100 protein-coding genes and 2 pseudogenes are annotated in these 93,249 nt (G+C 69.3%); 44 read left to right on the forward strand and 58 right to left on the reverse strand.

The window, feature by feature from the left end:
* Positions 1 to 400: pseudogene (locus ACOFKS_RS13070) on the reverse strand (multidrug ABC transporter permease); the annotation flags it as partial.
* Between the two features lie 54 nt (positions 401 to 454).
* Here ACOFKS_RS13070 and ACOFKS_RS13075 point away from each other — a divergent pair.
* A complete protein-coding gene (locus tag ACOFKS_RS13075) occupies positions 455 to 1,117 on the forward strand; it encodes a GcrA family cell cycle regulator (protein ID WP_419809694.1) in 663 nt (220 codons plus the stop codon).
* Positions 1,118 to 1,301: 184 nt separating this feature from the next.
* On the opposite strand, the gene ACOFKS_RS13080 is transcribed toward ACOFKS_RS13075, so the two are convergent.
* A complete protein-coding gene (locus tag ACOFKS_RS13080; RefSeq protein ID WP_419809695.1) occupies positions 1,302 to 1,886 on the reverse strand; it encodes a TetR/AcrR family transcriptional regulator in 585 nt (194 codons plus the stop codon).
* Positions 1,887 to 1,959: 73 nt separating this feature from the next.
* On the opposite strand from ACOFKS_RS13080, the gene ACOFKS_RS13085 reads away from it, so the two are divergent.
* Positions 1,960 to 3,963, forward strand: a complete 2,004-nt coding sequence (locus ACOFKS_RS13085) for a serine hydrolase (protein WP_419809696.1) — start codon at positions 1,960 to 1,962, stop codon at positions 3,961 to 3,963.
* Positions 3,964 to 4,109: 146 nt separating this feature from the next.
* Here ACOFKS_RS13085 and ACOFKS_RS13090 read toward each other — a convergent pair whose 3' ends face one another.
* Entirely contained in the window at positions 4,110 to 4,973 is an 864-nt protein-coding gene (locus tag ACOFKS_RS13090; protein WP_419809697.1) for an outer membrane protein, read from the reverse strand.
* Positions 4,974 to 5,075: 102 nt separating this feature from the next.
* Positions 5,076 to 5,213, reverse strand: a complete 138-nt coding sequence (locus ACOFKS_RS13095) for a hypothetical protein (RefSeq protein ID WP_419809698.1) — start codon at positions 5,211 to 5,213, stop codon at positions 5,076 to 5,078.
* Between the two features lie 79 nt (positions 5,214 to 5,292).
* Here ACOFKS_RS13095 and parE point away from each other — a divergent pair, with 79 nt between their 5' ends.
* The 10 genes from parE (at position 5,293) to queE (ending at position 15,776) form a co-directional block, all read left to right on the forward strand.
* Positions 5,293 to 7,284: a DNA topoisomerase IV subunit B gene (parE, locus tag ACOFKS_RS13100; RefSeq protein WP_419809699.1), complete on the forward strand. Its 1,992-nt coding sequence runs from the start codon at positions 5,293 to 5,295 to the stop codon at positions 7,282 to 7,284.
* A gap of 91 nt (positions 7,285 to 7,375) precedes the next feature.
* Complete coding sequence (locus ACOFKS_RS13105) at positions 7,376 to 8,044, forward strand: hypothetical protein (protein WP_419809700.1); 669 nt, start codon at positions 7,376 to 7,378, stop codon at positions 8,042 to 8,044.
* 73 nt (positions 8,045 to 8,117) lie between these two features.
* On the forward strand, positions 8,118 to 8,984 hold the full coding sequence (locus ACOFKS_RS13110; RefSeq protein ID WP_419809701.1) for a hypothetical protein: 867 nt from the start codon (positions 8,118 to 8,120) through the stop codon (positions 8,982 to 8,984).
* Positions 8,985 to 9,094: 110 nt separating this feature from the next.
* A complete protein-coding gene (locus tag ACOFKS_RS13115) occupies positions 9,095 to 9,283 on the forward strand; it encodes a hypothetical protein (RefSeq protein ID WP_419809702.1) in 189 nt (62 codons plus the stop codon).
* Between the two features lie 88 nt (positions 9,284 to 9,371).
* Positions 9,372 to 10,700: a serine hydrolase gene (locus tag ACOFKS_RS13120; protein WP_419809703.1), complete on the forward strand. Its 1,329-nt coding sequence runs from the start codon at positions 9,372 to 9,374 to the stop codon at positions 10,698 to 10,700.
* A 112-nt stretch (positions 10,701 to 10,812) separates the two neighbouring features.
* Complete coding sequence (locus ACOFKS_RS13125; RefSeq protein WP_419809704.1) at positions 10,813 to 12,003, forward strand: aspartate aminotransferase family protein; 1,191 nt, start codon at positions 10,813 to 10,815, stop codon at positions 12,001 to 12,003.
* Positions 12,004 to 12,145: 142 nt separating this feature from the next.
* Positions 12,146 to 13,081 carry an ornithine carbamoyltransferase gene (gene argF / locus ACOFKS_RS13130; protein ID WP_419809705.1) on the forward strand — a complete coding sequence of 312 codons (936 nt, stop codon included), beginning with the start codon at positions 12,146 to 12,148 and terminating at the stop codon, positions 13,079 to 13,081.
* Positions 13,082 to 13,261: 180 nt separating this feature from the next.
* The gene (locus ACOFKS_RS13135; RefSeq protein ID WP_419809706.1) at positions 13,262 to 14,170 is read left to right on the forward strand and encodes an Hsp33 family molecular chaperone HslO; all 909 of its coding nucleotides are present in this window, start codon (positions 13,262 to 13,264) and stop codon (positions 14,168 to 14,170) included.
* A gap of 284 nt (positions 14,171 to 14,454) precedes the next feature.
* The gene (gene queC / locus ACOFKS_RS13140) at positions 14,455 to 15,147 is read left to right on the forward strand and encodes a 7-cyano-7-deazaguanine synthase QueC (protein ID WP_419809707.1); all 693 of its coding nucleotides are present in this window, start codon (positions 14,455 to 14,457) and stop codon (positions 15,145 to 15,147) included.
* Positions 15,144 to 15,776 carry a 7-carboxy-7-deazaguanine synthase gene (gene queE / locus ACOFKS_RS13145; protein WP_419809708.1) on the forward strand — a complete coding sequence of 211 codons (633 nt, stop codon included), beginning with the start codon at positions 15,144 to 15,146 and terminating at the stop codon, positions 15,774 to 15,776. Before queC ends, queE begins: the two co-directional genes overlap by 4 nt.
* A gap of 190 nt (positions 15,777 to 15,966) precedes the next feature.
* On the opposite strand, the gene ACOFKS_RS13150 is transcribed toward queE, so the two are convergent.
* From ACOFKS_RS13150 to lipB, 3 genes are all read right to left on the reverse strand, one after another.
* Entirely contained in the window at positions 15,967 to 16,659 is a 693-nt protein-coding gene (locus ACOFKS_RS13150) for a hypothetical protein (protein ID WP_419809709.1), read from the reverse strand.
* A 193-nt stretch (positions 16,660 to 16,852) separates the two neighbouring features.
* Positions 16,853 to 17,140, reverse strand: coding sequence for a hypothetical protein (locus ACOFKS_RS13155; RefSeq protein WP_419809710.1), 288 nt, complete (start codon positions 17,138 to 17,140; stop codon positions 16,853 to 16,855).
* 90 nt (positions 17,141 to 17,230) lie between these two features.
* Entirely contained in the window at positions 17,231 to 17,890 is a 660-nt protein-coding gene (gene lipB, locus ACOFKS_RS13160; protein ID WP_419809711.1) for a lipoyl(octanoyl) transferase LipB, read from the reverse strand.
* Between the two features lie 107 nt (positions 17,891 to 17,997).
* Between lipB and ACOFKS_RS13165 the strand changes: the two genes are divergently transcribed.
* Positions 17,998 to 18,837, forward strand: a complete 840-nt coding sequence (locus ACOFKS_RS13165; protein ID WP_419809712.1) for a hypothetical protein — start codon at positions 17,998 to 18,000, stop codon at positions 18,835 to 18,837.
* Positions 18,828 to 19,604 (forward strand): hypothetical protein, encoded by a 777-nt coding sequence (locus tag ACOFKS_RS13170; protein WP_419809713.1) that lies wholly within the window; start codon positions 18,828 to 18,830, stop codon positions 19,602 to 19,604. Before ACOFKS_RS13165 ends, ACOFKS_RS13170 begins: the two co-directional genes overlap by 10 nt.
* 108 nt (positions 19,605 to 19,712) lie before the next feature.
* Here ACOFKS_RS13170 and ACOFKS_RS13175 read toward each other — a convergent pair whose 3' ends face one another.
* From ACOFKS_RS13175 to ACOFKS_RS13190, 4 genes are all read right to left on the reverse strand, one after another.
* Positions 19,713 to 20,315 (reverse strand): GNAT family N-acetyltransferase, encoded by a 603-nt coding sequence (locus tag ACOFKS_RS13175; protein ID WP_419809714.1) that lies wholly within the window; start codon positions 20,313 to 20,315, stop codon positions 19,713 to 19,715.
* On the reverse strand, positions 20,306 to 21,148 hold the full coding sequence (hemF, locus tag ACOFKS_RS13180; protein ID WP_419809715.1) for an oxygen-dependent coproporphyrinogen oxidase: 843 nt from the start codon (positions 21,146 to 21,148) through the stop codon (positions 20,306 to 20,308). The genes ACOFKS_RS13175 and hemF overlap by 10 nt, the downstream gene beginning before the upstream one ends.
* 339 nt (positions 21,149 to 21,487) lie before the next feature.
* Entirely contained in the window at positions 21,488 to 21,757 is a 270-nt protein-coding gene (locus ACOFKS_RS13185; protein ID WP_419809716.1) for a hypothetical protein, read from the reverse strand.
* A gap of 459 nt (positions 21,758 to 22,216) precedes the next feature.
* Positions 22,217 to 22,666, reverse strand: coding sequence for a tRNA (cytidine(34)-2'-O)-methyltransferase (locus ACOFKS_RS13190; RefSeq protein WP_419809717.1), 450 nt, complete (start codon positions 22,664 to 22,666; stop codon positions 22,217 to 22,219).
* A 216-nt stretch (positions 22,667 to 22,882) separates the two neighbouring features.
* Between ACOFKS_RS13190 and petA the strand changes: the two genes are divergently transcribed.
* The 4 genes from petA to ACOFKS_RS13210 all read left to right on the forward strand — a co-directional run bounded on the left by petA (position 22,883) and on the right by ACOFKS_RS13210 (position 26,310).
* Positions 22,883 to 23,407, forward strand: a complete 525-nt coding sequence (gene petA / locus ACOFKS_RS13195; RefSeq protein WP_419809791.1) for a ubiquinol-cytochrome c reductase iron-sulfur subunit — start codon at positions 22,883 to 22,885, stop codon at positions 23,405 to 23,407.
* Positions 23,408 to 23,417: 10 nt separating this feature from the next.
* The gene (locus ACOFKS_RS13200; protein ID WP_419809718.1) at positions 23,418 to 24,701 is read left to right on the forward strand and encodes a cytochrome b; all 1,284 of its coding nucleotides are present in this window, start codon (positions 23,418 to 23,420) and stop codon (positions 24,699 to 24,701) included.
* Between the two features lie 43 nt (positions 24,702 to 24,744).
* Entirely contained in the window at positions 24,745 to 25,590 is an 846-nt protein-coding gene (locus ACOFKS_RS13205; protein ID WP_419809719.1) for a cytochrome c1, read from the forward strand.
* Between the two features lie 141 nt (positions 25,591 to 25,731).
* Complete coding sequence (locus ACOFKS_RS13210) at positions 25,732 to 26,310, forward strand: hypothetical protein (RefSeq protein ID WP_419809720.1); 579 nt, start codon at positions 25,732 to 25,734, stop codon at positions 26,308 to 26,310.
* A 165-nt stretch (positions 26,311 to 26,475) separates the two neighbouring features.
* On the opposite strand, the gene ACOFKS_RS13215 is transcribed toward ACOFKS_RS13210, so the two are convergent.
* From ACOFKS_RS13215 to ychF, 5 genes are all read right to left on the reverse strand, one after another.
* A complete protein-coding gene (locus tag ACOFKS_RS13215) occupies positions 26,476 to 26,937 on the reverse strand; it encodes a MaoC family dehydratase (protein ID WP_419809721.1) in 462 nt (153 codons plus the stop codon).
* A 1-nt stretch (position 26,938) separates the two neighbouring features.
* Positions 26,939 to 28,237: an ectonucleotide pyrophosphatase/phosphodiesterase gene (locus ACOFKS_RS13220; RefSeq protein ID WP_419809792.1), complete on the reverse strand. Its 1,299-nt coding sequence runs from the start codon at positions 28,235 to 28,237 to the stop codon at positions 26,939 to 26,941.
* Positions 28,238 to 28,268: 31 nt separating this feature from the next.
* A complete protein-coding gene (locus ACOFKS_RS13225) occupies positions 28,269 to 29,006 on the reverse strand; it encodes a hypothetical protein (protein WP_419809722.1) in 738 nt (245 codons plus the stop codon).
* A 102-nt stretch (positions 29,007 to 29,108) separates the two neighbouring features.
* Entirely contained in the window at positions 29,109 to 29,570 is a 462-nt protein-coding gene (locus ACOFKS_RS13230) for a hypothetical protein (RefSeq protein ID WP_419809723.1), read from the reverse strand.
* A gap of 21 nt (positions 29,571 to 29,591) precedes the next feature.
* On the reverse strand, positions 29,592 to 30,692 hold the full coding sequence (gene ychF / locus ACOFKS_RS13235) for a redox-regulated ATPase YchF (protein ID WP_419809724.1): 1,101 nt from the start codon (positions 30,690 to 30,692) through the stop codon (positions 29,592 to 29,594).
* Positions 30,693 to 30,894: 202 nt separating this feature from the next.
* Here ychF and ACOFKS_RS13240 point away from each other — a divergent pair, with 202 nt between their 5' ends.
* On the forward strand, positions 30,895 to 31,482 hold the full coding sequence (locus tag ACOFKS_RS13240; protein ID WP_419809725.1) for a hypothetical protein: 588 nt from the start codon (positions 30,895 to 30,897) through the stop codon (positions 31,480 to 31,482).
* 79 nt (positions 31,483 to 31,561) lie between these two features.
* Here ACOFKS_RS13240 and ACOFKS_RS13245 read toward each other — a convergent pair whose 3' ends face one another.
* Genes ACOFKS_RS13245 through lnt form a run of 4 tightly spaced genes read right to left on the reverse strand, consistent with a single transcriptional unit; the run spans position 31,562 to position 35,790 of the window.
* Positions 31,562 to 32,161 carry a TIGR02466 family protein gene (locus ACOFKS_RS13245; protein WP_419809726.1) on the reverse strand — a complete coding sequence of 200 codons (600 nt, stop codon included), beginning with the start codon at positions 32,159 to 32,161 and terminating at the stop codon, positions 31,562 to 31,564.
* Entirely contained in the window at positions 32,158 to 32,979 is an 822-nt protein-coding gene (locus tag ACOFKS_RS13250) for a hypothetical protein (RefSeq protein WP_419809727.1), read from the reverse strand. The genes ACOFKS_RS13245 and ACOFKS_RS13250 overlap by 4 nt, the downstream gene beginning before the upstream one ends.
* The gene (metK, locus tag ACOFKS_RS13255) at positions 32,976 to 34,211 is read right to left on the reverse strand and encodes a methionine adenosyltransferase (protein WP_419809728.1); all 1,236 of its coding nucleotides are present in this window, start codon (positions 34,209 to 34,211) and stop codon (positions 32,976 to 32,978) included. The genes ACOFKS_RS13250 and metK overlap by 4 nt, the downstream gene beginning before the upstream one ends.
* 40 nt (positions 34,212 to 34,251) lie before the next feature.
* Positions 34,252 to 35,790 (reverse strand): apolipoprotein N-acyltransferase, encoded by a 1,539-nt coding sequence (gene lnt, locus ACOFKS_RS13260; protein ID WP_419809729.1) that lies wholly within the window; start codon positions 35,788 to 35,790, stop codon positions 34,252 to 34,254.
* 169 nt (positions 35,791 to 35,959) lie between these two features.
* Between lnt and ACOFKS_RS13265 the strand changes: the two genes are divergently transcribed.
* Genes ACOFKS_RS13265 through ACOFKS_RS13275 form a run of 3 tightly spaced genes read left to right on the forward strand, consistent with a single transcriptional unit; the run spans position 35,960 to position 37,158 of the window.
* Positions 35,960 to 36,370 (forward strand): VOC family protein, encoded by a 411-nt coding sequence (locus tag ACOFKS_RS13265; protein WP_419809730.1) that lies wholly within the window; start codon positions 35,960 to 35,962, stop codon positions 36,368 to 36,370.
* A 6-nt stretch (positions 36,371 to 36,376) separates the two neighbouring features.
* A complete protein-coding gene (locus tag ACOFKS_RS13270; RefSeq protein WP_419809731.1) occupies positions 36,377 to 36,679 on the forward strand; it encodes a polyhydroxyalkanoic acid system family protein in 303 nt (100 codons plus the stop codon).
* Positions 36,676 to 37,158, forward strand: a complete 483-nt coding sequence (locus ACOFKS_RS13275; protein ID WP_419809732.1) for a vgr related protein — start codon at positions 36,676 to 36,678, stop codon at positions 37,156 to 37,158. The genes ACOFKS_RS13270 and ACOFKS_RS13275 overlap by 4 nt, the downstream gene beginning before the upstream one ends.
* On the opposite strand, the gene ACOFKS_RS13280 is transcribed toward ACOFKS_RS13275, so the two are convergent.
* The gene (locus ACOFKS_RS13280) at positions 37,155 to 38,498 is read right to left on the reverse strand and encodes a PQQ-dependent sugar dehydrogenase (protein WP_419809733.1); all 1,344 of its coding nucleotides are present in this window, start codon (positions 38,496 to 38,498) and stop codon (positions 37,155 to 37,157) included. The genes ACOFKS_RS13275 and ACOFKS_RS13280 overlap by 4 nt on opposite strands.
* A gap of 86 nt (positions 38,499 to 38,584) precedes the next feature.
* Positions 38,585 to 40,819, reverse strand: coding sequence for a catalase/peroxidase HPI (gene katG, locus ACOFKS_RS13285; protein WP_419809734.1), 2,235 nt, complete (start codon positions 40,817 to 40,819; stop codon positions 38,585 to 38,587).
* An 84-nt stretch (positions 40,820 to 40,903) separates the two neighbouring features.
* Here katG and ACOFKS_RS13290 point away from each other — a divergent pair, with 84 nt between their 5' ends.
* The gene (locus ACOFKS_RS13290; RefSeq protein ID WP_419809735.1) at positions 40,904 to 41,800 is read left to right on the forward strand and encodes a hydrogen peroxide-inducible genes activator; all 897 of its coding nucleotides are present in this window, start codon (positions 40,904 to 40,906) and stop codon (positions 41,798 to 41,800) included.
* Between the two features lie 253 nt (positions 41,801 to 42,053).
* Here the strand turns inward: ACOFKS_RS13290 and ACOFKS_RS13295 are convergent, their stop codons facing one another.
* From ACOFKS_RS13295 to ACOFKS_RS13380, 18 genes are all read right to left on the reverse strand, one after another.
* Positions 42,054 to 42,962, reverse strand: coding sequence for a hemolysin family protein (locus ACOFKS_RS13295; RefSeq protein WP_419809736.1), 909 nt, complete (start codon positions 42,960 to 42,962; stop codon positions 42,054 to 42,056).
* Positions 42,963 to 42,965: 3 nt separating this feature from the next.
* Positions 42,966 to 43,478: an rRNA maturation RNase YbeY gene (gene ybeY, locus ACOFKS_RS13300; protein ID WP_419809737.1), complete on the reverse strand. Its 513-nt coding sequence runs from the start codon at positions 43,476 to 43,478 to the stop codon at positions 42,966 to 42,968.
* Positions 43,475 to 43,867, reverse strand: coding sequence for a type II toxin-antitoxin system VapC family toxin (locus tag ACOFKS_RS13305; protein WP_419809738.1), 393 nt, complete (start codon positions 43,865 to 43,867; stop codon positions 43,475 to 43,477). The genes ybeY and ACOFKS_RS13305 overlap by 4 nt, the downstream gene beginning before the upstream one ends.
* 2 nt (positions 43,868 to 43,869) lie before the next feature.
* Positions 43,870 to 44,136 carry a hypothetical protein gene (locus tag ACOFKS_RS13310; protein WP_419809739.1) on the reverse strand — a complete coding sequence of 89 codons (267 nt, stop codon included), beginning with the start codon at positions 44,134 to 44,136 and terminating at the stop codon, positions 43,870 to 43,872.
* A 48-nt stretch (positions 44,137 to 44,184) separates the two neighbouring features.
* On the reverse strand, positions 44,185 to 45,180 hold the full coding sequence (locus ACOFKS_RS13315) for a PhoH family protein (protein WP_419809740.1): 996 nt from the start codon (positions 45,178 to 45,180) through the stop codon (positions 44,185 to 44,187).
* Between the two features lie 149 nt (positions 45,181 to 45,329).
* Positions 45,330 to 46,013: an alpha/beta fold hydrolase gene (locus tag ACOFKS_RS13320; RefSeq protein ID WP_419809741.1), complete on the reverse strand. Its 684-nt coding sequence runs from the start codon at positions 46,011 to 46,013 to the stop codon at positions 45,330 to 45,332.
* A complete protein-coding gene (locus ACOFKS_RS13325; protein ID WP_419809742.1) occupies positions 46,010 to 46,429 on the reverse strand; it encodes a type II TA system antitoxin MqsA family protein in 420 nt (139 codons plus the stop codon). Before ACOFKS_RS13325 ends, ACOFKS_RS13320 begins: the two co-directional genes overlap by 4 nt.
* Positions 46,429 to 46,740, reverse strand: a complete 312-nt coding sequence (locus ACOFKS_RS13330) for a type II toxin-antitoxin system MqsR family toxin (RefSeq protein WP_419809743.1) — start codon at positions 46,738 to 46,740, stop codon at positions 46,429 to 46,431. The genes ACOFKS_RS13325 and ACOFKS_RS13330 overlap by 1 nt, the downstream gene beginning before the upstream one ends.
* Positions 46,741 to 46,782: 42 nt before the next feature.
* Positions 46,783 to 48,096, reverse strand: a complete 1,314-nt coding sequence (miaB, locus tag ACOFKS_RS13335) for a tRNA (N6-isopentenyl adenosine(37)-C2)-methylthiotransferase MiaB (RefSeq protein ID WP_419809744.1) — start codon at positions 48,094 to 48,096, stop codon at positions 46,783 to 46,785.
* Between the two features lie 112 nt (positions 48,097 to 48,208).
* A complete protein-coding gene (locus ACOFKS_RS13340; protein WP_419809745.1) occupies positions 48,209 to 49,021 on the reverse strand; it encodes a lysophospholipid acyltransferase family protein in 813 nt (270 codons plus the stop codon).
* A 54-nt stretch (positions 49,022 to 49,075) separates the two neighbouring features.
* Entirely contained in the window at positions 49,076 to 49,498 is a 423-nt protein-coding gene (locus ACOFKS_RS13345; RefSeq protein ID WP_419809746.1) for a Fur family transcriptional regulator, read from the reverse strand.
* A 62-nt stretch (positions 49,499 to 49,560) separates the two neighbouring features.
* On the reverse strand, positions 49,561 to 50,028 hold the full coding sequence (locus ACOFKS_RS13350; protein WP_419809747.1) for a GNAT family N-acetyltransferase: 468 nt from the start codon (positions 50,026 to 50,028) through the stop codon (positions 49,561 to 49,563).
* A complete protein-coding gene (gene tsaB, locus ACOFKS_RS13355) occupies positions 50,028 to 50,720 on the reverse strand; it encodes a tRNA (adenosine(37)-N6)-threonylcarbamoyltransferase complex dimerization subunit type 1 TsaB (protein ID WP_419809748.1) in 693 nt (230 codons plus the stop codon). Before tsaB ends, ACOFKS_RS13350 begins: the two co-directional genes overlap by 1 nt.
* A 58-nt stretch (positions 50,721 to 50,778) precedes the next feature.
* A complete protein-coding gene (locus ACOFKS_RS13360) occupies positions 50,779 to 51,390 on the reverse strand; it encodes a malonic semialdehyde reductase (RefSeq protein WP_419809749.1) in 612 nt (203 codons plus the stop codon).
* Positions 51,387 to 51,956, reverse strand: coding sequence for a NifU family protein (locus ACOFKS_RS13365; protein ID WP_419809750.1), 570 nt, complete (start codon positions 51,954 to 51,956; stop codon positions 51,387 to 51,389). The genes ACOFKS_RS13360 and ACOFKS_RS13365 overlap by 4 nt, the downstream gene beginning before the upstream one ends.
* A gap of 61 nt (positions 51,957 to 52,017) precedes the next feature.
* Positions 52,018 to 52,476: a hypothetical protein gene (locus ACOFKS_RS13370; RefSeq protein ID WP_419809751.1), complete on the reverse strand. Its 459-nt coding sequence runs from the start codon at positions 52,474 to 52,476 to the stop codon at positions 52,018 to 52,020.
* The gene (locus ACOFKS_RS13375) at positions 52,449 to 53,297 is read right to left on the reverse strand and encodes a hypothetical protein (RefSeq protein WP_419809752.1); all 849 of its coding nucleotides are present in this window, start codon (positions 53,295 to 53,297) and stop codon (positions 52,449 to 52,451) included. The genes ACOFKS_RS13370 and ACOFKS_RS13375 overlap by 28 nt, the downstream gene beginning before the upstream one ends.
* Before the next feature lie 66 nt (positions 53,298 to 53,363).
* Positions 53,364 to 54,227 carry an aspartyl/asparaginyl beta-hydroxylase domain-containing protein gene (locus ACOFKS_RS13380; protein ID WP_419809753.1) on the reverse strand — a complete coding sequence of 288 codons (864 nt, stop codon included), beginning with the start codon at positions 54,225 to 54,227 and terminating at the stop codon, positions 53,364 to 53,366.
* A 178-nt stretch (positions 54,228 to 54,405) separates the two neighbouring features.
* On the opposite strand from ACOFKS_RS13380, the gene ACOFKS_RS13385 reads away from it, so the two are divergent.
* Complete coding sequence (locus ACOFKS_RS13385) at positions 54,406 to 57,381, forward strand: M16 family metallopeptidase (RefSeq protein ID WP_419809754.1); 2,976 nt, start codon at positions 54,406 to 54,408, stop codon at positions 57,379 to 57,381.
* A gap of 90 nt (positions 57,382 to 57,471) precedes the next feature.
* Here ACOFKS_RS13385 and ACOFKS_RS13390 read toward each other — a convergent pair whose 3' ends face one another.
* The 4 genes from ACOFKS_RS13390 to ACOFKS_RS13405 all read right to left on the reverse strand — a co-directional run bounded on the left by ACOFKS_RS13390 (position 57,472) and on the right by ACOFKS_RS13405 (position 62,602).
* Entirely contained in the window at positions 57,472 to 57,882 is a 411-nt protein-coding gene (locus tag ACOFKS_RS13390; protein WP_419809755.1) for an endonuclease domain-containing protein, read from the reverse strand.
* 66 nt (positions 57,883 to 57,948) lie between these two features.
* Positions 57,949 to 59,754 (reverse strand): AMP-dependent synthetase/ligase, encoded by a 1,806-nt coding sequence (locus ACOFKS_RS13395; RefSeq protein ID WP_419809756.1) that lies wholly within the window; start codon positions 59,752 to 59,754, stop codon positions 57,949 to 57,951.
* 41 nt (positions 59,755 to 59,795) lie between these two features.
* The gene (gene ggt, locus ACOFKS_RS13400; RefSeq protein WP_419809757.1) at positions 59,796 to 61,538 is read right to left on the reverse strand and encodes a gamma-glutamyltransferase; all 1,743 of its coding nucleotides are present in this window, start codon (positions 61,536 to 61,538) and stop codon (positions 59,796 to 59,798) included.
* A gap of 32 nt (positions 61,539 to 61,570) precedes the next feature.
* On the reverse strand, positions 61,571 to 62,602 hold the full coding sequence (locus ACOFKS_RS13405) for a quinone-dependent dihydroorotate dehydrogenase (protein WP_419809758.1): 1,032 nt from the start codon (positions 62,600 to 62,602) through the stop codon (positions 61,571 to 61,573).
* Between the two features lie 216 nt (positions 62,603 to 62,818).
* On the opposite strand from ACOFKS_RS13405, the gene ACOFKS_RS13410 reads away from it, so the two are divergent.
* The 9 genes from ACOFKS_RS13410 to ACOFKS_RS13450 all read left to right on the forward strand — a co-directional run bounded on the left by ACOFKS_RS13410 (position 62,819) and on the right by ACOFKS_RS13450 (position 70,051).
* Positions 62,819 to 63,658 carry a helix-turn-helix domain-containing protein gene (locus tag ACOFKS_RS13410; RefSeq protein ID WP_419809759.1) on the forward strand — a complete coding sequence of 280 codons (840 nt, stop codon included), beginning with the start codon at positions 62,819 to 62,821 and terminating at the stop codon, positions 63,656 to 63,658.
* A gap of 83 nt (positions 63,659 to 63,741) precedes the next feature.
* A complete protein-coding gene (locus ACOFKS_RS13415) occupies positions 63,742 to 64,236 on the forward strand; it encodes an SUF system Fe-S cluster assembly regulator (protein WP_419809760.1) in 495 nt (164 codons plus the stop codon).
* Complete coding sequence (gene sufB / locus ACOFKS_RS13420; protein ID WP_419809761.1) at positions 64,236 to 65,720, forward strand: Fe-S cluster assembly protein SufB; 1,485 nt, start codon at positions 64,236 to 64,238, stop codon at positions 65,718 to 65,720. Before ACOFKS_RS13415 ends, sufB begins: the two co-directional genes overlap by 1 nt.
* On the forward strand, positions 65,717 to 65,917 hold the full coding sequence (locus ACOFKS_RS13425; RefSeq protein WP_419809762.1) for a hypothetical protein: 201 nt from the start codon (positions 65,717 to 65,719) through the stop codon (positions 65,915 to 65,917). The genes sufB and ACOFKS_RS13425 overlap by 4 nt, the downstream gene beginning before the upstream one ends.
* Positions 65,917 to 66,717 carry a Fe-S cluster assembly ATPase SufC gene (gene sufC, locus ACOFKS_RS13430; protein ID WP_419809763.1) on the forward strand — a complete coding sequence of 267 codons (801 nt, stop codon included), beginning with the start codon at positions 65,917 to 65,919 and terminating at the stop codon, positions 66,715 to 66,717. Before ACOFKS_RS13425 ends, sufC begins: the two co-directional genes overlap by 1 nt.
* Positions 66,718 to 66,850: 133 nt before the next feature.
* The gene (locus tag ACOFKS_RS13435; RefSeq protein ID WP_419809793.1) at positions 66,851 to 67,918 is read left to right on the forward strand and encodes a SufD family Fe-S cluster assembly protein; all 1,068 of its coding nucleotides are present in this window, start codon (positions 66,851 to 66,853) and stop codon (positions 67,916 to 67,918) included.
* Positions 67,915 to 69,249 (forward strand): aminotransferase class V-fold PLP-dependent enzyme, encoded by a 1,335-nt coding sequence (locus tag ACOFKS_RS13440; protein WP_419809764.1) that lies wholly within the window; start codon positions 67,915 to 67,917, stop codon positions 69,247 to 69,249. The genes ACOFKS_RS13435 and ACOFKS_RS13440 overlap by 4 nt, the downstream gene beginning before the upstream one ends.
* Entirely contained in the window at positions 69,246 to 69,698 is a 453-nt protein-coding gene (locus ACOFKS_RS13445; protein ID WP_419809765.1) for an SUF system Fe-S cluster assembly protein, read from the forward strand. Before ACOFKS_RS13440 ends, ACOFKS_RS13445 begins: the two co-directional genes overlap by 4 nt.
* The gene (locus ACOFKS_RS13450; RefSeq protein WP_419809766.1) at positions 69,698 to 70,051 is read left to right on the forward strand and encodes a HesB/IscA family protein; all 354 of its coding nucleotides are present in this window, start codon (positions 69,698 to 69,700) and stop codon (positions 70,049 to 70,051) included. Before ACOFKS_RS13445 ends, ACOFKS_RS13450 begins: the two co-directional genes overlap by 1 nt.
* Positions 70,052 to 70,171: 120 nt before the next feature.
* Here ACOFKS_RS13450 and ACOFKS_RS13455 read toward each other — a convergent pair whose 3' ends face one another.
* The 3 genes from ACOFKS_RS13455 to ACOFKS_RS13465 form a co-directional block, all read right to left on the reverse strand.
* On the reverse strand, positions 70,172 to 70,552 hold the full coding sequence (locus tag ACOFKS_RS13455) for a DUF2147 domain-containing protein (protein WP_419809767.1): 381 nt from the start codon (positions 70,550 to 70,552) through the stop codon (positions 70,172 to 70,174).
* Positions 70,549 to 73,221 carry an aconitate hydratase AcnA gene (gene acnA / locus ACOFKS_RS13460; RefSeq protein WP_419809768.1) on the reverse strand — a complete coding sequence of 891 codons (2,673 nt, stop codon included), beginning with the start codon at positions 73,219 to 73,221 and terminating at the stop codon, positions 70,549 to 70,551. Before acnA ends, ACOFKS_RS13455 begins: the two co-directional genes overlap by 4 nt.
* 254 nt (positions 73,222 to 73,475) lie before the next feature.
* On the reverse strand, positions 73,476 to 74,138 hold the full coding sequence (locus ACOFKS_RS13465) for a PEPxxWA-CTERM sorting domain-containing protein (protein WP_419809769.1): 663 nt from the start codon (positions 74,136 to 74,138) through the stop codon (positions 73,476 to 73,478).
* Positions 74,139 to 74,327: 189 nt separating this feature from the next.
* Here ACOFKS_RS13465 and ACOFKS_RS13470 point away from each other — a divergent pair, with 189 nt between their 5' ends.
* The 8 genes from ACOFKS_RS13470 (at position 74,328) to ACOFKS_RS13505 (ending at position 80,805) form a co-directional block, all read left to right on the forward strand.
* Positions 74,328 to 75,071 (forward strand): hypothetical protein, encoded by a 744-nt coding sequence (locus ACOFKS_RS13470; protein ID WP_419809770.1) that lies wholly within the window; start codon positions 74,328 to 74,330, stop codon positions 75,069 to 75,071.
* Between the two features lie 300 nt (positions 75,072 to 75,371).
* A complete protein-coding gene (locus ACOFKS_RS13475; RefSeq protein ID WP_419809771.1) occupies positions 75,372 to 76,055 on the forward strand; it encodes a M23 family metallopeptidase in 684 nt (227 codons plus the stop codon).
* Positions 76,056 to 76,367: 312 nt separating this feature from the next.
* On the forward strand, positions 76,368 to 76,694 hold the full coding sequence (locus ACOFKS_RS13480; RefSeq protein WP_419809772.1) for a HesB/IscA family protein: 327 nt from the start codon (positions 76,368 to 76,370) through the stop codon (positions 76,692 to 76,694).
* A gap of 32 nt (positions 76,695 to 76,726) precedes the next feature.
* A complete protein-coding gene (gene xth, locus ACOFKS_RS13485) occupies positions 76,727 to 77,497 on the forward strand; it encodes an exodeoxyribonuclease III (protein WP_419809773.1) in 771 nt (256 codons plus the stop codon).
* A complete protein-coding gene (locus ACOFKS_RS13490) occupies positions 77,494 to 78,285 on the forward strand; it encodes a transporter (protein ID WP_419809774.1) in 792 nt (263 codons plus the stop codon). The genes xth and ACOFKS_RS13490 overlap by 4 nt, the downstream gene beginning before the upstream one ends.
* A gap of 117 nt (positions 78,286 to 78,402) precedes the next feature.
* Positions 78,403 to 79,392 carry an AHH domain-containing protein gene (locus ACOFKS_RS13495; RefSeq protein ID WP_419809775.1) on the forward strand — a complete coding sequence of 330 codons (990 nt, stop codon included), beginning with the start codon at positions 78,403 to 78,405 and terminating at the stop codon, positions 79,390 to 79,392.
* Complete coding sequence (locus ACOFKS_RS13500) at positions 79,389 to 80,045, forward strand: imm11 family protein (RefSeq protein ID WP_419809776.1); 657 nt, start codon at positions 79,389 to 79,391, stop codon at positions 80,043 to 80,045. Before ACOFKS_RS13495 ends, ACOFKS_RS13500 begins: the two co-directional genes overlap by 4 nt.
* A 364-nt stretch (positions 80,046 to 80,409) precedes the next feature.
* The gene (locus ACOFKS_RS13505) at positions 80,410 to 80,805 is read left to right on the forward strand and encodes a hypothetical protein (protein ID WP_419809777.1); all 396 of its coding nucleotides are present in this window, start codon (positions 80,410 to 80,412) and stop codon (positions 80,803 to 80,805) included.
* A 58-nt stretch (positions 80,806 to 80,863) separates the two neighbouring features.
* Here the strand turns inward: ACOFKS_RS13505 and ACOFKS_RS13510 are convergent, their stop codons facing one another.
* Positions 80,864 to 81,079 (reverse strand): hypothetical protein, encoded by a 216-nt coding sequence (locus ACOFKS_RS13510; protein ID WP_419809778.1) that lies wholly within the window; start codon positions 81,077 to 81,079, stop codon positions 80,864 to 80,866.
* 73 nt (positions 81,080 to 81,152) lie between these two features.
* Here ACOFKS_RS13510 and ACOFKS_RS13515 point away from each other — a divergent pair, with 73 nt between their 5' ends.
* Entirely contained in the window at positions 81,153 to 81,395 is a 243-nt protein-coding gene (locus ACOFKS_RS13515; RefSeq protein ID WP_419809779.1) for a hypothetical protein, read from the forward strand.
* Positions 81,396 to 81,428: 33 nt separating this feature from the next.
* Here ACOFKS_RS13515 and ACOFKS_RS13520 read toward each other — a convergent pair whose 3' ends face one another.
* Positions 81,429 to 82,583, reverse strand: a complete 1,155-nt coding sequence (locus ACOFKS_RS13520; RefSeq protein WP_419809780.1) for an N-acetyltransferase — start codon at positions 82,581 to 82,583, stop codon at positions 81,429 to 81,431.
* A 207-nt stretch (positions 82,584 to 82,790) separates the two neighbouring features.
* On the opposite strand from ACOFKS_RS13520, the gene ACOFKS_RS13525 reads away from it, so the two are divergent.
* Together ACOFKS_RS13525 and ACOFKS_RS13530 are read left to right on the forward strand one after the other, a co-directional pair.
* Positions 82,791 to 83,882, forward strand: a complete 1,092-nt coding sequence (locus ACOFKS_RS13525; protein ID WP_419809781.1) for a fatty acid desaturase family protein — start codon at positions 82,791 to 82,793, stop codon at positions 83,880 to 83,882.
* A 4-nt stretch (positions 83,883 to 83,886) separates the two neighbouring features.
* Positions 83,887 to 84,237, forward strand: a complete 351-nt coding sequence (locus ACOFKS_RS13530) for a DUF3147 family protein (protein WP_419809782.1) — start codon at positions 83,887 to 83,889, stop codon at positions 84,235 to 84,237.
* Positions 84,238 to 84,245: 8 nt separating this feature from the next.
* Here ACOFKS_RS13530 and ACOFKS_RS13535 read toward each other — a convergent pair whose 3' ends face one another.
* The 9 genes and pseudogenes from ACOFKS_RS13535 to obgE all read right to left on the reverse strand — a co-directional run.
* Complete coding sequence (locus ACOFKS_RS13535; RefSeq protein WP_419809783.1) at positions 84,246 to 84,641, reverse strand: cupin domain-containing protein; 396 nt, start codon at positions 84,639 to 84,641, stop codon at positions 84,246 to 84,248.
* A gap of 50 nt (positions 84,642 to 84,691) precedes the next feature.
* Positions 84,692 to 85,789 (reverse strand): LPS export ABC transporter permease LptG, encoded by a 1,098-nt coding sequence (lptG, locus tag ACOFKS_RS13540; RefSeq protein ID WP_419809784.1) that lies wholly within the window; start codon positions 85,787 to 85,789, stop codon positions 84,692 to 84,694.
* The gene (gene lptF / locus ACOFKS_RS13545; RefSeq protein WP_419809785.1) at positions 85,786 to 86,958 is read right to left on the reverse strand and encodes an LPS export ABC transporter permease LptF; all 1,173 of its coding nucleotides are present in this window, start codon (positions 86,956 to 86,958) and stop codon (positions 85,786 to 85,788) included. Before lptF ends, lptG begins: the two co-directional genes overlap by 4 nt.
* A 109-nt stretch (positions 86,959 to 87,067) precedes the next feature.
* Positions 87,068 to 88,999 carry an ATP-binding protein gene (locus ACOFKS_RS13550; RefSeq protein WP_419809786.1) on the reverse strand — a complete coding sequence of 644 codons (1,932 nt, stop codon included), beginning with the start codon at positions 88,997 to 88,999 and terminating at the stop codon, positions 87,068 to 87,070.
* A 39-nt stretch (positions 89,000 to 89,038) separates the two neighbouring features.
* Positions 89,039 to 90,316 (reverse strand): serine palmitoyltransferase, encoded by a 1,278-nt coding sequence (spt, locus tag ACOFKS_RS13555; protein WP_419809787.1) that lies wholly within the window; start codon positions 90,314 to 90,316, stop codon positions 89,039 to 89,041.
* Positions 90,313 to 90,555 (reverse strand): acyl carrier protein, encoded by a 243-nt coding sequence (locus ACOFKS_RS13560; RefSeq protein ID WP_419809788.1) that lies wholly within the window; start codon positions 90,553 to 90,555, stop codon positions 90,313 to 90,315. Before ACOFKS_RS13560 ends, spt begins: the two co-directional genes overlap by 4 nt.
* A gap of 64 nt (positions 90,556 to 90,619) precedes the next feature.
* The gene (locus ACOFKS_RS13565; RefSeq protein WP_419809789.1) at positions 90,620 to 91,546 is read right to left on the reverse strand and encodes an NAD-dependent epimerase/dehydratase family protein; all 927 of its coding nucleotides are present in this window, start codon (positions 91,544 to 91,546) and stop codon (positions 90,620 to 90,622) included.
* Between the two features lie 118 nt (positions 91,547 to 91,664).
* Positions 91,665 to 92,792 (reverse strand): glutamate 5-kinase, encoded by a 1,128-nt coding sequence (gene proB / locus ACOFKS_RS13570; RefSeq protein ID WP_419809790.1) that lies wholly within the window; start codon positions 92,790 to 92,792, stop codon positions 91,665 to 91,667.
* A gap of 153 nt (positions 92,793 to 92,945) precedes the next feature.
* Positions 92,946 to 93,249: pseudogene (gene obgE, locus ACOFKS_RS13575) on the reverse strand (GTPase ObgE); the annotation flags it as partial.

The raw sequence follows: 93,249 nt of genomic DNA on the forward strand, positions 1-93,249 counted from the left end.
CGCTCGACAGCGGCGGCTGGAGGTAATCGACGATCGTACCCTGGATCTTGCCGACCAGCAGCGAGAAGCTGGCATTGGCGAAGGCGGGGGCCATCATGCCCTGCGCGATGATGAGGCCCGGCGCGATGAAGTCGGCGAACGGCACGTCGATGCCGCCGACATGGACCGGCCGCTTCGCCCCGGTCGAGATGGTGAAGACGATCAGGAACAGCAGCGTCGTGATCGCCGGCGCCCACACCGTCTGGAGCTGCACCTTGAAGAACCGGCGCACCTCCTTCACATAGAGGGTCTTCAGGCCGCCCCAATTGACGTTCCGGATCACCGGGACGCCGAAACCGTTGAGGGGGGGCGCGGTCCTGATCGCCGATTGCAATTGACCGATCGGGGGCTGGCTGCTCATCGCCATGCGGGTAGCCCGCGCCGCCCCCGGCCGCAACGCTTTGAAGGGTAGTGCATGTCCTGGACCGACGACCGGATCGAACAGCTACGGACGATGTGGGAGGCGGGGCAGACCGCCAGCCAGATCGCCGAAGCGCTGGGCGGGGTCAGCCGCAACGCCGTGATCGGCAAGGCGCACCGGCTGGGGCTACAGGCGCGACCGTCGCCGGTCCGGCCCAACGAGCCGGAGGTCAAGGCGCCCGAGCCGACACCGCCACCCCCGCCGCCCGAGCCGGTGCGCGCCGCGCCGCCGCCCGCGCCGCGTCCGGTCGTCGCCGCAGCCGCCGCGCCCGCCGCGCCGGAGCCTGCCGGCGAGCCGGTGGCCGACCGGCCGACGCCGCAGCCGATCATGCGCTCGGTCGGTCCGGGCGGGTTCGTGCGTCAGTCGCCGGGCGAACAGCACCCGCCGACGACGCCCGCGCCGCCGCGCCGGCTGGTGCCCGCGAAGCCGTCGGCCGACGTCGCGGGCAAGACGACGCTGCTCGATCTCAACGACCGCATCTGCAAATGGCCGCTCGGTCACCCCGGCGAGCCCGATTTCCACTTCTGCGGCGACAAGGTGAACCCCGGCTTCCCGTACTGCGTCGCGCATTGCGGCCATGCCTATCAGGCACAGCTGCCGCGCCGCGATCGCCGCGCGCCGCCGCCGCTCCCGTTCGGCGGACCGCGCGTACGCTGACCGAAGCTCGGCGGCGCCGACGGCCGGCCGCATAGCCAATGCGGTCGTGTTCGATGGCGCTGCCGAGGCGCGCGGGTCTGGAGCAGGATGACGTCATTTTGCCCCGTTCGTGCTGAGCGAAGTCGAAGCACAGGTGAGCCTCACGCTCTTCCAAGTGGCTCAGGGCGAATGGTGAGATCATGGTCTAGCCGTCCGGCAACTCGACCAAGCAGGCCAGCCCCGCGGCGATATCGGCGGCGATCTCGTCGTGCGGCCGGCCGCTCGCCAATCCGATCCAGGTGATGCCGTCGGCCAGCGCCGACATGCACAGCGCGGTGCGCGCGGGCGACATCCGCAGGCGCAGCTGGCCGTCGTCGCTCATCGCCGCCAACCGCCGCGCCAGCAGCGCCAGCTGGCGGTGGAGCAACGGCGCCAGCATGTCGCGCAGCGGCCCCTGCCGCATGCTGCTCGCCAGCAGTTGCAGGTTGGTGCGCGCGATCGTCGTGACGTCGAAGCCCTCCTCGTCGACCACCTCCGCGATGCTGTCGCGCAGGTCCGGCCACCGCTCGGGGATCGTCGCCTCCGCCATCGCGGCGAAGCGCAGCGCCTCCGCGACGATCTCGTCCTTGCCGGCGAAATGCTTGTAGACCGCGCCGACGCTCAGCCCCGCCGCCTTGCAGATCGCGGCGACCGAGGTGCGCTCCAGTCCCAGATCGCCGATGCAGCCGATCGCCGCGCGCAGGATGCGTTCGCGCTGCGCGTTCATATGGTCGGCGTCGCGTTTGGGCATGCCCCATCCTAGCGTCTTGACGTCCTCGCGCAAAAAAGAATAACTGTTCGCCTTAACGATGGGGAGCGGGCTGATGGACGCATTGCGCTGGTCGAGGCACCATTGGGCTGCCCCGCTCCTGTTCGTGGCCGCGCTGGCCGGTGCCGGTATCGCCGCCCGCGCCGGTTCGCAGCAGCCGGCGGCGCTGGTGCCCGCCGCCGCGCCCGCCCGGCCCGATCCGGCCATGCCTGCGCCGATGGCGACGCGGCCGCTCGACGCCGCCGATCTGGGCGCCTGGCTGGACGGCATGTTCCCCGCCGCGCTCGATCAGGGCGAGATCGCGGGCGTCGTCATCTCGGTCGTGAAGGACGGCCGCGTGCTGCTGACGCGCGGCTATGGCCATGCCGATGTCGCGCGCGGCACGCCGATGGACCCGGCCACGACGCTGATCCGTCCCGGCTCGACGTCGAAGCTGTTCACCTGGACGGCGGTGATGCAGCTGGTCGAACAGGGCAAGCTGGACCTCAACGCGGACGTGAACCGCTATCTCGACTTCCGCATCGAGGTGCCGACCGGCGCGCGGCCGATCACGCTCACCGACCTGATGACGCATCGCGCGGGGTTCGAGGAGGGATTGAAGGACGTGCTGGCGGTCGACGCGGGTAAGTTCCAGTCGCTGCCGGTCTATCTCAAGAGCCATGTGCCGCCGGTGATGTTCCCGCCGGGCGAAGTGCCCGCCTATTCGAACTACGGCACCGCGCTCGCGGGCTATATCGTCCAGCGCGCGTCGGGCGAGCGTTCTGAGGACTACGTCCAGCACCACATCTTCGCGCCGCTGGCGATGACCCGGTCCAGCTTTCGCCAGCCGCTGCCGCCCGCGCTCGCGGCGCTGTCGGCGAAAGGTTATCGCACCGCCGACGGTCCGCCGCAGCCGTTCGAGCTGGTGACGCCGGGTCCGGCCGGCGGGCTGTCGACGACCGCGAACGACATGGCCAATTTCATGCTCGCGCATCTGGACGACGGCCGGTTCGGCGGCGGCCAGATCCTGCGGCCGGAGACGGCGCAGCTGATGCATCGCGCGTCGTTGCCGCACCTGCCCGGCTTCGACGCGATGGCGCATGGCTTCTTCCTCAACCAGCGCAACGGTCGCGCGGTGCTGGAGCATGGCGGCGACACGATCGTGTTCCACAGCGACCTGGCGATCGTCCCGGCCGAGCGGACGGGGATCTTCTTCAGCTTCAACAGCCGTGGGGCGGGCGACGCGGTCTACGGTGTCCGCGAGCGGCTGCTCGACGGGTTCATGGACCGCTACTTTCCCGCACCCCCCGCCGCCGATCCGCCGCCGCTGGCGACCGCGCGCGCGCATGGCGAGGCGATCGCGGGGCGGTACGAATCGTCGCGCCGGGTCGAGCACGGCTTCATCGGACTGTTCTACGTGTTGCAGGGGCAGGACGTGGTGAGCGTGAACCCCGACGCGACGCTCGCCTTCGACTCCGCGCCGGGCAAGCGGTTCCGCGAGATCGCGCCGTGGCAGTGGCGCGAGGTCGGCGGCGCGCGGGAGATCGCGATGCGGACGGTCGGGGGCGTGCGGACGCTGATCGACAGCCGCAACCCGGCCGGCGTGCTCCAGCCGGTGCCGATCGGCCGCGATGCCGGCCTCAACCTCAAGGTCTTCGGTGTCGCGGTGCTGATCCTGCTGCTGACGGCCGTGCTCTGGCCGGTCACGGCGCTGGCGCGGCGGCGCTACGGGCAGGCGGCGCCGACCGGTCCGGTGGCCAGGGCGCGCCGCTGGGCACGGATCGCGGCGGTGGCGGACCTCGCCTATCTGTTCGCGTGGTTCCTGGTGCTCAAGCCGATCCTGGACAGCAACGTCGCGTTCTACTCGACGTCGATCGACTGGCTGATCCGCACGCTGCAGATCGCGGGCTTGGTGCCGCTGGCCGGGGCGGTCGCGGGCGTGGTGTACGCCTGGCGCTCGCTGCGGTCGGATCAGGGCCGGATCGTCAAGCTCGGCGCGGTGCTGGGCGCGGCGGCGCTGCTGGGGGTGGTATGGATCGCCTGGGTCGGCGGACTGATCGGCTTCGGGTTGAACTATTGAAATGGGCCGCCGCCTTGGGGGAGCGGCGGCCTTTCTTTCAGGCGGTCACGGGCAAAGCCGGTGACGTCGAAGCTCGGCTAGTCGCCGAGCCCGGCCGGCCTTGGGCGAGTCTTGCGCCAGTTTGACTGGCGCAAGCCGCCCTGCGGCTAGAACCTGAACGCCGCCGTGGCGCGCAGCGAATGCCAGCGGAACTTCGTGTCCGTCCGACGGAAGTCGGTGCCCGCCGTCGTGCCCAGCACGAACGGGTTGGTCGCCGGGGCGGTGCCCTGCGTCGCGCGGACGCGATAGTCGTTGTCGTCATACTGATGGTACATATATTCCATGCCCACCGAGAAGTTGCGCCCGAGCTTCTGCTCGATCCCGCCGCCGCCGGTGATCCCGAACTGGGTCCGGCGACCGCGCTCGCTGAAAGCGTTGGCGGTGTTGGTGGTGGTGAACCGGCGGTCGATCTTCGCATAGCCCGGCCCACCGGCGGCGTAGAACAGCGTCGTGCCGGCGGCATAGCCGACCCGGCCACGGATCGACGCTTCCCAATCGATGTCGCGATACATGGTGTAGCTGGCCGGCGTGGTCGAGAACGCGGTGGTGCTGTCGTTGATCTCCGACCGCCCGAACTCGCCGACGAAGCCGAGGACCATGTTGCCGAACTGCGAATCGGCACCGGCGCGGACGTAATAGGCGACGCCGTCCTTGTCGTTGCGACAACGCGCGGGCGCGGTCGGGCTGGTCGGGCTGGTGCCCGCGGTGGCGCTGCCGTTGCAGAAGCCGCCGACCGGGGTGCCGAAGGCGTTGGCGCCCGCCGCGGTGGTGACGGTGTCGCCGAACCGGCCGTCGATGCCGCGATCGAACAGCACGCGCGAGCCGACGTCGTTGGGCTGCACGTCATAGCCGAACGAGCCGCCGACATAGACGCCGTTGAACGGCGCATCCTCGGGCACGTCCTGCGCCATGGCCGGCGTGGCGGCGATGAAGGCGGCACCGGCAAGCGCGGCGGCGATGGTGAAACGCATGTATTACTCCCTTGTTGAACGGGGGAGGTACGCTTCATGTCGCGCTTCGACGCGGCGGCAACGAAACCTTACAAAGGCGGGGTGAGGGCGGAACGCAGGTGGTCAGGTCTGGAATACCCAGGACCCGATCTCGTGACCCGCATCGCTCATCCCGGCCCCGATCGCGTGGATATAGCGGCCGTGGCAGGCGACCTGGTCGACGCCCAGCAGTACGATCAGCGCGAAGATCACCGCTTTCATGCCCGATACGGTGGCACGACGGGCGTTAAGGAACCGTAACCGCCTTTCCACCCCGCTTATGTTCCGCCATACCCGCGCCATGGCCGACGACCTGTTCGCATCACCCCCCACCAGCATCGAGAACTACGACGCCTCGTCGATCGAGGTGCTGGAGGGGCTGGAGCCGGTGCGGCGGCGGCCGGGCATGTATGTCGGCGGCACCGACGAGCGCGCGCTCCACCACCTCGCCGCCGAGGTGCTGGACAACGCGATGGACGAGGCGGTCGCGGGCCACGCGACGCGGATCGAGGTGACGCTGGAACCCGGCAACCGCCTGACCGTGGCCGATAACGGCCGCGGCATGCCGATCGACCCGCACCCGAAGTTTCCAGACAAGTCGGCGCTGGAAGTGATCCTGTCGATGCTGCACTCGGGCGGCAAGTTTTCGGGCAAGGCCTATGCGACCTCGGGCGGGCTGCACGGCGTCGGCGTGTCGGTGGTCAACGCGCTGTCCAGCGACACGGTGGTGGAGGTGGCGCGCGACCGGCAGCTGTACCGCCAGCGCTTCGCGAGGGGGCAGACCCTCGGACCGCTGGAGCATGTCGGCGCCACCCCCAACCGGCGCGGGACCAGCGTCGCGTTCACGCCAGATACGGAGATCTTCGGCCCGGAACTCGCGTTCAAGCCGCAGCGGCTCTACCGGCTCGCGCGGTCCAAGGCGTATCTGTTCGCGGGCGTCGAGATCAGGTGGCATTGCGACCCGTCGCTCGTCACCGACGACACCCCGGCGGCGGCGGTGTTCCAGTTTCCCGGCGGCCTCGCCGATCACCTGCGCGAACAGATCGGCGGACGCGAATGCGCGACGGCGGACTTCTTCGCCGGGTCGCAGGCGTTCCCGAAGACGGACGGCGCCGAGCAGGGCCGCGTCGAATGGGCGGTGTCCTGGCCGTTGTGGAGCGACGGCAGCTTCTCCTGGTATTGCAACACCATCCCGACGCCCGACGGCGGCACGCACGAACAGGGGCTGCGCCAGGCGCTGGTGCGCGGGCTGCGCCAGTTCGGCGAGCTGGTGAAGGACAAGCGCGCCAAGGACCTGACCGCCGACGACGTGATGGTCGGCGCCGAGCTGATGCTGTCGGTATTCATCCGCGAGCCGCAGTTTCAGTCGCAGACCAAGGACCGGCTGACCTCGCCCGAGGCCGCCGGGCTGGTCGAAAAGGCGATGCGCGATCATTTCGACCATTGGCTGTCCGCGCACATGGATCGCGGCAAGGCGCTGCTCGGCTATGTCCTCGAACGGATGGACGACCGCCTGCGGCGCAAGCAGGAGCGCGAGGTCAAGCGCAAGACCGCGACCTCGGGCCGTCGGCTGCGGCTGCCGGGCAAGCTCACCGACTGTTCGTCGGACGCGCCCGCCGGGACCGAGCTGTTCATCGTCGAGGGCGACTCGGCCGGCGGCTCGGCGAAGCAGGCGCGCGACCGCAAGACGCAGGCGATCCTGCCGATCCGCGGAAAAATCCTTAACGTCGCCAGCGCCACGGCCGCCAAGATCGGCGCGAACCAGGAGATCGCCGACCTGACGCTCGCGCTCGGCTGCGGCACGCGCAAGGACTTCGTCGAGGAGGCGCTGCGCTACGACCGGATCGTCATCATGACCGACGCCGACGTCGACGGCGCCCACATCGCGACGTTGCTGATGACGTTCTTCTTCCAGGAGATGCCCGACCTGGTCCGGCGCGGGCACCTCTATCTGGCGCAACCGCCGCTGTATCGGCTGACCAGCGGCGCGGTGTCGCTCTACGCCCGCGACGACGCCCACCGCGCCGAGATCGAGCGGACGAAGTTCAAGGGCAAGAAGGTCGAGGTCGCGCGCTTCAAGGGGCTGGGCGAGATGAACCCGATGCAGCTGCGCGAAACGACGATGGACCCCAAGACGCGGGGAATGATCCGCATCACGCTGCCGCAGGAATATGAGGAGCGGGCAGGGGTGAAGGATCTGGTCGATCGCCTGATGGGCAACAACCCGGCGCATCGGTTCGCGTTCATTCAGGAGAATGCGGGGCGGCTGGAGGAAGAGGCCATCGACGCGTGAGGGCGCGCCGCAGATCGCGATGTCGCTTGACGCCGTTCGTCGGTCCGGGCGACGATCGGGCCGGGTCCTGCGGCGAGAGTGAGAGAGGCGCGTGAACTTCGTCCTGTGGCTCAACTCACTCGACGAGCTGCTGTACGAATTGATGAGCTGGCTCGTGTTCTTTCCGATCACGCTGTGGCGGATCGTTCGGCACCCCCTCGCGACGATGCGCTATGCCGAAGAGCAGCTGCTGCTCGAACGAAAGCGGCAGTATCGCGAAACCGTCAGTCCTCCGATCATGCTGATCCTGACCGTCGTCGCGGTCGACGGACTGGGGATCGCGATCGACGGGGCCAATCCGATCGTTACGAGCAAGCGCGGCCTGGCCGGCCTGGTCGACGACAACACCACGCTGCTGCTGCTCCGCCTCGTGTTGTTCGGTCTGTTCGCGCTCGTCCTCGCGTCGCGCAAGGTCAATCGCAGCGCCGAACCGCTGAACCGGGATACCCTGAAGCCGCCGTTCTACGCGCAATGCTACGCGATCTCGCCGTTCGCGATCCTGGTCAGCGGCGGCACCTCGATGGTCAGTCATCATCAACTGCCGCTGCAGGTCGCGGGCGTCGGCGCGATCGCTGCCGCGCTGCTGTTCTATGGTGTGGTCGAGATTCGCTGGTTGAGCCGGGAGCTGAGCCAGTCGCTGCCGCGCTCCTTTCTGGATGCGTCGATCGGGATGGTGACCAGCATCGTGCTGACGATCGGGCTCGGACTGCTTTTCCACTGATGGACGTGATCTCCCTCGCGGCGTAAATCTGCGTTGCTCGGCGGCGGCGCCCGAGTCGAGCGGGAGAGACAGAATGTTGTTCGCACGATGTTCGATCGCGACCGCCGCCCCGCTGCTGCTCGTGACGCTGCCCGGCGTCGCAACCGCGCAATCGACTGGCCTGGACGACCTGCGGGGGGCACGCGCCGGCCAGGCCGAGGGTGAGATCGTGCGCCGCGGCTTTCGCAACACCGGCGGGACGCAAGGTGACGATCGGAGCTACGCGAACTGGTGGAACGCCGCGCGCCGCCAGTGCGTGGTGGTCGCCACGATGGATGGGCGATATGTGTCGTTCCAGCCGACACCAGCGCCCGATTGCGGCCAGCCGGTCGGCACCCGGCCGCGCCCGGATGGCGGCGATCAACCGCCGCTTTATCGGGAGGACGATCGCGCGATGCCGGGGGGCGGGCGTCCCGCGTACCGCCCCCAGGGCGATCGACCGACCGCGCTGCCGGGCGGTGGCGGGCCGGTGGTCGACGGTCGGCCGGTCGACCTTGGCCTGGTCTGCTTCGGCGATGGCGCCAGAGCCGGGATCGCCAGCGGTACGACCTGGACATGGAATCCGGACCGCGAGCGGTACGAGTACGGCCGCTACAACGAGACGCGGACCGAGGTCTTCGACGCCTCTCTCATGGTGCAGGTGTGGGATGGCGGCGGTCGCATCCGCCTGCCCCGCTCGCTGATCCCGCCGATCAACTCGCGTGGCGACAACGGGTGGTGGGCCCTGACCGACGTCTCGGTCGGCGCCGACATGATCCGCGCCAGCTATCGTCTGAACGGGTTGAACAAGCCCCGTGTCGTCATCGATCGACGCAGCGGCCGCATCACGGTCCAGGGTACGGCCAGCTACGGCTTTCGCGGCACCTGCGATCTGATCGGCGACCGACCCCGCCGTTTCTGACGTCCGACGAGCGCAATCGTTCGCCCGGCGTCCGGCGTTCCCCGGTGCTGACCGCCGGGTGAACGGGCAGCCGCCTGCATCCACCCGGCTCGCGTCGGGGGCGTAAGAACATGCCGTTCGTGGCCGAAGATCATCAAGTGAACCTCGCTCGCGCGCGTGACCGCCGCCAGCTTGCGCTGGCACGCGACGAGCAACGCGCCCGCGCGGTCGCCACTCTGTCGAACGTCGCGCTTGATGGCGGCGTCGATGGCGGCGTCGATATGGCCGGGAACGCTGCCGTTGTGCGCGTGGCCTTATAGGATCGCGCGGCGCTGTGCTGCTGTAACAATACACTTGCCGACGCGGCGTCGCCTCGGCAAGGGGGCGCGCGACAAGGGGGAGCAGACCATGCGACGGATGTTGACCGGATTGACGCTGAGCCTCGCGAGCGCAAGCGCGATGGCGCAGACGCCGCCGCCTGCCGCGCCGGTCGCGCCCGCGCCGTCGCCGGCGCTGACGCAGCGCGCCGCCGAGCTGTTGCCGATCCTCAACGGCGGCGGCGTGCTCGCCGACACGCTCGACCCTGCGATCCTCACCGCCATCCCGGAGCCGCAGTTCCGCGCGGTGTCGACGCAGCTCGCCGATGCGTTCGGCAAGGCGCTGGCGGTGGCGGGCATCCAGCCGGGGTCGGCGACGGAGGGCGTCGTCACGATCCGCTACGAGCGCGGCACCGCGCGCTTCGCGATGACGGTGACGCCGACCCCGCCCGGCAAGATCGTCGGCTTGCGCGTGGTCGGGGCCGGGCCGACCGCGGCGGCGGAGACGACGATGGATGCCGTGGTCGCCGCAATCCGCGCCCTGCCGGGGCAGACCGGCTTCGCGCTCGCCGACCTCGGCACGGGCGAACCGCGCCTGATCCAGTCGCTCGCGCCCGACCGGCCGCTGGCGCTCGGTTCCGCGTTCAAGCTGGTGGTGCTGGCGACGCTGGTCGCCGACGTCGAGGCGGGACGGCGGCACTGGGACGATGTCGTGACGCTCGACGCCGCCGAGCGCCCGGCCGGAGGGTACAACCACAAGCCGGCGGGGACGAAGGTGCCGTTGCGCGAACTGGCGCGGCAGATGATCTCCGTCAGCGACAACAGCGCCACCGACATCCTGACCGACACGCTCGGCCGCGAGCGGATCGAGGCGATGCAGGCGACGGTCGGGATCAAGGACCCGGCGCGCAACCGGCCGTGGCTCCGCACGATGGACCTGTTCAAGCTGAAGGGCGTCGGCGGCGGCGCGCTCGGCACCCACTACCTCGCCGCCGACGAGCGCGGCCGGCGCGCGCTGCTCGCGGGCGAGATCGCGCGGACGCCGGGCAGCGCGATCGGCCCGCTGTTCGCCGACGGCAAGCCGGTTCGCATCGGCACGCTCGAATGGTTCGCCTCGCCGGCCGATCTGGTGCGGGTGCTGGACTGGCTGCGGCGGCATTCGGAGCGCGGCCCCGGCGCGGACGCGCGCGCGATCCTGTCGATCAATCCCGGCATCGCGCCGACGATCGCCGGACGCTTCGCCTATGTCGGCTACAAGGGCGGGTCGGAGCCGGGCGTGCTCAACCTGACGCTGCTGCTCCAGACCAAGGCGGGTCGGTGGCGGGTGTTGACGGCGGGGTGGAACGATCCGGCGGCGGCGGTGGACGAGATGCGCCTGCTGACGCTGGTCAGCCGCGCGGCGGAGCTGGCGAGCGACTAGACCTCCCGCTCTCCTTCGCGGGCAAGGTGGGTTGTGACCCGTGCCCCGTGGCTTTATGACTGCGACCGGGCGGTCCACCACGGGCCGCCCTTTCAGTTTGGGAGCAACCCCCGTGACCATCCCCGCGCTCATGCCCGTCTATCCGCGCTGCGGGTTCCGGCCGGTGCGAGGCGAGGGCTGCTACCTGTTCGCCGAGGACGGGACGAAGGCGCTCGACATGGCCGGCGGGATCGCGGTCAACGCGCTCGGCCATGGCCACCCCGCGCTGGTCGAGGCGATCGCGACGCAGGCGGCGACGCTGATGCACGTCTCCAACCTGTACGGCAGCCCGCATCAGGAGCGGCTGGCGCAGCGGCTGGTCGACGCGACCTTCGCCGACACGGTGTTTTTCACCAACTCGGGCGTCGAAGCGGTGGAGTGCGCGATCAAGACCGCGCGGCGCTTTCATTATGCGGAGGGCAATCCGCAGCGCAACACGCTGATCTGCTTCAACTCCGCCTTCCACGGCCGCACGCTGGGCGCGATCTCCGCGACCAACCAGGCGAAAATGCGCGACGGGTTCGAGCCGCTGTTGCCGGGGTTCAAATACGCCCCGTTCAACGACCTCGACGCGGCGCTGGCGCTGATCGACGAGACGACCGCGGGCTTCATGGTCGAGCCGATCCAGGGCGAGGGCGGCGTGTCGGTCGGCACCGACGCCTTCCTGAAGGGCCTGCGCGCGGCGTGCGACGAGCACGGCCTGATGCTGATCTTCGACGAGGTCCAGTGCGGTTACGGGCGCACCGGCACCTTCTTCTACCACGAGCAGGTCGGCATCGCGCCCGATATCATGAGCGTGGCGAAGGGCATCGGCGGCGGCTTTCCACTCGGCGCCTGCCTCGCCACCGAGCGTGCGGCGAAGGGCATGGTCGCGGGCACGCACGGGTCGACCTATGGCGGCAACCCGCTGGCGATGGCGGCGGCCGAGGCGGTGCTCGACGTGATCGAGGGACCGGGCTTTCTCGACGAGGTCACGCGCATAGGCGAGCGGCTGCGCGGCGCGCTGGAACAGATGATCCCCAACCACGACCACCTGTTCCACGAGGTGCGCGGCAAGGGGCTGATGCTCGGGCTGAAGCTCAAGAGCGACGCGCGGGCGTTCGTCGGCTTCCTCCGCGACGAGCACCAGCTGTTGACGGTGTCCGCCGGCGACAACGTCGTCCGCCTGCTGCCGCCGCTGACGATCGGCGAGGCCGAGATCGCCGAGTGCATCGAGAAGCTGAGCGAGGCGGCACGGGTGTACGTGCCGGCGAGCGATGATTGAAATCCTCCCCGGGACGGGGAGGGGTACCGCCGCGCGGAGCGCGGTGGTGGAGGGGGCGCGCCACGGGCGATGCTCCTCGCTGCGGTTCCCTGCCGTCACGTACTATGCGCGCGCCACCTCTCCGTGCCGAGGAGGATATTAGATGCGCCACTTCCTCTCGCTCACCGACGCCGGTCCCGACGGGATCGCCGCGATCCTGGCCGACGCGCTCGATCGCAAGGTCGCGCGCGCGGGCTGGCGCAAGGGCCGCCCCGACGCCGACGCGCCGCTGGCCGGCCACGTCCTCGCCTGCGTGTTCGAGAAGAGCTCCACCCGTACCCGCGTGTCGTTCGACATGGCGATGCGCCAGCTCGGCGGGTCCGCGCTGATCCTCGACAGCGGCACCTCGCAGCTCGGGCGCGGCGAGACCGTCGCCGACACCGCGCGCGTGCTGTCGGGCTATTGCGACGCGATCATGCTCCGCACCGACGATCACGCCAAGCTGGAGGAGATGGCGCACTATGCGACCGTCCCCGTCATCAACGGCCTGACCGACGCCTCGCATCCCTGCCAGATCATGGCCGACCTGCTGACGATCATCGACAGCGGCAAGGCGCTGCCCGGCCTGAAGGTCGCATGGCTGGGCGACGGCAACAACGTGCTCGCGTCGTTCGCGGAGGCCGCGGGCCTGATGCAGTTCGACGTCGTCGCCGCGTGCCCGCAGGGCTTTCAGCCCGACGACACGGTGATCGCCAGCGGCCGCGGCCGCGCGCGCGTCGTCGCGTCGCCCACGGAGGCGGTCGCGGGCGCCGACATCGTCGTCACCGACACCTGGATCTCGATGGGCCAGGCGCATGCCGACATCAAGCTCGCCGCGCTCGCGCCCTATCAGGTCGACGAAGCGCTGATGGCGCGCGCCAAGCCCGACGCGAAGTTCCTCCACTGCCTGCCCGCGCATCGTGGCGAGGAGGTCACGGACGCGGTGATGGACGGCCCGCAATCGCTGATCTGGCCGGAGGCGGAAAACCGCCTGCACGCGCAGAAGAGCGTGCTGCGGTGGTGCTTCGGGCAGATCGCAGCGCGCACGCCGACAGCGTAGCTGCCGGTGAGACGCGCAAGATCGGCCGGCGGGGCGGCGCGGCCTTGATGCTCTCGCGGTTGATCGAGACCACACCCGTCCCATATCATCGTCACTCCCGCGACGGCGGGAGTCCATCTCTCCAGCAGCGCTTGAGGCGCGATGGATCCCCGCCGGCGCGGGGATGACGAAGGACTTCGCGTGACCGACCTCTCCGACACCAACATCGACCGCGCGCTCGGCTTCGCGATCCCCGAGCGTCACGCGCGCGGTCGTCTCGTCCGGCTCGGGCCGACGCTCGACCGCGTGCTGGCCGCGCACGCCTATCCGCCCGCGATCGAGCGGCTGCTCGCGGAGGCGCTGACGCTGGTCGCGCTGATCGGATCGACGCTCAAGGACCCGCAGGCCCAGCTGACGATGCAGACCAAGAGCGAGACCGGCGTTGTGCGGCTGCTGGTCTGCGACTATCGCGGCGGCGAGGTGCGGGGCTATGTCGACTACGACGCCGACCGGCTCGCCGACGCGCCCGCCGAGCCCTCGCTGTTCGCACTCTTCGGCCAGACCTATCTCGCGATCACCTTCGATCTCGCCGCGACCGGCGAGCGCTATCAGGGCATCGTCCCGCTCGACGGCGACACGATGGCGGCGGCGGCGGAGAGCTATTTCGTCCAGTCGGAACAGATCCCCAGCCTCGTTCGCGTCGGCATCGACAAGCGCGCGGACGGCAGCACGGTCGCGGGCGGGCTGTTCCTCCAGCATCTGCCAGAGGGCGAGGACGGTCGCGAGCGGCTGCACACCCGGCTCGATCACCCCGAATGGGAGCATGTCGCGACGCTCGGCGGCACCGTCGAGGCGACGGAACTGGCCGATCCGGCGCTGGCGCTGGAGGCGCTGTTGTGGCGGCTGTTCAACGAAGACGAGGTGCGGCTGCTCGGCGACACGCCGATCGTGCGTGGTTGCCGCTGCGACGGCGATTATATCCGGTCGGTGCTGGCGAAGTTTCCCGAGGAGGAGCGCCGCGCGATGGCCGACGACGATGGCTTCATCAAGGTCGACTGCCATTTCTGCGCGCAGGTGTTCAAGCTGCCGGTAGCGGCGGACGCGACCTGATCCTCCCCGGCACGGGGAGGTGGCGCGCGAAGCGCGTGACGGAGGGGGCGGCCGGCAGGCGATCCGCTGGTGGAGCGTCCCCTCCGCCAGCCCTGCGGACTGCCACCTCCCCCGCAGGCGGGGAGGATTGCCAACCCCGTTAACCGGACCTTCACCTTCGCCCTCTACACCGATCCTCGTGCTTTGATCGGCACGCTTTCTCCCTTTGATTGAAACCTCGGGCCGCCTCACCGCGGCCCGTTTTTTCGTTGCGGCGGGAGGACGGCGGGCCTAGCGCGCCGCTGATGACTTCCCCAATCGCCGTCGTCCTCGTCTCGGGCGGGCTCGACTCCTTCGTCGCCGCCGCCAGCGCGCAGGCGGCGGGTTATCGCCTGCTCGCGCTGTCGATCGACTATAACCAGCGTCACCGCGTCGAGCTCGCCGCCGCGCGCCGCGTCGCCGCGACCCTTGGAGTGGAGCGCCACGTCGTGCTGCCGCTCGACCTGTCGGCGTTCGGCGGATCGGCGCTGACCGCCGACATCGACGTGCCCAAGGACGGCGTCGGAGAGGGCATCCCCGTCACCTATGTGCCCGCGCGCAATACGATCTTCCTGTCGCTGGCGCTCGGCTGGGCGGAGGCGGCGGGCGCGCGCGACCTGTTCATCGGCGTCAACGCGCTCGACTATTCCGGCTACCCCGATTGCCGGCCGGAGTTCATCGCCGGCTTCGCGACCCTCGCGGAACTCGCCACCAAGGCCGGTGTCGAGGGCAGCCCGTTCCGCATCCACGCGCCGCTGCAGGACATGACCAAGGCCGATATCGTCCGCGAGGGCGCGCGGCTGGGGCTCGACATGGGGCTGAGCTGGTCCTGCTACGATCCGACGTCTGACGGCGAGCATTGCGGGCTTTGCGACAGCTGCCGGCTGCGTCACAAGGGCTTCGAGGAGGCGGGCGTGCCCGACCCGACCGTCTACGCCCGGCCACCCGCCGCCCCATGACCTATGCGGTCAAGGAGCTGTTCCTGACGTTGCAGGGGGAGGGGGTGAACGCCGGGCGCCGCGCCGTCTTCGTCCGCTTCGCCGGGTGCAACCTGTGGTCAGGGCGCGAGCAGGACCGCGCGACGGCGGTGTGCCGCTTCTGCGACACCGATTTCGTCGGCACCGATGGCGACGGCGGCGGCAAGTTCGCCGATGCCGACGCACTGGCGGCGGCGGCGGCCGCGGCCTGGGGAGAGGGGACCGTCGACCGCTTCGCCGTGCTCACCGGCGGTGAGCCGATGCTCCAGATCGACGACGCGCTGGTCGACGCGCTGCACCGGGCGGGCTTCCGCATCGCGATGGAGAGCAACGGCACGCTGCCCGCGCATCCGGGGATCGACTGGGTCTGCATCAGTCCCAAGGGGGGGAGCGACGTGATCCAGCGGCACGGCGACGAGCTGAAGCTGGTCTGGCCGCAGCGGGGGATCGATCTGGATGCGGTCGAAGGCTGGAGCTTCGGGCACCGGCTGCTCCAGCCGCTGGACGACGCGGCCGGCGAGGCGAACACGCGCGCCTGCATCGACCTGGTGATGGCGCGGCCGTGGTGGCGTCTGAGCCTCCAGACGCACAAGTTGCTGGGGCTGCGGTAACGGGGGGCCGACCCCACCGTTATCCCGAAGATCCACCGTCATCCCCGCGAAAGCGGGGACCCATCTCCCGCCCGGTCCCGCTTCACCATCGCCACGAGCGGACGGCGTCCACGCGATGGGTCCCCGCTTTCGCGGAGATGACGGGAAGAACGCGGATCACCGGCAGAGCGGGAATGACGCCCGTGAGCGACTACGCCGCCGGCGAAAAGGCGAACGCCCCGCAGCGGTTCGCGCGCCACCGGCCCTTCTTGTCCCAGCATTGCGCGTCCAGGCGCGGCAGCGGCAGGCTAGGTCCGACCGACAGCGGCACCACGCCGGTTTCGTAGAAGGCGCTGGTCAGGCTGGCGCGCAGCTCCGCCATCCGGTTCGCCGACAGTGCCCCGAACTGGCCGCGTGGCGTGAACACCGCGTCGCGGCCGATCGACGCCGCGGTCTGGCAAAAGGCGAACTGGCCGGCGACGGTCACGAAGCTGGAATAGGTGCGCGTGCCGAACTGATCGAGCATCGACTGGCCCTTGGGCTTGGTCTTGCCGACCCGGACGAAATACTTCGTCAGCGTGTCGAATGCCCCTTTCAGCTCGGCGGTGTGATCCTTCAGGACCGCGTTGTAGTTGGTGACGGTCAGCAACGTCGGCTCGAATCCGCATTGCAGCGCGGCGACGTTGAGCGCGGCGCGCATGTTCCAGACCAGCGACGCGCGCAGCTCGGCCGGTGTCGCGCCGGGCATCGGCTGGCCGATCCCGGTCTCGTCGCCCTGCACGGGCTGACCCGGATAGCTCTGGTTCTTGAGGTAGAACTGCGCGGCGGCTGGCGTGCCCGCCAGCCCCGTCGCCGCGATCACCGCCGCCATCGCCCCCGATCTGAACGCCTTACGCACTACCATCTCGCTCGCCTCTCACCGGTCGTTAACCACGTCCCTAAGGCGGTCGGGGCCGGAACCCAAGCGGTTCCGCGCGGTGGGCGACTCGGTTCGCCGCGCAAGCGGTGTCGGCTCAACGAGAGAGGGCCGCCCGGTCGCCCGGACGGCCCTCCTTATCTGGCGTTCACCTGTTCCCGGACGCGCCGGGAACGCGCGATCACATCGCGTTGGTGGTGGTCGTCGTGGTCGTGCTGTTCGACATCATCATGTCGTTGCCGCCCATCGAGTTGCCCATCGACATGTCGTTCGACATCATGCCGGTGTTCGCGGTCGAATCCGTGGTCGTCATGGTGTCGTTCATCGTGCCCATGTCGCCGGTCGTGTTCATGTCGGTGACCATGGTGTTGTCGGTGGTGGTCGTCTCGGTCTTCGGGCCGCAGGCCGCGACGGCCAGCGCCGCGCCGGCGATGAGCGAACCGGTCAGGATCTTGGAAATTGCACGCATGGAAAAGCTCCCTTGGATTGAGGATTTGGACGGCTGGATCGCCCTTAATACCCAAATCACCGTGGACATTACGCAAAACGGCCGTTCCCCTCAAGCCTCCATTTCGCGGGTGCAAGAAAAGCTTTCGAGAAAGGTATTCATGTTACGCGCCAGCGCGGCGTCCAGTTCCGCCATCGGCACCGCGCGACCGAGGGCGGCGAGGCTGGTCACCGGATGGTGCGGCAGCCCGCACGGCACGATGCCGGCGAAGTGCGACAGGTCGGGCGTGTTGTTGATCGAGAAGCCGTGCAGCGTCACCCAGCGCCGCACCCGCACCCCGATCGCGCCGATCTTCGCCTCCCTGCCGTCGGCGAGCGTCCAGATTCCGACCCGCCCCTGCGCCCGGAACGCCTCCACTCCCAGCTCGCCCAGCGTGGCGATCACCCAGCCCTCGACCGCGTGGACGAAGCAGCGCACGTCGCGGCCGCGCGCGTTGAGATCGAGCACCAGATAGCCGACCCGCTGCCCCGGCCCGTGATAGGTATATTGCCCCCCGCGCCCCGCCGCCACGACCGGAAAGCGCGGGTCGAGCAGGTCGGCGGCGCGCGCGCTGGTGCCCGCGGTGTAGACCGGCGGATGTTCCAGCAGCCAGATCAGCTCCCCGGCCTCTGCCGCCGCCACCGCCGCCGCGCGCGCCTCCATCGCCGCCAGCGCCTCGTCGTACGGCGTCGGGCCGGGGCTGATGCGCCATTCGGGGAGGGGCAGGGTCACGCGCCTCCATGTGCGGCGGCGACGGCGCGCGCGCAACCGTTGCCCGGCCTGCCGCCTCTCCCTACACGCGATCCAGGACGCGAGCGGAGGGCGACGAAGTGGTCAGGATGGGTGACGTGTGGGACGCCACGACGGACGTGCTCGCGGGGCGCGGGCGGGTGCTCGCGCCGATCGCGCTGATCGCCTTTTTACTCCCCTTCGCGGTGCAGGGCGCGATCCGGGCCTATGGCGGCCCCTCGGCGGGCGCGGCGGCGCTGGGGGCGGTGGTCGCGATCCTCGTGGTGCCGCTGATCGTCTGGGGTCTGTTCACCGTCGTCACGGTCGCGAGCGACCCGGCGATGACGCGGGGCGAGGCCGGGCGGCTGGCGGCGCGGCGCGTGCCCGCCGGGCTGCTGGTGGCGCTGGTCGCGTTCGCGGTCGTGATGATCGCGACGCTGCCGATCGTCGGCGTGCTGCTGGCGAGCGGTTTCGACTTCCAGGCGGCGTCGGCGCAGGCGGGCAGCGCCTCGCCCGCCAAGGTTGCACCCGGCGCGGCGTTGTTCTGCGTCCTCTATGCGCTGGTGCTCGCGCTGGTCGGGCTGTGGATCGGCGCGCGGCTGTTCCTGGTCAACGCGGTCGTCGCGCTGGAACGGCGCGGCATCGGCGCGTTCGCGCGCTCGTTCGCGCTGACCCGCGGGCTGGGGTGGAAGCTGATCGGGGTCAACCTGCTGTTCACGCTGGTCTGGGGCGTCGCCGCCTTCGCCGCGCGCTCCGTCACGTTCATCGTCTTCCGCCTGCTGCTCGGCGGCAACGGCTTCGCCACGGCGACGTGGTTCGGCAGCCTCGCGGATGCCGCGGTGACGGCGGCGTTCATCGTCGTCGTGGGCGTGTTCGCGGCGCGTCTCCACGCCGCCGTCGCGACGCCCGCGACCGTCGAGCCGAGGACGGCGAGCGGTCCATGGGGCTGACCCCCGCCGCGCTGCTGGCGGATGCCTGGGCGATGCTCCGGCGCGATCGGGCGGTCCTGCTCGGCATCGCCGGCGCCTTGTGGTTCCTGCCGACGTTCGCGCTGATCCTGCTCGTGCCCGGCCCGCCGCTGCCCGTCGCCGGGATGGAGCCGGCCAGTCCCGAGGCGCAGCGTTACGTCGAACAGCTGACCCAGTGGTTCGGCACCAGCGGCGCCTGGTATCTGGCGCGCGCCGTGATCGACGCCTGGGCGACCGCGAGCGTCTACGCGCTGTATCTCGACCGCAGCACGCCGGACGTGCGGGGCGCGCTGGAACTCGGGGTCGGCCTGTTGCCGCGGTTCATGCTGCTGAGCATGGTGGTCGGGCTGGTCTCGCTCGGCGGGCTGGCGCTGTACGTCCTGCCCGGCATCTGGGTGCTCGCGCGGCTGATCGCGGCGGGGCCGACGCTGGTGGCGGAGCGGCCGCTCGGCGCGCTGGCGGCGTTGGGGCGCGGCTGGCGGCTCAGCCGGGGTGCGGCGCTGGCGCTGATCGGCCCGGTCGGAATCGCGCTGGCGATGGGCTGGCTGGTGCCGCAGCCGTTCCTGCTGCTCGACCGCTGGCTGCGCGCGCGGCCCGGTGGCGTCAACGTCGCGGCGTTGGCGACGGCGGACGCGCTCGCCGCCGCCGGCGAGACCGCCGCCGCGATCGCATCCGCGCTGATCGCGATCGCCGCCTATCGCCGGCTGGTCAGCAGGGGCCAGCCGCCGTCAGGCGGTCCCTCGCGGTGACGCGAGCAGGGGCCAGCCGCCGTCAGGCGGTCCCTCGCGGTGACGCGAGCAGGGGCCAGCCGCCGTCAGGCGGTCCCTCGCGGTGACGCGAGCAGGGGCCAGCCGCCGTCAGGCGGTCCCTCGCGGTGACGCGAGCAGGGGGATGTGAGGAGCGGCGTCCTCGGGCAGCAGCCCCAGCGCGCGCGGATCGGGAAAGGTCTCGATCGTCCGCTTCACCGCGACGAAGCCCGCGTGCCGATAGAAGCCCAGCGCGCGTGGATGGTCCAGCGTGCAGGTATTGACGCTCACGCAGCGGACCTCCGCCCGCCACGCGAGTTGCAGCGCCAGCGTCATCAGCCAGCCGCCATGCCCCTGCCCGGTCAGTTCGGGGACCAGCCCGACATAGTCGAGCGTGCATCGATCGGGCGCCGGGTGCGTCAGCTCCAGCAACCCGACCTCGATCCCGCGCCGGTCGACGGCCGCATGGACCTGCGTCTCGGCACGGTGCGTGACCGCCACCAGCGCGTCGTCGTCGAGCGTCAGGCGCGAATACCATAGCCACGGACCACCCACGCGCCGGAACAGCGCGCGGTAGGCGTCCGGCGCCGGCGCGGCCCAGCGCACCAGCCGCAACGCAGAGGTGGGCAGGGGCCGTGCGCGCGGCCGCTCGCGCATCTCCAGCGTGGTGACCACCGTCGCCAACTGGTCGCCCGGCACCGGCGTCAGTCCCATTCGGCGACCGGCGGCAGGCTCATCAGGATCGCATCGATGTTGCCGCCCGTCTTCAGCCCGAACAGCGTCCCCCGGTCGTACACCAGGTTGAACTCGGCATAGCGCCCGCGCCAGCGCCGCTGCGCCGCCAGATCGGCGGGCGTGAACGGCGCCGCCATCCGCCGCCGTACGATCGCCGGATAGATGTCGAGGAACGCCTCGCCGACATCGCGGACGAAGGCGAAATCGGCCTCGAACCCGCTCTCCAGATGGTCGAAGAAGATGCCGCCGACGCCGCGATGCACCTGGCGGTGGGGAATGTAGAAATACTCGTCCGCCCACGCCCTGAAGCGGGGGTAATAGGCCGGATCGTGCGCGTCGCACGCCGCCCGCAGCCGCGCGTGGAAGTCGGCGGTGTCGGCCTCGACCGGCAGCGGCGGGTTGAGGTCCGCGCCGCCGCCGAACCACTGCTTCGTCGTCCGCAGGAATCGGCAGTTCATGTGGACGGCGGGCACATGCGGGTTCGCCATGTGCGCCACCAGGCTGATGCCGGTGGCGAAGAAGCGCGGGTCCTCGCCCGCGCCATGGATGGTCCGCCCGAACTCGCCCTCCAGCGTCCCGCCGACGGTCGAGACGTTGACCCCCACCTTCTCGAACACCCGCCCCTTCATCACGCCCCGCACCCCGCCGCCGCCCGGTTCGCCCGAGGGATCGGCCCTGTCCCAGGCGATATACTCGAACGCGGCATCGGACCCCGCCGCCCGCTCGATCGCCTCGAACGCCGCACAGATGCGGTCGCGCAAAGCTTCGAACCAGGTACGGGCGGCGGCTTGCTGGGGGTCGAGGAGGGGCATGGCTACGCCTTAGCGAGCGGGCGGGCGCTGCGTCGAGACCGGGTAGACGGGTCGGTGCGTCGGAACGTCCGCTTGTGGTGGAAAGCGGACGTTGTGTCAGGCTATCGAACGCTCATGGTTGAAGCCGCGCTCCTTTCCCGGCAGCCTTACAGGCGGCGGACATGGATGCGACAGCGGCTGCCGTTCTGGGCGCTTAGCTGGGCTCCGAAGGGAACCGACTGCGAGGCTGCGGGCGGACAGCACGAGTGGTACAACGAAGACGGGCAGCGCTCAGCTTGTTACCATTGCGTGGTTACCGATGGCGGCCGGCGCTGGTGAGCGAAAGTCCGTTGTTGGTGGTTAGCTGCCGTTCGATTTCGTTCGAAAGTCATGGCTGCATCTGGAACAAATTACGTCGGGGATGGGCTTACCAGCGAAGCCAAACGGACCCCAATTCGGGCCGATGGTGTAGGGCGACTTGCCACACTTCGGACAAGCGATCGTGAGTCCGAGAAAAACCTGTAAAGCAAATCCAGCAGCGAAGACGAACCAGCCGATCATCACGCGGTCTCCATCAGCGACGAAGAACCAGACCATGCCCACCAGCACCAGCACGAGCGGGAGGGACATGACGAACGAATATGCTCGTAGGCGAACCATGCGCTCGCTTACATGAGGTAGCTTATGTCCGCTACTGGGCGATAGCGGACGTTCAGCGCTCGCAGGCGCTCCGCTCCAATTTGAGGGCTATTCCTTGTTCCCGCGCGCTCACTGTATCGCCAACCCGGCAGCGCAACCGCGCCCGAAGTACCGAAACGCTGCCCATCGCCCCATCTTCGCTTTTGGCGGTGACGACTAACTCATCCGCATCGAACTTGGGCTGAGTGTGCTCCGCCACGCTCACCACGACGGCAGCGACGTGCTTCTCCAGCTGAGGCGAACAACCGACTACTATGTAGGCCGCAAGCACAACCGCTGAACGACTATTGAGCATGCCGCAATCTGCCGATCTCTCCGAATGTCCGCAAGTGGGCGAAAGCGGACATACGGCGAACCGACGTTCGGAATGTCCGCCGCTGCGCGATAGCGTCACCCAACCCACCCGTCCGTCTGCCGCAGCGCCTCCCCCAGCACCATCGCCGCCGCGACCGCGACGTTGAGCGAGCGGAACCCCGCGCGCATCGGCACGCGGACGCGCAGGTCGGCGCGGGCATGGATGTTCGGCGGCACGCCCGCGCCTTCCGAGCCGAGCAGCAGCACGTCGTCCGCCCGGAACGCCGCCTCGAACAGCGGCACCGCGCCCGTCGTGGTCAACAGCACCAGCCGCCCGGTCGCGCCCGCCTCGAACGCCGCCCAGTCGGCATGGCGCGCCACCTCGGCCCCGGCGGCATAGTCCATCCCCGCGCGCCGCAACGCGCGCGCGTCCCAGGCGAAGCCCATCGGCTCGATCAGATCGACGCCCACCCCCATGCACGCCGCCAGCCGCAGGATGGTGCCGACGTTGCCGGCGATGTCGGGTTGATAGAGGGCGAGCCGCATGCGCGTTCGTTAACCGCCCGCACTCGCGACGTAAAAGGGGGTGGGGAAGGGGTTGGCAAAGCGCGGCCCCGCCGTCTAATGGACCGCGAGCTTTCACCGCCGTTCAGGCGGGCCGCCGGGCGTTGGTCCCGGCCGGACACAGCATAGGGCAAGTGAATGGCGACCGTTTCCGATCAGCTTCCTCCCGGTGAGGACCCGGCGCTGCTCGACGAGGAGATGGGCGATCCGCGTCGCCGCGATTTCCTCAACATCGCCGCCGTGTCGTTCGCGGGCGCGGGCGTGGTCGCGATCGTGCTGCCGCTGGTCAATCAGATGAGCCCGTCCGCCGACGTGCTGGCGCAGTCCTCGACCGAGATCGACCTGTCGAAGATCCTGCCCGGCCAGGCGATCAAGACGCAGTTCCGCAAGCAGCCGCTGTTCGTCCGCAACCTGACGACCAAGGAGATGGCGGAGGCCGACGCGGTGCCGCTGTCCGCGCTGCGCGATCCACAGACGCTGGAGGCGCGGACCAAGGCCGGGCACAAGAACTGGCTCATCACTATGGGCGTCTGCACCCATCTCGGCTGCATCCCGCTGGGTGCCGCCGAGGGTGAGAACCGGGGCGAGTTCGGCGGCTATTTCTGCCCGTGCCATGGGTCGCAATACGATACCGCCGCGCGCATCCGCAAAGGCCCGGCGCCGAAGAACCTCGAAGTGCCGCAATATACGTTCAACTCCCCCACGACCGTCACGGTCGGCTGAGGACCCGCGCATGAGCTTCCCCTGGGCCAAGCACTATGAGCCGAAGCAGCCGCTGATGCGGTGGCTCGACGAGAAGCTGCCGCTGCCGCGCCTCGTCTACAACGCGGTCGGCGCGGGTTATCCGGTGCCGCGCAACCTCAACTATTTCTGGAACTTCGGCGTCCTCGCCGGCGCCGCGCTGGCGATCCAGATCGTCACCGGCATCGTGCTGGCGATGCACTACGCGGCCAATGGCGGCGTCGCCTTCGACTCGGTCGAGGGCATCATGCGCGACGTCAACGCCGGCTGGTTCCTGCGCTATGCCCACGCCAACGGCGCGTCGATGTTCTTCATCGTCGTCTACACCCACATCTTTCGCGGCCTCTATTACGGCTCCTACAAGGCGCCGCGCGAGATGGTGTGGCTGTTGGGCGTCGTCATCTTCCTGCTGATGATGGCGACCGCGTTCATGGGTTACGTGCTGCCCTGGGGTCAGATGAGCTTCTGGGGGGCGCAGGTCATCACCGGCTTCTTCTCCGCGATCCCGCTGGTCGGCGAGAGCATCCGCGTGTGGCTGCTCGGCGGCTACGCGCCGGACAACGCCGCGCTCAACCGCTTCTTCTCGCTCCACTATCTGCTGCCGTTCGTGACGGCGGGCGTCATCATCCTGCACATCTGGGCGCTGCACATTCCGGGGTCGAACAACCCGACCGGGCTGGACGTCAAGGGCGAGCAGGACACGGTGCCGTTCCACCCCTATTATACCGCCAAGGACGGCGTCGGCGTCGGCGTGTTCATGCTGATCTTCGCGTTCCTGCTGTTCTTCTATCCGAATTATCTGGGCCATCCGGACAATTACATCGAGGCGAACCCGCTCTCGACGCCTGCGCACATCGTGCCCGAATGGTATTTCTGGCCCTTCTACGCGATCCTGCGCGCCTTCACCGCGGACTTCATCTTGCCGGCGAAGCTGTGGGGCGTGCTCGCGATGTTCGGGTCGATCCTGCTGCTGTTCTTCCTGCCCTGGCTCGACACCTCGCCGGTCCGCTCGAACAATTATCGGCCGAAGGCGCGGATCGCGTTCTGGGTGCTGGTCGTCGACATCGCGGTGCTGGGCTATTGCGGCGGCTCGCCCGCCGAGCCGATCTACGTGATCCTGAGCCAGATCGGCGCCGCCTATTACTTCGCGCATTTCCTGATCATCCTGCCGATCATCGCCCGGTCGGAGCGCCCGCGCCCGCTGCCCAACTCGATCACCGAGGCGGTGCTGGCCAAGCATGGCGGCACCAGCCCCGCCCAGACGGCGCTCGCGTGAGCCCGTCGATCGCGCATAGGACCCCTGGGGGACACACACGATAATGGTCCGTTTTCTCGCATCCCTGGTCGGCGCGGCGTTCGTGCTGGTGCTCGGCATCGCGCTGTGGGGCAGCATCTCCGGCGTCATCACCGACCCGTCGCCCGCGACGGCGGAGCAGCGCTACTACCACCACCCGATCGAAGACGTGCATTTCGCGTCGGACGGCGTGTTCGGCCATTACGACAAGCAGCAGCTTCAGCGTGGCTATCAGGTCTATAAGGAGGTCTGCGCGGCGTGCCATTCGCTCCGGCAGGTGGCGTTCCGCGACCTGGCGGCGCTGGGCTATGAAGACGCGCAGGTAAAGGCGCTGGCGGCGCAGTGGGACACGATCTCGTCGATCAACCCGGACACCGGCGAGACCGCGACGCGCAAGGGCGTGCCGTCGGATCACTTCCCGCACGTCTATCCCAACGACATCGCCGCGCGGGCGGCGAACGGCGGTGCGGTGCCCCCCGACCTGTCGCTGATGGCGAAGGCGCGCCATGACGGTACGCACTACATTTATTCGCTGGTCGGGCACGGCTATGTCGCCCAGCCGGCGGCGTTGATCCGGGACTTCCCCGATGCGGTCACGCCCAAGGGCCGCTATTTCAACCAGTATTTCGCCAACCTCAACATCGCGATGCCGCCGCCGCTCAAGACCGAGGGGCAGGTGGAGTATGCGGATGGCACGCGGCCGACGGTGGACCAGATGGCGAAGGACGTTGCCGCCTTCCTGACCTGGGCCGCCGAGCCCAAGCTGGAGACGCGGCACGCTGCCGGGCTGGGCGCGCTCGCCTTCATCCTGATCTTCTGCTTCCTCGCCTGGGGCGCCTACCAGAACGTCTGGCGCGACCTGAAGCATTGAGGCTCGGCCTCAGCTCGAAGGAGCGGAGGCCAGCCGGTCCCCGACGTCTTGCGCGATTGCGCAGGAACCGAGCGTGCCGCTCGCCGTTGTCAACGGCAGGCGGCGCGTATCGGCCGTGTCTCGCGTTCGGGAGAACCCATCATGCTCAAGTCCCTGGCGATCGCCGCCCTGACCCTTGGCGTCGGCTTCGGCACCGCGGCCTGCACCGACGGCTATGGCTATAGCGGCGTGTCGGTCGGCTACGCGCAGGGCTATGGCGGCTGGTACGGCTATGACGACGGCTATGGCTATGGCGGCGGATACGGCAACTATCCCGCCTCCTATGGCTGGTACGGCGACTATTATTATCCCGGCAATGGCATCTACGTGTACGACCGGTATCGTCGCCCGTTCCGCTGGAACGGCAACCAGCAGCGCTATTGGCAGGGCCGTCAGCAGTATCGCGGTCAGCAATATCAGGCCCGGGGCGGGCGTGCCGAGTATCGCGAGGACCGCCGCGAACTACGGGAGAACTGGCAGTCGTTCCGCCAGGATCGTCGCGGCGACGACCGCGCCTTCGCCCAGGGTCGCCGCACCGATCGACAGGCGCTGGGCAACGGTCAATTGACCCCAGACCAATATCGCGCCGCACGAGGCGAGGCGCGGCAGGACTATCGCCGCGAGTACCGTCAGGATCGGGGCGCGGTGCGGCGCGAGAACCGGCGTGACCGGCGCAACTGACGGACCAGCCTTGCCGTAGAACGCTGCGGGTCGGCGATGATCTCCCGTCCGGGAGCGCACGCGGCCCGCAGTCGAAACCACAGTCCTTCGGCGCCAAGGTCGACACCTGCGCTGACCCGCCCGGCCGTTGCGCTAGGCGGACGCCATGATCCGGTATCGACCCTTCTAGTCGACCGAGCCTTCATCGGGCCGGGTCCGGATCAGCCCGTTTGACCGATAGCTCATCACCGCGACATCATCCTGGTTGAACACCGTCAGCCGCGTCTTGAAGATCCCCATCTCCGGACGGCTCGCGGACACCCGCTTCTCCAGCAGCTCGCTCTCGCAGCGCAGCACGTCGCCCGGATAGACGGGCTTCAGCCATTTCAGCTCGTCGATCCCCGGCGAACCAAGCCCCGCCTGCCGGTGCGCCTTCAAATTCTCGACCAGCATCGCCATCGTCATCGCGCAGGTGTGCCACCCGCTCGCCGACAGCCGCCCGAAATGCGTCGTCGCCGCCGCCTCGTCCGACAGATGGAACGGCTGCGGATCGAACTTCTCGGCAAAGGCGATCACCTCCGCGCGCGTCACCTCATAGCGGCCGAAGCTGCTCCGCGTGCCGACCACCAGATCCTCGAAATACTGCACGTCAGCGCCTTTCGTCGGAACGGATCAGGGCACGCCGGAACGGCGCGTCGTCGCCGTCAAGTCCGCGGCCAGCGGGTAATCCGATCAGGTCGCGCAGCAACGGCGCAACGTCGGTATTCGGAAACGGCGCCAGCCTCACCCCGGCGCGGAACGCCGGTCCGCTGGCAACGAACAGCGCGCGCATCTCGGGCGCGCGATTGTCATAGCCGTGGTTGCCGCCCGCGAACGCCTCGGTCGGCCCGGTCTTGACGATCGACCAGCCGGTCTCCGCCAGGCACAGCCACGGCGGGATGCGCGCGTTGGTGCCATAAGCGAACCGCGCCGGGATCGCCGCCTTCGGCCAGCAGGTCATGTGCGGCGTCGCCTGCGTCAACGCCCGCGCCAGCGCCGCCTCGCGCCCCGGCATCGGATAGAGCGACCCATACGGTCCGGCCTCTAACACCCGGTAATCGGCGACGTCGGCGATCCGGTCGAGCGCAATCGTGCGCGTGCTCGACGTCGCCGCCATGCCATGATCGGCGACGATCACCAGGTTGGCGGGCTGACCCAGCCCGGCGAGGTCGCGTTGCAGCCTGGCGATCAGGCCGTCCACCTCGGCGACGGCGGCGGTGGTCTCCGGCGCATCGGGTCCATGCTCGTGCCCGGCGGTGTCGACCGTATCGAAATACAGCGTCACCAGCCGCGGCCGCGTCGCCGCCGGGCGGCGCAGCCAGTCGACCACCGCATCGACCCGCTGCGCGCCGCTCAGCGCGATGTTGTATTGCTGCCAGTCGTGTGGCCGCACCCCGCCGACCGGCACGCCGTGGTTCTCGCCTTTGGTCAGCGTGCCGCCCCATGCGACGTTGGCGCCCGGCCAGAACATCGTCGCGGTGCGGATCCCCGCGCGCTCCGCCGTGACCCAGATCGGCTCGGCCGCGTTCCACCAGAACGGATCGTCCGTCGCCATGGTGAACTTCTCGCCGGGGCGGGTCGCGTCCTCCATATTGTTGCCGACGATGCCGTGATGATCGGGCGTCAGCCCGGTCACCAGCGTCCAGTGGTTCGGGAACGTCTTGGACGGAAAGGACGGCAGCATCGGCCCGGTGACGCCGTTCCGCGCCAGTCCCGACAAGGCCGGGGTCACGCCGCGCTCCAGATAGTCAGGCCGGAAGCCGTCGATCGAGATCAGGATCGTCACTACCGACCGCTGCTCCGTGGCCGCCGTCGCGGCTGGCGCAGGTGCGGTGACCGGCGACAGCGCCGGCGGCGTGTAGGGATAGGCGCAGGCGCCGAGCCCCAGCGCCGCGGCGAGGATCGACATGGTGGTCCGCGTCACGCTGTACCCTCCCGGTTCATCTCGGTCGTCCCGCTCGGCGCGCGGCGAGCAGCGCCGCCACCAGCCGCCTGCTCGCGCCCTCGCGTCGCAGCACGTCCGCGCTCAACGCCACCGGCGTCGAGCATGCCTGCATCGCATGGTTGAGGTCGAACTGCAGCACCAGCGCGCCACGCGGCCCGTCCAGCCAGGCCTGCAGCGGCTGTTCGCCGAAGCCTTCGGTGTCGACGAGGCCGAGGCACTCCGCCGGGGCGCCTTCCGCCCGCAGCGACGCATCATACCCCGCCGCATAGAGCGCGAAGAGCCGTGGCGAGGCGAGCGTCACCATCTTGACGCCGTCCGCGACCGTCTCCGGCGTCAGCGTGCCCGCCAGCCGCCGGCCGAGAAGCGCGGTCCAGTCGACCGGCGCGCCCGTCGCGAGGTCATAGACGATCGCGGCATGGCTGTCGTTCGGATGCGCGCCGCCGCAATCGACGTCGTCGGTCGCCCGATAGCTGACGAACGCCGGGCCGCGCATGGTGGCCGTGACCGCGCGCTCCCAGCTGCCCCGCCCCGGTCCGGCATCGCGCCGGCACTGCGCCGCCTCGCGCAGCACCGCCGCGTCCAGCCGCGCCACCGCCGCATTGATGCGCCGCGCCGCCGCCGTGGCGGGCCGGGCGATGCGTGGATAGGCGGCGATGTCGTGCCGCAGCGCGCGCGGCGGCGTCATCGCGATCGGGCCGGCGAGGAGCGCGGCAAGAGCGAGGACGAACGGCATCGCGCTTCTCTCGCATGCGACGCGGCCGCGAGCCAGCCCCGTCGCCGTGCGCGATGCCCGTCGGCATCGCACCGCCATGCCCCATGCCGCGGGCGCGCGAAATCAGACATGATCGTCGCGCAGCGATCGCGCACGCGGCGTGTACGCCAATGTCGGGGGCAGCAGGCGGAGGAAGTCGCGGGCGCGCGTCTTGTCGGCGAGATCGATATAGAGGCGCCCGGCCGACCGGCTCCGCACCTCCAGCCGCGTGACGAACGGCAGCGGAAAGAAGTGGACGCGCGTGATGTCGGCGAAGGCCCAGCGATCGGGCTTGAACACCTTGAAGCGCAGCCCGTCGGGCGCGACCTCCAGCCGTGGGCTGATGCCGTTCTGCGCGGCGCCGAGAAACCGATACCGCCGCTGAAGGCTGCGTACCGGGACCATCGTCACACCGGCCTCGCCCGGCGACGCAGGCTGGTCCGACCTGCGCCGCAGCCGGGTGACGAACCACAGCGCCAGCCCGAGCGACAGGGGGATCACGAGCGCGAAATTCCCGATCAGCAGCAGCGCCGTCTGCTTCTCCACCTGCCGGTCCCCTAGTCCGCGCTAGACGTTGAACCGGAACAGCAGCACGTCGCCGTCCTGAACGACATAGTCCTTGCCCTCCGACCGCAGCTTGCCCGCCTCACGCGCGCCCGCTTCGCCACCCAGCGCGACATAGTCCGCATAGGCGATCGTCTCGGCACGGATAAACCCGCGCTCGAAATCGGAATGGATCGCGCCCGCCGCCTGCGGTGCCTTGTCGCCGACCGGGATCGTCCAGGCGCGCGCCTCCTTCGGCCCGACGGTGAAGAAGGTGAGCAGGTCGAGCAGCCGATACCCCGCCTGGATGACGCGGGCGAGGCCGGTCTCCGCCAGTCCCAGCTCGGCCAGGAACTCGCCGCGCTCCTGCGGCGGCATGGTCGCGATCTCCGCCTCGATCGCCGCCGACACCACCACCGCCTGCGCGCCCTCCGCCGCCGCCTTGGCGAAGACGCGCGCGGACAGCGCGTTGCCCTCGGCCGCATCGCCCTCGTCGACGTTGCAGACGTACAGCACGGGCTTGCCGGTCAGCAGCTGCGCGTGCGCCAGGTGCCGCGCCTCCTCCGGGTCGGTCACCTGCGTCAGCCGCGCGGGCTTGCCCTCGCGCAGCAGGTCCAGCGCGCGGCCCAGCACCGTCGCCGCGATCTTCGCCTCCTTGTCGCCCTGCACGCCCTTCTTGGCGAGGTTGGGGACGCGCTTCTCCAGGCTCTCCAGATCGGCGAGCATCAGCTCGGTTTCCACCGTCTCGGCGTCGGCGATCGGATCGACCTTGCCCTCGACATGCGTGACGTCGCCGTCCTCGAAACAGCGCAGGACGTGGACGATCGCGTCGACCTCGCGGATGTTCGCCAGGAACTGGTTGCCCAGCCCCTCGCCCTTCGACGCGCCGCGCACCAGCCCGGCGATGTCGACGAAGCCCAGCTGCGTCTCGATCACCTTGGCCGAATGGGCGAGCGCCGCCAGCTTCTCCAGCCGCTCGTCGGGCACCGCGACGTTGCCGACGTTGGGCTCGATCGTGCAGAACGGATAGTTGGCGGCCTGTGCGGCGGCCGTTTCGGTCAAGGCATTGAAAAGCGTCGACTTGCCGACGTTCGGCAGGCCGACGATGCCGCAGCGGAAACCCATGGCGAACTCATATGATGGGGAAAGGGAAGCGCGCGCTGTAGGCGGTCGCAAGCCGCCGCGCCAGTTGGCTTCAACCAGCCCCGTTTCCGCACAGTCCGGCGCAACCCGGCCGAGGGCGGCAATGACGCGGTAATCGCTTTGTGGCAGCACTGTGGCGTCAGAGGTGCCGTGGATTCGGCGCGCGGCGAGCAGGCGGGGTGGCATGCGAGCATCGGCGAGGGTGATGGCGGCGATGGTGATCGCCACGGCGGCGGCGGGCGTTGCGGCCGAAGAACCGCTGCCCGCCACGCCCGTCCTGGTTGCCGCGATGACGCAGGTGCCCGCGCCACCGGCTCGGGTCGCCAGTCCGTTCCGGATCGTGTCGGCGATCCTCTCCGACGATCCCAGCTTCCGTATCGACGACCCCCGCTCGATGCTGCGGAGCGGCTATGGCGGCTCGATGGTCGACCTGTTCCCGTTCGAAGGGGGCAAGTTCCATCTGTCGGGCGGGGGGCACTTGTTCGGACGCGCGGGGCGACCTCGGCCGGTGGCCGCCGATCCCGAGTCGTTGCGCTATCTGCAACCGTTCCGCGCCGGCGCGTTGCGCGCGGGGCGGCGGTTCAGCCCCGCGATGCTGGTCGGCTATGGCCGGACCGTCGAGCAGGGACTCGCGATCGGCATCGATGCCGGGTTGGTGATGGGCCGGGTCGGTGTGACCCCTGATCGACTGACCCGTCACCGGCTCTATGCGAACGGCGCCCGCGGTCGGATGAACGAACTGGCGCGCGTCACCGCGTTGTACCGGTTCTAACCGGCTTCGGCCTGCCGCTGAGCGTCACCGTCGCCAACTTCCGTGTCAGCAACGTCATCGTCTGTTGGACTAGCGAGCCTCACCGATAGTTGAAGCTGACGCTGATCCGCTCGCCCTTGCCGGTCCCCGCAGGCACCTCGTGCCGCAGCCAGCTCTCCCACAACAGGATCGTGCCCGGCATGGGCGTCAGCTCGACGAAGGTCCGCTGGCCCTCCGGCGCATCGGCGCGACGGGTCGGCGCCGCCATCAGCATCGGCAGCCTGGGATCCTCCAGCTTCAACCCTCGCGAACCCGGCGGCAGCGCGACATAAAAAGTCCCGGAAACAACGCTGTGCGGGTGCAGATGCCCGCTATGCGCGCCACCGCCGCGCAACAAATTGACCCACAGGCTGTCGAGCCGCAGCTTGCGATCGAGGTCGAACGCGCAAGCCTCGGCGAACCGCGCGACATGCCGATCGAGGTGCCGCTTCAGCGCCGCGAACGCAGGATCGCGCATCGGCAGATCTTCCAGCGAGGCATAGGAGGTGTAGCCGCGATAGCCATGCTCCCGCGCCCAACGCCGCCCCGCACCGTCGTCCTGCGCCAGCGTCCTGACCGAATGCTCCAGCTCGGCCAGCAGCGCCGGATCGTCCAGCGCGCCCTCGTATAGCTGCGTCGCGAACAGGCTCCGAACGCTCATCGCACGGGCACCGGGCGCGGGCCGCTGACCCGTCCGCCGTCGACTGTCCACAGGCGCGGTGTCGGGGTCGTCGTCAGCACGAAGATCGGCAGCCTGATCGCCAGCGACGAAAAGACGTGGATCTCCGTCGGCACCGGATCGAGCAGATGAGTGATTGTCACCCCCACCGCCGTCGCGCCGTTCGCGCGAGCGGGCGGTTGCACGAGCATTTCCAGGCAGCTCCTGCTGAAGGCGTGCGGCGTGCCGGCGGTGCCGTCGGGCGCCACATCGACTGCATAATGCCCGCCGAACGGCAGGTGCGCTCGATCCGACTGCGGCGTGAGATAATAGACGCGGACGACGCCCGATACGGGATCGACCGGTAGGACGACGGTATTGAAGGACGACGACCCACACGGGCGGACACCCGCCTGCCGCACCGCGATGTTCGCCGCCGCGAGTGCCTTCAGCCGCTGCAGGTTCGCGGGCGAGAGCGCGCGATCCTCGTCCGGCCCGAGCACCCGCCCGGACTGAAGCCGGCCATCACGGAACTGCGCGACGTAGAAGGCGTGCGGTGTCGACTGGCGATCATAGAAGATCAGCCGGGGCGACGCCGCCGGACCATCGGCGATGTAGCCGGCGACCTTCGTGGCTGGCTCGCGCACCTTGGCCAGCATGTCATCGGTGCCGTGCCACGCCGCCTGATCGTAGGCGTAGATCAGCGCGCCGCGCGCGGTCGCCAGCGCTACCGCCGCCTGCTCGGCGACGGAGACGGCCGCACGCTCGTCCCGCGCCGCCGCCGGCGCGGCGAGCAGCAGGGCGAGCGCGAGGACCTTCACGCCGCCAGCCGCTCCTTGAGCTTGTCGACGAGGTCGGTCCGCTCCCACGTGAAGTGGTCGCCGTCAGCCTGCCGGCCGAAATGGCCATAGGCGGCGGTCGGCGCATAGATCGGCTTGTTGAGCCCCAGATGCGTGCGGATCGTGCGCGGGGTCAGCTTGCTGCCCAGGATGTCGGCCAGCACCGCCTCGATCTTCGCCTCGTCGACCGTGCCGGTCCCGTGCGTGTCGACATAGAGCGACAGCGGCTCGGCGACGCCGATCGCATAGGACAGCTGGATCGTGCAGCGTGTCGCCAGCCCGGCGGCGACGACGTTCTTCGCCAGATAGCGTGCGACATAGGCGGCGGAACGGTCGACCTTCGTCGGGTCCTTGCCGCTGAACGCGCCGCCGCCGTGCGGGGCCGCGCCGCCATAGGTGTCGACGATGATCTTTCGCCCGGTCAGACCGCAGTCGCCGTCCGGCCCACCGATCTCGAACGCGCCGGTCGGGTTGACGTAGAGTGCCGTCTCGTCGGTGACGAACCCGTCGGGCAGCTCGTCCTTCAGGACGCCGACGATATAGTCGCGCAGCTCGGCATATTTGGCAGGGTCGGCGTTCTGGCCCTTTTCCGCATAGCCGGGCTTGTGTTGCGTCGAGACGACCAGCGCGGTGGCGCGGACCGGCTTCTCGTTCTCATACTGTAGCGTCACCTGGCTCTTGGCGTCCGGCTCCAGGAACGGCGCGGCGCCCGAATGGCGGTCGGCGGCGAGCCGCTCCAGGATGCGATGCGAGTAATAGAGCGTGGCCGGCAGCAGGTCGGGCGTCTCGTCGGTGGCATAGCCGAACATGATGCCCTGATCGCCCGCGCCCTCGTCCTTGTTGCCCGCCGAATCGACGCCCATCGCGATCTCGGCGGACTGGGCGTGGAGGTTGTTCTCGAACGTCGCGGTCTGCCAGTGAAAGCCCTCCTGCTCGTAACCGATCCGCCTGATGGCGGCACGCGCGACCTCCTCGATCTTGCGCTTGCCCTCGTCGGTCAGGTTGCCGTCGGCATCGACGATCGTGCGATCCGACGACCGGACCTCGCCCGAAAGGATGATGCGTTGCGTCGTCACCATCGTCTCGCAGGCGACACGCGCCTCCGGGTCGGTCGAGAGGAACAGGTCGACGACGGCGTCGCTGATCTGGTCGGCGACCTTGTCGGGATGACCCTCCGACACCGACTCGGACGTGAACAGGTAGGAAGAGCGCATCGGAGAACCTGCTGATATAAGGAAAGCTTTATATGAGCATCTAGCGCTGGCGACGGCGCAAGGCAACGGCTCCCGCGACGAGCAACGCGCCCGTGAGCAGCGCCAGCCAGTTGCCCCAGCGCGAGAACAGCGTCGGCGGCAGCGGCGGGGGCAACGGCACGGTCAGCGCGCCAGCCCGACCGAGCGGGAGGTGGGCGATCAGCGCGCCGTCGGCATTGATCACGGCGGAGATGCCGGTCGGGGTCGATCGGACGATCGGCAGCCCTTCCTCGATCGCACGCAGTCTGGCCTGCGCCAGATGCTGCGGCGGTCCCCACCTGCCGAACCAAGCGTCGTTGGACGGGTTGAAGAGCAGCACCGGACGATGGTTCGGGTCGACGACGCGGCCGGAGAAGACGATCTCGTAACAGACCTGGATGCCCACCGGCCCGATCCCCGGCACCACGATATTGCGCGGCCCCGGCCCGGCGTCGAAATCGATGTCACCCGGCACAAGCCGCGACAGGCCGATCGGCTCCAGCAGCTGCCGCAGGGGCAGATATTCGCCGTAAGGGACCAGATGCGCCTTGGCGTAGCGGCCGTGCAGCCGCGCGTCGGCGCCGACCGCGAAGACCGTGTTGCCCGCGCCGGTGATGTCCGCCGTCGGCCCGAAGGCGAGGCTGGTCGCGCCGGTCAGCAACGTGTCGCGTGGCCCGAGCAGCCGCGCGAGACGGCGGCGGAGGTCGCGGGGCTCGCCGTCCTCATAGGCCCAGTCGGGATAACCGTCCTCCAGGAACGGCCGCACGACGCCTTCGGGCCACAGGATCAGGCGGGGGTAGGGGGCAGGCTTGCCCGATAGTCGAACGAGGGGGGCGAGCACGCGCTGCGCGTCGTCGTCGCTGCGTTCGTTCTGGTTGATGTTCGGCTGGACGACGACGAGATGCGGTGTGACCGGTGGTAATGGCGGCGGTGGAGCGAAGCGCCGGTAGCTGAAGGCGTGATCGGCTCCGACCAATGCGATCACGCCAGCGGCAGCGGCGATAGGCCAAGGACGGCGGGGAAGAATGAGCAGCAACGCCGCAGCCGTAACCGTGAGTCCCGACAGCGCATAAGTACCCACCAATGCGGCCCCGCTGACGACATCTTGCACCGGCACCCACGCCACGGCGATCGGGTCCCATGGGTAGCCGGTGAACAGCCACCCGCGCAGGCACTCGGTCGCGATCCACGCCGCGCCCGCGATCAGCGCGAACCCGGCGTCCGGCTTTGGCCCGCGCCACCGCCACATCAGCAGCGCGGCGGCCATCGGGAACAGCGCCAGATACAGCGCCAGCGCCGGCGGTGCGACATAGCCGAGCGCGTGCGGCATTGTGTCCTGGAGGTCGAAGGCGTGACCGATCCAGTTGTTGTTGACGGTGAAATGGCCGAGCCCGAACAGCCATCCCCGCCATGCCACCGCGCGCCAGGTCGGGGCCGCGTGAACCAGGAACAGCCATCCGGCCAGCCCGATCAGCGTCAGCGGCCACAGCTCCAGCGGCGCGAAACCGAGCGCTGCGATGGCACCGAGGGCGAGCGAAAACAGGGCGGGGAAGCGGAGCACGGATGGCCTGTAGCCAATCCTCCCCGGCACGGGGAGAGGGGCCGCGCCAGCTTGCTCGTGTGGTGGCGGGGGTTCTCCACCAGCGGTGCGCTTGATCGGCTCGCCCCCTTCCGTCATCGTTGCGCGATGCCACCTCCCCGTGCCGGGGAGGATTTGCTAGTTGTCACCAATGCGTCCCTTCCATCTCGCTTTTCCCGTCCATGATCTCGCGGCCGCACGCGCCTTTTATGGCGACATCCTTGGCTGCCCCGAGGGGCGCTCCTCTGACCAGTGGATCGATTTCGACCTTTACGGTCACCAGATCGTCGCGCATCTGTCGGCGGCGGCCAAGGCGGAGAGCAGCAACCCCGTCGACGGCCACGACGTTCCAGTGCCGCACTTCGGCGTGGTGCTGACCATGCCCGACTGGGAAGAATTAAGCGAACGTGTCCGCGCGGCGGGCGTGGTCTTCGGGATCGAGCCGCATGTCCGCTTCAAAGGCGAGCCGGGCGAGCAGGCGACGATGTTCTTCCGCGACCCGTCCGGCAACGCCTTGGAGTTCAAGGCGTTCGGAGACGACGCCAACCTCTTCGCGAAGTAGACCCAGATGGCCAACCCGATCACCCTCGATATTCCGCATCAGCTCGGCAAGGCGGGCGTCCGCTCGCGGCTGGAGGATGGCATCGGCCGGTTGGGCGAGAAGATCCCCGGTGGGGCGTCGGTGCAGCATCGCTGGGACGGCGACACGCTGCACTTCACGGTGCAGGCGATGGGCCAGTCGATCGTCAGCACCGCGACGGTGTTCGACAAGCATGTCCATGCCGTCGTCGACCTGCCCGGCTTCCTCGCCATGTTCGCCGGGCCGATCAAGGCGGCTATCGAAGCAGAAGCGCCCAAGCTCCTGAAGTGATCCGGCGCCTGTTCCTGGGCAGCCGGCGACTGACCGGCGGGGAGACCGCCATGCTGCGGGCGGTGTTCGGCGCCGACAGCGTCTGGGATGGTGTGAGGGTCCGCCCGTACAACCTCTGGTGGCCGTTCCCCAACACGCGCGCCATCACACCGGCGGGCAGCATCTATTTCGCGCCCGCCGACTATCGGCCCGACTACAGCGCCGCCGAGGTGCCGCTCGGTCTGAAAGCGCTGTTCATGCACGAGAGCACGCACGTTTATCAATGGTATGGGCTGGGCTGGTGGGTATGGGCACGGGGGCCGTTCGATCGGAACTACGAATACCAGCTGGTGCCCGGCCGGTCGTTGCACGAATACGGGCTGGAGCAGATGGGCATGATCGTGCAGCATTACTTCACGTTGCTACGCGGCGGGCGTGTGCCGAAGCCCTACACCCTCGCCGATTACGCGCCGCTGCTGCCCACCGGCCGGTCCTCCTAGCGGGCAGCGGTCTGCTGCCGCGCCGTTACTCGCCAGATCGTGTTGCCGACATCGTCAGCGACCAGCATCGCGCCATGAGAGTCGCCGATCACCGCGACCGGCCGCCCGCGCGCGTCGCCCTTGGCATCCAGGAACCCGGTGAGCACGTCAACCGGCTTGGCACCCGGCCGGGGGAAACCCGAGCCGGCGAAGGGCACGTAGACGACCTTGTAGCCCGACACGGGCTTGCGGTTCCACGAGCCGTGCTCGCCGATGAACGCGCCGCTGCCCCAGGTGCCGCCCAGCCGGACCTCGTTGGAAAAGGCGAGGCCGAGGGCGGCGACGTGCGGCCCCAGCGCGTAATCGGGGCGCTTCGAATATTCCTGTAGCGCCGGGTTCTCGGGCTCCACGCGGGTATCGGGATAGCCGCCCCAATAATACCAGGGCCAGCCGAAATGATCGCCCAGCTCGACTTGCGTCAGGTAATCGGGCGCGAGGTCCGAGCCGAGCATGTCGCGCTCGTTGACCACGGTCCACAGCTCGCGCGTGACCGGGTTGATCGCCATGCCGTTGGGATTGCGGAGGCCCGCTGCATAGACCCGCAGCGTCTTGGTATCGGGCGCGACCTCCAGAATGTCGGCGCGATACTGCTCCGCCTCGATGCCGTTCTCGGCGATGTTCGACGACGAGCCGACCGTCACGAACAAATGCTTGCCGTCGGGTGCGGCGAGCAGATTGCGTGCCCAGTGGTTGCCGCCGCCGGGCAGCTTGACGACCAGCTCCGGTTTCGCGGTGATCCGCGTCGCGGCGGGCGTGTAGGGCACGCGCACCACCGCGTCGGTGTTGCCGATGTAGAGGTAGCCGCCCATCACCGTCATGCCGAACGGCGAGTTGAGCCCGGTCAGGAACGGCGTCCGGCTCTCCGCCACGCCGTCGCCGTCGGCATCCCGGAGCAGCGTGATGCGGTTGGCGGACGGCACGCCCGCGCCGCCCTTGTTCATAAGCCAGCCTGCCACCAGCGTGGTGACACCGCCGCCCTCGCGCGGCGGCGAGTTGGTCTCGGCGACCAGCACGTCGCCGTTGGGCAGGCGATACAGCCAGCGCGGATGGTCGAGCCCGCGCGCGAAGGGCTGCACCGCGAGGCCGGGTGCGGGTGTCGGCATCTGACCCTCGGCCCAGCCGACCGCGTTGGCGACGATCATCGTCGGGATATATTGCCGGCGGGGGTCGGTAATCTTCGGCCGCTGACCCTCCACCTGCGCGATCGGCACCCGCGCCGGATCGGGCCAGCCGAGATAGACCATGACGGCGATCACCAGGACCAGCAGGATCGCGGCAACGCGAAGGATGTGCTTGAGCATGGTGCAAATCTAGGCTGTCGCCCGCATAAACGAAAGGGCCGCCGGCATCGCTGCCGACGGCCCGATCATGCGCGACGTGCGCCCGCTCAGCTGGCGGGCACGTCCTTGTCGCCGGCCGTATAGGGCGCCCAGCCGAGGTCGAAGCGGTCCGAATCCATCACCTTCGCCCATGCCTGGACGAACTCCGCGACGAACTTGTCCTTGGCGTCGTCGCAGGCATAGACCTCCGCCAGCGCGCGCAGCTGCGAGTTGGAGCCGAACACCAGATCGGTGCGCGATGCGGTCCACATCTGCTCGTGCGTGAGGCGGTCGGTGCCCAGGAACTCCTCGTCCGACTCCTCGCTGACCAGCTTCCACGCCGTCGCCATGTCGAGCAGGTTGACGAAGAAGTCGGTCGTGAGCTGCCCCGGACGGTCGGTGAGGACGCCGTGCTTCTCCGCATCCGCGTGGTTCGCGCCGAGGACACGCAGGCCACCGACCAGCACCGTCATCTCCGGCGCGCTGAGGCCGAGCAGCTGTGCGCGGTCGACCAGCAGCTCCTCGGTTGGCACGGTGAACTTCGTGCTGAGGTAATTGCGGAAGCCGTCCGCCTTGGGCTCCAGCGGTCCGAAGCTGTCGGCGTCGGTCTGTTCGGCGGTCGCGTCGCCACGGCCCGAGGTGAAGGGCACGCTGACGTCGTGGCCTGCCGCCTTTGCCGCCTGCTCGACGCCGAGATTGCCGCCGAGCACGATCAGGTCGGCGATGCTGACCGACCCGTGGTCGGCCTTGATGCCGTCATAGACCGCGAGCACCTTGGCCAGCTCGGCCGGCTCGTTGACCGCCCAGTCCTTTTGCGGCGCGAGGCGGATGCGCGCACCGTTGGCGCCGCCGCGCTTGTCCGAGCCGCGGAAGGTCGAGGCGGACGCCCAGGCGGTCTTGACCAGTTGCGCGATCGTCAGGCCGGAGGCGGCGATCCTGTCCTTGAGCGCCGTCACGTCGGCGTCGCTCAGCTCGGTCCCGGCGGGGATCGGGTCCTGCCAGATCAGGTCCTCGGTCGGCGCCTCGGGGCCGAGGTAGCGGCTGCGCGGCCCCATGTCGCGATGGGTCAGCTTGAACCAGGCCCGCGAGAAGGCATCGGCGAAATAGGCCGGGTCGGCGCGGAACCGCTCCAGGATGGCGCGGTACTTCGGGTCGTCCTTGAACGCGAGATCGGCCGTCGTCATCATCGTCGGGACCTGCTTGCCCGCGGTGTGCGCGGCAGGCGCCAGCGTGTCGGTGGGGTCACCGACCGGGTGCCACTGGTTGGCGCCCGCCGGGCTCTTCTCCAGCTCGTAATCGTGGCCGAGGATCATCTCCAGATAGGTCTGGTCCCACTCGGTCGGAGTCGGCGTCCACGCGCCCTCGATGCCCGAGGTGATGGTGTCGTCGCCCATCCCGCTGCCGTGCGTCGACTGCCAGCCGAAACCCATGTGCGCGATGTCGGAGCCCTCCGGCTCCTTGCCGACCTTGGAGGCGTCGCCGGCGCCATGCGCCTTGCCGAAGGTGTGACCGCCGGCGGTCAGCGCCGCCGTCTCCTCGTCGTTCATCGCCATGCGCGAGAACGTCTCGCGCAGGTCGCGCGCCGAGCCCTTGGCGTCGGGCTTGCCGCCCGGCCCCTCCGGATTGACGTAGATGAGGCCGTGCTGGATCGCCGCCAGCGGCTCCTCCAGCGCCATCCCGGCCTCGTCGTCGATGCGGGTCTGGCCGAGCCACTCCTGCTCGGTGCCCCAATAGATGTCGCGCTCCGCCTCGAACACGTCCTCGCGCCCGCCGGAGAAGCCGAACACCGGCCCACCCATCGATTCGATCGCGACATTGCCGGCGAGGATGAACAGGTCGGCCCAGGACAGCGCCGCGCCGTACTTCTGCTTGATCGGCCAGAGCAGGCGGCGCGCCTTGTCGAGGTTGCCGTTGTCCGGCCACGAGTTGAGCGGCGCGAACCGCTGCGACCCCGAGGTCGAACCGCCACGCCCGTCGCCGGTGCGATAGGTGCCGGCCGAGTGCCAGGCCATGCGGATGAAGAACGGGCCGTAGTGACCGTAGTCGGCGGGCCACCAGGGCTGGCTGTCGGTCATCAGCGCGGTAAGGTCGCTCTTCACCGCCCAGTAGTCGAGGCTCTCGAACGCCTCGCGATAATCGAAGTCGCGGCCGTAGGGGCTAGGCGAGGTGCCGTTCTGCGTCAGGATCTGGAGCGACAGCGACTCCGGCCACCAGTCGCGGCTGGTCTGGCCGAGCAGCTTGCGCTTGGTCGCGGCCTTCTTCTGGGGGTCGTTGAGCGGGCTGCCCGAGGTGATGGCGTCCATGGGTTCGTCCTTCCGGCGCTGAATGATGATCCTCAATGGACGGGGAGGATAAATCGGTCCAACGAATTAAACCTATTTCTGTGATTGGATCGTCCGATTAGCGCGCTGCCTTCGCTCCGCCAGCTCTCCTACCTGCTCGCGCTGCACGAGCACGGCCATTTCGGGCGGGCCGCGGCGGCGACCTTCGTCACGCAATCGACGCTGTCAGTCGGGATCGCCGAGCTGGAGCGGACGCTGGGGGCGACGCTGGTCGAGCGGACGCGGCGGACGGTAGCATTCACGCCGCTGGGCGAGGACGTGGTGGCGAGGGCGCGCGGCGTGGTGCGGGCGGCGGAGGACCTGCTCGCCGCCGCACAGGGCGCGCGCGAGCCGCTGGTCGGCACGGTCCGGCTCGCGGCGATCCCGACGGTGGCGCCGTTCCTGTTGCCGCGCGTGCTGCCCGCCGTCGCGGCGGCGTGGCCGCGGCTGAAGCTGATCGTGCGCGAGATGCTGACCGGCGCGGCGTGCGAGGCGCTGGGGCGCGGCAGCCTCGATTGCGTGCTGCTGGCGCTGCCGGTCGAGTGCGGGGAGGTGGAGAGCTGTCCGGTGCTGGCGGACAAGCTGCTGCTCGCCAGCGCGGACGGCGCGATGGATGCGATGCTGCCGCTCGACGAACTCGACAGCAGCCGGCTGCTGCTGCTGGAGGACGGTCATTGCCTGAAGGACCATGCGCTCGCCGCCTGCGACCTGCCGACCGATGCGGGCGAGGCGCCGCTGGTGGCGTCGACGTTGCAGACGCTGGTGCAGCTGGTCGATGCCGGGCTGGGCTTTACGCTGCTGCCGGCGATGGCGGTCGAGGCGGGGATGCTGGCGGGGACGCGGGTCCGGTCTCAAGCGGTCGAGGGGGCCGAGCGGCAGGTGGCGCTCGCCTGGCGACGCGGTCATGCGCGCGCGGAGGAGTTCCGCCTGCTGGGCGCGACGGTGCGCGCGGCGGTGGGTTGAGCCGGCGGCGGTCGATCGCTTCGGACGGGAGTCGCCGACGATCGTGCGATCAAGCTCCATCTGCGGCCGCCGCGCGGCCCAAAAGTGAGCAAAGGTAACACCAAAACGGATCGCGCGTCGCCGACGCCAGCGCACAGTCGGCGGCTTGGTCCGCCGGTTACGGATGACGGACGAGTGGTGGGAGACGATGCGAAAGAGCGATGTCGGGCTAAGCGGACCGCCGCTTGTAGGACAGCGTTATCGCGCTGCCGACTCAGGCCGCCGCGTCCTCCGGCTCGGGTACGGGCGGATGCAGCCGGAGGCGGTTGACGCGGCGTTCGTCGGCGTCGGTGACCTCGATCTTCCAGCCGGAGGGATGATCGATACAGGCGCCGCGTGGGGGCACGTGGCCGGCGAGCAGCGCGGTCAGCCCGCCGAGCGTGTCGATATCACCGCCGGTCTCGCCCAGGCGGGCATCGACCAACTCGGCCACGTCCTCCAGCTCGGCACGCGCGTCGGCGTCCCAGGCACCGCCGTCCAGTGGCACCAGCAGCGCCGTGGGTGCGTCGTCATGCTCGTCCTCGATCTCGCCGACGATCTCCTCGATCAGGTCCTCGATCGTGACCAGCCCCTCCGTCCCCGAATATTCGTCGAGCACCACCGCCAGGTGGACGCGGCTGGACCGCATGTCGGCGAGCAGGTCCAGCGCGCCGCGCGCCATCGGTACGTAGAGCGGCTCGCGGATCAGGTCGGCGAGGGTGGCGGGGTGCTCCGCGCCGGTCGCCAGGATCGCGAACACGTCCTTGATATGGACCATGCCGACGATCGTATCGAGCGCACCCCGATAGATCGGCAGGCGGCTATGGCCGGCCTCCGCGAAGATCTGCACGAGGTGGGCGAAGCTGGTCTGTTCCTCGACCGCGACGATGTCCGCGCGCGGCACGCCGACGTCGCCGGCGTCGCGCTCGCCGAAATGGAGCAGGTTGCGGACCATCTGGCGTTCGAGCGGCGACAGGTCGCCCTTGGCATCGGGCGCCGGATCGCCCTCGTGCCGGTCGATCGCGTCCTCCAGCTGGTCGCGCAGCGTGTCCTCGCCGTCGCGCCCGAAGATCAGGCTCTTCAGCCCGCGCCAGATACTGCCTTCGTCGCCAGCGGGGCCGGCGCTACTTCGGTCGTCGGGCACGTCTCAATCGTCCTCGCAAATCAGATAGGGGTCGGCGATGCCGAGACCGGCCAGCACGTCGCGTTCGACCGCTTCCATGTGCTCGGCCTCGTCGTCCGCCCCATGATCGTAGCCTAGCAGGTGCAGCGTGGCGTGCACCATCAAATGGGTGAAGTGGTCGGCGAGCGGCACGCCCTTTTCCGCCGCTTCCGCCGCGCAGACGCCGTGCGCGAGGACGATGTCGCCGAGCAGGACTTCACCGTCATCCGAATTCTGCGAGACGGTGTCGAGCAGATCGGGCTGGATCATTGGAAAGGAGAGGACGTTGGTCGGGCGGTCCTTGCCCCGATATTGCGCGTTGAGCCCGCGGACCTCCTCGTCGGTGGTCAGGCGGACGCTGATCTCGACCAGCGCGGGCGAGGTGGCGAGTTCGCCATGCGGCGTCGCCTCGACCGCGGCGCGGGCGGCGCGGGCGGCGAGCGCCTCCCAATCGCCATCGGGCCAGGGGCCTTCCCGGGAGAGTTCGATCTGGATCATGCGAGGTCCGTGTGGACGAAATCGGTGCCCTTGTAGAGCAGCTTCGCGCCGTTCGCTTTCGCGCACGCATAGGCGAAGCAGTCCCCCATGTTGAGCTTGGCGCGATGGCCGCTACCCCTCCCGAACCGCTCATATGCGTCGAGTGCCGCCGCGCGCTCACGTTCGCCGACGGCGACCAGTTTCAGCGCGAAGCGCGCGGCAGCCATCTCCACCTCGCGACGAGCCGCCGCTACCGACCAGCCGTAAGAACTACGCAAGCCGGAAATGGCTTCCCAGCAGGACATGGCTGACCAAAGCGGGGCGGGCTCGTCTCGCAAAAGTGTGCCGAGACGATCCTGCTCCTGCTCCCCGGCGATGATCGCGACGAGCGCCGATGCATCCACGAACATGGTCAATCCGGCTCACCCCACATGCGATCGAAGAACGCCTTGCCCGCCTCCCGGACCTTGGGCGGGAGTGGATTGCGCGCGCGATGCCATTTCATCCACTCCAGCGGGTCATCGGGTGGCATGTCGGGATCGGCGAATGCCGCCGGTTCGATTCGCTCGAGCGCATCCAGCGCGCGATCGATCAGCGCGGTCTTGCTGGTGCCGTGCTGCTTGGCGAGCCGTTCGACCCGTCCGGCGATCATCGGGTTCTTGATGAAAAGCGAGGCCATAGGCTTCTCCTGGGATATCCTAAACTTACAATCAGGATATCCCTGAAGTCAAGCCGACCCCTCGTAAGCCTCGACGATCCGCCCGACGATCGGATGCCGCACCACGTCGCCGGCGGTGAAGCGGGCCATGGCGATGCCTTCGACGCCCTCCAGCCGGCGGACCGCGTCGGCGAGGCCCGACGCCGTGACGCCGCCGGGAATGTCGACCTGGTTGGGGTCGCCGCAGATCACCATGCGGCTGTTCTGGCCGAAGCGGGTGAGGAACATCTTCATCTGCGCGGGCGTCGTGTTCTGCGCCTCGTCGAGGATCACGAAGGCGTCGGCGAGCGTGCGGCCGCGCATGAAGGCGATCGGCGCGACCTCGATTTCGCCCGACGCGATGCGGCGCTCGACCTGTTCGGCGGGCAGGCAGTCGTGGAGCGCGTCGTACAGCGGGCGGAGATAGGGATCGACCTTTTCCTTCATATCGCCGGGCAGGAAGCCGAGCTTCTCGCCCGCCTCCACCGCCGGGCGCGACAGGATCAGCCGCTGCACCGAGCCGGTGATGAGCTGCGCCACCGCCTGCGCGACGGCGACATAGGTCTTGCCGGTGCCTGCCGGCCCGAGCGCGAAGATCATGTCGTTGCCGGTCAGCGCCTGCATGTAATGCGCCTGAGCGGGGGTGCGCGGCACGATCGTCTTCTTGCGCGTCCGGATCATGATCGACGCGCCGCCGCCGCCGTCGGCGCGGATGATGCCGTCGAGATGCGGTTCGGCCGCCATCGCGATCGAGGCGTCGACCAGCCCGGTGTCGACGTCCTCGCCGCGCCCGATGCGGGCGTAGAGGTCGTTGAGTACGTCGCGCGCCATCGCCACCTGCTCGGCCGATCCCTCCAGCCCGATACGATTGCCGCGCGCGGTAATGTAAACCCCGAGCCGGTTTTCCAGCGCTACCAGATTCTGGTCATATTGTCCGAACAGGCGGGCGAGCGCCTGTGGTTTGTCGAACGTCAATTCGGTCCGGCTGCGATCACCGGACTGGGCGGGAACGGGCTTGCGGCTCATGCGGTCCTTTCAGGCCAAAGGTAACGAAAGGTAACACCAAAACACGTTGTTCCTGCGCTCGCCGGCGCGCGATCCAGATGGGCAGGGCTGACCGAGTCGACAAGCATCGCGCCGCCAGTCTGACAGCGGCGGCGCGTGTAGGACAGCGGTTATCGCAGCCAGTGGCGGAGCAGCGCGGCGGTCGCGTCGGGCCGTTCGATCGGCGGCAGGTGGCCGCTGCGGGGGATGACGTGCAGCGTCGCGCCCGCAATGCCGGCGGCGAGTTCCTCGGCCAGCGCCGGCGGGGTCAGCACGTCGTGCTCGCCGACCGCGATCAGCGTCGGGACCGCGATGGCGCCCAGATGCGGGCGTGAGTCGGGGCGCGTGATGTTCGCCTCCTGCTGGCGCGCATAGGCGTCGCGGCCGACGCGGACGCCCATCGCGACCACCGCGTCCTTGACGTGATCGGGCGCATCGGGCGCGATCAGCGTCGACAGCGAATGGCGGGCGAGCTGTTCGAGCGACGCCCGGTCGAGTGCGGCGATCGCGGTGCGGCGGCCGGCGGTCTGTTCGGGGCTGTCGGGCCGTGCGCTGGTGTCGAACAGCGCGAGGCGGGTGACGCGCTCGGGTGCCTGGCGCATGATCTCCAGCGCGATGTAGCCGCCCATCGAGATGCCCGCGAGCGCGAAGGCGGGCGGGGCGACGGTGAGGATACGCGCGCCGATGGTGGCGATGGTGTAGTCGAGGCGCGTGTCGCCGATGTGACATGCCGCGATGTCGGCGAGACGTTCGACCACCGGGCGCCAGATCGCCTCGTCGGAGGCGAGGCCGGGGATCAGGACGAGTGGGGTCATGGTGCGGTGTGGATCGCGCGGCCGGGCAGGCGCTTCAGCACCTCGATCATACTCGGATCGTGCCGCACCAGTTCGATCAGTCCGACCGCCGCCTCGGAGGGGGCCATCGCACCCGCCTCATATTTCTGGAACGCTCGCTTGCCGCCGCCGAAGATCCGACCCGCATCCTGCTGAGACAGCTTCAGCGATCGCCGCAAACGGCGCAGATCGGTGGCGTATTCCGCGCGCATCGACGCGATGGCGGCATCCACGTCGGTCAGATCATCGCCATCGTGAACGGCGTCGCCGGCGTCCTCGGGATACCAGCCCGGCACCGGTAGCGTCCGGCTGTAGGCGGCATAGCTGATCGTCATCGGTCGTACGTCGCGGCGCAGCTGCCGACCGGTTTCGGGGTGAATGCGCGTCTGTTCCATCATCACGCTTCCTTGAAGGACGTCAGGGTCAGTTCGACGAGCGTCTCGCCGGCGAACTTCAGATACAACAGCAGATCGCCGTCGCGTGTCCGATAGCTGTCGTGCCACACTCTCGAATTGGGCGGGCTGTGTGCGGTCTCGGACTTCACGAAGTCGGTCGGCGACAAACGTCGGACAACCGCCATCACCGCCGCCACATCATAGCCCAGTGCCGCGGCGGTGCGGACCGCTGCGCCGGTGATCGAAACTGTTTCCACCTCGGCAAACTTCGCCTTGACCGAAGATAGAGAGTGGTGCGGCTTACGCTTTACCATGGCCCCCTCGCGGCAGCCAGATAATACACCTTGGGGGTGTATTCAAGCCGCCACGCGAACCCGTTCCACTCCCGCCAGCGAGTTGGGGTCGGCGCGGATCAGGTCGACGTCGACCAGATCGCCGATCGTCGCGGCGGTCGTGAGGTGGACCGATTGCAGCCAGGGCGACTTGCCGAGCATCTGGCCGGGCAGCTTGCCCTGTCGCTCGATCAGGATCGGGCAGGTGCGGCCGACCGATGCGGTGTTGAACGCCTGCTGGTCGCGGTTGAGCGCGGCCTGGAGGCGCTGGAGGCGGTCGTCCATGGCCTCGGGCGCGACCTGATCGGCCATGGTCGCGGCGGGGGTGCCGGGGCGGGGGCTGTATTTGAACGAAAAGGCCTGCGCGTAGCCGACCGCGTCGACCAGCCCGAGCGTCTCCGCGAACTCGGCCTCGGTCTCGCCGGGGAAGCCGATGATGAAGTCGCCCGAGAGCGCGATATCGGGCCGCGCCGCGCGGATGCGGTCGAGCAGGCGGAGATAGGAATCGCGCGTGTGGGAGCGGTTCATCGCGCGCAGCACGCGGTCGCTGCCCGCCTGTACCGGCAGATGGAGGAACGGCATCAGCGTCTCGACGTCGCGATGCGCGTCGATCAACCCCTGGCTCATGTCGTTGGGATGGCTGGTGGTATAGCGCAGCCGAGCGAGGCCGGGGATGCGATCCAGCGCGCGGATCAGGTCGTGGAGGCCGTGGCCGTCGCTTTCCCATGCATTGACGTTCTGGCCGAGCAGCGTGATCTCGCGCGCGCCGGCGTCGACCAGCGCCTTCGCCTCGTCGACGATCGCGGCGAACGGGCGGCTGATCTCCGCGCCGCGCGTGTAGGGGACGACGCAATAGGTGCAGAACTTGTCGCAGCCCTCCTGCACGGTGAGGAACGCCGACGGGCCGACCCGGCGGCGGCGCGGCAGCTTCGCGAACTTCGCGAGCGCGAGCAGGTCGGTGTCGATCGAGTGTTCGCCGGCGGCGGCCTGACGGACCAGCGCGGGGAGGTTATGGTACGCCTGCGGGCCGACGACGACGTCGACCTTGGCGCGGGCGACGATCTCCGGTCCCTCCGCCTGCGCGACGCAGCCGGCGACGGCGATCATCGGCGCGCGGCCCTGTGCGCGGGCGACTTTGCGGATGCGGCCGATGTCGGAGTAGACCTTTTCGGTCGCTTTTTCGCGGATGTGGCAGGTGTTGAGGACGACGAGGTCGGCATCGCCCGCGTCGGCCGCGACGAGGCCGTCCGCCGTCATCAGCTCGGCCATCCGCTCGCCGTCATAGACGTTCATCTGACAGCCGAAGGATTTGACGTGGAAGGTTTTTGGAGCGGGCATGGGCATGGCCCTAGCAAATCCTCCCCGGGACGGGGAGGGGGACCGGCGACGCGTAGCGGCGATGGTGGAGGGGGCTCACCGCGAGCGATGGTGACGAGGTGAGCCCCCTCCGTCAGCCCTTCGGGCTGCCACCTCCCCTTGCAGGGGAGGATTGCTCGATCCGGCGGCGCGCCTCCGCCGCGACCGCCTTGCGGCCGGGAAAGGCGGCGGGGTCGAACGGCTCCAGGAAGTGGAGGTTGACCGGAAAGGTGCCGCGTCGGCGGAACACGCGGGCGGCGTGATGCTGGCCGGGTTCGTCGCCGATCCAGGCGAGTTCGGGCGTGGCGGGGCCGTAGTCGAGCCGTACCGGCTGGACCATCAGGCCGGGGGGTGGCGGCTCCAGCACCGCGAGCAGCGCGGCCTTGAACGGCAGCAGCGCCGTGCCGTCGCCGGTCGTCCCCTCCGGAAACAGCGTCACCGCCCAGCCGTCGCGCAGCGCCTGGGCGATGGAGCCGATCTGTTCGGCGATGCCCATCCGGTCGCCGCGACGGACGAACAGCGTGTGGTTCAGCTTGCACAACCAGCCGATCGCGGGAACGTCGGCCAGCTCGGATTTGGCGACGAACGTGGTGCCGGTCGTGCCCGCGAGGACGGCGATGTCGATCCAGCTGAGATGGTTGCTGAGGAACACGACGTCGCGCTTCAGCGGCGTGCCGGTGACGTGCGCGCGGGCGCCGGCGATGCGGCCGAAGCGCCCCAGGAAGCGGCGCGGCCAGGGGGAGGGGCGGCGGGCGAGGCGCCAGAGGCCGTTGAGGACGAGATAGGTGGCGAGGGTGAGCAGCAGCGCGGCGAGGCGGAGGATGAGACGTAGCGTGCCCGCTGCTCCCGGCGGCGAGCGCAGATCGAAGGTGGAGAAGGCGGCGGGGGGCGGCACCACTCGGCTCATCGCAACTGCGCCTCGGCCTGCGCCGGGGCAGGGCGCGGGCCCGCGGCCGAGCGGCTAATCTTTGCGCGCAAGGCTGACGCCGTAAAGCTCCATGCGATGGTCGACGAGTCGGAAGCCGAGCTTTTCGGCGATCGCCTTTTGCAGCTGCTCCAGTTCGGGGTCGACGAACTCGATCACGCGGCCGGTTTCGACGTCGATCAGATGGTCGTGGTGCGCTTCGGGCGAAGGCTCGTAGCGGGCGCGGCCGTCGCCGAAATCGTGGCGGTCGAGGATGCCCGCCTCCTCGAACAACCGCACGGTGCGATAGACGGTGGCGATCGAGATGCCCGAGTCGATCGCGCTGGCGCGGGCATAGACCTTCTCGACGTCGGGATGGTCCTCGGCTTCGGAGAGCACGCGCGCGATGATCCGGCGCTGTTCCGTGATCCGCAGACCCTTTTGGTTGCAGAGCGTTTCGAGATCGATCTTGCGGGCCATGCGGATGATGTAGTGCCGAACGCTTGTTGCGAAAAGCGAAACCGACTCGCAACAAGGCTCTCCTACAAACGCCGGCTGTACGTGTGTGCGTCGTGCAGGTGGCCCAGTCGCCCGCGGTAATAGCCGCGGCGTTCGCCGACCTTGGCGAAGCCGTTGGCGGTGTAGAGCTTGACCGCGTCGTTGCCGGCGCGGACCTCCAGGTGCATCGTCGCGATGCCCTCGCTGCGCGCCTCCGCGAGCAGCGCGCGGAGCAGCGCCGCGCCGACGCCGCGACGGCGCTGGGCGGGGAGGGTGGCGAGCAGCAACAGCTCGACCTCGTCCAGCACGCGGCGCGTCATCGCGAAGCCGGCGGGTTCGTCGTCGAGCCAGGCGAGCAGCAGGCGGACGCCCGGCATCGCGAGCACGCCCAGGCACTGGCCGCGCGTCCACGCCTCGCCGAAGCGCGCGTCGAACGACTGCGCCATCAGCGCGTCCACCGTGTCGATGTCGCGCGGCGTGCCGGCGCGGAGCAGGAGCGTGCGCGTCGCCATCAACGCGGTTGCGGGAGCTTCGCGTCGGGTGCGCGGCCGTAGAGGGGCTTGGGGGAAAGCTGCCTGAGCGTGTCGGGCAGCAGCAGCGCGTCGACGGCGCGGGGCAGGGTGCCGCGCGGTACGGTGCGCGGGTCCTCGCCGAGCAGCCGCAGACCGTCGCCGACCGCGACCGTGGCGCCGATCCGCGTCCGTGCCGCCGCGGGGGGCAGCGACTCGAGAGGGCCGGTGGCGCGCAGCGGGGCGGGAGCGAAAGCCTGCATGAACACCTCTCCATGCCCGCCCTCCAGCAGCGCCACAACCGGCAAGCCGTCGTCGGCGTGCGCGAGATGCGCGGCGGCAAGCGCGCTCAGCGACGAGTAACCGGCGACGGTGGCGCCCCAGCCGATCGCGAGGCCGCGCGCCGCCGCGATGCCGACGCGGATGCCGGTGAAGCTGCCGGGGCCGACGTCGACCAGGATGTGCCCCGCGCGACCACCGTCGGGGAGCGCGGCGATCATCGGGACGAGGCGTTCGGCGTGGCCGCGCCCGACCTCGACGTGCGCGGCGGCGATCACGGCGCCGTCCTCGACCAGCGCGACGGAGCAGGCGGCGGTGGCGGTGTCGATGACGAGGGTGCGTTGGCCGGTGCCACGCTCGTCGACCGTACCGTCAACGACGGCTGAACCGGAGGACGCGGTAATCGGTGGGATCATGATCGGCGCTGCCGGCTTTCTCTCGTCACCCCGGGTCAAGCCCGGGGTGACGAATACGCTACGCCAGCCGGTTGAACGTGTCGAAGTCCGGTCGCGGCAGGCGGTCGTGGACGCTCGCGGGATCGCCATGGCCGATCGTGCAGATGAAGTTGGTCTTCACCGCGGGCGTGTCGGCGAAGAACGCCTTGTCGACCTCGCCCGCGTCGAAGCCCGACATCGGCCCGGTGTCGAGCCCCAGCGCGCGGGCGGCGACGATGAGGTAGGCGCCCTGGAGCGTCGAGTTGCGGAACGCCGACGCGGCGCGCAGCTCGGCGTTGCCGGTGAACCAGCTCTTCGCGTCGGTGTGCGGGAACAGCCAGGGGAGCTGTTCGTGGAAGTCGTTGTCCATCGCGAGGATCGCGGTGGCGGGTGCGCTCATGATCTTGGGGGCGTTGGCGGCGGAGCAGCAGGCGGCGAGCCGCTCCTTTCCCTCGGGCGTCCGCACCCAGACGATCCGCGCGGGCATCTGGTTGGCGGACGTCGGCCCCCATTTCATCAGCTCCCAGACCGCGCGGAGATCGTCGTCGGTCACCGGCTGGTCGGTATAGCCGTTGTAAGAGCGCGCGGTGCGGAAGATCGTGTCCAGCGCGGCGTCGTCGAGGCGGAGCCCCCGACCGACTTCGGCGCTCATACCGCGCGGACCTCGGTCACTTCGGGGACGTAGTGCCGGAGCAGCTGTTCGATGCCCTGCTTGAGCGTCGCGGACGACGACGGACAGCCCGCGCAGGCGCCCTGCATGCGGAGGTAGACCTTGCCCTTGTCGAAGCCGCGATAGACAATGTCGCCGCCGTCGTTCGCCACCGCCGGTCGGACGCGGGTCTCGATCAATTCCTTGATCTGCTCGACGATGTCCGCGTCGGCGGGATCGTCGGCGAACTCCGCGTCCGGCGCGGGCACGCTGAAGCCGGCATTGGGACGGAACAGCGGCATGTTGGCGGTGAAATGGTCGAGCAGCAGCGCCAGCACGTCGGGCTTCAACCCGCGCCAGTCGACCCCGGCGGCGGCGGTGACCGACACGAAGTCGCGACCGAAGAACACGCCGGTGACGTCGCCCAACCCGAACAGCGCGTCGGCGAGCGGGCTGGCCGCCGCCTCCTCCGGCGTCGCGAAGTCGCGGGTGCCGGTGTCCATGACGGTGCGGCCCGGCAGGAACTTCAGCGTCGCCGGGTTGGGCGTGGGTTCGGTTTCGATCAGCATGGCGTGCATGTGGCGGTTCGGTGGTGCCGGATCAAGCGGGACACCGGGTCAGGGGGCCGGATCAGGGGATCGACCGGTCGAGCTGGAAAACGGGACCGACTGCCTGCGCGGCCGGCTGTACGGTCGTCACCACGAAGCGGAACCGGCCGGGCGGATAATCGATATTGGCCCGGCAGGTGCGGGTGCATTGGCCGCTGCACGACGCGCCGCGCCACGGCACGACCGAAAGGCTGGTGTGCGGTTCGAGCCGGACGGGGCCGGTCGCCGCGTTGGCGGTGCAGGTGCCGATCGCCTTCATCTCGGTGCCGAGCGGCGTCCACCGCGTCCCCACCCATTTGTCGACGCGGATGATCCGGTCGATCATCACCGCGTGACCGCCCGGATTGTCGATCACCAGGCCCGAGCGCGCCGGGGCCGCGCGCAGCCGCAGTGACGACGTGGGCGACGCGTCCTGCGACAGGGCGGGCGCGGTCAGCGCGAGGATGGCGGCGGTCAGCGCCGAACGTCGAACGAATGCCATCGGGTTTCCTCGCGCACGTTGGGATTGGCGGCGGCCGCGCCCGCGACCGCGTTGCAGTTGATCGGCGTCGCCTGGGTAAAGATGTCGGCGAAGCGGCGGTCGTTCGGCCGCCCCTCGAAGATGTGGCCGACATTGGCGTGGGTGCCCGCTCGCAGCGCCGTCGGGACCGATGCCGCGTTGCTGGTGGTCCGGAAGTGGTTCTGCCAGTTCACATTCCAGTAGAAGCCCTTGAGGAAGTGCCGTTGCCCGGACGGCTCGCGCACCACCAGTATCGCGCAGAACGCGAACTCCAGCTGCGCGTCGTGCAGCAGGTTGACCGCGCCGGTCTTCACATTCTGCCGCCCCAGATCATACTGGTCGCCGGGTCGATCCGCGTGGAACGCCTGCACCGTCAACGGAAAGACGGGGTTGGCCGGCAGCGGCGCGACGAACGGGAGCGCGGTGTGGCCGCCGGCCGGTATCTGCGCGGGTTCGGCGGCGTTGGCGTAGAAGGCAGACCCCGCGGCGGTGCTGTCGAAACAGGCCTGATGCGGGCGGCTGGGCGGGCGGGCGCGCTGGACGAACAGGCTGCCGTCATGATCGGCCGCGCCCTGGTAAAAGGCCCAGTTCGTCTCGATCCATTGCGCCTGGACGAATCCGACGGTCCAGCCGGCGGTCGAATCGCCGGCCGCGCCGTGGAACACGACGCTGCCGATCGCCTCCAGCCGCCGGCTGAGCGAGAAGCTCGCCGCGAGCCCGGCGGTCGCCGACGCAACGAGCGTGGTCGGTGCGATCGCAGGTCTGGAGACGACCCGTAAGGTTGAAGAAGCAATTCTCAGCATGGTCCGGCCCCCCGTTCGCATCGAGGGTGGCGACGAAATCGCGTCGTGGCGACCGCTATGCGACGATTACGCTTCCAACCGCTTCACCGCCGCGGCCCAGTCACTGATGTTCGTGCGCGCCTCCTGCACGAACGCCGAGCGCTTGACGATCCGCAGGAAGAGGTCGGCGACCCACTTGCCCGGATTGCGGAGCGGCCGGTCGAACTGGACGAGCAGCACGACGCGCGTGCCGCCGGTATCGTTCCAGACCTCGTGCCGATAGGTGTCGTCGAACACTAGCGTCTCGCCCTCCGCCCAGCGCACGACACGATCGTGGACGCGCATCCGCACGTCGCCGTCGCGCGGCACGATCAGGCCGAGGTGGCAGGTGATGAGCCCCTTCGTCACGCCGCGATGGTCGGGAATGTGGGTGCCGGGTGCGAGGATCGAGAAGAAGGCGGAGTTGAGGCCCGGGATGCGCTCGACCAGCGACGCCGTGGTCGGGCAGCGGTCGGCATTGTCGTCGATGCGATAGCCATAGCCCCACAAGAAGAACGATCGCCACTTGTCGACCTCGGCGATCGACCGGTGGTCGGGCGAGATCGTCGCCAGGCTGGGCGCAGCGTCGCCGCGCAACGCCACCGCAATCGCCTCGTCGCGGATCGCCTGCCAATTCTCGCGCAGCGCCTGCGTCCAGGGAAAGTCGCGGACGTCGAGGACTGGGTCGTTGGAGACCAGCGAACTGGACCGGATCAGCCGGTCGACCACACCGCGCAGGTGTTTGCCGAAGCGGATCACGAAGGGTCGCCCCTTTTCCGCCCGCATCGGCGTGCCGGCGACCGGCGCGCCGGAGATGACGTTGAGCTGGGGGACCAGCGGACCGCGGCCGTCCGCGTCCTGATGGCGCCACAGGGTGGCGGCGTGGGTCGGGGTTTCGACACCGGCAGTCATGGTAGCAACCTCGGAGGGAACGGGCATCCGCGGCACCGTCCGAAACGCCGCCGCGCGGCAGCCACTAGATTGTAATATAGGACGAAAAGAAGGCCGTGCGAGGGCTTAAGCGGGCGCGGCCGACCAGATGCGAAGGACGCTGGCGGTCACCGCTCCGGCTCGCTAGATGCATCGGCCTATGACCTTCTCCAGGCGCGCCGCCGCCGCTTCGCTTCTCGCCCCCCTGCTGATCGGCCTCGGCACCGCCGCCGTTGGGCAGGACGGCGCCGACCGGCCCCGCGCCGCCGCCGCCACGCCCAAGCCGGCGGGCAAGGCCGCCAGGCGCCGCGCGGCCGCACCCGCGCCCGCAGCGACCCCGGTGGCGGTCGATACCCGCGCCTGGCTGTACGAAGGCAGCGACATCACGCAGGACCCGGCGTGGCAGTTCGGGACCTTGCCCAACGGCCTGCGCTATGCCGTGCGCCGCAACGGCGTGCCGCCGGGACAGGTCTCGATCCGCGTCCGCGTCGACGCCGGATCGCTGTACGAAACCGACGACGAGCGCGGCTTCGCGCACTTCATCGAGCATCTGTCGTTCCGAGGCTCGCGCTACGTGCCCGACGGCGAGGCGAAGCGCGTCTGGCAGAACTTCGGCGCGACCTTCGGTTCGGACACCAATGCGTCGACCGGGCCGGTCTCCACCACCTACAAGCTGGACCTGCCGTCGGCGACGACCGACCGGCTGGACCAGAGCCTCAAGATCCTGTCGGGAATGATGGCCGCGCCGGTGATCGACGACCATTCGATCACCGCCGAGCGCCCGGTCGTGCTGGCGGAACAGCGCGAGCAGCCGGGGCCGCAGGTGCGCTTTTCGGACGCGCGCAACGCACTGTTCTTCGCGGGCCAGCCGCTCGCCGAACGCTCGCCGATCGGCACCATCCGCACGCTGGAGGCGGCGACGCCGGCCGGCGTCAGCGGCTTCCACGACCGCTGGTATCGGCCCGAGCGGACCGTCGTCGTCATTTCCGGCGACATGGACCCGGCGGTGTTCGGACAGCTGATAACCAAGAACTTCGCCGGCTGGCGTGGCGTCGGCGCCAATCCCGCCGACCCAGATTTCGGCCGCCCGGCCGCTACCGGTCCGACCACCGCCGCACTGGCGGAGGCGGGCCTGCCGCCGGTGGTGATGCTGGGCACGGTCCGGCCGTGGACGTTCAACGCCGACACCGTGATCTTCAACCAGAAGCGGCTGGTCGACGTGCTGGCGACCCGGCTCATCAGCCGGCGGCTGGAGCAGCGCGCGCGGGTCGGGGGCACTTATGTGCAGGCCAGCGTCGACCTCGACGACGTCGCGCGCTCGGCCAATCTCACGCAGGTGACGGTGGTGCCGGTCGGGACCAACTGGGAAGCGGCGCTGCGCGACGTGCGCGCGGTGATCGCCGACGCCGTCGCGACGCCGCCGAGCCAGGCGGAGATCGACCGCGAATATGCCGATTTCGAGGCGATCATGCGTAACGGCGCGGAGACGTCCCGGGTCGAGGCGGGGGCGCGGCTGGCCGACAACATGGTCGATGCGCTCGACATCCGTGAGACGACGACCACGCCCGAGGCATCGTACAAGGTGCTGCAGGACGCGCACGCGGCGGGGATGTTCAACCCGCAAGGACTGCTGGAATCGACCCGCCGGCTGTTCCAGGGCACGGCGACGCGCGCGCTGGTGGTGACGACGGCCCCCGATGCGACCGCACAGACCAAGCTCGCCGCCGCGCTGGCCGCGCCGGTGACGGCGGGCGGCTTCACCCGTCGCTCGCAGGCGGCGGTCACCTTCGCCGACCTGCCGTCGCTCGGCCGTCCGGCGACGGTGGTGAGTCGCGAGAAGGTCGCCGACCTCGACATGGAGAAGATCGTCTTTTCCAACGGGGTCCGCCTGCTGGTCTTCGCGACGACGTCCGAGACGGGCCGCGTCTATGTCCGGGCGCGGTTCGGCGGCGGCTACAACGCGCTGCCGACGCGGCCCGACGCGCCGGTCTGGGCGGGTGAGCTGGCGCTGATGCAGAGCGGCATCCAGGGCGCGCGGCGCGTGCTGGACCAGGGCGACCTGGATCAGCTGACCGCCGGGCGGGTGATGGGGCTGGACTTCGACATCGACGACGATGCGTTCTCGCTCAACGCGCTGACCGCGCCCGCCGATCTCGCCGACCAGCTCAAGCTGATGGCGGAAAAGATCGGACGGCCGGGGTGGGACCCCGCCCCGGTGGCGCGCGCGCGCGCGGTGAAGCTGGCGGGCTATGCCGGTTATGAAGCGTCGCCGACCGGGGTGCTCACGCGCGATCTGGAGGGGTTGCTGCACGACGGCGATCCGCGCTGGACCACACCGACGCCGGCACGGATCACGGCGACGACGCCGCAGGCGTTCCGCAAGCTGTGGGCGCCGGCGCTGGCGAGCGGGCCGATCGAGATATCGGTGTTCGGCGACGTCAAGGCGGACGACGCGATCGCAGCGGTGACGGCGAGCTTCGGTACGTTGCCGCCGCGCCGCGCGGGCAGCGCGACGGCACCGCCGATCCGCTTTCCCGCGCACAACGCCGCGCCGGTAACGCTGACCCATACCGGGCCGGCGAACCAGGCGGTGGCGGTGATCGCCTGGCCCACCGGCGGCGGCATCGACGGCATCGGCGACAGCCGGCGGCTGGACGTGCTGGCGCAGGTGTTCAGCGACCGATTGTTCGAGAAGCTGCGCCAGAGTGCCGGCGCCAGCTATTCGCCGAGCGTCGGCAGCCAGTGGCCGGTGGGGGCCGCGAGCGGCGGGCGGCTGCTCGCGATCGGACAGGTGACGCCGGACAAGGTCGGCTTCTTTTTCCAGCTGTCGCGCGAGATCGCCGCCGACCTGGTCGCAACGCCGATCCCGGCGGCCGAGCTGTCGCGCATCATGCGGCCGATGGCGCAATATATCGTCCGTGCCTCGTCGGGGAACCAGTTCTGGCTGCAACAGCTCGGCGGTGCGACCTATGACCAGAGGCGGGTCGATGCGACGACGAATCTGGCACAGGATTTCGTCTCGATCACGCCCGCGCAGTTGCAGGCGGTGGCGGCGAAGTATCTGAAGCCGGAGCGGGACTGGACCCTGGCGGTGGTGCCGCGTGGGGGTGGGGCGGTGGCTGTGCCGGCGAGATAAGTCTCAGCGCCGCTATCGCGGCGGACCCCCTCCGTCACGCGCTTCGCGCGCGCCACCTCCCCCGCATAGCGTGGGAGGGAAGTGCTTCCCCTATCTACCTCCCCCGCTTTGCGGGGGAGGGGGACCGCCGGCGGTAGGCCGGTGGTGGAGGGGGAGCGACGCGGCGGTAAGGATTTGGGTGAGCACCCCGTCGAGGTTCCTGAGTACCTCGATCGCCGGAATTCGCAGCGTCGTTAACCCTTGGCTCGCGAGCCATGCATCGCGGGCAATGTCGCGTTCCGGCCGGTCGCCGCGATTGTGCGACTCGCCGTCCACCTCGATGACCAACCCTCGTGAGGCGACGAAGAAGTCGAGGGTGAAGGCGCCGCAAGGATGCTGCTTGCGAACGTGGAGTTCCCGGTTGCGGCGAAGGACGTTCCATAGGCGCACTTCCGTCGGCGACATGACCTTGCGTAAGTCGCGCGATCTTTTCGTGACCTCAGCCTTGCCGCCGTGCCGCACCGTTGGCCCCCTCCACCACCGCGCTCTGCGCGGCGGTCCCCCTCCCCCGCAAAGCGGGGGAGGTGATTATTGCTTGTACAGCCCCTCCAGCCGCTCGCCGTAGACACCCCGGATCACATGCCGCCTGATCTTCAGGCTCGGCGTCAGCTGTTCGTTGTCGATCGCGAACGGGGCGTCGGCCAGGATGAAGCGGCGGATGCGTTCGGTCACCGACAGGTCCTTGTTGACCCGTTCCACCGCCAAGCCGAGCGCCTGGCGGAAGGGGCCGTTCTCGCCCAGCCGCGCGAAGTCGCATTGCGCGCCGTTGGCCGCGCACCATTGCTGGACCCAGTCGGGATCGGGGACCAGCAATGCGACCATGTAGGGGCGGCGATCGCCGTGGATCATCGCCTGGACGATCTCCGGCTGGAGGGTCAGCATCCCCTCGACCTTCTGGGGCGCGACGTTGTCGCCCTTGTCGTTGATGATGAGGTCCTTCTTGCGGTCGGTGATCCTGATCCGGCCGTGGTCGTCGATCTCGCCGATGTCGCCGGTGTGGAGCCAGGGCCTAGTGCCGGGCTCGCGCCCGTAGGCTTGCAAAACCCGCGCCGTCTCGGCGTCGTTGCGCCAATAGCCGTGCATGACGAGTTCGCCGCGCACCATGATCTCGCCGTCGTCGGCGATGCGGATCTCGGTGTCTTTGAGCGCGGGGCCGACGGTGTCCATGCGGATGCCCGCCGCCGGGCGGTTGCACGAGATGACCGGCGCCGCCTCGGTCTGGCCATAGCCCTGCAACAGCGTGACGCCGACCGAGTGGAAGAAGATGCCGACCTCCGGCGTCAGCGGCGCGCCGCCCGACACCATCGCCTTCATCCGCCCGCCGAAGCGCTTGGCGATCTTGGGCTTGAACAGCCGGTCGACGACCAGTTTCATCGGCCGGTCGGTCCAGCGCAAGCTACCCTCGTACTCGCGTCGCCCGATCTCCAGCGCGCTGGCGAGCAGCCGCTTGGGCAGCCCGCCCTGCTTTTCGATCGCCTTGCCGATCCGCTGGTGCAGCACCTCGAACAGGCGGGGGACGACGAACATCAGCGTCGGGCGGCACTCCTCCATGTTCGCCGCCAGCTTCTCCATGCCTTCGGCGTAATAGATCTCGCCGCCGACGCCGATCGGGAAGAACTGGCCGCCGGTATGTTCGTAGGCGTGGCTGAGCGGGAGGAAGGAGAGGAAGATCTCCGGGTCCGAAATGCCGAAGTCCTCGGCGATGACGGCGGTGCAGCCGGCGACGTTGTGCAGGATCGCGCCATGGTGCTGCATCACCCCGCGCGGCGCGCCGCCGGTGCCGCTGGTGTAGATGATGCACGCCAGGTCGTCGCGGCTGGCGATCGCGGCGATCGTCTCCGGCCCGCAGGCGTGATCGGCGATCAGCTTGTGCCAGAGGTGGTTCTCGACGGTGGCCGGGAAGCGCATCTCCTCCATGCCGATGACGAGCTGGCCCTGGTTGGACTTGAGCACCGCGGGCATCAGCGTCTTCGCCAGCTTCGCGGTGGAGACGATCACCGCGCAGGCGCCCGAGTTCTCCAGGATGTGCTGGTGATCGCGTTCGGTGTTGGTGGTGTAGGTCGGCACGGTGACGCAGCCCGCCGCCATGATCGCGAGGTCGGCGATGCACCATTCGGGGCGGTTCTCACTGACCAGCATCACCCGGTCGCCGGGCTTCATCCCCAGCGCCTTCAGCGCGGCGGCGAGGCTGGCGACCTGACGCGCGGCCTCGGCCCAGCTGGTCGGTTGCCAGGCGCCATCCCGCTTCGCCCACAGGAAGGGCGCGTCGCCCTTGGCGTCCGCACGCGCGAGGAACATGGCGACGAGATTGGGGAAGTGTTCGAACCGCTGCATTCGCTCTCCTTGCGCGGCCCTGTTGGGCTCGCCCGACCTGCTCACTCCGGCGGTTGTCCCGGTCTGACCCCGACGCGGACCGGCGCGACGACGCGGCCGCTGGTGTCCATCGACACGCCTTCGCTGCGCGGATCGGCGGCACCGACCCAGCGGCCGTTCACCCGCTCGACCGCGTTCGCCTTGAGGCCGAGCGGCGCGCTGACATATCTGCCGCCCAGCGCGCGCAACGCGGGCAGCATCGCGTCGACGTCGGTGCCCTGCTCGACCACCGCGTTCTCGCCGGGCGCGAAGATCAGCCCCATCGCGATCGCGTCCTGCGCGGTCATGTGCCAGTCGAGCACGCCGACCAGCGCCTTGGCGATCTGCGCGATGATGGTCGGCCCGCCCGCCGCGCCGATCGCGAGGCGCACGGTGCCGTCGGGGCCGTAGACGATCGTCGGCGCCATCGACGAGCGCGGGCGCTTGCCGCCCTCCACCCGGTTGGCGACGAGATAACCGTCGCGCGCGGGCACGATGTCGAAGTCGGTCAGCTCGTTGTTGAGCACCGTGCCGTCGATCGACAGGCCGGAGCCGAACACGCCCTCCACCGTCGTCGTCACCTCGACGACGTTGCCGCGCGCATCTGCGACGGCGAGATCGGTAGTGCCGGGCACTTCCTGTGGCGCCGCACGCACCCGCGCCGGCGCGCCGGTGGGCGTCCCGGCGGGGTAGGTGCCGAGCGCGCGACTGGGCGAGATCAGCGCCGAACGGCCGGCGAGATAGGCGGGGTCGAGCAGCCCGGCGACGGGCACGCGGACGTAATCGGGATCGCCGACATAGAGGTCGCGGTCGGCATAGGCGAGGCGCGAAGACTCGGCGAACAGGTGCCAGCTGACCGGATTGGTGCGGCCGAGCGCGGTCATGTCGAAGCGTTCGAGCTGTTTGAGGATCATCATCACGGTGATCCCGCCCGACGACGGCGGCCCCATGCCGCAGACCTTGTAGACGCGGTACTGGACGCAGACCGGCGGGCGCGGCTTCGCCTGATAGCTGGCGAGATCGCCCGCCGTCATCCGCGACGGGTTGCGCGCGGCGCCATTGACGGTCTGGACCAGCCGCGTCGCCTGCGGGCCGACGTAGAAGCTGTCGGGGCCGAGGCGCGCGATCCGTTCCAGCAGCGCGGCTTGGGCGGGGTTGGTCAGCCGGTCGCCGGCGCGTAGCGGCCGTCCGCCGGGACCGCTGAACAGCGAGCGGGTTTCCAGCGTGATGTGGTCGCCATAGCTGGCGAGCCCGCCGACGAAACGCGGCGAGACGATCCAGCCCTGCCGCGCCAACCGGATCGCGGGGGCGAACAGCGTGGCCCAGGGCAGCCGTCCCGACTGACGATGCGCCAGCGCCATGCCGCGCAGCACGCCGGGGACACCGACGCTGCGACCGCCGGGCACCGCGTCGCCATGCGACAGCGGCTTGCCGTCGGGGCCGTAGAACCATCGCTCGTTCGCCGCCGCCGGGGCGGCTTCGCGCGCGTCGATCGTCGATACGCCGCCGTTCGCGGCATGGCTGACCCAGAAGCTACCGCCGCCGATGCCGGAGCTTTGCGGTTCGACGACGTTGAGCGCGAGCATCGTCGCGATCGCGGCGTCGGTGGCGGTGCCGCCCGCGCGCAGGATCTCGATGCCCGCCGCCGCCGCGCGCGGATCGGCCGCGCTGACGGTGCCGGTGGGGACGGGCGTGGGGGCGCGGCGCGCCTCGACGCTCGATATCGACAGGGGGAGAGCGAGCGCGAGGAGGAGCAGTTTCTTCATCGCCGGCGACCGTAAGCGCGCGCGACGCAACGTCAACCGGCGCCGACCGCGTCCGCGACCTGCGCGACACCGTCGCGTGCCAGGCAGGCGTCGAGGTCGGCGAGGATGCGCGCGGGCAGCGCCGGGCCGCCGAAGACGAGCGCGGTGTAGAGCTGGACCAGGCTCGCACCCGCGCGGATGCGGGCATAGGCTTCCGCCCCCGAGCCGATGCCGCCGGCGGCGATCAGCGGCAGCGCCCCCCCGGTCGCGGTGCGGAAATCGGCGAGTCGCGTCCGGGCGAGCGGCGCCAGCGGGGCGCCCGACAGGCCGCCGGTTTCGCTCGCGTTCGACGAGCGCAGCGGCGGCCGCGACACCGTGGTGTTGCCGACGATCAGCGCGTCGATGCGCGCGTCGAGCGCGGCGCGGGCGATGTCGTCGACCTGCGCCGGATCGAGGTCCGGCGCGACCTTCAGGAACAAGGGCGTGGTGCCGCGCGCGGCGATGCAGGCGGCGAGCAGGTCGCGCAACGCCTGATCATGTTGCAGGTCGCGCAGGCCCGGCGTGTTGGGCGAGCTGATGTTGATCGTGACGTAATCCGCGCGCGGCGCGGCGGCGGTCACCCCCGCGACGTAATCGGCGACGCGGTCGGCGGCGTCCTTGTTGGCGCCGACGTTGACGCCCAGCACGCCCGCGCGGTTCGCCGGGAGGCGCGCGAGGGCAGCGGCGAGGCCGCCGTTGTTGAACCCCATCCGGTTGATGACGCCCTCGTCGCCCGGCAGCCGGAACAGCCGCGGTCGCGGATTGCCCGGCTGGGGCAGGGGGGTGAGCGTTCCCACCTCGACCGCGCCGACGCCGAGCGCGAACAGCCCGCCAACCGCGCGCCCGTCCTTGTCCAGTCCGGCCGCGATGCCGAGCGGGTTGGCGAAGCGAAGCCCGGCGACGTCGATCGCCAGCCGCGAAAAGCGATCGGCCGCCGCCCCGAGCGGCGCGCCCACCGCCGCCCAGCGACGCAGGCCGGTCAGCGTCAGCGCGTGCGCGCGCTCGGCGTCGAGGCTCCACAGGATGCGGCGAAAGGGAAAGGACATCGCCTCGGCTTTCGCACCCACACCCGTCCGCGTCAAAAAATCGGGCATGGTCGCTTTTGTCCAATACGCGCCTGTCGCGGCCTGCTTAACAAAAGCTGCGACCCAAGGGCGGCTTGTCCGCCCTACCTCAACGGCCCGGCTGCCTCGTGCGGCCGGGCCGCTTTTCGTTCCGGCTCCGAGACGATACACGGCGCGCGGGAACAGGGGATGAGTCGCATGGCCGAAGTCGAGCTGGATTACGTGCTGCCGCCGGCGGACCTGCAGCCCTATGTCACGACCTTCTATCGGTTCAGGGTGCCGGCGCCGATCAAATTCGACGAGCTGGAACGCGCGCAGATCGCGCAGGTGCGCTGGCAATTGACGTCGGGGCGGGCCTGGTATCACTTCGCCGACGGTCGCGAACAGGAGGCGCCCCCCTATCATCTGCTCGGCCCGACCACCGGCGCGACGCGGATGTGCGTCGAGGGGCCGGTGTTCGGATTCGGCATGGGCCTGACCCCGGTCGGCTGGGCGGCGCTGTTGCGGTCGGACGCGTCGGCGCTGGCCGACACCGTGACCGACGCCGTGACGCTGTTCGGCGACGGCATGGCGGAGGCGGCGATCCAGCTGCGCGCCGACGGCGGCGCGGCGGCGATGACGGCGGCGGTAGAGCCGTTCGTCCGGCGGCTGCTGCATGGCGGCGATCCGGGGACGCTGGCGTTCGTCCGCGCCGTCGACGACTGGCTCGCCGGCGATGCGTCGCCCGTGCTGGAAGCGCTGGTAGAGGCGACCCGGCTGTCGCGCCGGCAGGTGGAGCGCCGCTGCAATGCGCTGTACGGTGCGCCGCCTAAGCTGCTCGCACGGAAATACCGGGCTCTGCGCGCAGCGGTCCAGCTCGCCTCGGGCAGCGAGGAGGTGGAAGGCTTTTACGATCAGAGCCACATGATCCGCGAGGTCAAGGAGTTCACGGGGCTCACTCCGCGTGGGATGAGGACGCCGGGCGATCTGGCGCGGATCACGATCGAGCATCGCCGCGCGCTGGTCGGGCTGGTGCCGCGGATGGTGTCGGAAACCTGACGTCGCAAGCGGTTGACGCCGCGCCGCAGCATCGCCATCTGCAATCGGACCGAATTAGTCCGATTTGAGAATTGCTCGCAACGATGCGTCTTTCCAGCCTTGCCGACTATGCCGTCGTGTTGATGGCCGCCGCCGCGCGCCACTGCGGAACGGCGCGCCTTAATGCGACCGCGCTCGCGGAGGAGACGGGTGTGCCGTTGCCGACCGCGCAGAAGCTTGTCGGGCGGCTAGCCACCGCCGGGCTGATCGAGAGTGCGCGCGGTGCCGGGGGCGGGTTCCGGCTCGCCCGGCCCGCCGCCGCGATCAGCCTCGCCGATATCGTCGAGGCGGTCGAAGGGCCGATCGCGATGACCACCTGCGTCGACGAGGACCGTCACGACTGCGCGCTGGACGGCCATTGCGCGGTCAAGCCGCATTGGGGCGTCGTCAACGGCGCCATCCGTGGCGCGCTCGCCGGCGTCTCCTTGATGCAGCTGGCGATGCCCCCGTTCGTCCGCCGCGACGGCGAGGGACCCTCGGGCGTCGGGGCGGCTGCCTCGACCACGCCCGGTTTGAACGAAATGAGATTGGACGCCTGATGGCTACCAAGAACGCCGAAGCCTATGCGGCCGTCGCCAAGACCTATGAATGGGGCTTTTCGTCCGACATCGAGCAGGACTTCGCGCCCAAGGGGCTGAGCGAGGACACCGTCCGTTACATCTCCGCCAAGAAGAACGAGCCGCAGTGGATGCTCGACTGGCGGCTGAAGGCGTATGCCAAGTGGCTGACGATGCCGTCGCCCGACTGGGCGAAGCTCAACATCCCGCCGATCGACTATCAGGACGCCTATTATTACGCCGAGCCCAAGGCGAAGCCGAAGCTGGGCAGTCTGGACGAGGTCGATCCCGAAATCCTGCGCGTCTATGAAAAGCTCGGCATCCCGATCGCCGAGCAGAAGATGCTCGCGGGGGTGGAAGAGATCAACGAGGACGGCACGCCCAAGCGCCGCGTCGCGGTGGACGCCGTGTTCGACAGCGTCAGCGTCGCCACTACCTTTCGCAAGGAGCTGGAGGCCGCCGGCGTCATCTTCCGCAGCATCTCGGAGGCGATCAAAGAGTATCCCGACCTCGTCCGCAAGTGGCTGGGCAAGGTGGTGCCGCAGCATGACAACTATTTCGCGACGCTCAACAGCGCGGTCTTCTCCGACGGGACCTTCGTCTACATTCCGGAAGGCGTGCGCTGTCCGATGGAACTGTCGACCTATTTCCGCATCAACGCGGAGAATACCGGCCAGTTCGAGCGCACGCTGATCGTCGCCGACAAGGGCAGTTACGTCTCCTATCTGGAGGGCTGTACCGCGCCGATGCGCGACGAGAACCAGCTGCACGCGGCGGTGGTCGAGCTGGTCGCGATGGACGACGCCGAAATCAAATATTCGACCGTCCAGAACTGGTATCCCGGCGACGAGAACGGCGTCGGCGGCATCTATAACTTCGTCACCAAGCGCGCGCTGTGTCAGGGCAAGAACAGCAAAGTGGCGTGGACGCAGGTCGAGACCGGCTCCGCGATCACCTGGAAATATCCGTCCTGCGTGCTGGCGGGCGAGAACAGCGTCGGCGAGTTCTATTCGGTCGCGGTGACGAACAATCGCCAGCAGGCCGATACCGGCACCAAGATGATCCACCTCGGCAAGGGATCGCGCTCGACGATCGTGTCGAAGGGGATCAGCGCGGGGCGGTCCGACAACACTTATCGCGGGCTGGTGCGCGTCGCGCCGACCGCGGAGGGCGTGCGTAACTTCACCCAGTGCGACTCGTTGCTGCTCGGCGACCAGTGCGGCGCGCATACCGTGCCGTATATCGAGGTCCGCAATCCGAGCGCGCAGATCGAGCATGAGGCGACGACGAGCAAGATCAGCGAGGACCAGCTGTTCTACGCCATGTCGCGCGGGCTGGACGCGGAGGCGGCGGTGGCGCTGATCGTCAACGGCTTCGCGCGCGAGGTGCTGCAGCAGCTGCCGATGGAGTTCGCGGTCGAGGCGCAGAAGCTGTTGGGGATTTCGCTTGAGGGGAGCGTGGGGTGAGCAAGCTCGAACTCGCGGACATGCTGGAGCGGTTCGTCGGCGACGCTCCAAACTGCGGCGACTACGAGTGGGACGACTTCACTTCGACCAAGGCAGAACCCGAACTGGAGCCGTACCGCCAACGCTTGGCAGTTCAGAGCGAGGGGCTCATCGACACCGGCGAAATCCGGCAGATCATTTCCGAACTGAGAAACTGATGCTTAAGATTGAAAATCTCCACGCCGAGATCGACGGCAAGCAAATCCTGAAGGGGTTGTCGCTCAGCGTCAACGCGGGCGAGGTGCATGCGATCATGGGGCCGAACGGCGCGGGCAAGTCGACGCTCGGCTATGTGCTCGGTGGGCGACCGGGATATGAGGTGACCCAAGGGTCGGTAATTTTCCGCCCGACCTCCGTCACCCCGGATCAAGGCCGGGGTGACGAAGAAGGCTGGATCGATCTGTTGGGACTCGACCCGCACGAGCGGGCCGCGGCCGGGCTGTTCCTGGGCTTCCAGTATCCAGTCGAGATCCCCGGCGTGTCCAACGTCCAGTTCCTGCGCGAAGCGCTCAACGCGCAGCGCGCGAGCCGCGACGAGAAGCCGTTATCGGGGGCCGAGTTCCTGAAGCTTGCGCGCGCGCAGGCGGATGCGCTCGCGTTGCCGCAGGAGATGCTCAAGCGCCCCGTCAACGTCGGCTTCTCCGGCGGCGAGAAGAAGCGCAACGAGATGGTCCAGATGGGGCTGATCGACCCGCGCCTCGCGATCCTGGACGAGACCGACAGCGGCCTCGACATCGATGCGCTCCGCGTCGTCGGCGACGGCATCAACCGCATCATGCGCCGGCCGGACAAGGCGGTGATCCTCATCACGCATTACCAGCGGCTGCTGGATTACGTGAAGCCCGACTTCGTCCATGTCCTGGCGGAGGGCCGCATCACGCGGTCCGGCGGCCCCGAACTGGCGCACCAGCTTGAGCGTGAGGGGTATGCCGAGATCGGGGCCGAGGTGGCGGCGTGATGTCCTCTCCGGCACAGGGGGGGGCGCCGGCGCAGCTGGTGGAGGGGACTCTCCACGAGCGTAGGTGCCGGTGGACGGCCCCCTCCGTCAGTCGCTGTGCGCCTGCCACCTCCCCGCGGGCGGGGAGGATTTCGTGAGCCTGCTCGAACTCCCCTCCACCCGCGCGGAGGCGTGGCGATGGGCGGACCTCGGCGCGTTGTCCGCCGCCGCCGCGCTGGCGCCAGTGGCCGCCGCGCGGCACGAGTGGCTGGAGCTGCCGGGCGACCGGCTGTTGTTCGTCGACGGCGTGCTCGACACCGCGCACAGCCGCGTCGAGCGGATCGCGATCGAGCAGATCGCGCCCGGCGACCACGCGCTCGGGAAGCATGCGCGCGGCACCGGCTGGGCGCTGCGGCTGGACCGCGATGCCGCCGCCGATCCGATACAGGTGGTCCATGTCGCCACGGGCAAGGAGAACCACCTCCCTGCCGCGATCGTGCTCGGCGACGATGCGGTCGCACGGGTCGTCGAGACCTTCGTCGGGGCCGGCTGGGCGAACCGCGCGACGCGGATCACGCTCGGCAGGGCGGCGCGGTTGCAGCGGTCGGTGCGGCTGATCCAGGACGCGGGCTTCGTCAGCTTGCGTGACGAGGCGGCGCTCGGCGCGGGTGCGAGCCTGGTCAACGTCACGCTCGGCGCGGGCGCGGCGGGGTCGCGCTACGACGCGCAGGTGACGGTCGGCGAGGGCGGCTATGCGGAGGTCGGCGGCGCGCTGCTGACCGCCGACGCGCAGCGCCAGGAGTGCGCCGTCCGCATTCGCCATGCCGAACCCAACGGCCAGTCGCACCAGCTGTGGCGCGCGGTCGCCGCTGGCCGCAGCCAGGCGAGCCTCGCCGCCGCGGTCGAGGTCGCCCGCCACGCACAGAAGACCGATGGCGAGCAGTCGCTGCGCGGCCTGCTGCTGCATCGCACCGCGACGGTGAACCTGAAGCCCGAGCTGGAGATCTTCGCCGACGACGTGAAGTGCGCGCACGGTGCGACGGTCGGCGAACTGGACGCGCGCGCGCTGTTCTACATGGAGACGCGCGGCATTCCGCGCCCGCGCGCGCAGGCGCTGATGACGCGCGCGTTCGTGGCTGATGCACTGGGGCGGATCGGTGACGAGACGGTGCGCGAGGCGTTCGAGGCGGATGCGGATGCGTGGCTGGAGCGGGTGCTGTGAATGAGGTCGCGCAAGTCCTCCCCGGCCGGGGCAGGGAAGGCGACGGAACGGGCGAGCCGCAGGCGATGTCGCCCGCGGCGAGCCCCCTCCGTCAGCCGCTTCGCGGCCGCCCCCTCCCGGTGAACGGGGAGGATCTGGCGCCGCTCGACGTGGTCGCCGACTTCCCCGCCATCCCGCCGGGCTGGGCGTATCTCGACACTGCCGCGACCGCGCAGAAGCCGCAGCCGGTGATCGACGCGATCACGCGCGCCTACGACACCACCTATGCCACCGTGCATCGCGGCGTATATGCCCGCTCGGCGGACATGACGCTGGCCTATGAGGCGGCGCGGCGGCGGGTGGCGGACTTCGTCGGGGCGGGGTCGGCGGACGAGATCGTCTTCGTGCGTGGCGCGACCGAGGCGATCAATCTGGTCGCGCAGAGCTGGGCGGCGACGCATCTGAAGGTGGGCGATCGCATCCTGCTGTCGATGCTGGAGCACCACAGCAACATTGTGCCGTGGCAGCTCGTCGCCGAGCGGCTGGGCGTGGCGATCGACGTCGCGCCGCTGACCGCCGACGGCCGCATCGATCTCGACGCGGCCGAGGCGATGCTGACCGAGCGGCACAAACTGGTGGCGCTGGCGCACGTCTCCAACGTGCTCGGCTCGGTGCTCGACGCGCACCGCGCCGCGGATATGGCGCACCGTGTCGGCGCGAAGCTGTTGCTCGACGGGTGCCAGGCGGTGCCGCGGTTGCCGGTCGACGTCGCGGCGCTCGACTGCGATTTCTACGTGTTCTCGGGGCACAAGCTGTACGGGCCGACCGGGATCGGTTGCCTGTGGGCACGGCCCGACCTGCTCGACGCGATGCCGCCGTGGCAGGGCGGGGGCGCGATGATCGATCGGGTGTCGTTCGAGCGCACCACCTATGCGCCCGCGCCCGCGCGGTTCGAGGCGGGGACGCCGCACATCGTCGGCGCGCTGGGGCTCGCGGCGGCGATCGACTATGTCGAGGGCATCGGGCTCGACCGCATCCACGCGCACGAGACCACGCTGGTGGCGCAGGCCCGCGAGGCGCTGGGGCGGATCAATTCTGTACGGCTGTTCGGGCCGGCGGACTCGGCGGGCATCGTCTCCTTCGCGATCGAGGGGGTGCATCCGCACGACGTCGGCACCATCTTGGACGAGGCGAAGGTCGCGATCCGCGCCGGGCATCATTGCGCGCAGCCGTTGATGGCGGCGCTGGGCGTGGATGCGACGGCGCGGGCGAGCTTCGGTGTGTATAACGGCCCGGCCGATATCGAGGCGCTGGTCGCGGGTATCGAACGGGTAACGAGGATCTTCGGATGAGCTTCGAGGTCGAAGAGGTCGAGAACGTGCCGTCGCCGCCCAAGGTGCGCGTCGAATCGGCGACCGAGATGCTCGACCGCAAGCGCGATTACCTGGAGGGTTTTCTCGCGCAAAAGCCGCAGGCGGAGACGAGCGGCGAGCCCGGCGGGCAGCTCTACGAGCAGGTCATCGACGCGCTCAAGGAAATCTACGACCCTGAGATCCCGGTCAACATCTACGAACTCGGGCTGATTTATGGCGTCGAGGTGTCGGAGGACGGCCACGCGGTCGTGATGATGACGCTGACGACCCCGCATTGCCCGGTCGCCGAGTCGATGCCCGCCGAGGTCGAGCTGCGTGTCGCCGCTGTCCCCGGTATCGCGACCTGCGAGGTCAACCTCGTCTGGGACCCGCCGTGGGACCCCGCCAAGATGTCCGACGAGGCACGGCTCGAACTGGGGATGCTGTGATGGCGACGACCTTGCGTGAACGCCCCGCCGCGCTGAACCTCACCACGTCGGCGCATGCGCGGATCGCCGACCTGATGGCGCGCGCGCCCGATGGCGCGATCGGCGTCAAGCTGTCGACACCGCGGCGTGGCTGTTCGGGGCTGGCCTATTCGGTCGACTATGTGACCGATGCCAAGGCGTTCGACGAGCGGATCGATACGCCGGGCGGGACGCTGTTCGTCGACGGCGGCTCGATCCTGTACCTGATCGGCTCGACCATGGACTGGGTCGAGGACGATTTCGCCGCCGGTTTCGTGTTCCAGAACCCGAACGCCAAAGGCGCCTGTGGTTGTGGCGAGAGCTTTACGGTCTGAGCTGCCACAGAGCGACACACGTTTGTAACATGCCACGGCCATGATGAGATTGTCGTCGCAATCCCCTTCGCGGCGGCGCTCCCCGAACTACGGGGCGGCGCTCCGTCGCCGCCCCGGTCTTTAGCGGGCGATCGCCGTCCACGCCTGCGAGCGGCAGAACGGCCCCCAGCAACCCTTGACGGTCAGGTTGCGGCCGGCGCGGCTCAGTTCCGCGCGATAGGTGCGGCCGCTCTCGGGATCGTAGACCTGCCCGCGCCAGCGGTCCGCGCCCGGTTGCAAGCCGGTCAGGATCGTCAGCCCCTCCATCGGGCGGTTGCGATGCGCGACGACCGGGTTGTTGATGTCGATCGCCGGTCCGCCCGGTCGCGGCTTGAGGACGCGGACGATTCGGCCGCACATGGCGGGGCCGCACCGTGCGATCTCCACCACCGCCTTGCCCTCTGCGGTCAGCCAGTGACCGGCGACGGGCGCGGCGGCGAGCAGCAGCGCCGCGCCGATCACGCGGCGAGTTTTCGCAGCACGTACTGAAGGATACCGCCGTTGAGGAAATATTCCAGCTCGTTGACGGTATCGATCCGGCAGCGGGTCGCGAAGGTCTCGGTGCGGCCATCGGCGCGGGTCAACTTGACCTGGACTTCCTGACGCGGCCGCAAGCCTGCGACGTTGTCGATCGTAAACGTCTCCGACCCGTCCAGCTCCAGCGTCTTGCGGGTGACGCCCTCGGCGAATTGCAGCGGCAGGACGCCCATGCCGACCAGGTTGGACCGGTGGATGCGCTCGAAGCTCTCCGCGATCACGGCGCGGACGCCGAGCAGGTTGGTGCCCTTCGCCGCCCAGTCGCGCGACGAGCCGGTGCCGTATTCCAGCCCCGCGACGATCACCAGCGGCACGCCGTCCGCCTTGTAGCGCATCGCGGCGTCGTAGATCGGGATCGTTTCGGTGCCGTAACGGGTCATGCCGCCCTCGATGCCGGGCACCATCTCGTTGCGGATACGGATGTTGGCGAAGGTGCCGCGGACCATGACGTTGTCGTTGCCGCGGCGCGCGCCATAGCTGTTGAAGTCCGCGCGCGACACCTGCCGCTCCTGCAGCCAGCTGCCGGCGGGGCTGTCCGCCTTGATCGAGCCGGCGGGCGAGATGTGGTCGGTGGTGATCGAGTCGCCCAGGATCGCCAGCGCACGGGCGTCGTGGATGTCGGTGACCGGCCGCGGCTCCATCTCCAGCCCGTCGAAATAGGGCGGGTTGGCGATATAGGTCGACCCGGCGCGCCAGGTGTAGGTGTCGGACCCCTCGACGACGATGCCGCTCCAGTGCTGGTCGCCCTGATAGACGTTGCCATAGCGGTTCGCGAACATGCCGGCGTCGATGTTCGCCGCCATCACCGAGGCGACCTCCTCGTTCGAGGGCCAGATGTCACGGAGGTAGACGTCCTCGCCATTGTCGTTGCGGCCGATCGGCGAGGTGGTCATGTCCTCGGTGACGGTGCCCTTGATCGCGTAGGCGACGACCAGCGGCGGCGAGGCGAGGAAGTTGGCGCGCACGTCCGGCGACACGCGGCCTTCGAAATTGCGGTTGCCCGACAGCACGGAGGCGGCGACGAGGTCATTTTCGTTGATCGCCGCCGAGATCGGCGCGGGCAGCGGCCCGGAATTGCCGATGCAGGTCGTGCAGCCATAGCCGACCAGGTTGAAGCCCATCGCGTCGAGGTCGGCGGTCAGCCCCGCCTTGTCGAGATAGTCGGTCACCACCTGCGATCCCGGCGCCAGCGAGGTCTTCACCCACGGCTTGGGCGTCAGGCCCAGCGCGCGTGCCTTGCGGGCGACGAGGCCGGCGGCGACCAGCACGCTTGGGTTGGAGGTGTTGGTGCAGCTGGTGATCGCCGCGATCACCACGTCGCCGTCACCGATGTCGTGGTCGCGGCCCTCGACCGAGCAACGCTCGGCATGATCCTTGTGATAGACCTTGGCGAGGTCGGCGTTGAAGACGTCGTCGACCGAACTGAGCGCGACCTTATCCTGCGGGCGCTTGGGGCCGGCGAGCGACGGCACGACGCAGCTCATGTCCAGCTCCAGCGTGTCGGTGAAGACGGGATCGGGGGAGTCGGCGTGACGCCACAGCCCCTGCGCCTTGGCATAGGCCTCGACCAGCGCGATCGTCTCCGCCGGGCGCGCGGTGAGCTTGAGGTAATCCATCGTGCGGTCGTCGATCGGGAAGAAGCCGCAGGTGGCGCCGTATTCGGGTGCCATGTTGGCGATCGTCGCGCGATCGGCGAGCGTCATGTGGTCGAGGCCGGGGCCGTAGAACTCGACGAACCGCCCGACCACGCCGCGCGCGCGCAGCATCTGGGTCACGGTCAGCACCAGGTCGGTGGCGGTGATGCCCTCCGCCAGCTGGCCGGTGAGCTTGAAGCCGACGACCTCGGGGATCAGCATGCTGACCGGCTGGCCGAGCATCGCCGCCTCCGCCTCGATCCCGCCGACGCCCCAGCCGAGCACGCCCAGGCCGTTGATCATCGTCGTGTGGCTGTCGGTGCCGACCAGCGTATCGGGATAGGCGATCGTCGCGCCGTCTTCCGCCTGCGACGACCACACCGCCTGGCCGATATATTCCAGATTCACCTGGTGGCAGATGCCGGTGCCGGGCGGCACGACCTGGAAATTGTCCAGCGCCTTCGACCCCCATTTCAGGAACTCGTACCGCTCGATGTTGCGCTGATATTCGAGGTCGACGTTCTGCGCGGCGGCCTGTGGCGTGCCGAACTCGTCGACCATCACCGAGTGATCGATCACGAGATGGACCGGCACCTGCGGGTTGATCTTCGCCGCGTCGCCGCCGAGCTTGGTGATCGCATCGCGCATCGCGGCCAAGTCGACGACGCAGGGCACGCCGGTGAAGTCCTGCATCAGCACGCGCGCGGGGCGATACTGGATCTCGCGGTCGGAGCGGCGCTCGACCTGCCAGTCGACGATCGCCTGGATGTCGGCACCGGTCACGGTCTTGCCGTCCTCGAACCGGAGCATGTTCTCCAGCAGCACCTTCATCGAGAAGGGCAGGCGGTCGATGCTGCCGTATTTCTCCGCCGCCTTGGCGAGCGAGTAATAGTCGTAGGACTTGCCGCCGGCCTGAAGCGTGGTGCGGGCGTTCAGCGTGTCCTGGCCGATGGCGGTCATGGGCGATCCTTCCTGGGTGCCGTCCGCGAACGGGGCGGCCGAAAGGGGCGCGGTCCACGGGATGAAAGCTGGATTTCAGCGGGCCTTAGCAAGGGGGGCGGGGAGGGGGAAGGGGGGCGGAGACGGCCGGGCGAGCAAAGGAGTCCGCACCGGCAGCCCATTGGAGCCGCGGTAAAGCGCCGGATAGCTGGAACGAAGAAGGCCGCCGCTCGGATGGAGCGACGGCCCTCTGCCGATCGACGATCGGGTCGCGTTCAGGCGTAGCGGATGCTGGTCCGCACGGCCGAGCGGCGGCGCATCGCGGCACCGGTCGCACCGAAACCGAGGATCATCAGCGCCCAGGTCGCCGGCTCGGGCACACCGGCGATGGAGCCGCTGAGGAAAGTCGAATCGTTGAAGTAAGTGTTGTTGGTGCCGCCCCGGTCGACGCCCAGGCCGACGATCTGGCCAGCGTTCAGGAACTGCGTACCGTTGTAGCTGAAGGTCGGGTTCGCCGCGTCGAGCGTGCCGACCGCGTTCAACCCGCCCTGCTGGTTGTTGTACGTGAAGATGCCGACGCCATCACCGGAGTCGCCGCGGTTGAACGTGGTGTTGAACGTGTAGTTGCCGGCATGCGGTGCCACGAACATCAGGAAGGTGTTCTGTCCGTCATTCGGACCGGGGTGGATCAACAGATTGCCGGCATCGCGCTGAAACTCGACCTGATAGGTGTCGCTGCCGCGATAGCAGAGGCCGCTGACGCCGATGTCGTTGCAGTTCGACTGCGCGAACGGGGTGAAGACGTTGGTAGCGGTATTTACCGTGCCGTACTGGAAGACGGCGTTGCCGAAATCGTTGACGAGCGAATATGTCTGCGCGGCCGCAGGCGCGCTTACCGCCGATCCGAGCAGGGCCGCAGCCAGAGCAATCTTTTTCATACGACCCCTAATATCTTGCATCGAGAACGCCCCCTACGCGTTAAGATGTTGGTAATCAACACTGACGGTTAGTGTGTATCGCGATGGCACGGTCACCAGCCGACGCATTGTCGTCGTCCCGATCGCCGCTGTCCTACAAGTTCTCGCGTGGTCTACCTGCCTCACCCTCTCGAACGTGAGGAGGGTGGGATGGGCGCATCGTGCGTCAGGTGGACGGCGGATACGGAGCGGGCGTTCCTGCTCGCGCTGAAGGCGACGGGGCAGGTGGTGCGGGCGGCGGCGGCGATCGGGCGGTCGCCGGGGGTGTGCTATCAGCGGCGCGACCGGTTTCCGGCCTTTGCGGCGGCGTGGACGGCGACGCTGGCGGAGATGGAGGGCGAGCGGCTGGCCGATGCGGCGGAGGCGTCGACGGCGGTGATCGACGGCGCGTCCGGCGCGGTCGAGCGGCCGGCGCTGACCCGTGCCCGGCGCGACGGCTGGACGCAGCAGCGGCAGCGCGCCTTCGGCCGGGCGCTGGCGGATACCGGCAGCTATGGCCAGGCGGCGGGGCGGGTCGGCATCTCGATGACCTCGGTGCAGCGGCTGCGGCGGCGGTCGCCCGAATTCCAGGCGCTGTGCGACAAGGCGCTGGTGGAGGGCGGCACGACGCTGCGCGAGGCGGTGGAGATCCGCGCGGTGGAGGGCTGGGAAGAGCCGGTGTTCCACGCCGGCAAGCTGGTGGGCTATCGGCGGCGCTTTTCCGACACGCTGGCGCGGACGCTGCTGGAGGAAACGACGCCAGCCGGCACGCGGCCGCGTGGGGCGACGGCGGCGCAGGTCGAGCGCGCGCTGACGACGCGGCTGGAGGCGCTGCACCAGCGGCGCAAGCGCCAAGCGCGCAAGGACCTGCTCGCCTGGGCCGACGACATGGCGGCGAAGGGGTGGGCGCCGTGAGATCCCTGTCTCGTCGCAATCTGCGGACGGGGGGCGGGGCGGCGGGCGGCGATAAATCGGCGGGATTCGAGGTCGATGGCGGCCGATGCGACAGGGACGTTGCCGTGTTCCCGTCCGCGTTAATCAACTCATCGCGCGTTCGGACCAGCCCATCCGCAGTTAACCATTTGTTGGTTGTGGCGGGCGGCGCGGCAGGTCACCACCAGCATCGTTGAAGCAGGGCGGGGGTCAGGCTTTCGGCAAGTGGTTGAATTTGCTGCGACGGCTGGTGGGCCGCGTAGCGCAAGAGCGGGTGATTTCATGGCCAAATCGGCAGTGATCGGCGCAATGGTGGCGAGCCTTCTCGCCAGCGGCGTCCAGGCTCACGAAGCAGCCGCCGGTGGCATCGGCGCGGTGGCCGGGGTCGCGGCCGCGGCGGTCGAGACCCACACGACCGGGTCGACCAGCGACAATCAGGTCCGCGCCGCCTTCACCGCCTGGAAGAAGCTCGATACGCCCGGCGTGTCGCTGATCGCCATCCCCTCGGTCCACCCCGTCGACCGCCTCAACTTCACCAGCAATTTCGGCATCCGCTCCGACCCGTTCCAGGGCACCGCGCGGATGCACGCCGGCGTCGACATCCCCGGCGCGACGGGCACGCCGATCTACGCCACCGCCGACGGCACCGTCGCCCATGCCGAGCGGATGGGCGGGTACGGCAACATGGTCGAGGTCGATCACGGCAAGGGCATCGCGACGCGCTATGGCCATTTGTCGCGGATCATGGTGATGCCGGGCGCGCATGTCGTGCGCGGCCAGCTGATCGCGCTGATGGGATCGACCGGGCGCTCGACCGGGCCGCATCTGCATTACGAGGTCCGGATCGACGGCCACGCGGTCAACCCGGTGCCGTTCCTGACCACCGCCGATTACTCGCTCGCCGCGCAGAGCGACGCCGCGCGGGTGATCCCGGTGTCGACCGACGGGCCAGTACCGCAGGATTGATCGCAGACGGCACGCGCGCAGCGACGCTACGTGCGAGACCGTCAAGATCGGCCGGCGGGGCGACGCAGTCGCACCCGTCCGACGTCACGATGCTGCTTTGCCGCAGCGCGCTCGGGCATAACGTAGCTAGGCGCGAGACGCGCCAGGCCGGCCGGCCTCAGCAACGCTGAGGTTCGACGACGCGGCTTTGCCGCGGCGCGGGGTAGAGCCGCCTCTAGACATGCCCGGACCTCCATTCCGCTGTCGCCCGCCTCATTTCACGCACGCGCGAGAGGGCTGGCGACGGCGGCGCGCTCGTCCTATCTACCGGTCATGAGCAATCTCGCCCTCACCCCCAGCGCGGCCGCGCGCGTCGCGGCGATCGCGGCGCGGCAGGGGAAGCCGGCGATCCTGCGGCTGTCGGTCGACGGCGGCGGCTGTTCGGGGTTCCAGTACAAGTTCGGGCTCGCCGACGGGGCGGCGGCGGACGACTCGATCGCGGAGTGCGACGGCGTGCGGCTGGTGGTCGATGCGGTCAGCCTGGACCTGGTGCAGGGCGCGCGCGTGGACTTCGTCGAGTCGCTGGGCGGCGCGGCGTTCAAGGTCGACAACCCGCAGGCGGCGTCTGGTTGTGGGTGTGGCTCCAGCTTTTCGGTTTGAAGGCGCGCGCCACCGGCTCTAACGCTGGCGGCGTGAAGATCGTCACCTACAACGTCAACGGCATCAAGGCGCGGCTGCCGCGCCTGCTGGAGTATCTGGCCGAGCAGCAGCCGGACGTCGCGTGCCTGCAGGAGCTGAAGTCCTCGGACGAGACCTTTCCGCAGGCCGAGATCGCCGACGCCGGCTATCACGCGGTGTGGCACGGGCAGAAGGGGTTCAACGGCGTCGCGGTGCTGTCGCGGGGCGAGCCGCCGGTCGAGCGGCAGCGCGGGCTGACGGGCGAGCCGGAGGACGAGCACAGCCGCTATCTGGAGTGCGCGATAGGCGATTTGATCGTCGCGTCGATCTACCTCCCCAATGGCAACCCGCTGCCGGGGCCGAAGTTCGACTATAAGCTGCGCTGGATGGAGCGGCTCGCGACGCATGCGCGCGACCTGCTGGCGGAGGAGCGCGCGGTGGTGCTGGCGGGCGACTACAACGTCATCGCGCATGACGACGACACGTTCAGCGTCCGCGCGATGGCGTCGGACGCGCTGATGCAGCCCGAAAGCCGGGAGGCCTATCGCCGGCTGCTGGCGCAGGGGTGGACCGACGCGCTGCGCTGGCGGCAGCCGGGCGGCGGCGTCTGGACCTTCTGGGACTATCAGGCGGGCGCGTGGCAGCGCGACGCGGGGTTCCGGATCGACCACCTGCTGCTGAGCCCGATCGCCGCCGACCGGCTGGCCGATGCGGGCGTCGACAAGGCGTATCGCGGCCGCGAAAAGGCGAGCGACCATGCGCCGACGTGGATCAAGCTGCGATGAGGTGGTGGTTGTTGCTCGCGACGCTGGCCGCCACGCCGGCGGTCGCGCAGGAGGAGCCGCGCTTTTGCCCCAACCGGCCCGATCTCGGCTCGTCGGGATGCACGGTGCTGCCGGGGCAGGTGCTGGCGGAGGTGTCGGCGGCGGACTGGGAACTGGACGATGCCGGGGACGCGCGCACCGACACGGTGCTGGCGGGCGACCTGCTGGTGCGGTTCGGGGTGGGGCCGCGCACCGAGGTGCAGGTCGGCTGGACCCCGTTCGGCCATGTCCGCACCCGCGACAAGGCGAGCGGCGCCATAACGACCAGCGACGGAGTGGGCGACGTGCGGCTGGCGGTGCGGCAGAACCTGCGCGCGCCGGACGGCAAGGGCCTGTCGTTCGGGGTCGAGCCGTTCGTGACGCTGCCGGTCGGGCGCTATCCGGTCGGCGACGGCGACTGGGGCGCGGGGGTGGTGGTGCCGGTCACCTATGACCTGAACGACACGCTCAACCTGGCGTTCACGGGCACGGGCGAGGCGTTGCCGGACGCGGACGGGGCCGGGCGGCACCTGTCGCTGACGGCCATCGCCGGGTTGGGCGTCAAGCTGAGCGACAGCGTCGAGACGGTCGCCGAACTGTCGGTGCAGCGCGACGACGACCCCGAGGGACATCGCACGCTGGCGCTGGCGGCGGGATCGGTGGCGTGGCAGCCGGCGAAGACGTGGCAGCTGGACCTGCTGGTCGCCGCCGGGCTCAACCGCGACACGCCCGATGTGCGGGTGGTGACGGGCGGGGCGGTGTTGTTCTAGGCTGAGGAATCCGTGTCCGCTTCCGGACGGTCCCACCATCGGCGCGACTGTTCCGACCCGCGTTGTTAGCGGCTCCTCGAGCATGTAGACGGCCGACGGGGTTGTGGAAAACCAACGGTGGCCGATCGTCATTTCGAGCGCGCACCTGACATCGGCCGGTCAGCCCGGATCGCGCAAGCGTCGACGGTGCCATGGGGGCGGATCGGTGTGTCGGCGGAGACCGCGCGCGGGCTGGGGGTGCCCGATCCGCGCGGTACGGCCCAGACGGCGCGTCAACCGATAGCCCCGCGGATCGCCCGGTTGGTGCCGTGGCTGAACATCGGGCTGACGATCGCGGAGGCGCTGCAGGCGATTGCAGGTCCAGCACCGGTACTGCAGACCGACATCGCCATCGGCGACGGCGGCGATCTTGCCGTCCGGGTTTACGGGCGGAGCTTTCGAGGTCCGCAGGCGGGAACGGCGTTGTTCGTCCGCGGTGTCGGCGGTTCGTCGTTGGGCGTGACGGCGGTAGTGGCGAACGATGGCCTGCGCTTCGATGCGGGGGCGCTCCAGAGAGCCTATGGCAAGCCGCTACCGCGCGTGCTGGCGGTTGCGGTGCCTGCTTCTGGAAACCGGCGGGCAGGAGCCACTATACTAGAACATCGCGCGAACGAGTTCAACAAAAACCTGGACACGTCCGGCGTTAAAGCTCGCGAGCTGATCGCGGCCCAAGCCCGATTTCACCCCTGGCAGGCGCATCACCTGATCCCGTTCGCGGAGATCGCCAGGCTGCCGGAGCCGGCACAACGCGCCATCGGGAACTCGGGATGGAAGATGGACTCGGTCGAGAACCTGGTGGCGCTGCCGGGTGATGGTCTCGCCTATGAGACGGTCCCCAATGTGGGCGTGCTGCCCTATCATCGTGGACCCCATCCGCGGTACAATGCGGAGGTTGCCGAACGCCTGGGTCATCTCCGGCGCGAGGCCGTCAACATGTCGGCTTCCGCAATCCGAGCGGAGCTCAGGATGATCGAAGGTTTCATGTTCCAGCGACTGCTAGACCGTGTGCGCGGCTATCATCCAAGGGTCAGCCTGAACGAGGCTTCAAATTCGAGCGCGGTGGCATGAGCCCGCTACTCATCGTCCGTGACCATCGGTCGCAACTTATCGCGCTTCGGAGTGACACGCCGCCGGCGATCGAGTGGGTCAACGCGCAGGAGACCTACCATCGCATGGACGAGATCGACGGCGAGTTCGATCCCGACGTCGCGGCGAGGCTGCGGCCCGCCTTCTACCTAGCACACACGCCCCCGCCCGAGCTTCGAATCGACGATCCCGACTTCGATCTCGACATGTTCTTCATCGGCCTGTGGATCGTGTCGGCGCGGATGCGCGAGGCGCTGGCCCTGCGCGACGACGAGGCGATATACCGCGACGCCAGCGTCACGGGCGCGCCGGGGCCGGCGCGGCTCGGCTATGCGGCGGTGGGACCGATCCATCATCTCGACGGCATCGATCCCGAGCGGTCGGACATCGAGGAGATTAGCGAGCGGACAAGCCCCCATTACTACTGGGAACTCGCCAGCAGCGAACTGACAAAGCCGCGTGTGGCGCTGCGCCCGGGGCTTCGCGCACCGGCTCCCTTGTTCTACATGGATCGCACCGACTGGTTGATGATCACGGAGGAGGCGGCGCAACGGGTCCGAACCGCCGACATCACCAACATATTCTTCGACGAGCCGGGCCCGATCTATGGCTCGTGGAGGAGTGGACCATTTTGAGCGTCCGACGAGCGGCGCCGTCGCGGCGTCCGTTTCGGGCGGAGGGGCCTTCCACCTCACTTGACCGGCCCAAGCCCTTTAGGCGACTGCCGGAGCGCGCGGCATCCTCTCTGGCGATGTCCAGTCTCGACGTGCTCACGCAGAAGGCCTGAGCGGACGGCTGGTTACGCCGATTGCCGTCCATAGGCGGACCGGTGGGTTCCCACCATGTCCCGCCATCCAGTCGGTCAAAACCCAGGCGGCCGCGCGCTGTCCGCCGCCGTTCGATAACCGTCGTTGCTCGGCGGACGGCACTGTGGAATGACCGGCGTGCCGTTTGCCGCTCCGCCCTCGGCGCGGGGCTGGTCGGCAGGGGAGAGAGGCCATGGCGGCAAGCTTGATCGCGACCCTGGTGCTGGCGGCGACGCAGCCGGGGGTGTCGACGGCAGGGACGGGATGCGTGCGGCTGCTGACCGGCAGCTGGGCGGGCAGCGGCACCGTCACCGAGTTCGGGCCGCCGATGAAGGTCTCGTCCACGGCGACCTATCGCGCCGATCGGTCGTTCGTGGCGACGACCCGGTATGTCGGCCAGGACCGGCGGCTGCACGAACAGACGTCGACCGGGCGCTGGACCGCGACGGCGGGGCAGGGGCGTCGCGCCTGCACGATCGCGCTGACCAGCGAGAGCGCGGCGGGGAGTTCGAGTTCGTCGTCGGACGTCCAGATCGTTGACCGCGATACCTTCCGCTCGCTCGGCGTCGACATGCATCGGACCCGGTGAAGCGCAAAGATCGGCGACCCGGCCGGGGACGCGCGGCCTAGCCGGAAGCGGTCGGCCGCTACATCGGCGCTGCATCCGTCCGAGCCATGGCGCGGGGATGAAGGGTCAGCGTTTCCACCGCCGCCTCGGCTTCGCGATTGCTGGACTGCGCGCGGTACGGCGACGGTCTATAGCTGCCTTGGGTGACCGGGTCATCGGGCTGGCGCACCACCTTCGGCAAAAGGCGTGGCATCATCCTGACGCACGATGGCTCGCGTGCTTCGCGGTCGTTCATGCGGGCGAAAGATCGATTCGACTACAACTGTAGTCGTCAGCACGGAGCGGTTCGGTGCTGCATGGGAGACCCTATGATGTTCTACGCCCTGTTGTCACTCGCCGCCGTCGCCGCCACCCCCGTTATCCGCGCAGCACCCGCAGCACCCGCAGCGCCTGTACCGGCTCCGCCCGTCCAGCCGCCGGCCGCGCGGGTGAAGCCGACGAACTATTGCGTGATCCGCACCCCGACCGGTTCGCACCTGCGTCTCAAGACCTGCCACACGCGCGAGGAGTGGATCGACCGGGGCTTCGACCCGCTCGCCCGGCAGAACTGACGGCGCGAAGATGACCGGACGCGGCCTGACGGTTCAACCGGTCAGGTCGCGGCCGTAGACCTGATAGACCTTGTTGACGCGGCTCTCGATCGTCTCGGCGATCGAGCGCATGCCCTGATTGTCGTCGAGGATCCAGCCGATCTCGCCGCGTGTCGCGCCGTAATTCTCGACCGACGCCTTGCGGATATATTCGATCATCATGAACGCCAGCTGCGACGCCATGCGCGAGTTCTGCAGCTCCTTGACCACCCCCATCAGCGGCACGCGCACGGTGCGGACCCTGGGCGCGCGCAGCCACAGCAACAGCTTCGCCCAGCCGAACGGCAGCAGCGAGCCGTTCAGCGGCTTGATCGCCTCGTTGAGGTCGGGGAGCGTAATCATGAACGCGACGGGCCGGCCGTCCAGCTCGGCGATGCGGATCAGGTCGTTGAAGACGATCGGCTTCAGCTTGACGCCCACGTCCTTGACCTCGGGCGGGGTGAGCGGGACGAAGCCCCAATTCGATTCCCAGGCGTCGTTGAGGATCGCGAGGATGATCGCCGCCTCTTCCTCGAACTTCTTCTTGTTCACTTCGCGCACGCGGATGCGGGGGTTCGCCTCGCCCGACTTGATGATGCGCTTGACGATGCGCGGGAACTCCTGCGTGATGTCGAGGTCGTAGGTCAGGAGCTGCTTGACGGGGCCATAGCCCGCCGCCTCGATCCAGCCGCGATAGTCGGGCCGGGCGTGGCCCATCATGATCGTCGGCGGGTGGTCGAACCCCTCGATCAGCAGGCCGGATTCCTCCCAGATCGATTGCGAGACGGGGCCGAGCACGCGGGTCATGCCCTCGTCGCGGAGCCAACCCTCGGCGGCGGCGATCAGCGCCTGGAACACGTCGGGGCGCTCGGCTTCCATCAGGCCCCAGAAGCCGGTGCCGGGGCCGAAACCCTGCGCGGCGGGCATGGTCAGCGCCAGCGTGTCGATGTGCGCGGAGATGCGGCCGACGATCCGGCCGCCTTCTTCCGCCAGGAACAGCTGTGCCTTCGCATGGGAATACCAGCCGTTCTTCTCGGGCGTGATGAGACCGAGCGCCTCGCCCTTGAGCGGCGGGACCCAGTTCGGGTCATCCCGGTACAACCCGAAGGGAAAGTCGATAAAGGCCTTGCGATCGGCCTTGGTGGAGATCGGGCGGATGGTGATGGGCATGGACTGCTCCTTCGCGACGATCTCGTCCTAGTCAATCCTCCCGCCGGCGGGGAGGTGGCAGCGCGACGCGCCGACGGAAGGGGCTGGTCATAAGCTCATCGTGCGCGGCCCGCCCCCTCCACCACCGCCGCTGCGCGGCGGCGGTCCCCCTCCCCGTGCCGGGGAGGACTGCTGGAAATGCCACCCTCCCGCCACTATCTTCTTGCAATGGCTACGGCGATGAACACGATCACCCTGGATGCGCGCGCCCCGGCGGCGGTGGCGGCCAAGCCGCTGAAAGCGCAGGACGACAAGGCGATGCTGCGGGCGGCGGCGGAGCTGACGCGCGATCTGATCGCACCCAGGGCCGGGGTCTATTGGGCCGACATGGGTGTGTCCGCGCTGGTCGGTTATGCGGCGCTGGTGGGCGCGGTGATGCTGCCGGGGGCGTGGGCGGTGGCGGGGGGCGTCGTCGCGGTGCTGGCCCTGTATCGGGCGATGAGCTTCATCCACGAGGTCAGCCACATGAAGCACACGCAGTTGCGCGGCTTTCGCGGCGGCTGGAACGCGATCGTCGGCGTGCCGATGCTGATCCCGTCCTTCATGTACGAGGGCGTGCATAACCTCCATCACGCCAAGACCCGCTACGGCACGGTGGACGATCCCGAATATCTGCCGCTGGCGCTGATGAAGCCGTGGACGTTGCCGTTGTTCATCGTCGTCAGCGCGCTGGCGCCGCTCGGGTTGCTGATCCGCTACGGCGTGCTGGCGCCGATGTCGGTCATCGTGCCGGGGTTCCGGCGTATCGTCGTCGAGCGCTATTCGGCGTTGGCGATCAACCCGCAGTTCCGCCGCCGCGCACCCGAAGGCGAGGCGAAGCGGCAGTGGGACCGGATCGAGGCGGCGGCGAGCGTCTGGGCGATCGCGCTGATCGTGCTGGTGGCGACTGGTACTTTGCCGCTGCGCGCGTTCGCGATCGGCTTCGGCATCGCGTCGGCGGTGGCGGTGCTCAATCAGGTGCGGACGCTGGTCGCGCATCTGTGGGAGAATGACGGCGAGGCGATGAGCGTCACCGCGCAGTATCTCGACTCGGTCAATGTGCCGCCGCCGTCACTGCTGCCGATGCTGTGGGCGCCGGTGGGGTTGCGCTATCACGCGCTGCACCACCTGCTGCCGGGGCTGCCCTATCACGCGCTGGGCGAGGCGCACCGGCGGCTGAGCACGGCGCTGGAAGAGGCGTCGCCGTTCCATCGGGCGAGTTATACCGGGCTGCCGTTCCTGGTCGGCAAGATCGCGCGGAGCACGATGGGCGCGCGTTGACCCGGTGCTGTACCTGGTCATCAAGGCAGGCATCTCCGGCATCCTGATCGCCGCCGCGTCTACGCTGGCGAAGCGCTATCCGGGATTCGGCGCGCTGGTCGCATCGCTGCCGCTGGTGTCGGTGCTCGGCATGATCTGGTTGTGGGGCGAGAAGCCGGACCCTGCGACCATGGCCGCCCATGCAGGGGCGACGTTCTGGTACGTGCTGCCGTCGTTGCCGATGTTCCTGCTGATCCCGGCGCTGTTGCGGCAGGGGGTCGGGTTCTGGTGGACGCTGGCGGCGGGGTGTGCGGTGACGGTCGCCTTGTACGCCGGCCTGACGATGGCGGCACCGCGGCTGGGCATCCGGCTCTGAGCCGACGGTCAGCGTCGATACTGGTCGTCGGACACCTTCTCCAACCAGTCGACGGACCTGCCGTCCAGCGCTTCGGCGATCGCGATGTGGGTCATCGCCGTGGTCGGGGACGCGCCGTGCCAGTGCTTCTCGCCTGCCGGGAACCAGACGATATCGCCGGGGCGGATCTCCTCCACCGAGCCGTCCTCTCGTTGCGCCCAGCCGCACCCGGCGGTGACGACCAGCGTCTGCCCGAGCGGGTGCGTGTGCCAGGCGGTGCGCGCGCCCGGCTCGAACGTCACCGTGGCGCCGCTGACACGGGCCGGCGCCTGCGTGGCGAACGGCATGTCGAGGCGGACCGTGCCGGTGAAATAGTCGGCGGGGCCGGGCGTGGACGGCTTGCTGCCGGCGCGGGTGATCTCCATCGGCTGTTCTCCTTCACCGCAAGAACCCGCCGCGCGCGACTTGGCTGCGTCTATTCCTCGGAGCGGATCAGCACCGCCTCGCCGATCAGGAAGAACAGCAGGAACGGCGCCCAGGCGGCGAGGAAGGGCGGGTAGGCGCCGAGATTGCCCATCGCCAGCGCGAAATTGTCGGCGACGAAATAGGCGAAGCCGAGCGCCATGCCGATCACCGCGCGCACGAACAGCTGACCCGATCGCGCCAGCCCGAAGGCGGCGACCGCGCCGAGCAGCGGCATCAGCACCGACGACAGCGGGCCGGACAGCTTGTGCCACAACGATCCCTCCAGCGCCTTGGTCGGGCGACCCGCGCCGCCGAGGTCGCCGATCGCCGCACGCAGCGCGCCGAAGCTGAGGCCGTCGGCGTCGACGGTGCCGAGCGTGAACTGATCCGGGCGGACACCGCGCGCGACGACGACGCTGCCGATCGAGGTGAGCTGCCCCGACGCAACGTCGAAGCGGGTGGCGGGACCGATCCGCCAGCCGTCGCCCTCGAGCTTGCCGGCCGGCGCGCGGATGATGGAGACGAGGCTGCCGCCGGTGCGGTCGTACAGCGTCACGCCCGCCAGCCGCGCGGTCGCGCCCCGGCCGGCGATGCTGTCGACCTCGATCAGGTCGTCGCCGTCGCGGACCCAGACGTTGGTGCGGTCGCCTCGATCGGGCGGCAGCGCCGCATAGTCGACCTTCTGCCAGCGGTTGAGCGTCGCGGTGGCGCGGGTGACGACGCGGTCGTTGAACGCGAACGAGACGATCGCGACGCCCAGGCTGGCGAGCAGCAGCGGGGCGAGCACCTGATGCGCGGACAGGCCCGACGCCTTGAGCGCGATGATCTCGCTGTTCTGGTTCATCGTCATCAGCGTCAGGATGGTGCCGAGCAGCACCGAATAGGGGATCGCGAAGGCGATCAGCTGCGGCCCGCGCAACGACACGTAGCGCATCACCTCCGCCTGCCCGTTGCCCGCGACGCCGAGGATCTTGCTTGATTCGCTCAGCAGGTTGAGCGTCAGCAGCACCAGCACCAGCCCGGCGGCGATGCCGAACGTCCGCGTCAGGAACAGCCGCGCCATATAGGCGGCGACGGTGCGCGAGGGAAAGAACGAGGTGACGTTCATGCCGACAGTGCCTCGCGGCGGCGACCGAAGCGGCGGGTGATCGCCTTCGCGGCCTTGCCGAAGCCGCGCTCCAGCGCGCCGATCGGCTGGCCGCCGGGGACATAGGCGAGGACGTAGAACATCCAGAACGTCAGCCCCGCGAACAGCACCAGCGGCGCCCAGCCGGCGATCAGCGGGTCGATCCGCCCGAGCGCCCCGATCCCCTGCGCGTACTGGCTGATCTTGAAATAGGTGACGATGCTGACGATCCCGACGATCACGCCGAGCGCGGAGGTCGAGCGCTTGGGCGGGACGGCGAGCGACAGGGCGAGCAGCGGCAGCAGGAACATGCACAGCACTTCCGTCACGCGGAAGTGGAACTCCGCGCGGCTGCCGTTGCGTTCCTCTCGCGTGGTGGCGTGGTGGCCGAGCCGGGCGAGCTCGGGCAGCGTCCATTCGATGTTGCGGTCGCCGCGCGTGCGGAAACTCTCGTACTTCGGTAGCGGGATCGGCAGGTCGTGATTGGTGAACGTCAGCACGCGCGGAGTGCGGAACTTCGGATCGTTGTGGACCAGCGTGCCGTTGGTGAGGCGGAAGATGATCGTGTCCGGATCGTCGGTCGCGAGGAACTCGCCGCGCTGCGCCGCGACCGAGACCCAGGTGTCCGGCGCCGACTGCTGATGGACGAAGATGCCCTGAAGGCGGCGCCCCTTGTCGTGGCTCTGCTCGATCCGCATCGTCATCTTCGGGCCGAAATGGGTGAACTCGCCGACCTTGATCGAGGCGCCGAGCGCGCCGGTGCGAAGCTCGAAGCGCAGCCCCTCATATTTGTAGCGCGCCCATGGCTGGACATAGCCGACGATCGCGAGGTTCAGCGCCGCCAGCACGATCGCGTACATGAAGGGGACGCGCAGCAGCCGGCCATAGCTCATGCCGACGCCGCGCATCACGTCCAGCTCGCTGCTGGTCGCAAGGCGGCGAAAGGCGAGCAGGATGCCGAGCATCAGCCCGATCGGAATGCCGAGCCCGAGATATTCCGGCAGCAGGTTGGCGAGCATCCGCCACACCACGCTGATCGGGCCGCCTTCGGTGGCGACGAAATCGAACAGGCGCAGCATCCGGTCGAGCACCAGCAGCATCGCCGACAGGATCAGCGTCGAGAACAGCGGCACCGCGATCAGCCGGGCCATGTAACGGTCGATGGATTGCAAGGGGCGCGGGTCCGGCGGGAGAGGGGACGGCTGTAGCGGCGGCGGGCAGGGGCGTCACTCGATTTCCCGCAGCCGACGAAGGCAGGCGCTACTCCGCCGCGATCCGGTCGGCGCCGAGATCCGCCACGGCCTCGTCGATCGCGCGCTCCAGCCCGGCGAGCGTGAAGGGTTTGCGGAGCACCGGGCGACCGCCCAGATCGGCGGTGCCGACGTCGCCCGCGAAGCCGGTGACGAACAGCACCGGCAAGTCCGGCCAGCGGCTCGCCAGCCCCGCGACCATCTCCGGTCCGGTCTGGCGCGGCATCAGCACGTCGGTGATGAGCAGGTCGATCCCCCCGGCGGCGTCGAGCGCGGCCGGGGCGGCGAGGGGGTCGCCGCACGCGACGGGGCGGTGACCCAATTCGCCGAGCGCACCCATCGTCGCGGCGAGGACGCGCGGGTCGTCCTCCACCACCAGGATGTCGAGTGCGCGCGGGGCGCTCGTGGCGACGATCGTCACTTCGGGGCGGGGCGCGCGCTCCCGCCCACCGACGTCGCGGGGCAGATGGAGCGTCACGGTCGTGCCCTCGCCGGGCGCGGTGCGGATCGCGACCTCGCCGTCGAGCTGACGCACCAGCGCGAAGAGCTGCGACAGCCCGAGGCCGGTGCCCTTGCCGACCCCTTTGGTGGTGAAGAACGGTTCGAACACGCGCTCCGCCACGTCGGGCGTCATGCCGCAACCGGTGTCGGCGACCGCGACGGTGACATAGTCGCCGGCCGGGCAGTCCCCGACCTGACCCGCCGCCAGCGTCGCCGATCCCGTCGTGACGGTCAGCTCGCCGCGTCCCTCCATCGCGTCGCGTGCGTTGACCGCCAGGTTGAGCAGCGCGTTCTCCAACTGCACGCGGTCGGCGCGGATACACCAGCCGCGGCTGTCGTCGCGCATCGTCACCAGGATGCCGTCGCCCAGCGTCCGGTCGAACAGGTCGCGCATGCCGCCGACCAGCGCCGCGACGCCGACCGGCTCGGGTTTCAGCGATTCCTCACGACTGAAGGCGAGCAGGCGGCGGGTCAGTTCGGCCGCGCGCGTCGCGCCCTCGGTCGCGCTGTCGAGGTGGCGGCGCGCGGCGGCGGGATCGCGCGACAGCGCCCGTGTCGCAAGTTCCAGTCCGCCGGTAACGACCGCCAGCATATTATTGAAATCATGGGCGATGCCGCCGGTCAGTTGGCCGACCGCCTCCATCTTCTGCACCTGCCGCAGTCGCGCCTCCTGGACGCGCAGCTCGCTGGTCGCGAGCGCCACCGCCTCGGTCAGCTCGTCCGCGCGTTGCGAGGCGGCGTCCGCGTCCGCCTCCGCCAGCGTGCGCTCGCGCATCGTCTTGACCGTGATCCACCCCAGCGCGACCGCGCCCAGCACCAGCAGCACGCCGAAAATCTCCAGCGCCCCGGCGACGCGGCTGGCGTTGCCGATGCTCGCCATCGCCGCCGCATTGCGTTCGTCGAGCAGGCCGCGTTCGGCGCCGATGATGAGATTCAGCTCGCGATCGATCCGGGCCAGCGCCGGCGCCTCGCGCGACTGGTAGAAACGGGCGAGCGCCTGATCGTTCTTGCCGTAGCGCGTCGACAGCGCGATCAGGTTGAGTTCCTCGCCACGCTCGGCGAACGCGCGACGCAGCGCGTCGACCCGCGGCTGCTGGTCGTCGAGCGTGATACGGTCGAGCTGGTCGAGCTGCGACGCGGCGGCATTGCGTTGATCGACGAACATCAGCCCCAGCCGTTCGTCCTTGTCGCCGGCGATGACGTAGCGGCCGAGCGACGCCTCCGCCCGCGCCATCGTCCCCGACAGGGTGCGGGCGAGGATCATCACATCGTAGCTGTGCTTCTGAAGCTCCAGCGCCCGGTCGCGTTCGCGGTTCGCGCCCCCCAACGTCGCGATCAGCGCGATCAGCACGGCCGCGCCGGCCAGCGCCATCACCACCAGGGTGACCGCCCGCCAGTTGGCCCCGCTCGTCGGCGCCGCCCCATCGGGTTCACGACCCATCACGGGTCTGCTCGTAAACTAATCGTGGTTAAAGGAAAGTTATCGCGTGACCGCCGGTCCGATCGCGCCCGCCGCCCGGCCCGTATCCTCGAACATGCCGAGCACCCGGTCGAGCTGTTCGGCGGAATGCTCCGCGCAGAGCGAGCACCGGAGCAGGAAGGTGCCCGCCGGCGTCGCGGGCGGCCGCGCCATGTTGACGTAGACCCCCGCCTCCAGCAGCGCCTGCCACATGCCGACCGCCTGTTGCTGATCGTCGAGGATGACGGCGACGATGGCGCTGTCGGGCTGCGCGGTGCCGAGCCGGAAGCCGAGTTTCGTCAGCCCGCCATGGAGATGTCGGGCGTTTTCCCATAGTTGGCGGCGTTTGTCGTGCGCGTGTCTGAGCTTGCGGATCGAGGCGGCGGCGGTGGCGACGACGCTGGGCGGCAGGCTGGCGGTGAAGATATAGGCGCGGCAGGCGAGGCGGATCGCCTCGAACTTCGGGTGGTTCGACACGCAGAAGCCGCCGACGGTGCCGACCGATTTGGAGAAGGTGCCGACGACGAAATCGACTTCGTCCTCACAGCCCTGCGCCTCGTACACGCCACGGCCGTTGGGGCCGTAGAACCCCATCGAATGCGCCTCGTCGCTGAGCACCATCGCGCCGTGATTCTTCGCGACGGCGACCATCTCCTTGAGCGGCGCGACGTCGCCGAGCATCGAATAGACGCCTTCGAGCACGACCAGCTTGCCGGGCTCCTTCGGCAACCGGCCCAGTCGCTTGTCGAGGTCCTCGACCGAGTTGTGACGGAAGCGGACGATCTCCGCATTGCCCTGCGCGCAGCCGTCGTAGATCGAGGCGTGGCTGTCGGCGTCGAGGATGACGTACTCGCCCTTGCCCGCCAGCGTCGAGATCATGCCGAGATTGGCCTGATAGCCCGTCGAGAAGACGATGGCATGGTCCATGCCGTAGAAGTCTTTGAGCGCCTCCTCGCACTCGCGGTGGCCCTGATAGGTGCCGTTGAGTACGCGGCTGCCGGTCGTGCCCGCGCCGAACTCGTCGAGCGCCTGCTTGCCCGCCGCGATCACGTCCGCGTCGAAGGTCATGCCCATGTAGTTGTAGGTGCCGAGCAGGATGGTGGGCCTGTTGCCGATGATCGCCTCGGTCGGCGACAGCACCTTGGTCATCACGATCGCGAACGGATCGCGCACGCCGGTATCGAGCAGCGCCTGGCGCTCGGCGATCAGCGGATCGAACTTGGCGAGCAGATCGGGCGCGGACGGATGCTTGAGCGCGTCGAGCGGCGCGTCCTCGCGCAGCGTGCCGGCGTCGGTCATGCCTTGAGCTTCTCGACCGCGTCGACGAGCTGGCCGATCGTCTCGATCTCGGCCTGCATGTTCATCGTGATGATGATGTCGAAATCGTCCTCGACCGCGGCCACGAAGTCCATCACGGTCAGGCTGTCCCATTCAAGGTCCTGCGCGAAGCGGACGTCGTCGGTCAGCGGGATCGCCTTCTTGTTGAAGGGCTCGATCAGGTCTGTGACCTTGGCAAAGGTCTCGTCGCGGGTACTCATGGCCAATCCTTAGACGTGTCGGGGTTCGCTTGCCAAACGAATGCGGCGGGAAGGGGGCGGTGGCTTAGCGCAGCAACCCTTCTTCGCGGTAGCTCTCGGCCGCCACCGCCAACCCGTCGAGCGTCGCGAGCTGCGCGCGCCACAGATGCGCGGGCGGGCGGAAATCGGGGTTCACCACCCAGTCGTCGTGGAGGAAATAGCGCACCCGGTCGGCGGTGAGCTTGGCATTGGGGCCGCGCACCATCGCATCGACCTTCGCGCCAGCGCGCATCACCCAGGCGGGCACCGGTTGCGGGCGCACCCGCTTGCCGACCGCATGGCCGATCGCCTGCGCGAACTCGCCGTGCGTCCAGCCATGCGGGCGGCCGTCGTCGGGCTCGTAGATCGCGGCCTGGCTGTCGTCGTCGTCGGGCAGAACCGCGAGCAGCAGCTTGACCAGGTCCTGCGCGGCGATCACCGACATGCGGCCGCCTGGCGGCAGCGGTACCAGCCCGCGCATCGCGGCACGGAATAGCTCGAGCATCTCGCGGTCGCCGGGGCCGAAGACGGCGGGCGGCCGCACGATCGTCCAGTCCAGCGCCGAGGCCGCGACGATGATCTCGGCGCGTGCTTTCGACCAGCCATAGTCGCTGAGCCTGGGCTCGCGCGCGGCGAGCGAGGAGACATGGACGAAGCGGCGGATGCCCGCCGAGCGCGTCGCATCGACGATCGCCATCGTGCCCTCGACATTGCCGATCGCAAAGCCGGCGCGATCGGCGGCGTTAATCACGCCCGCGACATGCACCACCGCATCGGCGCCCGCGACCAACTGCTGCAGCGCGAGCGGCTTCTCGAGCGATCCGTAGATCCAGTGGACGCCGTCGCGGGGCGGGCGCGGCGCGCGGGTCAGCGCGCGGACGAGGTGGCCTTGGGCGAGCGCGGCGTCGATCAGGTGGCGGCCGACGAAGCCGGTGCCGCCGGTGATCGCGAGCGTGCGGAAACGGTTTCTCATGCCGATTCCTTTTCCCGATCAACCTGTGCTCCGGCGTAGGCCGGAGCGTTGGAAAGGACACGATGCGCACACGACACAACGCTCCGGCCTGCGCCGGAGCACAAAAGAAGGGGAGGGTTCACAACAGCACCATATGATCGCGGTGGACCAAAGCAGAGCGCGGCGCGTAGCCGAGGATCGTCGCCAGTTCGGCGGTGCGCCGGCCGGCGATCAGCTTGGCCTCGCTGGCGTCATATTCGGTGAGCCCGCGTGCGACGGCGCGGCCCTCGGGGCCGACGATGTCGATCACGTCGCCGCGCGAGAAGCCGCCCTCGATCGCGGTCGCGCCCGCCGCGAGCAAGCTCGCCCCGCCAGCGAGCGCGCTGGTCGCGCCGGCATCGATCAGGATGCGGCCATGCGCGGTCAGCCGGCCCGCGAGCCAGGCTTTCCGCGCACCGCTGCCGCCCGAAGCGGGAAAAATCGTCCCGCGCCCATCGGCGTCGAAGGCGGCGAGCGGGTGGTCGCGGCGCCCGCCGACGATCGCGAGATGCGCGCCCGCAGCATGCGCGATCTTCGCCGCCTGCAGCTTGGCGAGCATGCCGCCCGATCCCATCCCCGAGGCCGAGCCGCCGTCGGCCATCGCCATGATCGAATCGTCCAGCGTCGTTACCTCGTCGATCAATTGGGCTTGCGGGTCGCTGCCCGGATTGGCGGTGTAGAGCCCGTCGACGTCCGAAAGCAGAATCACGCCACCCGCGCCTGCCGCCTGCGCGACGCGCGCGGCGAGCCGGTCGTTGTCGCCAAAGCGGATCTCTTCGGTCGCGACCGTGTCGTTTTCGTTGACCACGGGCACCACGCCCAGCGCAAGCAACCGCGCAACGGTAGCGCTGGCGTTGAGATAGCGGCGGCGGTCCTCGAGATCGTCGAGCGTCAGCAGCATCTGTGCGGCGGTGAGGCCCTCGGAGGCGAGCAGTTCGGCCCACAGTTGCGACAGCGCGATCTGCCCGGTCGCAGCCGCTGCCTGCGCGTCCTCGAGGCAGGCGCGACCGCCGTTGGGCAATCCGAGCCGCCGCGCGCCCAACGCGATCGCACCCGAGGACACCACGATCAGCCGCTGCCCGCTAAGATGCCGTGCCGCCAGATCGGCGACGACGCCCGCCAGCCACTCGCGCCGCACCGTCCCGTCGGGATCGACCAGCAGCGCCGATCCGATCTTGACGACCAGCCGGGGACAGGATGCGGGGGCGAAACGATCGGCGCGGGTCATGGACAGCTGAAAACCATATTCGTCATCCCGGCGAAAGCCGGGACCCATGGATGCGATGGGTCCGCTCCTCGCAGCGCGCCGTATCCATGGGTCCCGGCTTCCGCCGGGACGACGGAGAAGGAGAGGGCAGCGCTTAAGCGGTTGCCCGGCGTCTCACAATGGGGACCAGGGTTCTTCTTCGGTCGAAGCGCTCGACTGGGCGCTGAGTTCGGACGTCCCACCCATCGGCCCGATATCCTCGACCAGCTTGTCGAGCACGACGGTCAGCCCTTCGCCGCTCGCACCCGACAGCGGATAGGGATCGACGCCGCTCGCCTTCTTGAGCGCCTTCATCAATTTCGTGCGCGTCTTGGCATCGATCGCATCGACCTTGTTAAGCGCGAGCACCTCGGGCTTGTCGACCAGCCCGCCGCCATAGGCATCGAGCTCGCCGCGGACGACATGATAGGTCTCGATC

Source organism: Sphingomonas sp., assembly GCF_965200135.1.
Lineage (GTDB): Bacteria > Pseudomonadota > Alphaproteobacteria > Sphingomonadales > Sphingomonadaceae > Sphingomonas.

What these genes read in the sequence shown, in the direction of transcription:
- ACOFKS_RS13220 (WP_419809792.1), bottom strand. Translation starts at nt 28,237, where the DNA reads ATGTCGATCCTCGCCGCGGCGCTGGGGCTCGGCGCCTGCGCCTATCCC.
- ACOFKS_RS13175 (WP_419809714.1), bottom strand. Translation starts at nt 20,315, where the DNA reads ATGGGACTGACGCCGGTGCCGGGCGACCAGTTGGCGACGGTGGTCACC.
- ACOFKS_RS13550 (WP_419809786.1), bottom strand. Translation starts at nt 88,999, where the DNA reads ATGGGTCGTGAACCCGATGGGGCGGCGCCGACGAGCGGGGCCAACTGG.
- ACOFKS_RS13240 (WP_419809725.1), top strand. Translation starts at nt 30,895, where the DNA reads ATGCGAGCATCGGCGAGGGTGATGGCGGCGATGGTGATCGCCACGGCG.
- ACOFKS_RS13405 (WP_419809758.1), bottom strand. Translation starts at nt 62,602, where the DNA reads ATGTCCTTTCCCTTTCGCCGCATCCTGTGGAGCCTCGACGCCGAGCGC.
- metK (WP_419809728.1), bottom strand. Translation starts at nt 34,211, where the DNA reads ATGCGCTCTTCCTACCTGTTCACGTCCGAGTCGGTGTCGGAGGGTCAT.
- lptF (WP_419809785.1), bottom strand. Translation starts at nt 86,958, where the DNA reads ATGGCCCGGCTGATCGCGGTGCCGCTGTTCTCGACGCTGATCCTGTCG.
- ACOFKS_RS13475 (WP_419809771.1), top strand. Translation starts at nt 75,372, where the DNA reads ATGGCCAAATCGGCAGTGATCGGCGCAATGGTGGCGAGCCTTCTCGCC.
- ggt (WP_419809757.1), bottom strand. Translation starts at nt 61,538, where the DNA reads ATGAAGAAACTGCTCCTCCTCGCGCTCGCTCTCCCCCTGTCGATATCG.
- ACOFKS_RS13365 (WP_419809750.1), bottom strand. Translation starts at nt 51,956, where the DNA reads ATGCTGATCGAAACCGAACCCACGCCCAACCCGGCGACGCTGAAGTTC.
- ACOFKS_RS13515 (WP_419809779.1), top strand. Translation starts at nt 81,153, where the DNA reads ATGATGTTCTACGCCCTGTTGTCACTCGCCGCCGTCGCCGCCACCCCC.
- ychF (WP_419809724.1), bottom strand. Translation starts at nt 30,692, where the DNA reads ATGGGTTTCCGCTGCGGCATCGTCGGCCTGCCGAACGTCGGCAAGTCG.
- miaB (WP_419809744.1), bottom strand. Translation starts at nt 48,096, where the DNA reads ATGCCCGCTCCAAAAACCTTCCACGTCAAATCCTTCGGCTGTCAGATG.
- ACOFKS_RS13480 (WP_419809772.1), top strand. Translation starts at nt 76,368, where the DNA reads ATGAGCAATCTCGCCCTCACCCCCAGCGCGGCCGCGCGCGTCGCGGCG.
- ACOFKS_RS13505 (WP_419809777.1), top strand. Translation starts at nt 80,410, where the DNA reads ATGGCGGCAAGCTTGATCGCGACCCTGGTGCTGGCGGCGACGCAGCCG.
- ACOFKS_RS13265 (WP_419809730.1), top strand. Translation starts at nt 35,960, where the DNA reads ATGCGTCCCTTCCATCTCGCTTTTCCCGTCCATGATCTCGCGGCCGCA.
- ACOFKS_RS13330 (WP_419809743.1), bottom strand. Translation starts at nt 46,740, where the DNA reads ATGGTAAAGCGTAAGCCGCACCACTCTCTATCTTCGGTCAAGGCGAAG.
- ACOFKS_RS13085 (WP_419809696.1), top strand. Translation starts at nt 1,960, where the DNA reads ATGGACGCATTGCGCTGGTCGAGGCACCATTGGGCTGCCCCGCTCCTG.
- ACOFKS_RS13340 (WP_419809745.1), bottom strand. Translation starts at nt 49,021, where the DNA reads ATGAGCCGAGTGGTGCCGCCCCCCGCCGCCTTCTCCACCTTCGATCTG.
- ACOFKS_RS13325 (WP_419809742.1), bottom strand. Translation starts at nt 46,429, where the DNA reads ATGATGGAACAGACGCGCATTCACCCCGAAACCGGTCGGCAGCTGCGC.
- ACOFKS_RS13395 (WP_419809756.1), bottom strand. Translation starts at nt 59,754, where the DNA reads ATGCAGCGGTTCGAACACTTCCCCAATCTCGTCGCCATGTTCCTCGCG.
- ACOFKS_RS13190 (WP_419809717.1), bottom strand. Translation starts at nt 22,666, where the DNA reads ATGCGGCTCGCCCTCTATCAACCCGACATCGCCGGCAACGTCGGCACC.
- ACOFKS_RS13470 (WP_419809770.1), top strand. Translation starts at nt 74,328, where the DNA reads ATGGGCGCATCGTGCGTCAGGTGGACGGCGGATACGGAGCGGGCGTTC.
- ACOFKS_RS13450 (WP_419809766.1), top strand. Translation starts at nt 69,698, where the DNA reads ATGGCGACGACCTTGCGTGAACGCCCCGCCGCGCTGAACCTCACCACG.
- sufC (WP_419809763.1), top strand. Translation starts at nt 65,917, where the DNA reads ATGCTTAAGATTGAAAATCTCCACGCCGAGATCGACGGCAAGCAAATC.
- ACOFKS_RS13090 (WP_419809697.1), bottom strand. Translation starts at nt 4,973, where the DNA reads ATGCGTTTCACCATCGCCGCCGCGCTTGCCGGTGCCGCCTTCATCGCC.
- ACOFKS_RS13500 (WP_419809776.1), top strand. Translation starts at nt 79,389, where the DNA reads ATGAGCCCGCTACTCATCGTCCGTGACCATCGGTCGCAACTTATCGCG.
- ACOFKS_RS13280 (WP_419809733.1), bottom strand. Translation starts at nt 38,498, where the DNA reads ATGCTCAAGCACATCCTTCGCGTTGCCGCGATCCTGCTGGTCCTGGTG.
- ACOFKS_RS13510 (WP_419809778.1), bottom strand. Translation starts at nt 81,079, where the DNA reads ATGAACGACCGCGAAGCACGCGAGCCATCGTGCGTCAGGATGATGCCA.
- ACOFKS_RS13185 (WP_419809716.1), bottom strand. Translation starts at nt 21,757, where the DNA reads ATGTCCCTCCCGCTCGTGCTGGTGCTGGTGGGCATGGTCTGGTTCTTC.
- ACOFKS_RS13270 (WP_419809731.1), top strand. Translation starts at nt 36,377, where the DNA reads ATGGCCAACCCGATCACCCTCGATATTCCGCATCAGCTCGGCAAGGCG.
- tsaB (WP_419809748.1), bottom strand. Translation starts at nt 50,720, where the DNA reads ATGATCCCACCGATTACCGCGTCCTCCGGTTCAGCCGTCGTTGACGGT.
- ACOFKS_RS13080 (WP_419809695.1), bottom strand. Translation starts at nt 1,886, where the DNA reads ATGCCCAAACGCGACGCCGACCATATGAACGCGCAGCGCGAACGCATC.
- ACOFKS_RS13350 (WP_419809747.1), bottom strand. Translation starts at nt 50,028, where the DNA reads ATGGCGACGCGCACGCTCCTGCTCCGCGCCGGCACGCCGCGCGACATC.
- queE (WP_419809708.1), top strand. Translation starts at nt 15,144, where the DNA reads ATGACCTATGCGGTCAAGGAGCTGTTCCTGACGTTGCAGGGGGAGGGG.
- ACOFKS_RS13320 (WP_419809741.1), bottom strand. Translation starts at nt 46,013, where the DNA reads ATGACCCCACTCGTCCTGATCCCCGGCCTCGCCTCCGACGAGGCGATC.
- acnA (WP_419809768.1), bottom strand. Translation starts at nt 73,221, where the DNA reads ATGACCGCCATCGGCCAGGACACGCTGAACGCCCGCACCACGCTTCAG.
- ACOFKS_RS13225 (WP_419809722.1), bottom strand. Translation starts at nt 29,006, where the DNA reads ATGCCGTTCGTCCTCGCTCTTGCCGCGCTCCTCGCCGGCCCGATCGCG.
- ACOFKS_RS13360 (WP_419809749.1), bottom strand. Translation starts at nt 51,390, where the DNA reads ATGAGCGCCGAAGTCGGTCGGGGGCTCCGCCTCGACGACGCCGCGCTG.
- ACOFKS_RS13200 (WP_419809718.1), top strand. Translation starts at nt 23,418, where the DNA reads ATGAGCTTCCCCTGGGCCAAGCACTATGAGCCGAAGCAGCCGCTGATG.
- ACOFKS_RS13075 (WP_419809694.1), top strand. Translation starts at nt 455, where the DNA reads ATGTCCTGGACCGACGACCGGATCGAACAGCTACGGACGATGTGGGAG.
- ACOFKS_RS13115 (WP_419809702.1), top strand. Translation starts at nt 9,095, where the DNA reads ATGCCGTTCGTGGCCGAAGATCATCAAGTGAACCTCGCTCGCGCGCGT.
- argF (WP_419809705.1), top strand. Translation starts at nt 12,146, where the DNA reads ATGCGCCACTTCCTCTCGCTCACCGACGCCGGTCCCGACGGGATCGCC.
- ybeY (WP_419809737.1), bottom strand. Translation starts at nt 43,478, where the DNA reads ATGATCCAGATCGAACTCTCCCGGGAAGGCCCCTGGCCCGATGGCGAT.
- hemF (WP_419809715.1), bottom strand. Translation starts at nt 21,148, where the DNA reads ATGCCCCTCCTCGACCCCCAGCAAGCCGCCGCCCGTACCTGGTTCGAA.
- ACOFKS_RS13410 (WP_419809759.1), top strand. Translation starts at nt 62,819, where the DNA reads ATGGCCGAAGTCGAGCTGGATTACGTGCTGCCGCCGGCGGACCTGCAG.
- ACOFKS_RS13560 (WP_419809788.1), bottom strand. Translation starts at nt 90,555, where the DNA reads ATGAGTACCCGCGACGAGACCTTTGCCAAGGTCACAGACCTGATCGAG.
- ACOFKS_RS13445 (WP_419809765.1), top strand. Translation starts at nt 69,246, where the DNA reads ATGAGCTTCGAGGTCGAAGAGGTCGAGAACGTGCCGTCGCCGCCCAAG.
- ACOFKS_RS13120 (WP_419809703.1), top strand. Translation starts at nt 9,372, where the DNA reads ATGCGACGGATGTTGACCGGATTGACGCTGAGCCTCGCGAGCGCAAGC.
- ACOFKS_RS13155 (WP_419809710.1), bottom strand. Translation starts at nt 17,140, where the DNA reads ATGCGTGCAATTTCCAAGATCCTGACCGGTTCGCTCATCGCCGGCGCG.
- spt (WP_419809787.1), bottom strand. Translation starts at nt 90,316, where the DNA reads ATGACCGACGCCGGCACGCTGCGCGAGGACGCGCCGCTCGACGCGCTC.
- proB (WP_419809790.1), bottom strand. Translation starts at nt 92,792, where the DNA reads ATGACCCGCGCCGATCGTTTCGCCCCCGCATCCTGTCCCCGGCTGGTC.
- ACOFKS_RS13415 (WP_419809760.1), top strand. Translation starts at nt 63,742, where the DNA reads ATGCGTCTTTCCAGCCTTGCCGACTATGCCGTCGTGTTGATGGCCGCC.
- petA (WP_419809791.1), top strand. Translation starts at nt 22,883, where the DNA reads ATGGGCGATCCGCGTCGCCGCGATTTCCTCAACATCGCCGCCGTGTCG.
- ACOFKS_RS13245 (WP_419809726.1), bottom strand. Translation starts at nt 32,161, where the DNA reads ATGAGCGTTCGGAGCCTGTTCGCGACGCAGCTATACGAGGGCGCGCTG.
- ACOFKS_RS13165 (WP_419809712.1), top strand. Translation starts at nt 17,998, where the DNA reads ATGGGTGACGTGTGGGACGCCACGACGGACGTGCTCGCGGGGCGCGGG.
- katG (WP_419809734.1), bottom strand. Translation starts at nt 40,819, where the DNA reads ATGGACGCCATCACCTCGGGCAGCCCGCTCAACGACCCCCAGAAGAAG.
- ACOFKS_RS13565 (WP_419809789.1), bottom strand. Translation starts at nt 91,546, where the DNA reads ATGAGAAACCGTTTCCGCACGCTCGCGATCACCGGCGGCACCGGCTTC.
- ACOFKS_RS13380 (WP_419809753.1), bottom strand. Translation starts at nt 54,227, where the DNA reads ATGACTGCCGGTGTCGAAACCCCGACCCACGCCGCCACCCTGTGGCGC.
- ACOFKS_RS13345 (WP_419809746.1), bottom strand. Translation starts at nt 49,498, where the DNA reads ATGGCCCGCAAGATCGATCTCGAAACGCTCTGCAACCAAAAGGGTCTG.
- ACOFKS_RS13305 (WP_419809738.1), bottom strand. Translation starts at nt 43,867, where the DNA reads ATGTTCGTGGATGCATCGGCGCTCGTCGCGATCATCGCCGGGGAGCAG.
- ACOFKS_RS13210 (WP_419809720.1), top strand. Translation starts at nt 25,732, where the DNA reads ATGCTCAAGTCCCTGGCGATCGCCGCCCTGACCCTTGGCGTCGGCTTC.
- ACOFKS_RS13385 (WP_419809754.1), top strand. Translation starts at nt 54,406, where the DNA reads ATGACCTTCTCCAGGCGCGCCGCCGCCGCTTCGCTTCTCGCCCCCCTG.
- queC (WP_419809707.1), top strand. Translation starts at nt 14,455, where the DNA reads ATGACTTCCCCAATCGCCGTCGTCCTCGTCTCGGGCGGGCTCGACTCC.
- ACOFKS_RS13490 (WP_419809774.1), top strand. Translation starts at nt 77,494, where the DNA reads ATGAGGTGGTGGTTGTTGCTCGCGACGCTGGCCGCCACGCCGGCGGTC.
- ACOFKS_RS13525 (WP_419809781.1), top strand. Translation starts at nt 82,791, where the DNA reads ATGGCTACGGCGATGAACACGATCACCCTGGATGCGCGCGCCCCGGCG.
- ACOFKS_RS13520 (WP_419809780.1), bottom strand. Translation starts at nt 82,583, where the DNA reads ATGCCCATCACCATCCGCCCGATCTCCACCAAGGCCGATCGCAAGGCC.
- ACOFKS_RS13110 (WP_419809701.1), top strand. Translation starts at nt 8,118, where the DNA reads ATGTTGTTCGCACGATGTTCGATCGCGACCGCCGCCCCGCTGCTGCTC.
- ACOFKS_RS13095 (WP_419809698.1), bottom strand. Translation starts at nt 5,213, where the DNA reads ATGAAAGCGGTGATCTTCGCGCTGATCGTACTGCTGGGCGTCGACCAG.
- ACOFKS_RS13375 (WP_419809752.1), bottom strand. Translation starts at nt 53,297, where the DNA reads ATGCTGAGAATTGCTTCTTCAACCTTACGGGTCGTCTCCAGACCTGCG.
- ACOFKS_RS13535 (WP_419809783.1), bottom strand. Translation starts at nt 84,641, where the DNA reads ATGGAGATCACCCGCGCCGGCAGCAAGCCGTCCACGCCCGGCCCCGCC.
- ACOFKS_RS13170 (WP_419809713.1), top strand. Translation starts at nt 18,828, where the DNA reads ATGGGGCTGACCCCCGCCGCGCTGCTGGCGGATGCCTGGGCGATGCTC.
- parE (WP_419809699.1), top strand. Translation starts at nt 5,293, where the DNA reads ATGGCCGACGACCTGTTCGCATCACCCCCCACCAGCATCGAGAACTAC.
- sufB (WP_419809761.1), top strand. Translation starts at nt 64,236, where the DNA reads ATGGCTACCAAGAACGCCGAAGCCTATGCGGCCGTCGCCAAGACCTAT.
- ACOFKS_RS13150 (WP_419809709.1), bottom strand. Translation starts at nt 16,659, where the DNA reads ATGGTAGTGCGTAAGGCGTTCAGATCGGGGGCGATGGCGGCGGTGATC.
- ACOFKS_RS13315 (WP_419809740.1), bottom strand. Translation starts at nt 45,180, where the DNA reads ATGAGCCGCAAGCCCGTTCCCGCCCAGTCCGGTGATCGCAGCCGGACC.
- ACOFKS_RS13205 (WP_419809719.1), top strand. Translation starts at nt 24,745, where the DNA reads ATGGTCCGTTTTCTCGCATCCCTGGTCGGCGCGGCGTTCGTGCTGGTG.
- lptG (WP_419809784.1), bottom strand. Translation starts at nt 85,789, where the DNA reads ATGAACGTCACCTCGTTCTTTCCCTCGCGCACCGTCGCCGCCTATATG.
- ACOFKS_RS13310 (WP_419809739.1), bottom strand. Translation starts at nt 44,136, where the DNA reads ATGGCCTCGCTTTTCATCAAGAACCCGATGATCGCCGGACGGGTCGAA.
- ACOFKS_RS13370 (WP_419809751.1), bottom strand. Translation starts at nt 52,476, where the DNA reads ATGGCATTCGTTCGACGTTCGGCGCTGACCGCCGCCATCCTCGCGCTG.
- ACOFKS_RS13465 (WP_419809769.1), bottom strand. Translation starts at nt 74,138, where the DNA reads ATGAAAAAGATTGCTCTGGCTGCGGCCCTGCTCGGATCGGCGGTAAGC.